Source organism: Streptomyces sp. NPDC096205 (assembly GCF_044763135.1).
GTDB lineage: Bacteria > Actinomycetota > Actinomycetes > Streptomycetales > Streptomycetaceae > Streptomyces.
The window spans coordinates 259,634-370,242 of sequence record NZ_JBIWFS010000011.1; the positions used below are offsets into that span (position 1 = coordinate 259,634).

At 73.1% G+C, this 110,609-nt stretch carries 105 protein-coding genes and 3 pseudogenes (2 of these 108 running past the window's edge); 54 read left to right on the plus strand and 54 right to left on the minus strand.

Going from position 1 to position 110,609, the window contains the following annotated elements:
- The 3 genes in view from ACIQ6Y_RS35150 to ACIQ6Y_RS35160 are tightly spaced (at most 34 nt apart) and all read right to left on the minus strand, a layout consistent with a single transcriptional unit that may run on beyond the window.
- Positions 1-82, minus strand: partial view of a hypothetical protein gene (locus tag ACIQ6Y_RS35150; RefSeq protein ID WP_404045664.1) — the 5' end (the start) only. 2,468 nt of this gene lie to the left of the window's left edge; 82 of the gene's 2,550 nt are visible here — the first part of the coding sequence; its start codon is at positions 80-82; its stop codon lies off the left edge, out of view.
- 34 nt (positions 83-116) lie between these two features.
- On the minus strand, positions 117-3,014 hold the full coding sequence (locus ACIQ6Y_RS35155) for a DUF6603 domain-containing protein (RefSeq protein ID WP_404045667.1): 2,898 nt from the start codon (positions 3,012-3,014) through the stop codon (positions 117-119).
- A 6-nt stretch (positions 3,015-3,020) separates the two neighbouring features.
- Complete coding sequence (locus ACIQ6Y_RS35160) at positions 3,021-4,112, minus strand: WD40 repeat domain-containing protein (RefSeq protein WP_404045670.1); 1,092 nt, start codon at positions 4,110-4,112, stop codon at positions 3,021-3,023.
- Positions 4,113-4,415: 303 nt separating this feature from the next.
- On the opposite strand from ACIQ6Y_RS35160, the gene ACIQ6Y_RS35165 reads away from it, so the two are divergent.
- Positions 4,416-5,612 carry a DUF2235 domain-containing protein gene (locus tag ACIQ6Y_RS35165; RefSeq protein ID WP_404045672.1) on the plus strand — a complete coding sequence of 399 codons (1,197 nt, stop codon included), beginning with the start codon at positions 4,416-4,418 and terminating at the stop codon, positions 5,610-5,612.
- A 65-nt stretch (positions 5,613-5,677) separates the two neighbouring features.
- Here the strand turns inward: ACIQ6Y_RS35165 and ACIQ6Y_RS35170 are convergent, their stop codons facing one another.
- A complete protein-coding gene (locus ACIQ6Y_RS35170) occupies positions 5,678-6,469 on the minus strand; it encodes a BTAD domain-containing putative transcriptional regulator (RefSeq protein WP_404045971.1) in 792 nt (263 codons plus the stop codon).
- A 240-nt stretch (positions 6,470-6,709) separates the two neighbouring features.
- On the opposite strand from ACIQ6Y_RS35170, the gene ACIQ6Y_RS35175 reads away from it, so the two are divergent.
- Positions 6,710-7,435: a peptidoglycan-binding protein gene (locus tag ACIQ6Y_RS35175; protein ID WP_404045675.1), complete on the plus strand. Its 726-nt coding sequence runs from the start codon at positions 6,710-6,712 to the stop codon at positions 7,433-7,435.
- A 9-nt stretch (positions 7,436-7,444) separates the two neighbouring features.
- Entirely contained in the window at positions 7,445-8,149 is a 705-nt protein-coding gene (locus tag ACIQ6Y_RS35180) for a peptidoglycan DD-metalloendopeptidase family protein (protein ID WP_404045678.1), read from the plus strand.
- Positions 8,150-8,181: 32 nt separating this feature from the next.
- On the opposite strand, the gene ACIQ6Y_RS35185 is transcribed toward ACIQ6Y_RS35180, so the two are convergent.
- From ACIQ6Y_RS35185 to ACIQ6Y_RS35195, 3 genes and pseudogenes are all read right to left on the minus strand, one after another.
- On the minus strand, positions 8,182-9,042 hold the full coding sequence (locus ACIQ6Y_RS35185; protein WP_404045681.1) for a nuclease: 861 nt from the start codon (positions 9,040-9,042) through the stop codon (positions 8,182-8,184).
- 180 nt (positions 9,043-9,222) lie between these two features.
- Positions 9,223-10,061 (minus strand): annotated as a pseudogene (locus ACIQ6Y_RS35190) (inositol monophosphatase family protein).
- A gap of 55 nt (positions 10,062-10,116) precedes the next feature.
- A complete protein-coding gene (locus tag ACIQ6Y_RS35195) occupies positions 10,117-10,860 on the minus strand; it encodes a PP2C family protein-serine/threonine phosphatase (protein WP_404045683.1) in 744 nt (247 codons plus the stop codon).
- Between the two features lie 137 nt (positions 10,861-10,997).
- Here ACIQ6Y_RS35195 and ACIQ6Y_RS35200 point away from each other — a divergent pair, with 137 nt between their 5' ends.
- The gene (locus ACIQ6Y_RS35200; RefSeq protein WP_404045686.1) at positions 10,998-11,474 is read left to right on the plus strand and encodes a hypothetical protein; all 477 of its coding nucleotides are present in this window, start codon (positions 10,998-11,000) and stop codon (positions 11,472-11,474) included.
- Between the two features lie 170 nt (positions 11,475-11,644).
- The gene (locus ACIQ6Y_RS35205) at positions 11,645-15,505 is read left to right on the plus strand and encodes an NB-ARC domain-containing protein (protein ID WP_404045689.1); all 3,861 of its coding nucleotides are present in this window, start codon (positions 11,645-11,647) and stop codon (positions 15,503-15,505) included.
- 34 nt (positions 15,506-15,539) lie between these two features.
- On the opposite strand, the gene ACIQ6Y_RS35210 is transcribed toward ACIQ6Y_RS35205, so the two are convergent.
- Positions 15,540-16,622 carry a GNAT family N-acetyltransferase gene (locus ACIQ6Y_RS35210; RefSeq protein WP_404045692.1) on the minus strand — a complete coding sequence of 361 codons (1,083 nt, stop codon included), beginning with the start codon at positions 16,620-16,622 and terminating at the stop codon, positions 15,540-15,542.
- A 54-nt stretch (positions 16,623-16,676) separates the two neighbouring features.
- Here ACIQ6Y_RS35210 and ACIQ6Y_RS35215 point away from each other — a divergent pair, with 54 nt between their 5' ends.
- The 11 genes from ACIQ6Y_RS35215 to ACIQ6Y_RS35265 all read left to right on the plus strand — a co-directional run bounded on the left by ACIQ6Y_RS35215 (position 16,677) and on the right by ACIQ6Y_RS35265 (position 22,700).
- Entirely contained in the window at positions 16,677-17,273 is a 597-nt protein-coding gene (locus ACIQ6Y_RS35215; RefSeq protein ID WP_404045693.1) for a TetR/AcrR family transcriptional regulator, read from the plus strand.
- Between the two features lie 69 nt (positions 17,274-17,342).
- On the plus strand, positions 17,343-17,678 hold the full coding sequence (locus tag ACIQ6Y_RS35220; RefSeq protein ID WP_404045696.1) for a gas vesicle protein: 336 nt from the start codon (positions 17,343-17,345) through the stop codon (positions 17,676-17,678).
- A 48-nt stretch (positions 17,679-17,726) separates the two neighbouring features.
- Positions 17,727-18,176 (plus strand): gas vesicle structural protein GvpA, encoded by a 450-nt coding sequence (locus ACIQ6Y_RS35225; RefSeq protein WP_404045697.1) that lies wholly within the window; start codon positions 17,727-17,729, stop codon positions 18,174-18,176.
- An 8-nt stretch (positions 18,177-18,184) separates the two neighbouring features.
- Positions 18,185-18,898, plus strand: coding sequence for a GvpL/GvpF family gas vesicle protein (locus tag ACIQ6Y_RS35230; protein WP_404045700.1), 714 nt, complete (start codon positions 18,185-18,187; stop codon positions 18,896-18,898).
- A 31-nt stretch (positions 18,899-18,929) separates the two neighbouring features.
- On the plus strand, positions 18,930-19,184 hold the full coding sequence (locus ACIQ6Y_RS35235) for a gas vesicle protein GvpG (RefSeq protein WP_404045702.1): 255 nt from the start codon (positions 18,930-18,932) through the stop codon (positions 19,182-19,184).
- 40 nt (positions 19,185-19,224) lie between these two features.
- Positions 19,225-19,863, plus strand: a complete 639-nt coding sequence (locus tag ACIQ6Y_RS35240; RefSeq protein ID WP_404045705.1) for an ABC transporter substrate-binding protein — start codon at positions 19,225-19,227, stop codon at positions 19,861-19,863.
- Complete coding sequence (locus ACIQ6Y_RS35245; protein ID WP_404045707.1) at positions 19,856-20,797, plus strand: cyclase; 942 nt, start codon at positions 19,856-19,858, stop codon at positions 20,795-20,797. The genes ACIQ6Y_RS35240 and ACIQ6Y_RS35245 overlap by 8 nt, the downstream gene beginning before the upstream one ends.
- A 29-nt stretch (positions 20,798-20,826) precedes the next feature.
- Positions 20,827-21,270, plus strand: coding sequence for a gas vesicle protein (locus ACIQ6Y_RS35250; RefSeq protein WP_404045974.1), 444 nt, complete (start codon positions 20,827-20,829; stop codon positions 21,268-21,270).
- Positions 21,267-22,061 (plus strand): GvpL/GvpF family gas vesicle protein, encoded by a 795-nt coding sequence (locus ACIQ6Y_RS35255; protein ID WP_404045708.1) that lies wholly within the window; start codon positions 21,267-21,269, stop codon positions 22,059-22,061. The genes ACIQ6Y_RS35250 and ACIQ6Y_RS35255 overlap by 4 nt, the downstream gene beginning before the upstream one ends.
- Positions 22,058-22,327 carry a gas vesicle protein gene (locus ACIQ6Y_RS35260; protein WP_404045711.1) on the plus strand — a complete coding sequence of 90 codons (270 nt, stop codon included), beginning with the start codon at positions 22,058-22,060 and terminating at the stop codon, positions 22,325-22,327. Before ACIQ6Y_RS35255 ends, ACIQ6Y_RS35260 begins: the two co-directional genes overlap by 4 nt.
- The gene (locus ACIQ6Y_RS35265; RefSeq protein WP_404045713.1) at positions 22,311-22,700 is read left to right on the plus strand and encodes a gas vesicle protein K; all 390 of its coding nucleotides are present in this window, start codon (positions 22,311-22,313) and stop codon (positions 22,698-22,700) included. Before ACIQ6Y_RS35260 ends, ACIQ6Y_RS35265 begins: the two co-directional genes overlap by 17 nt.
- A 47-nt stretch (positions 22,701-22,747) precedes the next feature.
- Here the strand turns inward: ACIQ6Y_RS35265 and ACIQ6Y_RS35270 are convergent, their stop codons facing one another.
- The 3 genes from ACIQ6Y_RS35270 to ACIQ6Y_RS35280 all read right to left on the minus strand — a co-directional run bounded on the left by ACIQ6Y_RS35270 (position 22,748) and on the right by ACIQ6Y_RS35280 (position 25,144).
- On the minus strand, positions 22,748-23,584 hold the full coding sequence (locus tag ACIQ6Y_RS35270) for a carbohydrate-binding protein (RefSeq protein WP_404045716.1): 837 nt from the start codon (positions 23,582-23,584) through the stop codon (positions 22,748-22,750).
- Positions 23,585-23,622: 38 nt separating this feature from the next.
- A complete protein-coding gene (locus tag ACIQ6Y_RS35275; protein WP_404045718.1) occupies positions 23,623-24,558 on the minus strand; it encodes a helix-turn-helix domain-containing protein in 936 nt (311 codons plus the stop codon).
- Between the two features lie 85 nt (positions 24,559-24,643).
- Positions 24,644-25,144 (minus strand): peptidylprolyl isomerase, encoded by a 501-nt coding sequence (locus ACIQ6Y_RS35280; protein ID WP_404045721.1) that lies wholly within the window; start codon positions 25,142-25,144, stop codon positions 24,644-24,646.
- A 163-nt stretch (positions 25,145-25,307) separates the two neighbouring features.
- Between ACIQ6Y_RS35280 and ACIQ6Y_RS35285 the strand changes: the two genes are divergently transcribed.
- Positions 25,308-25,700 carry a nuclear transport factor 2 family protein gene (locus ACIQ6Y_RS35285; protein ID WP_404045724.1) on the plus strand — a complete coding sequence of 131 codons (393 nt, stop codon included), beginning with the start codon at positions 25,308-25,310 and terminating at the stop codon, positions 25,698-25,700.
- 32 nt (positions 25,701-25,732) lie between these two features.
- Here the strand turns inward: ACIQ6Y_RS35285 and ACIQ6Y_RS35290 are convergent.
- The 3 genes and pseudogenes from ACIQ6Y_RS35290 to ACIQ6Y_RS35300 all read right to left on the minus strand — a co-directional run.
- Positions 25,733-25,852: pseudogene (locus tag ACIQ6Y_RS35290) on the minus strand (AraC family transcriptional regulator); the annotation flags it as partial.
- 26 nt (positions 25,853-25,878) lie between these two features.
- On the minus strand, positions 25,879-27,498 hold the full coding sequence (locus ACIQ6Y_RS35295; protein ID WP_404045727.1) for a PQQ-binding-like beta-propeller repeat protein: 1,620 nt from the start codon (positions 27,496-27,498) through the stop codon (positions 25,879-25,881).
- On the minus strand, positions 27,495-29,096 hold the full coding sequence (locus ACIQ6Y_RS35300; RefSeq protein WP_404045730.1) for a PQQ-binding-like beta-propeller repeat protein: 1,602 nt from the start codon (positions 29,094-29,096) through the stop codon (positions 27,495-27,497). Before ACIQ6Y_RS35300 ends, ACIQ6Y_RS35295 begins: the two co-directional genes overlap by 4 nt.
- Positions 29,097-29,300: 204 nt before the next feature.
- Here ACIQ6Y_RS35300 and ACIQ6Y_RS35305 point away from each other — a divergent pair, with 204 nt between their 5' ends.
- Positions 29,301-30,488 (plus strand): FAD-dependent monooxygenase, encoded by a 1,188-nt coding sequence (locus ACIQ6Y_RS35305; RefSeq protein ID WP_404045733.1) that lies wholly within the window; start codon positions 29,301-29,303, stop codon positions 30,486-30,488.
- Complete coding sequence (locus ACIQ6Y_RS35310) at positions 30,488-32,011, plus strand: hypothetical protein (protein WP_404045736.1); 1,524 nt, start codon at positions 30,488-30,490, stop codon at positions 32,009-32,011. Before ACIQ6Y_RS35305 ends, ACIQ6Y_RS35310 begins: the two co-directional genes overlap by 1 nt.
- A 6-nt stretch (positions 32,012-32,017) precedes the next feature.
- Here ACIQ6Y_RS35310 and ACIQ6Y_RS35315 read toward each other — a convergent pair whose 3' ends face one another.
- Complete coding sequence (locus tag ACIQ6Y_RS35315; RefSeq protein ID WP_404045739.1) at positions 32,018-32,908, minus strand: SDR family oxidoreductase; 891 nt, start codon at positions 32,906-32,908, stop codon at positions 32,018-32,020.
- A 289-nt stretch (positions 32,909-33,197) separates the two neighbouring features.
- Between ACIQ6Y_RS35315 and ACIQ6Y_RS35320 the strand changes: the two genes are divergently transcribed.
- Positions 33,198-33,938: an SDR family oxidoreductase gene (locus ACIQ6Y_RS35320; protein ID WP_404045741.1), complete on the plus strand. Its 741-nt coding sequence runs from the start codon at positions 33,198-33,200 to the stop codon at positions 33,936-33,938.
- Here the strand turns inward: ACIQ6Y_RS35320 and ACIQ6Y_RS35325 are convergent.
- Both ACIQ6Y_RS35325 and ACIQ6Y_RS35330 read right to left on the minus strand, forming a co-directional pair.
- Positions 33,925-34,833: a sigma-70 family RNA polymerase sigma factor gene (locus tag ACIQ6Y_RS35325; protein ID WP_404045743.1), complete on the minus strand. Its 909-nt coding sequence runs from the start codon at positions 34,831-34,833 to the stop codon at positions 33,925-33,927. The genes ACIQ6Y_RS35320 and ACIQ6Y_RS35325 overlap by 14 nt on opposite strands.
- 155 nt (positions 34,834-34,988) lie before the next feature.
- Entirely contained in the window at positions 34,989-35,450 is a 462-nt protein-coding gene (locus ACIQ6Y_RS35330; protein WP_404045746.1) for a MarR family winged helix-turn-helix transcriptional regulator, read from the minus strand.
- 169 nt (positions 35,451-35,619) lie between these two features.
- On the opposite strand from ACIQ6Y_RS35330, the gene ACIQ6Y_RS35335 reads away from it, so the two are divergent.
- From ACIQ6Y_RS35335 to ACIQ6Y_RS35350, 4 genes are all read left to right on the plus strand, one after another.
- Positions 35,620-36,294, plus strand: coding sequence for a nitroreductase family protein (locus ACIQ6Y_RS35335; protein WP_404045749.1), 675 nt, complete (start codon positions 35,620-35,622; stop codon positions 36,292-36,294).
- Positions 36,295-36,369: 75 nt separating this feature from the next.
- Positions 36,370-36,702, plus strand: coding sequence for a hypothetical protein (locus tag ACIQ6Y_RS35340; RefSeq protein ID WP_404045752.1), 333 nt, complete (start codon positions 36,370-36,372; stop codon positions 36,700-36,702).
- Entirely contained in the window at positions 36,699-37,622 is a 924-nt protein-coding gene (locus ACIQ6Y_RS35345) for a DUF6545 domain-containing protein (protein WP_404045755.1), read from the plus strand. The genes ACIQ6Y_RS35340 and ACIQ6Y_RS35345 overlap by 4 nt, the downstream gene beginning before the upstream one ends.
- Positions 37,615-39,027: an FAD-dependent oxidoreductase gene (locus tag ACIQ6Y_RS35350; RefSeq protein ID WP_404045758.1), complete on the plus strand. Its 1,413-nt coding sequence runs from the start codon at positions 37,615-37,617 to the stop codon at positions 39,025-39,027. The genes ACIQ6Y_RS35345 and ACIQ6Y_RS35350 overlap by 8 nt, the downstream gene beginning before the upstream one ends.
- Positions 39,028-39,034: 7 nt before the next feature.
- Here ACIQ6Y_RS35350 and ACIQ6Y_RS35355 read toward each other — a convergent pair whose 3' ends face one another.
- Both ACIQ6Y_RS35355 and ACIQ6Y_RS35360 read right to left on the minus strand, forming a co-directional pair.
- Positions 39,035-39,649, minus strand: a complete 615-nt coding sequence (locus tag ACIQ6Y_RS35355; protein ID WP_404045761.1) for a toxin — start codon at positions 39,647-39,649, stop codon at positions 39,035-39,037.
- A 569-nt stretch (positions 39,650-40,218) separates the two neighbouring features.
- Positions 40,219-40,599, minus strand: a complete 381-nt coding sequence (locus tag ACIQ6Y_RS35360; RefSeq protein ID WP_404045764.1) for a YrdB family protein — start codon at positions 40,597-40,599, stop codon at positions 40,219-40,221.
- 457 nt (positions 40,600-41,056) lie between these two features.
- Here ACIQ6Y_RS35360 and ACIQ6Y_RS35365 point away from each other — a divergent pair, with 457 nt between their 5' ends.
- Positions 41,057-42,619: a polysaccharide lyase family 1 protein gene (locus tag ACIQ6Y_RS35365; RefSeq protein WP_404045767.1), complete on the plus strand. Its 1,563-nt coding sequence runs from the start codon at positions 41,057-41,059 to the stop codon at positions 42,617-42,619.
- Positions 42,620-42,842: 223 nt separating this feature from the next.
- The gene (locus ACIQ6Y_RS35370) at positions 42,843-43,865 is read left to right on the plus strand and encodes a zinc-dependent alcohol dehydrogenase family protein (RefSeq protein WP_404045770.1); all 1,023 of its coding nucleotides are present in this window, start codon (positions 42,843-42,845) and stop codon (positions 43,863-43,865) included.
- On the opposite strand, the pseudogene ACIQ6Y_RS35375 reads toward ACIQ6Y_RS35370, so the two are convergent.
- The 14 genes and pseudogenes from ACIQ6Y_RS35375 to ACIQ6Y_RS35440 form a co-directional block, all read right to left on the minus strand.
- Positions 43,854-43,973: pseudogene (locus ACIQ6Y_RS35375) on the minus strand (helix-turn-helix transcriptional regulator); the annotation flags it as partial. The gene ACIQ6Y_RS35370 and the pseudogene ACIQ6Y_RS35375 sit on opposite strands and share 12 nt — an antisense overlap.
- Positions 43,974-44,044: 71 nt before the next feature.
- Positions 44,045-46,033: a bifunctional serine/threonine-protein kinase/ABC transporter substrate-binding protein gene (locus ACIQ6Y_RS35380; RefSeq protein WP_404045773.1), complete on the minus strand. Its 1,989-nt coding sequence runs from the start codon at positions 46,031-46,033 to the stop codon at positions 44,045-44,047.
- Positions 46,030-46,854 carry a hypothetical protein gene (locus ACIQ6Y_RS35385; RefSeq protein WP_404045776.1) on the minus strand — a complete coding sequence of 275 codons (825 nt, stop codon included), beginning with the start codon at positions 46,852-46,854 and terminating at the stop codon, positions 46,030-46,032. The genes ACIQ6Y_RS35380 and ACIQ6Y_RS35385 overlap by 4 nt, the downstream gene beginning before the upstream one ends.
- A 70-nt stretch (positions 46,855-46,924) precedes the next feature.
- The gene (locus tag ACIQ6Y_RS35390) at positions 46,925-47,815 is read right to left on the minus strand and encodes a hypothetical protein (RefSeq protein WP_404045779.1); all 891 of its coding nucleotides are present in this window, start codon (positions 47,813-47,815) and stop codon (positions 46,925-46,927) included.
- Positions 47,812-48,954, minus strand: coding sequence for a ferritin-like protein (locus tag ACIQ6Y_RS35395; RefSeq protein WP_404045781.1), 1,143 nt, complete (start codon positions 48,952-48,954; stop codon positions 47,812-47,814). Before ACIQ6Y_RS35395 ends, ACIQ6Y_RS35390 begins: the two co-directional genes overlap by 4 nt.
- Positions 48,951-50,918 (minus strand): GMC oxidoreductase, encoded by a 1,968-nt coding sequence (locus ACIQ6Y_RS35400; RefSeq protein WP_404045784.1) that lies wholly within the window; start codon positions 50,916-50,918, stop codon positions 48,951-48,953. Before ACIQ6Y_RS35400 ends, ACIQ6Y_RS35395 begins: the two co-directional genes overlap by 4 nt.
- Before the next feature lie 4 nt (positions 50,919-50,922).
- Positions 50,923-51,627, minus strand: coding sequence for a hypothetical protein (locus tag ACIQ6Y_RS35405; protein ID WP_404045787.1), 705 nt, complete (start codon positions 51,625-51,627; stop codon positions 50,923-50,925).
- Positions 51,628-51,629: 2 nt separating this feature from the next.
- A complete protein-coding gene (locus ACIQ6Y_RS35410; protein ID WP_404045790.1) occupies positions 51,630-53,354 on the minus strand; it encodes a GMC oxidoreductase in 1,725 nt (574 codons plus the stop codon).
- Positions 53,355-53,723: 369 nt separating this feature from the next.
- A complete protein-coding gene (locus ACIQ6Y_RS35415) occupies positions 53,724-54,452 on the minus strand; it encodes a TetR/AcrR family transcriptional regulator (protein WP_404045793.1) in 729 nt (242 codons plus the stop codon).
- Positions 54,453-54,625: 173 nt separating this feature from the next.
- Complete coding sequence (locus tag ACIQ6Y_RS35420; protein WP_404045796.1) at positions 54,626-55,666, minus strand: methionyl-tRNA formyltransferase; 1,041 nt, start codon at positions 55,664-55,666, stop codon at positions 54,626-54,628.
- Positions 55,667-55,817: 151 nt separating this feature from the next.
- Entirely contained in the window at positions 55,818-57,086 is a 1,269-nt protein-coding gene (locus tag ACIQ6Y_RS35425) for a phosphotransferase family protein (RefSeq protein ID WP_404045799.1), read from the minus strand.
- Positions 57,083-57,625 (minus strand): hypothetical protein, encoded by a 543-nt coding sequence (locus tag ACIQ6Y_RS35430; RefSeq protein WP_404045802.1) that lies wholly within the window; start codon positions 57,623-57,625, stop codon positions 57,083-57,085. Before ACIQ6Y_RS35430 ends, ACIQ6Y_RS35425 begins: the two co-directional genes overlap by 4 nt.
- Before the next feature lie 81 nt (positions 57,626-57,706).
- A complete protein-coding gene (locus ACIQ6Y_RS35435) occupies positions 57,707-58,927 on the minus strand; it encodes a serine hydrolase domain-containing protein (protein ID WP_404045805.1) in 1,221 nt (406 codons plus the stop codon).
- Positions 58,928-58,963: 36 nt separating this feature from the next.
- Positions 58,964-59,860 (minus strand): alpha/beta hydrolase, encoded by an 897-nt coding sequence (locus ACIQ6Y_RS35440; RefSeq protein ID WP_404045808.1) that lies wholly within the window; start codon positions 59,858-59,860, stop codon positions 58,964-58,966.
- 107 nt (positions 59,861-59,967) lie between these two features.
- Between ACIQ6Y_RS35440 and ACIQ6Y_RS35445 the strand changes: the two genes are divergently transcribed.
- From ACIQ6Y_RS35445 to ACIQ6Y_RS35455, 3 genes are all read left to right on the plus strand, one after another.
- Positions 59,968-61,005 (plus strand): helix-turn-helix domain-containing protein, encoded by a 1,038-nt coding sequence (locus ACIQ6Y_RS35445; RefSeq protein WP_404045811.1) that lies wholly within the window; start codon positions 59,968-59,970, stop codon positions 61,003-61,005.
- A 76-nt stretch (positions 61,006-61,081) separates the two neighbouring features.
- Positions 61,082-61,978, plus strand: a complete 897-nt coding sequence (locus ACIQ6Y_RS35450) for a LysR substrate-binding domain-containing protein (RefSeq protein ID WP_404045814.1) — start codon at positions 61,082-61,084, stop codon at positions 61,976-61,978.
- Between the two features lie 66 nt (positions 61,979-62,044).
- Positions 62,045-62,236: a hypothetical protein gene (locus tag ACIQ6Y_RS35455; protein WP_404045817.1), complete on the plus strand. Its 192-nt coding sequence runs from the start codon at positions 62,045-62,047 to the stop codon at positions 62,234-62,236.
- A gap of 11 nt (positions 62,237-62,247) precedes the next feature.
- Here the strand turns inward: ACIQ6Y_RS35455 and ACIQ6Y_RS35460 are convergent, their stop codons facing one another.
- Positions 62,248-62,736 carry a GNAT family N-acetyltransferase gene (locus ACIQ6Y_RS35460; protein ID WP_404045820.1) on the minus strand — a complete coding sequence of 163 codons (489 nt, stop codon included), beginning with the start codon at positions 62,734-62,736 and terminating at the stop codon, positions 62,248-62,250.
- A gap of 28 nt (positions 62,737-62,764) precedes the next feature.
- Here ACIQ6Y_RS35460 and ACIQ6Y_RS35465 point away from each other — a divergent pair, with 28 nt between their 5' ends.
- The 5 genes from ACIQ6Y_RS35465 to ACIQ6Y_RS35485 all read left to right on the plus strand — a co-directional run bounded on the left by ACIQ6Y_RS35465 (position 62,765) and on the right by ACIQ6Y_RS35485 (position 70,006).
- The gene (locus tag ACIQ6Y_RS35465; protein WP_404045823.1) at positions 62,765-63,355 is read left to right on the plus strand and encodes a helix-turn-helix domain-containing protein; all 591 of its coding nucleotides are present in this window, start codon (positions 62,765-62,767) and stop codon (positions 63,353-63,355) included.
- Positions 63,352-64,629, plus strand: a complete 1,278-nt coding sequence (locus ACIQ6Y_RS35470) for an MFS transporter (RefSeq protein WP_404045826.1) — start codon at positions 63,352-63,354, stop codon at positions 64,627-64,629. The genes ACIQ6Y_RS35465 and ACIQ6Y_RS35470 overlap by 4 nt, the downstream gene beginning before the upstream one ends.
- Positions 64,630-64,711: 82 nt before the next feature.
- Positions 64,712-67,513: a CHAT domain-containing protein gene (locus ACIQ6Y_RS35475; protein WP_404045829.1), complete on the plus strand. Its 2,802-nt coding sequence runs from the start codon at positions 64,712-64,714 to the stop codon at positions 67,511-67,513.
- Between the two features lie 64 nt (positions 67,514-67,577).
- The gene (locus tag ACIQ6Y_RS35480; RefSeq protein ID WP_404045832.1) at positions 67,578-69,179 is read left to right on the plus strand and encodes a hypothetical protein; all 1,602 of its coding nucleotides are present in this window, start codon (positions 67,578-67,580) and stop codon (positions 69,177-69,179) included.
- A gap of 29 nt (positions 69,180-69,208) precedes the next feature.
- Positions 69,209-70,006 (plus strand): VOC family protein, encoded by a 798-nt coding sequence (locus ACIQ6Y_RS35485; protein ID WP_404045835.1) that lies wholly within the window; start codon positions 69,209-69,211, stop codon positions 70,004-70,006.
- 30 nt (positions 70,007-70,036) lie between these two features.
- On the opposite strand, the gene ACIQ6Y_RS35490 is transcribed toward ACIQ6Y_RS35485, so the two are convergent.
- From ACIQ6Y_RS35490 to ACIQ6Y_RS35500, 3 genes are all read right to left on the minus strand, one after another.
- A complete protein-coding gene (locus tag ACIQ6Y_RS35490) occupies positions 70,037-70,312 on the minus strand; it encodes a helix-turn-helix domain-containing protein (RefSeq protein ID WP_404045838.1) in 276 nt (91 codons plus the stop codon).
- Positions 70,312-70,809, minus strand: a complete 498-nt coding sequence (locus ACIQ6Y_RS35495; RefSeq protein WP_404045841.1) for a DUF2975 domain-containing protein — start codon at positions 70,807-70,809, stop codon at positions 70,312-70,314. The genes ACIQ6Y_RS35490 and ACIQ6Y_RS35495 overlap by 1 nt, the downstream gene beginning before the upstream one ends.
- A gap of 75 nt (positions 70,810-70,884) precedes the next feature.
- On the minus strand, positions 70,885-71,226 hold the full coding sequence (locus ACIQ6Y_RS35500; RefSeq protein WP_404045844.1) for a winged helix-turn-helix transcriptional regulator: 342 nt from the start codon (positions 71,224-71,226) through the stop codon (positions 70,885-70,887).
- 40 nt (positions 71,227-71,266) lie between these two features.
- Between ACIQ6Y_RS35500 and ACIQ6Y_RS35505 the strand changes: the two genes are divergently transcribed.
- The gene (locus ACIQ6Y_RS35505) at positions 71,267-71,824 is read left to right on the plus strand and encodes a carboxymuconolactone decarboxylase family protein (RefSeq protein ID WP_404045847.1); all 558 of its coding nucleotides are present in this window, start codon (positions 71,267-71,269) and stop codon (positions 71,822-71,824) included.
- Between the two features lie 555 nt (positions 71,825-72,379).
- Positions 72,380-74,047: a phosphodiester glycosidase family protein gene (locus ACIQ6Y_RS35510; protein ID WP_404045849.1), complete on the plus strand. Its 1,668-nt coding sequence runs from the start codon at positions 72,380-72,382 to the stop codon at positions 74,045-74,047.
- Here ACIQ6Y_RS35510 and ACIQ6Y_RS35515 read toward each other — a convergent pair.
- From ACIQ6Y_RS35515 to ACIQ6Y_RS35530, 4 genes are all read right to left on the minus strand, one after another.
- The gene (locus tag ACIQ6Y_RS35515; RefSeq protein WP_404045851.1) at positions 74,019-74,618 is read right to left on the minus strand and encodes a hypothetical protein; all 600 of its coding nucleotides are present in this window, start codon (positions 74,616-74,618) and stop codon (positions 74,019-74,021) included. The genes ACIQ6Y_RS35510 and ACIQ6Y_RS35515 overlap by 29 nt on opposite strands.
- Before the next feature lie 83 nt (positions 74,619-74,701).
- Positions 74,702-75,253 (minus strand): GNAT family N-acetyltransferase, encoded by a 552-nt coding sequence (locus ACIQ6Y_RS35520; RefSeq protein ID WP_404045976.1) that lies wholly within the window; start codon positions 75,251-75,253, stop codon positions 74,702-74,704.
- Positions 75,254-75,805: 552 nt separating this feature from the next.
- Positions 75,806-77,077, minus strand: coding sequence for an MFS transporter (locus tag ACIQ6Y_RS35525; RefSeq protein ID WP_404045854.1), 1,272 nt, complete (start codon positions 77,075-77,077; stop codon positions 75,806-75,808).
- Complete coding sequence (locus ACIQ6Y_RS35530) at positions 77,074-78,015, minus strand: NAD(P)/FAD-dependent oxidoreductase (protein ID WP_404045857.1); 942 nt, start codon at positions 78,013-78,015, stop codon at positions 77,074-77,076. The genes ACIQ6Y_RS35525 and ACIQ6Y_RS35530 overlap by 4 nt, the downstream gene beginning before the upstream one ends.
- 93 nt (positions 78,016-78,108) lie before the next feature.
- On the opposite strand from ACIQ6Y_RS35530, the gene ACIQ6Y_RS35535 reads away from it, so the two are divergent.
- The 3 genes from ACIQ6Y_RS35535 to ACIQ6Y_RS35545 all read left to right on the plus strand — a co-directional run bounded on the left by ACIQ6Y_RS35535 (position 78,109) and on the right by ACIQ6Y_RS35545 (position 81,358).
- Positions 78,109-78,696 (plus strand): helix-turn-helix domain-containing protein, encoded by a 588-nt coding sequence (locus ACIQ6Y_RS35535; protein WP_404045860.1) that lies wholly within the window; start codon positions 78,109-78,111, stop codon positions 78,694-78,696.
- Positions 78,697-78,748: 52 nt separating this feature from the next.
- Positions 78,749-79,576, plus strand: a complete 828-nt coding sequence (locus ACIQ6Y_RS35540; RefSeq protein WP_404045862.1) for an NmrA family NAD(P)-binding protein — start codon at positions 78,749-78,751, stop codon at positions 79,574-79,576.
- 105 nt (positions 79,577-79,681) lie between these two features.
- Positions 79,682-81,358: a protein kinase gene (locus ACIQ6Y_RS35545; protein WP_404045865.1), complete on the plus strand. Its 1,677-nt coding sequence runs from the start codon at positions 79,682-79,684 to the stop codon at positions 81,356-81,358.
- A gap of 22 nt (positions 81,359-81,380) precedes the next feature.
- On the opposite strand, the gene ACIQ6Y_RS35550 is transcribed toward ACIQ6Y_RS35545, so the two are convergent.
- Positions 81,381-82,172 carry an aquaporin gene (locus tag ACIQ6Y_RS35550; protein ID WP_404045979.1) on the minus strand — a complete coding sequence of 264 codons (792 nt, stop codon included), beginning with the start codon at positions 82,170-82,172 and terminating at the stop codon, positions 81,381-81,383.
- A gap of 337 nt (positions 82,173-82,509) precedes the next feature.
- Between ACIQ6Y_RS35550 and ACIQ6Y_RS35555 the strand changes: the two genes are divergently transcribed.
- Together ACIQ6Y_RS35555 and ACIQ6Y_RS35560 are read left to right on the plus strand one after the other, a co-directional pair.
- On the plus strand, positions 82,510-82,980 hold the full coding sequence (locus tag ACIQ6Y_RS35555) for a cation:proton antiporter regulatory subunit (RefSeq protein WP_404045867.1): 471 nt from the start codon (positions 82,510-82,512) through the stop codon (positions 82,978-82,980).
- A 7-nt stretch (positions 82,981-82,987) separates the two neighbouring features.
- Positions 82,988-84,232, plus strand: coding sequence for a cation:proton antiporter (locus tag ACIQ6Y_RS35560; RefSeq protein ID WP_404045869.1), 1,245 nt, complete (start codon positions 82,988-82,990; stop codon positions 84,230-84,232).
- Between the two features lie 85 nt (positions 84,233-84,317).
- On the opposite strand, the gene ACIQ6Y_RS35565 is transcribed toward ACIQ6Y_RS35560, so the two are convergent.
- Both ACIQ6Y_RS35565 and ACIQ6Y_RS35570 read right to left on the minus strand, forming a co-directional pair.
- Entirely contained in the window at positions 84,318-84,500 is a 183-nt protein-coding gene (locus ACIQ6Y_RS35565) for a hypothetical protein (RefSeq protein WP_404045872.1), read from the minus strand.
- Positions 84,501-84,764: 264 nt separating this feature from the next.
- Positions 84,765-85,967, minus strand: a complete 1,203-nt coding sequence (locus ACIQ6Y_RS35570; protein ID WP_404045875.1) for a CaiB/BaiF CoA transferase family protein — start codon at positions 85,965-85,967, stop codon at positions 84,765-84,767.
- 149 nt (positions 85,968-86,116) lie between these two features.
- Here ACIQ6Y_RS35570 and ACIQ6Y_RS35575 point away from each other — a divergent pair, with 149 nt between their 5' ends.
- The 3 genes from ACIQ6Y_RS35575 (at position 86,117) to ACIQ6Y_RS35585 (ending at position 88,729) form a co-directional block, all read left to right on the plus strand.
- Positions 86,117-86,524: a DUF6336 family protein gene (locus ACIQ6Y_RS35575; RefSeq protein ID WP_404045878.1), complete on the plus strand. Its 408-nt coding sequence runs from the start codon at positions 86,117-86,119 to the stop codon at positions 86,522-86,524.
- Positions 86,525-86,587: 63 nt separating this feature from the next.
- A complete protein-coding gene (locus ACIQ6Y_RS35580; RefSeq protein ID WP_404045881.1) occupies positions 86,588-87,871 on the plus strand; it encodes a M20 family metallopeptidase in 1,284 nt (427 codons plus the stop codon).
- Positions 87,872-87,898: 27 nt separating this feature from the next.
- Positions 87,899-88,729 (plus strand): alpha/beta fold hydrolase, encoded by an 831-nt coding sequence (locus tag ACIQ6Y_RS35585; protein WP_404045883.1) that lies wholly within the window; start codon positions 87,899-87,901, stop codon positions 88,727-88,729.
- 400 nt (positions 88,730-89,129) lie between these two features.
- Here ACIQ6Y_RS35585 and ACIQ6Y_RS35590 read toward each other — a convergent pair whose 3' ends face one another.
- From ACIQ6Y_RS35590 to ACIQ6Y_RS35605, 4 genes are all read right to left on the minus strand, one after another.
- The gene (locus tag ACIQ6Y_RS35590) at positions 89,130-89,603 is read right to left on the minus strand and encodes a carboxymuconolactone decarboxylase family protein (RefSeq protein WP_404045886.1); all 474 of its coding nucleotides are present in this window, start codon (positions 89,601-89,603) and stop codon (positions 89,130-89,132) included.
- Between the two features lie 203 nt (positions 89,604-89,806).
- The gene (locus ACIQ6Y_RS35595; protein WP_404045889.1) at positions 89,807-90,130 is read right to left on the minus strand and encodes a hypothetical protein; all 324 of its coding nucleotides are present in this window, start codon (positions 90,128-90,130) and stop codon (positions 89,807-89,809) included.
- Between the two features lie 207 nt (positions 90,131-90,337).
- A complete protein-coding gene (locus ACIQ6Y_RS35600; protein ID WP_404045892.1) occupies positions 90,338-90,661 on the minus strand; it encodes a DMT family transporter in 324 nt (107 codons plus the stop codon).
- The gene (locus tag ACIQ6Y_RS35605) at positions 90,658-91,311 is read right to left on the minus strand and encodes an FMN-dependent NADH-azoreductase (RefSeq protein WP_404045894.1); all 654 of its coding nucleotides are present in this window, start codon (positions 91,309-91,311) and stop codon (positions 90,658-90,660) included. Before ACIQ6Y_RS35605 ends, ACIQ6Y_RS35600 begins: the two co-directional genes overlap by 4 nt.
- Before the next feature lie 111 nt (positions 91,312-91,422).
- On the opposite strand from ACIQ6Y_RS35605, the gene ACIQ6Y_RS35610 reads away from it, so the two are divergent.
- From ACIQ6Y_RS35610 to ACIQ6Y_RS35625, 4 genes are all read left to right on the plus strand, one after another.
- Positions 91,423-91,983 carry a TetR/AcrR family transcriptional regulator gene (locus ACIQ6Y_RS35610; protein ID WP_404045897.1) on the plus strand — a complete coding sequence of 187 codons (561 nt, stop codon included), beginning with the start codon at positions 91,423-91,425 and terminating at the stop codon, positions 91,981-91,983.
- Between the two features lie 110 nt (positions 91,984-92,093).
- Complete coding sequence (locus ACIQ6Y_RS35615; protein WP_404045900.1) at positions 92,094-92,561, plus strand: GreA/GreB family elongation factor; 468 nt, start codon at positions 92,094-92,096, stop codon at positions 92,559-92,561.
- A 121-nt stretch (positions 92,562-92,682) separates the two neighbouring features.
- Positions 92,683-95,193, plus strand: a complete 2,511-nt coding sequence (locus ACIQ6Y_RS35620) for an ATP-dependent Clp protease ATP-binding subunit (RefSeq protein WP_404045903.1) — start codon at positions 92,683-92,685, stop codon at positions 95,191-95,193.
- A gap of 49 nt (positions 95,194-95,242) precedes the next feature.
- A complete protein-coding gene (locus ACIQ6Y_RS35625; protein ID WP_404045906.1) occupies positions 95,243-95,806 on the plus strand; it encodes a YciI family protein in 564 nt (187 codons plus the stop codon).
- Between the two features lie 31 nt (positions 95,807-95,837).
- Here ACIQ6Y_RS35625 and ACIQ6Y_RS35630 read toward each other — a convergent pair whose 3' ends face one another.
- Positions 95,838-96,761 (minus strand): RNA polymerase sigma-70 factor, encoded by a 924-nt coding sequence (locus ACIQ6Y_RS35630; protein ID WP_404045908.1) that lies wholly within the window; start codon positions 96,759-96,761, stop codon positions 95,838-95,840.
- 197 nt (positions 96,762-96,958) lie between these two features.
- Between ACIQ6Y_RS35630 and ACIQ6Y_RS35635 the strand changes: the two genes are divergently transcribed.
- The 3 genes from ACIQ6Y_RS35635 to ACIQ6Y_RS35645 all read left to right on the plus strand — a co-directional run bounded on the left by ACIQ6Y_RS35635 (position 96,959) and on the right by ACIQ6Y_RS35645 (position 100,846).
- Positions 96,959-98,698, plus strand: coding sequence for a sigma-70 family RNA polymerase sigma factor (locus ACIQ6Y_RS35635; RefSeq protein WP_404045911.1), 1,740 nt, complete (start codon positions 96,959-96,961; stop codon positions 98,696-98,698).
- A gap of 88 nt (positions 98,699-98,786) precedes the next feature.
- The gene (locus ACIQ6Y_RS35640; RefSeq protein WP_404045914.1) at positions 98,787-100,049 is read left to right on the plus strand and encodes a glycosyltransferase family 4 protein; all 1,263 of its coding nucleotides are present in this window, start codon (positions 98,787-98,789) and stop codon (positions 100,047-100,049) included.
- On the plus strand, positions 100,046-100,846 hold the full coding sequence (locus ACIQ6Y_RS35645; RefSeq protein ID WP_404045916.1) for a transferase: 801 nt from the start codon (positions 100,046-100,048) through the stop codon (positions 100,844-100,846). The genes ACIQ6Y_RS35640 and ACIQ6Y_RS35645 overlap by 4 nt, the downstream gene beginning before the upstream one ends.
- A gap of 49 nt (positions 100,847-100,895) precedes the next feature.
- Here ACIQ6Y_RS35645 and ACIQ6Y_RS35650 read toward each other — a convergent pair whose 3' ends face one another.
- The 5 genes from ACIQ6Y_RS35650 to ACIQ6Y_RS35670 all read right to left on the minus strand — a co-directional run bounded on the left by ACIQ6Y_RS35650 (position 100,896) and on the right by ACIQ6Y_RS35670 (position 107,444).
- A complete protein-coding gene (locus tag ACIQ6Y_RS35650) occupies positions 100,896-101,735 on the minus strand; it encodes a carbohydrate ABC transporter permease (RefSeq protein ID WP_404045918.1) in 840 nt (279 codons plus the stop codon).
- A complete protein-coding gene (locus ACIQ6Y_RS35655; protein ID WP_404045920.1) occupies positions 101,732-103,078 on the minus strand; it encodes an ABC transporter permease subunit in 1,347 nt (448 codons plus the stop codon). The genes ACIQ6Y_RS35650 and ACIQ6Y_RS35655 overlap by 4 nt, the downstream gene beginning before the upstream one ends.
- Positions 103,079-103,083: 5 nt before the next feature.
- Entirely contained in the window at positions 103,084-104,406 is a 1,323-nt protein-coding gene (locus tag ACIQ6Y_RS35660; RefSeq protein ID WP_404045923.1) for an ABC transporter substrate-binding protein, read from the minus strand.
- A 14-nt stretch (positions 104,407-104,420) separates the two neighbouring features.
- A complete protein-coding gene (locus tag ACIQ6Y_RS35665; RefSeq protein WP_404045926.1) occupies positions 104,421-106,037 on the minus strand; it encodes a glycoside hydrolase family 13 protein in 1,617 nt (538 codons plus the stop codon).
- Between the two features lie 138 nt (positions 106,038-106,175).
- Entirely contained in the window at positions 106,176-107,444 is a 1,269-nt protein-coding gene (locus ACIQ6Y_RS35670; RefSeq protein ID WP_404045928.1) for an ABC transporter substrate-binding protein, read from the minus strand.
- Between the two features lie 121 nt (positions 107,445-107,565).
- Here ACIQ6Y_RS35670 and ACIQ6Y_RS35675 point away from each other — a divergent pair, with 121 nt between their 5' ends.
- The 3 genes from ACIQ6Y_RS35675 to ACIQ6Y_RS35685 all read left to right on the plus strand — a co-directional run.
- Positions 107,566-108,081, plus strand: a complete 516-nt coding sequence (locus ACIQ6Y_RS35675; protein ID WP_404045930.1) for a PadR family transcriptional regulator — start codon at positions 107,566-107,568, stop codon at positions 108,079-108,081.
- Positions 108,082-108,122: 41 nt separating this feature from the next.
- Positions 108,123-108,878 (plus strand): ABC transporter ATP-binding protein, encoded by a 756-nt coding sequence (locus ACIQ6Y_RS35680; protein ID WP_404045981.1) that lies wholly within the window; start codon positions 108,123-108,125, stop codon positions 108,876-108,878.
- 465 nt (positions 108,879-109,343) lie between these two features.
- On the plus strand, positions 109,344-110,609 hold the 5' portion of the coding sequence (locus ACIQ6Y_RS35685; protein WP_404045933.1) for an FtsX-like permease family protein. 1,032 nt of this gene lie beyond the right edge of the window; only the first 1,266 of its 2,298 coding nucleotides appear in the window; its start codon is at positions 109,344-109,346; its stop codon lies beyond the right edge, outside the window.

Here is a 110,609-nt window from a genome sequence, read left to right on the forward strand (position 1 = left end):
GCACGAGGGTCGGCAGGGTCTGACCGGTGACGGAGGCGCCGGCGGCGATCCGTGCCGAGGAGAAGAACCAGCGCGTGCTCATGCGTCGCTCCCGCGGGGCGTACGGTGCGGTCCGCTCATCGGATGTGCTCCCACCTCTCGACGAGCCGCACCGCGGCCTGCGGCTCGCCGAGCTGTCCGCGGACCGCCTGCCAGGCGTCCGTCGTGGCGTTGACGAGGGTGACGTCGTCCATCAGCGGTTGCAGCGTGTCGGCGGCGACCACGCTCAGCGTGGGCGGGCGTACCGTGACGGCCGCCGCGGGCGCGCGCCAGCGCTCCAGCCGTTCGGCGGCGCTGACCGCGAGGACCGACTCGCGGCGGAAGAACCCTTGCCAGGCAGAGAACTGACGGGTGGGCAGCGGTGGTTCGTAGCCGGTCTCGTAGCCGTCGTCGACCCGGTGTCCCGCGCCGACCCGGTTGCCGTCGGTACGGGCCCGCAGTCCGCCGGCGTGCCTGACGAAGGCGGGGCTGGTGAGCTGCTCCTCCTCGGTGAGCTCGAAGAACTCGCCGGGCACGAACTGCTCGGGCAGCGAAGGCAGTTTGTCCGCGGGCTGCGCGTCGCCGAAGGTGATCTCCTTGACCGTCCAGGTCTGCACGGGCACCGGACGCCGCTCGAACCGGGAGATCGGCACGCCGAGCGGGACCACCCGCTGGGTGATGCGCAGGGTGGCGTCCGGGTGCACCAGCGCGCCTTTGTTCAGTTTCTCGGTCGCCTCGGGCGAGAACACCAGCGCGGTGCGTTCGGCGGTGGGCCGCTCCGCCGCCCAGGCCTTCGCCTCGGCGAGGGCGGGACGCAGCGCCTCCAGCGGGTCGCGCCCCGGCTTGGCCCGGACGGCCGGAGGAGAGCCCCAGCGGACGTCGAAGTCCAGCTCGACGTCCCAGAACAGCACCGAGATGGTGCCGGTGCCGAAGGCGTGCCAGGGGGCGGGCCCCTCCAGCGTGAAGTCGAGGGCGATGCCGGCCAGTCGGCGGCCGAAGGCACGCACCGCGACCCCGGCCCGTACGTGCACGGCGAACGCGAACACCGGGTCGAAGACGAACAGCGCGTCCAGTCCGAGCCAGCCCTGCACCCCGCAGCCGGCGATGGTGGCGTCCAGCTGGACCTGGCCGCCGAACATCACGGCGTTGGAGGTGACGGCGAAGTAGGCCTCCATGCGCAGTCCGAACCCGTTGCCGGGGGCCAGGTCGACCTGGAGCCTGTTCAGTGCGGGCACCCGGGCGGGGCGCGGGTAGCGGGGGTGAAAGCCGCCCGCGGACAGCACGAACTGCGGCTGCGGGCCGCCGCGCACGAGCAGGTACATCTCACCGCGTACGGCCAGTCCGACGATCCACGAGCCGGACAGCGACACGAGCAGTTCGACGAGGGGCACGGCCGGTTCGAGCCGGCCGAGGACGCTGGCCTGGAGCCGGACGAGCGGCACCGCCGGGTCGGGCAGCCCGACCAGCAGCCGGCCGATCAGCACGGCGCGTGCCGGTGCGGGCAGCTCCAGGATCAGCGCGCCGGACAGCGACACCATCCGGCCGCCCCAGGTGATGCGGACCATCGGCCCGACCAGGACGCGGCCGCGGGCGACCGGGAACGCCCCGCCGAGGGAGCCGATGATCTCCTGGGCGCGCTCGACCGCGCGGTCCGGGAACAGCACATGGTCGGCGTTGCCCTCGCAGACGAGCTGCTGGAGGGCGGTGATCTCCGCGCGCCGGTTGATGCCGACCAGTCCGCCGACCGCGTCGAGCGCGAATCCGAGCCCCAGTTGGATGCCCGGTGGCGGGAACTGGGCCGCGAGCAGCACCAGGAAGCTGGTGGGGGTGTTCCCGTCCGGCGGCCGGAACAGCGCGACGGCCTGCACGCGCAGCACTCCGAGGTCGACGGAGATCAGGCCCGCGTAGCCCTTGTCGCGGGTGCTCCGGACCAGGCCGCCGCCGGACACGGGGGGCAGGTTCAGCTCGGTGCCGATGCCCTCGGGGAAGAGTTCGCGCAGCCCGCGCGGGTCGAGGCCGGGGCGGACGTCCGGGGACAGCGCCACGGGCAGGGCGATGCCGGCGCCCTCCAGGAACACCTTCAGCGGCAGCCCGGGCAGCTGGGCGGTGGCGGACAGGGTCACGGCCAGGCCGGGTCCGTCGGGGGTCAGTTCCAGGGAGGCGCCCCGCGGCGCGAGCGGTCCGAGCGGCCGCGTCGGCAGGGGAAGACGCAGGGCGCCGGGGCCGGCGAAGCGCAGGCCGTCGACCGCGTCGGCCCGCAGGACGACCGGTGCGTTGCCGCCCGCCATCGGGCCGGCCCCGTCGAGGCCGACGAGCTTGGCGAGAGGGGCGGGCAGCACGGCGGCGGTGAGCCCTTGCAGCTCGACCTCGACCGCCGCGGGCGTACCGGCGGACGCGGTCACCGTCAGGGTGATGCCGTCCACGCCGATGCCCGGCCCGTCGGTCATCCCGGCGGCGATCCGGCCGGTGCGCCTGAGGCGGACGGTGGCATTGCCGCCGGGCGGCGCGGGCGGCAGGCCGGGGCCGAAGGCGGCGTTCCAGCCCTCCGGCGGCGCGACGATCGTCGCCTCCACGCTCCAGGGGCCGGACGCCGTCTGCGGCAGGGTCACGGGCGCGCCGGGCGTGACGACCACGTCGAACACCGGCTCCGGTCCCTGCGGGGTCACCCCCAGGACGGCCCGCCCGGCCGCCGGCCCGGAGGAGTCGGTCAGCACCAGGGCGACACCGACAGGCGCGTCGGGGGCCCGCCGCCAGCCGTGCAGCCGTACCGGCGAACCGGCCGCCAGGTCGCCGATCATCTCCCGTACGAGCTCCACCAGCGAGTTGCCCGCGGGCAGCCGGTCGTGCACGGCGAGCAGGCGTCCGGCGAGGACGGTCCCGGCGGCGGAGGGGTCCTCGCCGAGCTGGGGCAGTGCGCCCACCAGGTCGTCGACGGCGCGCCGGGTCAGAGTGCGCAGTTGTCCGGCGACCTGCTGGAGGAGTTCCCGCGGATCCATGGCGCATCACACCTGGTGGGTCTCACCGTTGTCGATCACCAGCGCGCGGTCGAAACAGCCGATCGCCAGCCAGCGGCCGTTCGGGCTGAACCTCATGGTCAGCACCTCGTCGGTGGTGTTGGCGTAGAGAGGTCTGCCCTCGAGGTTGAACAGGCGCACCACGTTGTCGATGCAGGCGCTGGCGGCCAGTGTGCCGGTCGGGCTGAACGCCACGTGGGTGACGGCGCCGAGACCCGGGTCGGGGACACCGGGGTCCAGTTTCGGGGCTCGGCCCTTCTCGTCCCCGGTGTCGGCGTCCAGCACCCGGGCGAAGCCGTCGGCGCCGCCGACCACGGTCCAGCGGCCCTTCTTGGGGTCGTAGGCGACGCAGTTCGGTCCCCGCTGCGAGACGTCGAGCTCGTCGTTCGACGGCTGCTCCATTTCCGGGACCCGCCACACCTCCTTGCCGTCCTCTGCCGTGAACATCCGTGTGGAGTCGTCGGCGGAGCAGCACAGCACCTGCTCGGCGTCGGGGCTGAACGCGACCGCGAGCACCGCGTTGTCCGGGGTCAGCTCTGAGATCTTCTTGCCGGTGGCCAGGTCGACGACCCGTGCGGCGCCGGCGTTGTGGTGGTCGCCGCCGTGGCGTTCGTCGATGGCGAGGACGACCCGGGTGCCGTCCCGGCTCAGGTCGAGGTCGCGGATCAGCGGCCGTTCGACGGGGATCTGCCGGGTGACCGCCCCGTTCGCCGCGTCGAGTACGGCGACGAGGGTGTCGGTCGCCGCGACGATCTGCCCGTCGGCGCCGAACCGCACGGTGTTCACCGAGTTCCCCGGGGCGAGCGGCCCGTGCCACAGGATCGCGCCGGTCGAGGCGTCGCGCAGCTGGACCTCTTCGAAGTCGGCCACGGCGAGTCCGGTGCCGTCGGGGCTGAAGGCGATGCCGGTCACGGACCCGCCGGTGGGCATGTCCACGTCGGCTCCGATGCCGACCGGGCGTATCCGCAGCACGGAGTCGCTGCCGCCGACGGCGATGCGGGTGCTGTCCGGGCTGAAGGCGATCGCCTGGACCGATCCCGTGTGTTCGATGAGGCGCGCCACCGTACCGGGCTCGCTCATGGCCGGTTCCTCCTCGCCGATCGGCGGTGGGACAGGGAACGCGACCCGGAACAGGTCGAGTGATGCGGGGCGCGGGCTGCCCCGTACATCGGGGAGGGCGCGCTCGCCGCAACTCACCAGCTTAGTCGGCATATCGACATTCGCCACATCTTCGTACAGCCGACGGTCTGTGCCGCGACAGGCCTGTGCCGGCGGGCCGTTCCCGCCTGGCGGGCGTCCTGGGCTGGTGCCAGCATGGGAGTGGTGCTATGCGCCTCGGGTGCAGTGCCCTTGGGTGCTCCCTCGCATCGAGGAGGGATCGTCATGGCCAAGCGTCTGGTCGTCTGTTGTGACGGCACATGGAACTTCGCCGACCAACCCAGCAAGACGAACGTCGCCAAGGTCGCGTTGTCCGTGCGCCCGGGGACCTTCGGCGGGAAGGAACAACGGGTCTACTACCACAGCGGGGTCGGCACGGTCCGGCGCGAGCGGCTGCGCGGCGGCGCGTTCGGGGTCGGCCTGTCGCGGAACGTCCTCGACGCCTACCGCTTCCTGGTGGAGACGTACGAGCCCGGCGACGAGCTGTTCTTCTTCGGCTTCAGCCGGGGCGCGTTCACCGCGCGCAGCCTGACGGGTCTGGTGCGCAACAGCGGCATCCTGCGCCGGGACCACATGGACCGGATCCCGGAGGCCTGGTCGCTGTACCGGGACCGCATCGAGCAACCCAAGGGCGCGGCCGCGACGTTGTTCCGCCGCTCCTACGCGCGCGAGACGGACATCCGCTTCATCGGCGTGTGGGACACGGTCGGTTCGCTCGGCATCCCGGTGCCGGGCCAGGCATGGCTCCAGCCGGCCGCGAACCGGTTCAACCACCGCTGGGCGTTCCACAACACCGACCTCAGCAGCTGGGTGCAGGCGGCGTTCCACGCGCTGGCCGTCGACGAGCAGCGCTCGGCGTTCCGGCCCGCACTGTGGCATCAGATGCCGGGGGCCGCCGAACAGGGTCAGGAGCTGAAGCAGGTGTGGTTCGCCGGCGTGCACTGCGATGTCGGCGGCAGCTACAAGGAGGCGGGGCTGTCCGACATCGCGCTGCTGTGGATGGTCCACCAGGCCCGCCGGTACGGGCTCGCCTTCGACGACGAGGTGCTCAGCGAGGCCGGGCCCCGGGTGATGAAGCCGGATGTGAGCACCGACTTCCGGGTGCAGCCGGACGGTTCGGGCGTCCTGCACGTCTCCCGGTCGGGTATGTACCGCCTGGCCAAGCCGCTGCACCGGCCGATCGGGGCCGCGGTGAACGACAAGGGCGAACCCGACGGCAACGAGTTCCTGGCGGTGCCGGCCAAGGAGCGCTACGACCGCGTCCCGGACTACCGGCCGCCGGAACTGGAGCGGTATCTGAGCGCTCAGGAGCGGGTCCGCCTGGAGCCCGTGCTCCTGCCGGACCTCGCCGAGGGCCTGCCACCGCTGCCGACCGCGGGCCCCCGGCCCGAGGCGCCGAAGGGTGTCGACCGCACCCCATGACACAGCGCCCCGTGACGCAGGCAGACCCGTGACGGTGACGCAGGCGGACCCGTGACGCAGGCGGATCAGGGCTGGTGCGAACCCGAGTTGGCCTGAGGGAGCCGGCTCCATGGGCGACTGGTCCTCCGGTCCTCGGGCGGCTGCCGGAGCCTGGTGTGCTCGGGGAGCATGCGGGCGAACCGGGGTGAGGGTTCGACGCCGAGTTCCTCGTCCAGCAGCCGGCGGAACGCCTCGTAGTGGCGCAGGGCCTCGCCGAGGTTGCCCTCGGCGAGGTGTGCCGACACCACCGCCCGGTGCGCGCTCTCGCGCAGCGGCTCCGCCCGTACGCTCGCCCAGGCCGCCTCCATCGCCAGGGCGGGTCTGTCCTGCCGTATCAGGGCCTCGGCCAGCGCGTCGAGGGCGTGCAGCCGCAGTTGCCGCAGGCGTTCGCGCTCCAGCAGCACCCAGTCCTCGTCCCAGCCCGGCAGCAGGTCCTCTCCGGTGAGCAGGTCCGGCGGGGGCAGGGCGTGGAGGGCGGGGCCCGCGCCCTGGACGACGTCGAGTGCCGTCCGGGTGAGGGCGTGGACGTCGACGTGCAGGGCGGGGGTGACCAGCAGCGCGTCCCCGGTGCAGCGGACCAGGGGCGGCTCACTGCGGGGCAGCTTCCACAGCGTGGTGCGCAGGCTGCCGCGGGCATGTCCCTCGGTGACCTCGGGCCACAGGGTGCCGGCGAGGACGGTGCGGGACACCCGCTGCCGCAGGCCCATGAAGGCGAGGAGCCGCTGGCTGTTGCGACATAGCTCGATCGTCCCCGTGCCCAGTTCCAGCCGGAACTGGCCGAGGAGTCGAAGCCGGGGAGGAGCAGAGTCCACTGTGATCGCCTCACGCACAGCGTGCCGCGGGGGCGCGCCCGTACCGGCCGTGGGGATGCCGCGTGCTCCGACGGGGCGTGTCATCACCAGTCTCGGACCGGTGTGCATCGCGTGCAACTTCGTCAACCGCGGGGGCGCCCCGCGGTGACGTCACGATGACGCCGCGCTGACGCCGCTTCCGTAGGTTCGTACGTGACGCCGTCCGTCTCGGCCGGCGCCGCGGGACCACCCTACGAAGGTGTCGTCATGGTCGCTCTGGTCGCTCTGGCCCGTGTTCGGTTCGGTCAGCGCAACGAGGATGTGCGCCTCGTGCAGCAGGCCCTCATCAAGCGGGGCCGCAAGATACCCGACGGGCCCACCGGCCTGTTCGGCCAGCAGACCAAGGCCGCCTACCGCGCCGAACAGCTCGCCCAGGGGTTCAAGGGAGCCGACGCCGACGGCGTTCCCGGATGCACCTCCCTGACCGCCCTCGGCCGTACCACCAAGCTCTTCGACGTCGACTGCAAGGGTGCGGCGGGGCGCGACGGAGGGCTGCCCCTTTCCCAGGTCACCTTCCGCGACCCCGACGACGACTTCGGGGAGGCGGCGATGCGACGCTACGCGCGCAAGGCCTCCGAACTGACCGGGATGGACCCGAAGTTCGGGGTACCGGCCCTCACCACGATCGCCAAGCGCGAGTCCGCCTCCAACAACCCGCGGTTCCGGGTGAACACGACGGACGGCAACGCGCGCGGCCCTATCGCGCCCGACGGCCATCCGCAGAACTGCTCCCGGGGCGCCACGCAGTGCATCCCGGCCACGTTCGCCCACTACCACCAGGCGGGCACCGCCACCACGCCGTACGACGTCGTCGCCTGTATGTGCGCGACGGTCAACTACGTACGCGACCGCTATCACGTGAACGAGTCCGGCTCGAACTTCGCCGCCCGCGTTCAGCAGGCCGATCCGCACCGGCCTGCCCACTGGTACTAGGAGTCCCTCATGACGAAACGGGTCGCTCTGGCCAAGGTCCGGTTCGGTCAGCGCAACGACGATGTGCGCCTCGTGCAGCAGGCCCTCATCAAGCGGGGCCGCAAGATACCCGACGGGCCCACCGGCCTGTTCGGCCAGCAGACCAAGGCCGCCTACCGCGCCGAACAGCTCGCCCAGGGGTTCAAGGGAGCCGACGCCGACGGCGTTCCCGGCTGCACCTCCCTGACCGCCCTCGGCCGTACCACCAAGCTCTTCGACGTCGACTGCAAGGGTGCGGCGGGGTCGGTGCCCCGGCGGCCCGTCAAGGGGCGGGTGCCGTCGCCCGTGCCGGGGCACAAGGTCTCCTTCGAGTTCTTCAGCCGCGGCAACTACGCCTGGAAGCCCCCTCCCGACCACGTCGGCCGGCACACCGGGCAGGACTTCGCCGCCGAAAGCGGCGCGCCGGTGGTCGCCGTACGCAGCGGCAAGATCGCCTGGTCGGACAACAAGGGCGGTGCGTACGGTCAGTGGATCGGGCTCGCGGCGGACAACGGGCACATCTACACGTACTGCCATCTCTCCGAGCGGCAGGTGGCGCCGGGTCAGCGGGTCTCCGCCGGGCAGCAGCTCGGCAAGGTCGGCAGCACGGGCAACTCCACCGGTCCGCATCTGCACTTCGAGATGTCGAAAGGGTCCACCTGGTCCTACGGCAACGTGGCGAAGCCTCGTTGGTGAACCGGTGGACCCTTTCGACCGGGGCCCTTGTGTCAGCTGTCCTGGAAGAGCAGGTCCTCCGGAGGGTGCGTCATCCGCACGGTCTGGCCGTTGCTGGTCTCCACGACCCGATGCAGGCCCAGGCAGCGTTCGCCGGTGGAGAGGATCGAGAAACGGTCCCCGACACCGGCGAGGAAGGCCGGGAAGCAGGGCAGCGCCATGCCGAGCTGGAGGTAGTCCACCAGCCGGCGGAACAGCTTCGGCAGCAGTACGGCGTCGTCCGTCAGCGAGGACAGGCCGGTGATCTTCGCCCCGGCCGTGGTGACATCGCTCGGCCACAGGCCGCGTCCCGCCGCGCGGGCCTCCGCGACCGCGGCGGCCATCTCTACGCGCAGGCTGGTGAACAGGCTGCGGTAGAAGGTGGGATACACCAGACCCGCCGACACCAGGTGGTGGTTGAGCGTCGTCCTGAGGACCGCCGGGTCGACGTCGATCTCCAGTCCGCTCTGCCCCGGAGGTTCGCCGCGCCCCGCCAGGGCGATGCAGCGGCCGTGGACGTCGGCGCCGCGGGTGAGGACGAACCCGGGCACCGACTCCGGGGTGCTGGCGGTCACCGTCTCGCCCGTGTCGTGCTGGACGTCCGTGAACCCCAGCCAGTTCAGCAGCTCGTCGCGTGCCGCGTGGGCGAAGTGCAGTGGCTGGTGCACGCGGTTCGGGCCGTAGTGCGTCTCGAGTGCGTCGATCGCGTCCAGGCGCAGCTTCGCGCGGCCGGTCACACTGTGCTCGACGGCACGTCCGAGGCCGCCGCCGACGAGGTCCCACTCGGCCGGGTCGTCGGCCGTGAACGGCACGGTGTCGCCGTCCGGCTGGGCGCCCTTGACGTCGTAGACACCCTTGATCAGAAGCATGGGCATGGCAACTCCTCAACCGTGGAACGGTGCTCGCTGCCCGGTGGATGTCCGCGGATTCGACGGGCCGCGGTCCCTGACCTGTTCATGTGCCCCCACCTTCGATGGTGCACCTGAACAGGCCGCGCTGCACCTTCGCGCCCGGCCGAACGGCGGTCTCACAGCGGCCTGTCGGGGCGTTCGGGATCATGGAGTCGCGGCTTCCGTGACCGCCTTTCCGTCGCGGATCAGGGACAGCAGCAGCTCGTGGGTGCCGGTGTCGGCCGCGGCCACCAGGCCGCGGCCGCCAGGCCGCGGCCGCCCTCGTCGAGCGGGGTGCCGTCGAGGCCGGTCACCACGCAACCCGCCGCCCGGCACAGGGCGATGCCCGCAGCGAAGTGGACGCTGGAGGACAGGGTGTCGTCGCCGTCGGTGACGTAGGCGGCGCGCTTTCCGGCGGCGACCCAGGCGAGGGCGAGCGTCGTGGAGACGACCCGGGGGCGGAAGCGTTCGACGAAGACCGGGTGGGCCAGCAGGTCCACGGCCCGGAAGGCGGGGGCGCCGGGGAACGGCGGGTCGAGGTTGACGTCGACGAGCCGGGTGGCGGAGGTGGGCGTCAGCGGGACGTCCGTGTCACCGCCACGGAGCCATGCGCGGGTGCCGTCGGTGCAGAAGACCTCGCCGGTGAACGGGTCAGCCACGGCGGCCGCCCCGTCCCGCAGGGCCACGTTGACGGCGACCAGCATGCTGCCGACGGCGTAGTTGAGCGTGCCGCACAACGGGTCGACCAGCCACTGGCGTGCCGCGCCTGCCGCGCCCTGCCGGCCGCCCTCCTCACCGAGAACCGCGTCGTCGGGCCGGGCGGCACGGATGACGTCGAGGACGGCCCGCTCCGCCTCGACGTCGGCGGCGGTGGCGAAGTCGCCGGCTCCCTTGTCGATACGGTCGAGCCGCCGGCCGTACATGCCCCGCACGACGTCCGCGCCGGCCCGGACAGCGGCTATGGCGACCTCGGCGTCGCCGGTGCTCACAGTGGAATCGATCATGGGCGGAGGATAGCGAGAGGGCCCGCGGTCACCGAACGGGGCCGCTCCGTGCAGGTCAGGCGTCGTGGACCCGGACCAGGGCGAGGGTGATGTTGTCCGGGCCGCCCGCCTCGATCGCGGCCCGCCACAGGGCGAAGGCGGCGACGCCGTCCTCGGGCTCCTCCAGGATGTCGGCGAGCTCGTCGTCGGGGACGGGGTCGGTCAGACCGTCGCTGCAGATCAGATAGCGGCCGCCGGAGGCGAGGTCGCGGCGGTCGAGGTGCGGGGTGACGGAGGTGAAGCCGAGCGTGCCGCCGAGGGTCTGGGTGACCACCGAGGTGGTGCGCCTGCCGGGGGCCGGGGGCGGGCTGTCGTCGACGCTGATCTGGCGCAGGCCGTCCTCGTCCTGGCGGTAGACCTTGCTGTCGCCGACGTTGAACACGATCAGGCTGTCCTCGAGGAGCAGGAGGCCGGCGACGGTGGTGCCCATGGTGGCCAGCTCCGGATGGCTCTCGGACGCCTCGAACAGCTCACGGTTGCAGCCGTCCAGGGCCCTGCCGAGGCGGTCCTCGTCGGTGAGGCCAGGGCCGAGCGCGGCCAGCCGGTTGACGACGAGGCCGCTGGCGACCTCGCCGCCGGGGTGTCCGCCGAGCCCGTCGGCGACCGCCGCCAGCAGCGGGCGGCCCCGTGGGAAGGCGAGCGTCTGGGGACTCTCGGTCACGGTGCCGCACAGGGTCCACGGCCCGACGACGAGGCTGTCCTCGTTGTGGTCGCGGATCAGCCCCGTGTGACTCAGAGCGGTCACTGCTGTGTACGGCACCTGGCTCCCTGCCTCTCCCCCACCATTCTCCTCCCGGGTGGCGTTCAGGTGAAACCGCTGGACGGCGTGAGGTGCAGCCGATATCTCCTTGCTGTGACGCGAACGGTCGCGTACGGCGGGGCGATGGGGGTGGCGGCATGTTGCCGGAGGCGTTGACGGCCCTGGCCGCGGCGGGCGGCACCGCGGTGGTGCAGGCCGCGGGGACGAACGCGTGGGAGGGGTTCCGGCAGGCGGTGGCCCGCTGGTTCGGCCGCGGCGACGACGACCACGAACGCGTGGAGCTGGAGCGGCTGGACCGCAGCGCCGCGGAACTGACGGCCGTCTCGGAGGACGGGGCGGACCGGCTGAGGCTCCGTCAGGAGGCCATGTGGCAGACGCGTTTCGAGCACTTGCTGGAGGCCCTGTCCGAGGCCGAGCGGGAGCAGGCCGCGGCCGCGCTGCGTGCGCTGCTGGCGGAGCGGGCCCCCACGAGTGCGGTGTCGGCCGGTGACGGCGGCCTCGCGGTCGGCGGTGACATGCGCATCAGTGCCGATCACGGCTCGGTGGCCGGCGGCGTCATCCAGGGAGACATCCACCTCGGCAACCCTTCCCGGCCGGGCCCGGACCTGAGCTGACCGGCCCCGGCGTACCTGCCCACGGCTCGCCTCCACCCCCACCCCGTTCGGTCTCCGCGAGCGACCACAGTGTCGCGATCGGCTACCTCGCCTACCACGCCCCGCCCGAGACGCCCCGCAGGGGCCGCCGCCGTGCTGACTTCTCCTCGGCGGAGATCGATTCCGACGACGTGCCACAGGTGGAGAACTTCTGCGGCCGCAAGCGCGAGACGGACGCGCTCGCCGCGCTGCTGCGGCGGCGCCGACGGCAGGGCGTACGGGTCGTCGTCCTGGACGGCCTGGCCGGTTCGGGCAAGACGACGCTGATGCGCCAAGTCGCCCACCAGCATGAGAAGTCATTCGACGGATTCATCGCCATCGACCTCAACGGCTCGACGGACAGACCGATTTCACCTGCCGAACTGCTGGGAAAGCTGGCCGTTCGGCTGCACGTCTCCACCGCCGGGCTGGACGGCGAGACCCTGTACCGCCGCTACCGGCAGGCGATGGCGGGCCGGCGCCTGCTGATCCTGCTCGACGACGCCGCCGACGCACGGCAGATCCGCCAGGTGGTCGAGTTCGGGGGCGACAGCGTCGTCCTGGTCACCAGCCGGGTCGAGCTGCCGGGCCTGCCCGCGTCCGCCCGGATCAGCGTGGGCTCGTTCGGCCGACGTGAGGCGCTCGACCTGCTCGCCGGCACGGCGGTCGGCGCCGGCCGGGTCGCCGCGGAACCGGACGCCGCCGCCCGGATCGTCCGGCGCTGCGGGTATCTGCCCCTGGCGATCCAGCTCGTGGGCGGCCGCCTCGCCGGTGAGTCACGCCGTCTGGCGAGCCTGGAGGAGCTGGACGCCGACCTCGCCGCCACGGGCCTGACCGGCATCGCCGCGCGGGACGCGGACACGGCCGACGGCTCGGCGCGCACCATACGCGAGATCTTCGACGGCAGCTACCGTCGGCTCGCCCCCGAACTGCGCCGGATGTTCCGCCTGTTGGGCGGCGATGTGCGGGAGACCGACGTCGAGACGGCGGCCGCGCTGGCGGACGTCCCGGAGCGGAGGGCCGCCGAGCTGCTGCGGAATCTGCACGCACACCGGCTGGTCGAGCCGGTGCCTCTCCCCCCGGTGCGGTACCGGCTCCATGATCTGCTGCGGGAGTTCGCCCAGGAACTCGCGGCGGAAGATCCGGCGGAGGCGGCCGGGGCCGCGCACCGGCTTGCGGTGCTCCGGCTGCGGCAGGTCGAGGAAGTCGCCGCCGGTCAGCGGTACGAGACGGCCCTCGCGACCGCCGGCGCCGCCGCCGCACAGGTGCCTCGCGCGCTGAGCCACGAGGACCACGCGACCTGCTGGCGGCTGGTCGCCGCGCTGGCTCACGTCTACGAAGTCATCGGATTCCCCGTCATCTGGCCGAACCTGCTGGAGCACGGCACGGCCGCGGTGGACGCGATCGGCGACGAACAGGGCCGCGTGGCCCTGCTGTTGGCGGAGGCGGCCCATCGCGCACACCGCCGGCAGTGGGCCGAACTCCTCGACCTCTTGGCGGGCACGGCGGACACGGCGTCGAACGCCCCCGCTGCGACGCTGCGCAGCCGGGCGTACGCCGCCGTGGGCGAGCCCGGCCGGGCCGTGGCGGAGGCGCGGCGCGCGCTGTCGAACGCCCCGGACGACGGCACCGTACGCGTGCGGGCGCTGGTGGCCCTCAGCGAGGCGCTGCGCGCGGACGGGAGCCCGGCACAGGCCGCGGCCCGATCGGCGGAGGCCGTCGACAGTGCCGGGGCGATGCCCGTCGAGCGGAGCCGGGCGCTGCACGCGCACGCCATCACGCTGGCGGAGCTGGGACGCGTCCAGGAGGCCGTCGCGGCCCTGTCCGAGGCGGCCGGGATCGACACGGAGACCGGCGACGAAGGGCATCTGTTGGTGGTGCTCGTCGCCACAGCCGAACTGTGTCTGCGGCGAGCCGAGGACCCCGGGGCGGCACTGGTGCCGTTGCGTCAGGCCTTCGGGCTGCGCTTGGGTGCCGAGTTCGTACGCCGGCCGACCGGCGGACAGACCGCCGACGCGCTGCTGACGATGGCGGAGTGCTTCCTGGAACTGGGGCAGCTCCCGGAGGCCGACTACGCGTGGCAGCAGGCCGACCGGCTCGACGTCGACGGGCTCGCGACCAGGCGGCTCGTCGTCCGTGGCGCCCTGGCGACCGCCGAGGGACGCCTCACCGAGGCCGCGCAGGCGCTCGAACTGGCCCTCGCGCGGGACGGGGACGCGCTCAGCGCCGAGGAGGAGCGGCTCCGTGCCCGCGCGGCCGTGCTGCTCGGGAACGTCGACGGCGCGCTGGGCGATCACGCGGCGGCCGTGGACCACTACGAGTACGCCGAGTCGCTCGCCGGTGAGGAGAGCGGCCGGCTCGCCCGGGCGCGGGCCGCGGTCGCGGGGTCGCTGTGGGCGCGGGCCGGGATCCGGCGGCGCGTGCCGCAGAAGCGGTCCCGCTGGTGGTGGCGGGTGCCGGGCGCCCTGGCCTGCTTCCTCGCGCTCAATCTGCTGGCGCACGACGGCTCCGACATCCACGTCACGCCCGCGACCAACAGCGCCGCCCTGACCGCCTGCGCGCTGGGTGCCCTGGTCTCCGTCCGGCTGCGGCCGAACGGCGCGGGGACCCTGCTGGGCTATCTGTCGCCGGTGCCCACCGCCCTCGGCGTCATTCTGCTCACCTCCGCGCAGGTGCGCGACCGTGGCACGACCGGGATGCTGGTGGGCCATGCCGTGCTCGCCGTGGTGGTGGCGGTGACGGCGCTGTGGCCGCGCCGGATCTCCTTCGCCGGGCTTGTGGCGCTGGTCGTCGTCGCGGGTGGCGCGAACGTGGGCGCGCCGGAGCTGTGGACCGGGCCTGTCGCCCCCTTCGTGTGGCGGGGCGTGGGCGTGGCGACGATCGTGCTGGGCCTGATGTGGCTGCCGGTCGTCGCGCTGCGCCATCCGGCCGCCCACCGCTGGACCACGGTCCCGGCGCTGGTGACGGCGCCGCTCGCCGGTGGCGGGCTCGCGCTGCTGCTGGGCTCCGGCCTGGGCCGTCAGACCTACATGCTGTGGCCGGGCGCCACGGGCAGCGACTGGCGGCTGGCGCTGCTCGGCCTGTCGCTCGCCGCGGCCTGCGGGTGCGCGGGGCTGGTCGGCCCGCCCCGGCTGTCCTCCGGCATCCTGGCCGGCCTGGCGTGGTTCTGGGGCATCCATGCCTTCTTCAACGGCATGGCGCACTCGGAGGTGGACCCACCCAACTTCTATGCGCATCCCGGCCGTTACTGGGACTGGCTCACCAGTTCGTCGGCCTGGGTATGGACTCTGCCGCTGCTGTCCCTGCTCGTGGTCGGCCTGCTGGGCATGGTGTCGGCCGACATCGACGAGTACGAACCCCGGCTCGCCCGTCTCCGTCCGGCGCTGCCCATGCCGGACGGGCTGGCGGAACGCCTGCGTACCGCCCGGCGGTTGCGCGCCAGGCTGTACGGGGCGCGCGGCCTCACCGCCCTTGCGCTCCTCGCCGCCCTGTCGATCCCGGCCACGCGATCCGATCCGCACGCGCCGCAGGACGCGACGTACGGTGTGCTGTTCTGGATCGTGCTGTTCCTGTGCACTGCCGTGGCGGTCCATCCCGACATAGGTGTGCGCGATGGTCTTCGATGGCTCGGCGTCGCCGCGCTGCTCGTCACTGCCGGGGTCCTGGTGTGCGTCAACGCACGCCAGGTCGTGGCGCACGGCTGGTCGCGGGGAGCGGTCGCGGGGCTGCTGACGGCCGCGGCGGCCCTGTTCGGGACCGGCGTCGTCGCGCCGTACAACGCGCTCCGCGTGGGACGCGTACGGCTCGACCGCGACGAAGGCGTCGGGCTCTGCATGTGGGCGGCGTCGATCTCGGTGATCGTTGCGACCCTGGTGGGTGCCTCGGGCACCGGCGACGTCCTTCGGATGGTGCTGGGCGGAGCCGCGGGCGCGGGCGCCTTGGCGCTGTACCGCTACGTCACGGAGCGCCGCGCCTCCGAGAACTCCCAGGGCCCGCCGGCACCACCGGCTTGACAGGGCGCTGACGGCGGAGCCGCCCGGGCCGCGCTCAGGGCGCGTCGTCCCAGGCCAGGGAGGCCATCCGCCAGCCTGCCGGAGTGCGCAGGAACTGGGTGGTCTTGCTGCCGGAGCCCTCGAACCAAGTGCCGTTGTGGTAGCCGGACTTGCGGTACTCGCTGAAGCGGTGGGCGACCGAGCCGAAGATCTCGGTGCGCGCGGTGACCTCCCACTCGGAGAACTCGGTCAGCGTGCCGTCGGTGAGCATCTTCTGCCGGGGCTCGATGAAGGAGTCGAGGTCGTAGATCACCGGCTCGGGGCCGACGTTCGCGATGATCCTGCCCTGCGGGACGAACACGTCGCGGATGACGTCGAGGTCCGGCCGGCGGCCGTCGGTGTTGGTGAAGGCGCCGACGAACACGCCCATCAGGCGGTCGAGTTCGGCCCGGACGTCGGCGGTGGAGGCTTCCCGTTCGTCGGCGGTGGAGGCTTCCCGTCCCTCGGCGGTGGACCAGGTGCCCTCGGTGGACCGGTGGACGTCGGCGGACCGGGCGCCTTCGGCGGACCGGGTGCCCCCGGTGGACCCCTCCCCGGCCGGCGGCCACTCCTCCGCCAGCACCGACCACACCTCGCTGTCGTGCCGCTCACCCCGGTGCGGGTAGCGCCGCCGCAGGACGCCGTCGCGGGTCATGCCCAGCCGGCGTGCGACGGCGATGCTGCGGACGTTGCCCGAGGCGACCCACCATTCGGCCCGGCTCATCCCGCGCTCGCGGAACGCCCAGTCGATCAGCACGCGGCAGGCGCGTGTCACCAGGCCCCGCCCCTCCCCCGCGGGCTCCGCCCAGCAGCCGACCTCGCACACCCCGGAGGCGCTGTCGAAGCGGGTGAACATGACGCCGCCGACGAGGGTGCCGTCGAGCCGGATGCCGTAGATGCGGCCGCTGTCCTCGGCCAGCCGGTCGGCGTAGCGCTGGAGGGTGGCCGTGGCGGACGCCAGGTCGGTGCTGAAGGTCGCCCAGGGTATCCACGGGTCGACGCCGTCCCGGGCGCGGTCCATGTGGGCGAGGAACTCCGGCGCCTGCCAGGGCTCCAGAGGCCGGAGATCCGCACGGTCGTCCAGCGGCAGAGTGAACACGGGAGCCTCGCTCTCTCGGGTACGTAACAAGCGTTCGGTACGTAAGCTAGCAGCATGCCACCCGCACCTGGAGACCGTGAAGCCCGCCGCAAGGACGTGTCCGAGGCGGTGTGGCGGGTCCTCGCCGACAAGGGGTTCGGCGGCCTGACCCTGCGCGCCGTCGCCGCCGTGATGGGCGTCTCGACGGGGATGCTGATGCACTACTTCCCCACGAAGCGGGCGCTGATCACGCACGCCCTGGACCTGCTGGAGCAGAACACGGCGCAGCGGCCCCGCCGGGCACATCCCGCTCCGGGCCTGGCCACCGTGCGCGCCATGCTGCTGGACATCCTGCCGCTCACCCCGGGCGACACCGCCCGCAACCGCATCTGGGTCAGCTCCTGGGACCTCTCCCTGGCCGACGACGACCTGAGCGCGGCACAGGCCGCCCGCTACGCCCGGCTGCGCTCGACGATCAGCCCCCATCTGGAGGCCGCCCGCGACCGAGGGGAGCTCGCGGACAGCGCCGAACCGGAACGGCTCGCCACCGCCGCCGTCGCCTTCACGCACGGTCTCGTCGTCCAGGCGCTCTTCGATCCGGACCGCTTCCCCGAGGACGTGCAGACGGCTCTGCTCGACGATTTCCTCACCTGTCTGACCAGGCCCACCTGACCCTTCGCCCCGATCTGTGGTTTATCGAACCGATTTGCGGGGTTTCGGGAAAGAGGCCTAAGTAGGTGAATGATCACGAACGACAACAAGCCCCGCAAGGCACAGTCCACCGAAGCGCGGAACGACTCCGGCGATGAGCGCGTGTCGGCCCCGGAGGCCATGCGCGGTGCCATCAAGCAGCTCAGCGAGCTGCTGGGCAGGGCTCCGGAGTCGGTTTCCTCGCTGAGGCCGACCGAAGAAGGCTGGGAAGCCGACGTCGAGGTCGTGGAACTCGAACGCATCCCTGAGACGACCAGCGTGATGGCCAGCTACCAGGTGGTCCTCGACCCCACGGGAAAGCTGCTGGCCTACGAGCGTGGGCGCCGTTACACGCGGTCCCAGATCGACAGGGCGAGCGGGAGCTAGACACGGCCGCGGCGGTCGACGCGACCCTTCACAGGAAGGGAAGACGACGTGAGCGTGGTGCCGCAAGGCAATGCCGGGCCCCCCGCATCGGGAAGCGGCTCGGGCAACCTCTACGACGTACTGGAACTGGTCCTCGACCGGGGCCTGGTCATCGACGTGTTCGCCCGGGTCTCCCTGGTGGGCATCGAGATCGTGAAGGTAGACGCCCGTGTGGTGGTCGCCAGCGTGGACACGTATCTGCGCTTCGCCGAGGCCGCCAACCGCCTGGATCTGGAGGCGGGCCGCAAGGCACCGGCCCAGCTGACCGATGTCGTGGAGGGCGTCACCGAGGGAGGTGCGCGCGGCAAGAGCAAGGGTGCGCTGTCGGGCGCCGTCCAGGCGGTCACCGACTCCCTCCAGAAGGGGCGCGAGGAGGCCCGCGAGCCGGAGGGCCGGCGCGAACGCAGCTCGGGCGGCCGCAGCCGCGAACGTGAGCGGAGCCGGGAGCGGGAGGAGTGAGCGAGCCGATGTCCGTGTACGTGTACGCGATCACCAAGGCGTCGCATCCGCTGCGCCTGGACGACGTCACCGGAGTGGGTGATCCACCCGCCGAGATCCGCGTCGTGCCGGGCGATTCGCTGCGGGCCGTCATCAGCGAGACCCCCGAGGATCTGTCCGTCTCCCGGCATGACCTGGAGGCGCACCACGAGGTCGGACAGCGGCTGTGGGCCGACGGCCCGGTGCTGCCGCTCAGCTTCGGCTTCGTCGCCCAGGACGAGGACGCCGTACGCGCCGTGATGGAGGAGCAGGGGCCGCAGATGGCACAGCGGCTCGACGAGCTCACCGGTCGCGGCGAGTTCAACGTCAAGGGCGTGGCACAGGAGGACGCGCTGGTCCGGGCCGAGCTGGAGGAGAACGACCAGGCCCGTCAGCTCAACGAGCGCACCCGGGAGGGCGGCGGAAGCTACGAGGACCGGCTGGCCCTCGGGCAGCTGCTGGCCGAGGCCGTGCAGCGGCGTGAGCAGGCGCTGGCCGAGGAGATCCTCGCCGCGGTGCGGCCGCTCGCGCTGGCCGAGCAGGCGACGCCTCCGTCCGGTCAGTACTTCGTGAACTCCTCCTTCCTGGTGGACGAGGAGCGCTACGACGAGTTCACCCGGGCCGGCGAGCAGCTCGCCGAGCGCTACGGCGAGACGGCCGAGCTGCGGCTGCGCGGCCCGCTGGCGCCGTACAGCTTCGTGTGAGCCGGGGCCGACGCGTGGGCGAGGAGAGGACATGGGACTGATCACCGGGATTCTGACGCTGCCGGCCGCACCTGTACGGGGCATCGCCTGGGTCCTCGACAAGGTGGTCCGTACCGCCGAGGACGAGTACTACGACCCGGGCCCCGTGCAGGAACAGCTCGTGCAGCTGGAGCAGGCCCGGTCGGAGGGTGACATCGACGACGAGGAGTTCGACCGGCGCGAGGAGGCGCTCCTTCACCGGATGGAGGAGATCCGGGCGTACCAACTGCAGCGCGGGGGCCCGTAGGACAAAGCCGAGAAAGCCGAAAGCCGAAAGAGGACAGGCCATGGACAAGGCCAAGATCGGTACGGCCCTCCTGGGCGGCTATCTGCTGGGCCGCTCGAAGAAGGCCAAGCTCGCCGTGGGCCTCGGTGCGATGCTGGCCGGATCGCGGATCAGGCCCGACCAGATCGGCAAGACGCTCCAGGAGTCGCCGTTCCTGAAGGACATCAGCAAGCAAGTGCGCTCCGAGCTGACCGGCGCGGGCAAGGCCGCGGCTTCCTCGGTTCTGACGGCGAAGGCCGACAGCCTGGCCGACGCCCTGCAGGCCCGTACCAGCGGGCTGCGCCAGAAGTCGCGCGGGGCGCCCGACGCGGAGGGCGACGCCGAAGAGGCGGACGTGGACAAGTCGGAGGTGGACGAGGCCGAAGCCGACGAAGCCGACGAGGACGAGCGTGACGTGGACCAGGCCGACGAGGGTGAGGAGACCGACGAGGCCGAGGAGGAGACGGAGGACACGGAGGACACGAAGGACACGGAGGCTCGGGACAAGCCGGCGAAGAAGAAGAGCGGCAAGTCCGCCGGCGGCCGGAGCACGGCGGCGCGCTCCGGTTCCAAGGGCACGAAGACGACGAAGAAGACCGCCGCTCCGAGCCGCTCGCGCAGCGGCACGTCCGCACGGTCGAGGCGGTCGGACGATGGCTGAGCGCAAGGTGCCGCAGGCCGCCGACCGGCTGCGGGAAGAGCTGGAGAGATACGTCGAGGCCCGGATCCAGATGGCGCTGGAGGGCGTGGGCCATCGGCTGGGCAGCGGCGCGCGCCGGCTGAGCGAGACGCGCCTCGGGCCCCGCGCGCTGGCCGACAACGTGGCCGAGCGCGGCCGGGCGCTGCGCGGCCACCTGCCGGCCGGCGCAGCCGTGACGTCGAAGGCGGCTCAGGCCAAGGACACCGCCGCCCACGCCAGGGACGCCGTGCTGGACAGGGCCAAGGGCGTCACCGCCAGGCGTCCCGCACCGCGCGAGGACATGGGCAAGGGCATGACCGTCATCGAGGACATCGATGTGGGCGTCCCCGTGCCCGACGCGTACGACGAGTGGCGGCGGTTCCAGGAGTCCGACGAGTTCGCGAAGGGCATCCAGCGCGGCGAGGGCAGCATCACGGAGGAGGTCCGCGACGAGCGGATCGCGTGGACGTCCGAGATGGACCACGCCACCGCCAAGGGCGTCGTCACCTTCCACCCGCTCGGCGAGAACCTCACCAAGGTGCTGCTCGTCCTGCGGTACTTCCCCAAGGGGCCGGTCGAGCGGGCAGAGAGCCTGCTGCGCGTCCAGAGCCGCCGCGCCCGCCGCGACCTCAAGCGCTACCGCACCTTCGTGATGATGCAGGGCCACGAGGAGCATGAGCAGCAGGACGAGACCCACGGGACCCACGACGCCGACGAGGCCGAGGCGAAGGACCCCGAGGAGCGCGGCCAGCAGGTCTACGACGACGAGGACGAGGACGGCGAGGACGCCTACGAGGACGACCGGGAGGAGCCAGGGGCCGGATCCTCGCGGGACGACTACTGGGAGGAGGACGAGGACGAGGACGACGACCTGGAACGCGACGACCGCCACGACGACAGACAGGGTCCGCCGTGACTGAGCCCCGCCCCGCCGGCCGTACGCCGATGCAGCCGCTGTCGCCGTACGGTCAGCAGTCCTCCGGCGCCAATCTCGCCGACATCCTCGAGCGCGTGCTCGACAAGGGCATCGTCATCGTCGGCGACATCAAGATCAACCTGCTGGACATCGAACTGCTCACCGTCAAGATCCGGCTGCTGGTGGCGTCGGTGGACAAGGCCAAGGAGATGGGCATCGACTGGTGGGAGCACGACCCCGCGCTGTCCTCCCGCGCCGACAACCACCCCGGCCTCCAGGAGGAGAACGACCGGCTGCGTGCGGAGGTGAGGGAACTGCGCGAGCGTGCCGCGCGGTCCCCGGCCGAACTGCCCCCGCGCGAGTCGACCGGCCGCGGCCGGTCGCGGGAGCCTGAGCATGAGCCCCGTACGAAGCCGCGGCGCCCCCGCCGCAAGGCGGCGGAGGACGACGAGGACCGGGACGACGAGCCGTGAACCGGACGCTGACCTACGCCTACGCCGTCCTGCGGGCGCCCGACGCCCCGGACCTGCCGCCGCCGGCCGAGGTGCGCGGGGTGGCGGGGGCGTCGGTCGGCCTGGTCCGGGCGGGCCCGCTGGCCGCGGCGGTGAGCCCGGTGCCGGAGGAGGAGTTCTCGGAGGCCGCGCTGAGAGTGCGTCTGGAGGACCTCGCATGGCTGGAGGCGACGGCCCGGGCGCACCACTTCGTCATCGAGACACTGGCCGCTCGGACGACGGTCCTTCCGCTGCGGCTGGCCACCGTCTACCTGGACGAACCCCGCGTCGCCGAGATGCTGCGCGAGCGCGAGGAGCCGCTCCTGGCGCTCCTGGACCAGCTCGCGGACCAGGTGGAGTGGGGGGTGAAGGTGTACGCCGAGGTGCCCTCCGGGGCACCGGCCGCGGTCCCGGACGGCGCTACCGGCGCACCGGACTCCGGCCGCGCGTATCTGCGCCGCCGCAGGCAGGAACGCCAGGCGCGGGACGACACCCGGCGGGCCGCCGAGCGGACCGCACGACGCACGGCGGAGCTGGCCCGTGACCTGGCCACACAGCGCGTACGGCACCGTCCGCAGCAGGGTGTGCTGGCCAGCGAGCCCGGCGAGAACATCGCCAACGACGCCTATCTCGTGCCGCGCGCGCTGGCCGAGGAGTTCCGCGAGCGGATGCTCCGGGCCGCAGACGGTCTGCCGGGCGTACGGGTGGAGGTCACGGGGCCCTGGGCGCCGTACTCCTTCACCGACCGGCAGGAGGGGGCGGAAGAGCGATGAGCGACTACCGCGACTACGGCGGGTACGAGGACGACCGGCCGTTGGCCGGGGCGCAGGTGGCGCTGATCGACCTGCTCGACCGGCTGCTGAGCGGAGGGGTCGTGCTCACCGGCGACCTCGTCCTGTCGGTCGCCGACATCGACCTGGTCCGGGTGTCGCTGCGGGCACTCGTGGTGGCCGTCCGGGAGCAGACCGAGGAGCCGTGGACGCCCTTCCCGCCCGGATCAGCCTCAGGACACGGTGACCGGCGTGAACTCCCCGGATGACTCCGCCCCTGACCGGCTGAGGGAAGTGACCGAGGCCGCGGCCCGCGCCTTCGCCCTGCTCCCGGCCCGCCCGGAGGACGTCCCGCCCCCGGGCCGAGACACGGCCCATCGCCTGCGGACCGACCCGGACACCGTGGAGCAGGACCTCATCAGGCTCGTCCTGACCGTCGTCGAACTCCTGCGACAGCTGATGGAGCGACAGGCCCTGCGCCGGGTCGACGAGGGCAGCCTCACCGAGGACCAGGAGGAGCGCCTCGGCCTCACCCTGATGATCCTCCACGACCGCATGACCGAACTCTGCGACCGCTACGGCCTCCGCCTGGAGGACCTCAACCTCGACCTGGGACCACTGGGGCCGCTGCTGCCGCCGTGAGGCCGCACCGGCCCGCGAACCGGCCGTCATGCAGGGCCCGTTGCCCCTCAAGCGGCCTGCCACAGCGCCGGGACGTTCGGGGGCTCCCAGCCGGGCTGGGCGGTGTGTGGCTGGAGGCACAGGTAGGCGCGGGCCGCGTAGGTGACCCGATCGCCCGGGCGGTAGGCGGCCCCGGCGGTCCAGGTGCCGCCCGGGGGCGGGGTGTCCGTGGGGGTGGGGCCGGGGGTCTGGGGGACGTCGAGGACGAAGTCGAAGGACGCCTCGCGGCCGCCGTCGGCGTCGCGGACGGTCATCAGCAGGCGTGGGTCGAAGATCGTGTCGGTGGCGTTGCGGGGCTCGTTCGGGAAGTACAGCTGTGTGGTGAGGACGGGCCGGTTCGGGGCCTGGACCTTGACGTGGAGGTGCCGGGTGCGGCCGGGGTAGAGGCCGGGCACGATCGTGGTGAGCGCGAAGGCGCCGCGCGCGTCGGTGTACTGGTGGCCGCGCAGCCGGAAGCCGGTGTTGTCGTAGGCGCCGTTGTCGTCGGCCTGCCAGAAGTCCAGCAGGACTCCGGACATGGGGCGGCAGGCCAGGCCGAAGACATAGCCGGTCACCGTCAGGCGGGTGCCGGGCAGGCCCGGTTCCAGCAAGCTGGCGCGCTGGGGCGAGCGGGGCTTGAAGTAGGGGCCCTCGGTCTGCGGCGGAGTGGGGTCGTCGCCGTCGTCGCAGGGCGGGGTGAGTGACGGTGCGGTGCCGGTCGAGGCCAGCGCGCGGGCCAGGGCCGGGGCGCCGAGCAGCGCGACGGGCAGCGCCGCGGTGGTGGCGAGGGCCGCGCGCAGCACGGTCTTGCGGGGTATGAGCCGCGGCGGGTTCGGGTGGACCGTCTCGTTCGTCTCGCTGTCCATGCCTGCTCCTCGTGGGGGGCGTCGGATCGGCAACGAACCTAGGCGGGCGGGCGCGTGGCTTCGAGGGACGGATCGTGGCGGCTGTGGTGTTTTCGGAAGGCGCCGGGGCTCATGCCGGTCTCCCGGCGGAAGAAGCGGCCGAAATAGGCGGGGTCGGCGAAGCCGGTGCGTGCGGCGACCTGTCGTACCGTCAACTCGGTGTGGGCGAGCAGCTGTTGGGCCTGGTACACGCGGGCCTCGATGAGCAGCCGGCCGGGGCTGCGGCCGGTGGCGGTGCGGACGGCCTGGGTGAGATAGCCGGGGGTGACGCCGAGCCGGTCGGCGCATTCGCCGACGGTCCAGCCGGCCGCGTCATGTACGGCGATCAGCCGGGTGAAGGCGTCGGCCAGGGCCGCCGGACGTCCGCCGGGCGGCGGTGGGAGGGGTCCGGGGCGGCCCGGCAGCCGGGCCAGGCGTACGACGAGCACATGCAGCAGGGCGCGCAGGACGCTCTCATGGCCTTCGGCCCGCTGCCGGAACTCCCCCACCAGCTCGGCCATGAGCCGCCGCAGGCGCTCGTCCTCCTCGGCGTCCGGCGCGAACCAGCAGCGCTCGCCGAGCCGGCGCAGCACCTCGCGGTCGCCCGGGTGGTCGACCAGGAAGTCGTCGGTGAACAGGACGAGCGTGCCGTCGAGTCGGCGGCCGCCCTCCCAGTGGTGCACCTGTCCGGGCCGGATCACCGCCAGGTGCGGCGGCCGGACCGGCAGGCGGGCCAGATCGACGACATGGGTGCCCGAGCCGCCGGTGACATGGACGATCTCGTAGAACGTGTGCCGGTGCGGATGTTCCGCCCGGGACAGCGGCCCCACCGCCTCGAACGACCCCGCGGCGAAGGGCGCGGCCCCGGGTCCTGCCACTTCCAGGCGGTGCAGGGGCACGTCCCCGGGCGGGGGCGTCCGGCAGGGGGTTCCCGGTGGGACGGTGGTTGCGCGCATCGGCTCTCCCGCGACGACAGGTACAGACCGGTCGGGCGGGAGTCACGATGTCACGCCGGTACGGCTTCGGGAACAGCCCGGTGCGTCAGTCGAGCACCTTGGCGGACTCGATGACCACGGGCTGCGTGGGCACGTCCTGGTGGCCGCGGGAGGTGGCCGTGCGGACGGCCTTGATCTGGTCGACGACGTCCTGACCCTCGGTCACCTTGCCGAAGACGGTGTAGCCCCAGCCGCGCATGTCCTTCGACGAGTGGTTCAGGAAGTCGTTGTCGGAGACGTTGATGAAGAACTGGGCCGTCGCGGAGTGCGGGTCTCCGGTGCGGGCCATCGCCACGGTGTAGGCGTTGTTCTTCAGGCCGTTGTCGGCCTCGTTCTGGACCGGGGCCAGGGTCGGCTTCTGCGCCATCTCCGCGGTGAAGCCACCTCCCTGGACCATGAAGCCGTCGATCACCCGGTGAAAGATCGTTCCGTCGTAGTGCCCGTTACGGACGTACGTCAGGAAGTTCTCGACGGTCTTCGGCGCCTCGGCGTCGGCGAGCTCGAGGACGATACGGCCGAAGTTGGTGGTCAGTTCGACCCTGGACATGGTGCGCGCCTTTCTCGCGGGAACAACCGGAACATCTTGTCACGCGGCCTACGTCGGCCTTCGCAACGGCCCGCTGGTTCCAGGGGTCTGGTGGTGCGGGCCGCCTCCACGTATTCTCCGAGTCACCTACTCAATTTTTTGAATACATGCTTTCGGAGGGCTCATGCACTCGTTCCGCAAGGCCGTGGAGGCCCGCGACGCCGTCGCCATCGAGGCGCTGCTCGCCGAGAACGTCGTCTTCACCAGCCCGGTGGCCTTCAAGCCGTACCCGGGCAAGGCGATCACCGCGGCGATCCTGCGCGGCGTGATGCGCGTCTTCGAGGACTTCGCCTACGTCCGTGAGATCGCCGACCCGGACGGCCGCAACCACGCCCTGGTGTTCACGGCGACCGTGAACGGCAAGCAGATCCACGGCTGCGACTTCCTCCACTTCGACGAGGAGGGGAAGATCGACGACCTCACCGTGATGGTCCGCCCGCTGTCGGCGGCCAACGCGCTGTCCGAGGCCATGGGGGCTCAGTTCGAGCGGATCTCCCGCGAGGCGATGGAGGCCTGACGGTCCGGCAGAGGAACGCGCGCGGCCTCTTCTCAGTCGCCCGCCGCGACGCCCCCGCGGAAAGTGCGCCGGTACGCGAGCGGCGACACCCCGATCGCGGCGTGCAGGTGCTCGCCCAGCGAGGTGCCGCCGGCGAAGCCGACCCGGTCGGCTCGTGCAGGCGTGCCGCCGGCGCCGTTCACCCGTCGGTGGCACACCCCCAGGTCAGCGACTGGTCGTCGGCGGTCCCGGACGGGCCGTACAGGAGTACGGCGCTGATGTAGAGGCGGCCGTGGGCGTAGCGCACCTCGCCCCGGTCACCGGGCATCCCTTCGGTGTCGGACGCCTGCAACAGGGTCGTCGGGCGCAGGGTACGGCCGTCCAGCGAGACCACGCGGGGCCCGTGGAGGCCGATCTGGAAGGCGAGGACGTTCGGGCCGTCCATGCGCAGCAGGTTCAGGGCGGCCCCCTCGGCGTCGACGCGTTGTCCGGTGGTCCGGCCCGTGGCCAGGGAGTAGGCGATCACCTGGTCGGCGGAGTCGTGCTCGGTCCCGACGTAGAGCCGGTCGTTGCCGACGACGGCTCCCGTGCAGCCGGAGTCGTCGGAGCAGTCCAATGTGTGGACGTCGTCCTCAAGCCGGAACCGGGTGCGCAGCCGGCCCTGTGCATCCAGGGAGAAGATGTCCTGGCCGGTGGAGGAGACGATGTCGCCCGAGACCACGGCGAGGACGACCGGCTGGGTCGACAGCACCCGGGGGCGCTGGGCGCCGCGCGGGAGCCGGTAGCGCCAGCGGACGGCGCCCGTGGCGGGGTCGATCTGCTGGACCTGGTACGTCACCTCGTCGTCGGTGCCGGAACAGGCGACGACCGCGACCAGGCGGGGGCCGCCCGCGTAGTTCTGATCCACGCAGCGGGAGGCGTCGGGCCGCCATGTGAGCGCCCCGGTCCTCAGGTCGAAGGCCGCGCCGCCGTAGATGCCGGCCACGGCCACGGTGTCGCCGCTGACGACGGGCCGTTCGAACGCGATGGGGAGGTCCCCCGTGGTGCCGGTGACCGTCCTGGTCCACAGGCGCTCGCCCGTGTCCAGGTCGAAGGCGGTGACCTGGGTGCAGGGCCGGTGCTCGTCGCCGGTCCCGCGCCGGCCGTCCTCGTGGACGACCACGGCGACCTGGCCGGGGCCGACCTCGGTCGAGCCGCCGCAGGACAGACCGGACAGGGGGAGCGTCCACGTGCTGTCGTCGGTCCCCGCCTTCCAGGCCTGAACCCGGTGGCCGGTGACCTTCGCGAACGTCGTGTCCGTGAGCCAGGAGCCGCGGAAGCTCCACAGCTTGCCTGCGGGGAACCTCGGGGCCTTGATCACCGTGGTGAAGTCCGCCGTCGGGTCGGCGGGCGCCTTCTCGGCGGGCCGGGCCGCGGCGGACCTGGTGGGCGAGGGCGCGGCGCGCGGGCCGGGGTCGGACCCGGTGCCGTACCGGACGCCGAGGCCGGCCAGCAGCGCGGTCACCGCCACGGCCGCGACGACGACCAGGGCGCGCAGGCCCCGGCGCGGCATCCGGGGCGGCGGGCCGAAGCCGGGCGGGGCCATGGATGCCGGCGGGCCGAAGCTGGGCCCGGCCGGGGGCGCGGAGGGCCCGAAGCCGGGAGGAGCCGTGGATGCCGGTGGGCCGAAGCCGGGCCCGGCCGGGGGCGCGGAGGGCCCGAAGCCGGGAGGAGCCGTGGATACCGGTGGGCCGAAGCCGGGGCCGACCGGGGGCGCGGAGGGTCCGAAGCCGGGTGGCTCCTGCGGGGCTCCGCCGAGGTGCGGTGGCTGCGTGGTCATCGCGCCTCCTTCGCCGGTGCGCCGTACGCGAGGATCCGGCCCTGGGGGTCGGCGTCGTCCGCGCCCTGGAGCTGGTGGGGAGCGAGGAGGAAGCGGCCGCGGTGGTAGAGGGTGCGCCCCATGGAGTAGCTGTCGAGCGTGTGCTCGACGCCGCGCGCCGAGGTGGTGTGCTTCAGCAGCACCGTGGACCGGCCGCTCTTCCGGTCGAACCGCAGGGTCCGGCCGGGCTCGCCGGGGTCGTCCGGGTACTCGGCGGTGGGAGACACGTAGACGATCACGCCGGTCCGGTCGGTCGTCACCGGACGCACCTGATGCCGCTCATCGGCGTGGGCCGCCCATCGGATCCTCCCGGTGCCGAGGTCGAAGGCGACGACCTCGTTGTGCGTGGTGACGCTCTCGGATTTGCTCGCGAGGTAGAGGGTGTTGCCGCCGACGGCGGCGCCGGTGCAGTTCTGGATCCCGCCGAAGGTCTCGGCGCTCACTCCGCCCGCGCACTGGTCGAACGCGTGGCGGCCGAAGGCGGCGCGCGAGCGCAGGGTGCCGTCGGGGCGCAGGGTGAGGGCGGTCCAGCGTGTGATGTCGTCGGGGTGGCTCACGGCGAGGACGACCGGGTCGACGGAGTAGACGCCCTCCACGGTCCAGCCGCCCGCGACGCGGTGCCGCCAGCGGACCTTGCCGGTGCTCGGGTCGAGTTCCTTGACCTGGTGATAGGGCCGGTCGGAGCCGAGGGCGCACCAGTCCACCTGGAGCAGTCGGCGGCCGCCGGCGACGTCGTTCGGGTGGCAGCTGCCCGGGTTCTCCTCCCCGGTGTGGAACAGCCGCCGGCCGTCGCTTACGCGGTAGGCGTCGGCGGTCATGTAGCGGCCGACGAGGACGGTGCCGCCGGTGATGGCGAGGTGCACGGTGTCGGTGCTGTCGAAGATGCTGTGCGCGACGAGCCGCCGGTGCCAGCCCTGGGCGCCGGTTGTGAGGTCGATCGCCTGGAGGTGTTCGCATTTCGGCCGCCGGGTACTGCCGTCGGTGTACGCGACCACGACCGTGCCGTCCGCCGTGGGGTTCACAGGGGTGTCGCAGACGTCGGCGGGCAGGCGGACGTTCCACACCTCCTCGCCGTCGGAGATCCGGTAGGCGGTGACCTCGTCGTGGGCGGCCTGCACCACGGTGTCGCCCACGGTCCACAGGTCGAAGGTCTTCGCCCCCTTGCCCGGCAGGTCGGCACCGACCGGGGCCAGCCACGCCACGGCCTCCCCCGCCCTGCGTCCCGCGTTGAGGTCGCCCAGCGCCTCGGCCGACGGTGTCGAGGAGGCGGGTGCGCTCGGGGACGGGGCCGCGGGACGTGCCGCCGTGTCCCGGTGTCCGGGCCCGCCGCCTCGGTCGTCGCGGTCGCTGACAACGGCGTAGACCGCTGTGGAGACGAGCAGGAGCCCGGCGGCGATCCCGGCCAGGACCCGGCGGCGCGGAAAGCGGCCGGTCGCGGGGACCCCGGGCAACGGCGCCTGGCCGCCGCCCTGTTGGGCGTACGGATTGCCCGGCACCGGCGACTGCCGCCGCGGCGGGTCGTACCAAGGCTGACGGGCCCGTCCTCTTCGACGGAACACTGCACACACCCCCGTGTCGGTCACTTGCTGAGCATCATTCTAGAAAAAGGTTCTAGCACGTTCCGTGAACTCCAGGGAATCGGCGGCGACTTCCGGCTGGCGTCAGCTCTTTGCCCAGGTCAGCGTTGACACAGACGTGTCGACATGTTGCGATGAGGCGCCGCCCGGTCCGGGTGGCTGCACCGAGAACCTCAGCGAGGACCCATGCCGAAGCCCTTCGCGACCATCGTCGGCGGCGGGATCGGCGGTCTCGCGGCGGCCATCGCGCTGCACCGAAGCGGCTGGCGGGTCGAGGTGCTGGAGCGCGCCCCGCGGTTCACCGAGATCGGCGCCGGCATCTCCCTGTGGCCCAACGCGCTGGCCGCGCTCGACGCGCTCGGCCTGGCCGGCGCCGTACGGGACGTGGGCGCGGTGGAGGCTGCGGGCGGGGTGCGCGACCGGCGGGGCCGCTGGCTGTCGCGCACGGACAACGCCGAGCTGACGCGCCGCTTCGGGCATCCCCTGCTGGTGCTGCACCGCGCCGAGTTGCTGCGGGTGCTCACCGAGGCGCTGCCCGCGGACAGTCTGCGGCCGGGCTGCGAGGTGCTCGCGGTCCGTGACGAGGAGCCCGGCCCGGTCGTCGAGCACGGCGGCGGCGAATCCCGGCCGGCCCTGGTGATCGGCGCCGACGGGCTGCGCAGCGCGGTCCGCGGCGCCCTGTGGCCGCAGGCGGCCGCTCCCCGGTACGCCGGTTACCCGGCCTGGCGCATGGTCACCGAGCCCCTCGCCGCACCGCCCGCCGAGGGCGCGGCGACCTGGGGCCGCGGGGAGCGGTTCGGGTACACGGTGCTGCCGGGCCGGCGGATGTACTGCTTCGCGACCGCGTCGCTGCCCGCCGGCGGCGCCCTGGGCTCGCCCGAGGCCGAGTACGCCGAGCTGCTGCGCCGGTTCGGCGACTGGCCCGACCCGATCCCCGCGCTGCTGGCCGCCGTACCCGCCGCGGCGGTGCTCCGGCACGACCTGTACGAGCTGCCGCCGCTGGCGTCCTTCGCGTGCGGCCGGGTCGCGCTGCTGGGCGACGCGGCGCACGCCATGACCCCGAATCTGGGCCAGGGCGCGTGTCAGGCGCTGGAGGACGCGGTCACCCTCGCGCACTGCGTGGACGGCACCGACGACGTGGCCGCCGCGCTCCGGTCGTACGACATGCTGCGCCGGCCCAGGACGCAGGCGGTGGCGCGCCGCTCCGCGCGGCTCGGCGCCGTCGGGCAGCTGGCGTGGCCTCCCGCGGTGGTGCTGCGCAACGCGGCCGCGCGGCTGACGCCGGTGCGGGCGACGCTGCGCTCCATGACGCCGGTGCTGGGCTGGACCCCGCCGGGTGCACCGGTGACCGAGACGAAGAACGAGATCCACTGATGCCGGACTGGACGTACCACCCGCTGCGCGGCGCCGCCTCCGCTCTGCTCGGCGAACGCCGTGCGCAGCGCACCGCACTGCGGCTGCTGGCCACGATCGGCTCCCGGCCCGCCGGTGCCCGGCTGATCGCCCGCGGGTTCGGCCACCGCCATCCGCCCGAGCGGCTCGCCGGCGAGGTGGCGGGCGTGCCCGTGCGGGTCCGCCTCGGCATATCCGTCCCGCCCTCGCTCGCCCATGACGTGGTGCGCGCGATGCCCCCGCTGGGGGCCGGTGTGGTCGAGGTGGCGCCGGTCACCGCGGCCGACGTGGACACCGTACGAGAAGCAGCGGCGGGTCGGTCGCTGCCGCTGGTCGTCGGTGGGTGCGACGCGGCGGCGCAGGCAGCGCTGAAGCCGTATGTCGACGGGTTCACCGGGGACGACGATCCGCGGCTGGTCCGCAATGACGGCCCGGACGTCGGTGCCGCGGCGGCGGTGCTGGAGGAGCCTGACGCCGTGGTGCTGGCCCGGCCCGGGGTGCTCGTCGAGGCGGGTCCCGGCTGGTTCGCGCGGGTCGTCGAGGCGGCCACGCCCACCGCGCCCGCGCCGGCGCTGCGGGACGTCGGCCGTGATCCGCGGGGCTGGCCCGCCTGGTGGTGGGCGCTGCTGGTCGGGCTCGGCATGACCGGCGCGGGGCTCGGCGCGGCGCTGATCACGCTGGGGCCGGTGCTGCTCTGGTACGACCGCGACTACCTCGGTATGACGCTGCACGAGCTGCACGCCGCCAACCACCACCTCGTGCACTTCCTCCAGCACGACCGCATCACCATGGCCGGCACCATGGTGGCGATCGGCGCCCTCTACACGGGCCTGGCCGTGGGCGGCATCCGACGCGGCTGGGGCTGGGCCCGCGAGGTGTACCTGCTGTCGGGGGCGATCGGCTTCCCGACCCTCTTCTACTTCCTCGTCACCGGCTTCGTGGAGCCGCTGCACACGGCCACCGCGCTGGTGCTCTTCCCGATGTTCGTGGCCGGGGTCCGCCGCGCCCCGCACACACCGCGCTGGCGCCTCGCGCCGGAGGGGCCGGAGCCGGAGCGGCGGCGGGCGCTGGTCGGCCAGCTGCTGCTGATCGTCACGGGAGCGGGGCTGTTCGTCGGCGGGGCGGTGATCTCGGTGGTCGGGCTGACCGGTGTCTTCGTGCCGACCGACCTGACCTTCCTCGGCACCGACCCGGTGACGCTGGAGGCAGTGAACTCCCGGCTCGTGCCCTTCGTCGCGCACGACCGGGCGGGCTTCGGCGGCGCCCTGATGTCCGCCGCGGTCGCGATCACCCTGCTCAGCGCGTGGGGCTGGCGCCGGGGTGAGGCCTGGGTGTTCTGGACCCTGGCCGTGGCGGCGGCCGCGGGCTTCCTGCCGGCGGTCGTGGTGCACGGCGTGATCCACTACACCGACTTCGTGCACCTGGCACCGGTGTACGCCGGCATCGCCCTGACGGCGACAGGCCTGCTCCTCGCCCGCCCGTATCTGTGCGCCCGACGGGACTGACCACGGCTACGGCAGCGGGGTGCCGCCGGTGATGTTCATGATCTCGCCGGTGATGAAGCTGGCCTCCTGCGAGGCGAGGAAGACGTACGCGGGAGCCAGCTCGGCCGGCTGTGCCGGGCGGCCCAGCGGGCTCTGCTTGCCGAACTCGGCCGTGTCGGGCAGCGTCGCCGGGATCAGGGGCGTCCACACCGGTCCCGGCGCGACCGCGTTGGCGCGGATGCCGCGGTCGACCAGCATCTGGGCCAGTCCCTGGGTGAAGGTGACGATCGCGCCCTTGGTCATGGCGTAGTCCAGCAGGTGGGGGCTCGGCTGGTACGCCTGCACCGATGTGGTGTTGATGACGCTGCCGCCCTCGGGGATGTGCGGCAGGGCGAACTTCGTCAGCCAGAACATGCCGTAGAGGTTGGTGCGCATCACCCGGTCGAACTGCTCGGTCGTGATCGCCTCGATGCCGTCCGGCTGGGACATCTGGTAGGCCGCGTTGTTCACCAGGACGTCGACCCGCCCGAACTCCGCGACCGCCCGGTCGATCAGTGCGCGGCAGTTCTCCTCCTCGCGGATGTCGCACGCCACGGCGACCGCCTTGCGACCGGCGTCCTCGACCAGCCGGGACGTCTCGCGCGCCTCGTCCTGCTCTTCCTCCAGGTGGGTGAACAGCACGTCGGCGCCCTCGCGGGCGAAGGCGAGCGCGACCGCGCGCCCGATCCCGGAGTCGCCGCCGGTGATCACGGTCGCCCGGCCCTCCAGCCGGCCGGACCCGCGATAGGTCTCCTCGCCATGGTCCGGCGGCGGGTCCATGGGGCCCGTCCACCCGGGATGCGGCTGGTCCTGCGCCGGGAAATCGGGCTGCGGATGCTGCGTCGCCGGGTTCTGCTGCGCGTGCTGGGAATCGGTCACGTCGGCCTCCTGACCTGTGTGGGGCGGGTCCGGACAGCGACCGGGTTCCCGTCCGGGGCCGACCGAAAAGCGCCGCCCCGGCCGGCGGGCGAGGGGCGGTCGGCCACGCCGCCAGGGCCGCTCGGCGGTGCTGCGCCGTCTGCGCGACGGCCGGCCGGGCAGGAGGCTGTCACAGATCCGGGTGCCGTCCTGTCCTTCTGATGTGCGGCCCGCTGAACGCGCGGCCGCGCACGGGTCCGGCGGCTGTCGCCGGGCCCGTCGGAAGCCGGATCGGTGAACGGAGACAGTGATGAAGATCGTGGTTGTCGGCGGTACGGGGCTCATCGGCTCGCAGGTGGTCACGCTGCTGCGCGCCCGCGGACATGAGGCCGTGCCGGCCGCCCCCTCCACGGGCGTCGACACCCTCACCCGCGAGGGCCTGCCCGAGGCGCTCAAGGGCGCGGACGTGGTCGTGGACGTGTCGAACTCCCCGTCCTTCGAGACCGACGCGGCGCTGGACTTCTTCACCCGCGCGGGGCGGAACATCGCCGAGGCCGAGCGGGAGGCGGGGGTCCGCCATCACGTCGTGCTGTCGATCGTCGGCGTCGACCAGGTGCCCGACTACGGCTACTACCGGGCCAAGGTCGCCCAGGAGGAGGCCGTGCGCGGCGGCGGGACCCCGTACAGCATCGTGCGGGCCACGCAGTTCTTCGAGTTCGTCGGCCCGGTGATGGACATGTCCACCGAGGGCAGCGAAGTGCGGCTGCCCTCGACGCGGCTGCGGCCGATCGCCTCCGCCGAGGTGGCCGCCGCGGTCGCCGAGGCGGCGGCCGGTGAGCCGTCGTACGGCGTGCGGGACATCGCCGGTCCCGAGGTGCACCGCCTCGACCGGCTCGGGGAGATCACCCTGGCGGCCCGCCCCGACGGCCGCTCGGTCGTCACCGACGAGTCGGCCGGACTGTTCGCGGCGATGCCCGACGGGGTGCTCGTCGGCGACGGCTCGGTCCAGGTCATGCCGACCCGTTACGAGGAGTGGCTCAAGCAGCACTGATCCTGCGCGTCGACCGCTCGTACGCCCTGAGCTTGGCGGGCGTGAGGATCCAGTGGAGCGCGTCGATCCCGGCCGGCCCGGCGATGATGCTCACCAGGGCGACGGTGACGCCGTCCTGGACGAGCAGCAGACTGGGCCGGCCGTTGGCGTCGGCCACGCGGTACTCGGCGCCGGGGAAGAACTTCCTCGCGAACGCGCTGATCCTTGCGACGCGTTCGGCGCCCACGACCTCCAGCCGTGCCACGCCGCGCATGCCGTTGCCGTCCGCGTAGGCGACGACGTCCGCTGACAGCACCTGCTCGAGGGCGGCGACATCGCCGTGCCGCGCGGCGGCGACGAACGCGTCGAGCAGACGGCGGTGCTGGGCGCTGTCGACGGGGTCGCGGCGCTCGGCGGACAGCCGTTTGCGGGCCCTGCTGACGATCTGCCGGGTGTTGGCCTGGGTCAGCTCCAGCATCCCCGCGATCTCGTCGTAGGCGTAGTCGAAGGCCTCCCGCAGCACATAGGCCGCCCGCTCGACGGGGTTCAGCTTCTGCAGAACCAGCAGTACGGCCAGTTCGACGGCCTCGCCGCGCTCCGCGCCGATCTGCGGATCGACGCTGGTGTCCACCGGCTCCGGCAGCCAGGGGCCGACATAGGCCTCACGGCGTACCCGCGCCGACTGCGCCACGTTGATGGCCAGCCGGGCGGTGATCCGCGCCAGGAACGCCCCCTGGTCCAGCACCGCGCTGCGCTCGGCGCCCTGCCAGCGCACCCAGACCTCCTGGACCACGTCCTCGGCCTCCGACACGCTGCCGAGGATGCGGTACGCGATCCCGAACAGCCGGGGCCGCTGCCGCTGGAAGGCCTGCGCGGCCGCGTCCAGGGAGCCGTCGGAGAGCGGTTGCTGGTCCATGTGCCGGTGCCTTCCGTGCCGCGGCCGCGCGGGGACGACGCGCTGGGGTGGGCGGGGCTTGGAGTGAGTGGGGCTTGAGGTGGGTGGGACCTGGGGTGGGTGGGACTTGGGGTGAGTGGGACTTGGGTGAGTGGGACGACGCGCTCGGTGCGCCGTCAGCGGCTGGTCCTCAGCAGCTTGCCGAGCAGCGTCGAGAGCTGCTCGCGCTCGGCCGGGGTGAGCTGCCCAAAGGTGTCGTCGAGGAAGGCGGGGACGCCCTCCTCGGCCCGGTCGAGCAGCGCGCGGCCTGAGTCGGTGAGGGTGACGGCGTAGGCGCGCCGGTCGCCCGCGTCGCGCTCGCGCCGCACATGCCCCGCCCGCTCCAGGCTGTCGCAGATGCCCACCATGACACTGCGGTCGATGCGCAGTTCGTCGCTCAGGACGCGCTGCGAACAGGGGCCGACCTCGGCGAGCATCTTGAGCACCAGATGCTGTCCGACCCCGATCCCGGTCTCGTCGGCCCGGGCCTCCGCGGTGCGGGCGACGGCGGCCGAGGCGCGGCACAGGGCGATGTCCAGCCGCTCCGCGGCGAGCCTCGGAAAGTAGACGGCCTCACGGTCCGCGGTCCTGGGCGCCATGCGGCCCACCTCCTCTGCGCTTGCTGCGGTCTTCACCCTAGCAAGAATCGTCTGTGCACAGATTGTTTGCCAGCCACTCATCGGATTTGTATGCTCACCCATCATCTGCTCGCAGATGATCTGCATCCAGACGGAAACACGTCCGACCCACCCCTACCGAGGACCGGCCATGACCCTGGATCTGACTCCCGACCAGCTCCTGTCCACCACTCGCGCGGTGCGCAAGCGCCTCGATCTGGACCGCCCGGTGCCGCGGTCCCTGATCGAGGAGTGCGTGGATCTCGCCGTCCAGGCGCCGACCGGGCGCAACCGGCAGCGCTGGCACTTCGTCGTCGTGACCGAGGCCGCCCAGCGGCGGGCCGTGGCCGACATCTACCTGCGCGCCCTCGCCCAGGCGCCGGGCCGGCCCCTGACCGAGCGTGACGCCTGGCGCATGAACTACCACCCGGGCTCCACCGAGCGGGTCTTCGACGGCCTGCGCCACCTGGCCGCGAACATCCACCGGGTGCCGGCGTTCGTCATCCCCGGTGTGGAGGGCCGTACCGACCACGCCTCGGTGGCCGTTCAGGCGGGGACCTGGGGATCGATCCTGCCGGCCGTGTGGAGTTTCATGCCGGCCGCCCGGGCACGCGGCCTGGGGACGGTGTGGACCAGCGCCCAGGCGCCGCTGGAGCGGGAACTGGCCGAGGTGCTCGACGTGCCGTACGACGACATCATGCTGGCCGCGTTCCTCCCGCTCGCCCACACCCTCGGCACCGACTTCAAGCCGGCCCGGCGGATCCCGCGCGAACAGGTCCTGCACTGGGACCGGTGGCAGCGCGGCGCGTCGGCGCACGGGCACTGAACACCGCGGCGGAAAACGCCCGTTGAGGACGGGTCGAGCGGGCGCGTAGGGTGCGAGGCGCAATATCACCCGATCATGTCCAGGAGCGATGCCGGTGCGAGTCGTGGCGGCCAGGGGAACCCGGCGGGCCGAGGCAGCGGTGACATCGGGCCGGTCGCCGCGAGGCGGGCGCGTCCGGTGACGCGGCTCGGTGATCTGTGCCCTCCGTACGCCCTGCCGACCGCGCTGCTGGTGGCCGGTCTCGGTCTCAAGTCGCCGACGATCGTGCGGTCCTGGAAGGATCCCAACGCGCGCGCGACCTGGCTGGTCCTGCTGTTCGCCTCGGCCGTGTTCGTGAGCGTCGCGCCGTCCAGCATCCACCGGCTCAACACGCTGACACGCTCTTCTGCGCCGCCTGCCTCACCATGATCATCACCTGGCGGGAGGAGCCGACCGCGCGGCGGCGCCGTCGCATCCGGCTGGTCTGGGCGGGCTACCTCGGCGTGGTCGTCGCGCTGTGGGCGACGTTCCTGATGGCCGACGTGCCCGTGGAGCGGGTGTACGACCTGGACACGTACTACGCCGACACGCCCTGGATGCGCGAGCACATCGTGCTGTACCTGCTGGGCTACCTGGTCTCCACGCTGGTGTCCGCCTGGATGATCTGGACATGGATCGGCAAGGTCCGGGCGCGCCGGCTGAAGGTGGGCCTGGTGTTCCTCCAGGCGGGGTACGCCTTCGGGCTGGGTTACGACATCAGCAAGCTGCTCGCGGTGGGCGCCCGTTGGACGGGCCGCGACTGGGACGTGCTGAGCACCGAGGTCGCCCCGCCCTTCGCGATCGTGGGCGCCACCCTGGTCGCGACCGGCTTCATCCTTCCCGTGCTCGCGCCCTTCCTGCGGACGTGGCCGCGGGAGCAGGCCACCTACTGGGTGCTGCGACCGCTGGAGCAGCTCATCCGGCGGGTGGCTCCCTCGGCCCCGAAGGCACGCGTCAGCCGCTTCGCGCCCCTGGACCTGCGGCTGGTCAGACGTCAGCAGCAGATCCACGACGGGCTGCTCCGGCTCGCGCCGTACTACGACCACGCCCTGTACCGGCGGGCGTACGACGTGGCCGCCGCCGAGCACCGGGAGCCTACCGCGCGTGGCGTCGCCGGGGCCATCGCCCTGCGCGCCGCCCTGACCGCGTGCGCGGCCGGCACACCCCGGGCCTCGGACGGCCGGCCCGCGCACATCGGCCGTGAGGTCACCGACCATCTCACCGCGATCGCCAGAGCCCTGTACCGGCCCCGCCTCGTCGAGAGCGTCCGCCGGCGGACGACCACAGAAAGTCTCACCTCTCATGCCTGACAGATCCGCGTCCCTCCCGATACGCCGCCGGCCCACGGCCGTGGTGGTGGGCGCAGGCGCCGCCGGCCTGTTCGCGGCCGCCGCTCTCGCCGAGTTCGCCGACGTCACCCTCGTCGAGCGGGACCGCCTCCCCCAGGACCCGGAGCCCCGCCGTGGTGTGCCCCAGGCCCTGCACGCGCATCTGCTGTGGAGCGGCGGAGTGGCCGCCTTCGACGAACTGCTCCCCGGAGTCGTCGACGAGGCCGTGGCCCGGGGCGCGCGGCTGGCGCACATCATGGGCGACATGGTCAGCCGCGCCCCCAACGAGGTCTGGTTCAGGCGCTTCACGACGACCCGCCACCACAACCTGGTGTGCTCCCGGCCCCTGTTGGACCACGTCCTCACCGCCCGCGTCCTCGCCGACCCGCGCATCTCCCTGCGGGAGGACACCGCCGCGGTCGGCCTGGCGGGCTCGGCCACGATCGTCACGGGCCTGCGCGTGCGGACCGGCGACCGGGACGAGACCCTGCGCGCCGACCTGGTCGTGGACGCCTCCGGCCGCGGCTCCCGCGCCCCCCTGTGGCTGCGCCGGCTCGGCCTGCCGCAGGTCGCCGAGCGGGAGGTCAACGCCGGTGTCCGCTATGCCACGCGCCTGTACAAGGCACCCGGCGGTACGGCGGCCGCGCCCTTCCCGCTGGTCAACGTGCAGGCCAACCCCGCCAAGGCCCCGGGCAGGGCCGGCATCATCGTGCCGATCGAGCACGGCCGGTGGATCGTCACCCTGTCCGGCAGCCGGGGCGGTGAACCGTCCGGCGACGCCCAGGAGTTCGTGGACTTCGCCCTCGGGCTCGACGACCCCGTCATCGGCACCCTGCTGCGCGACGCGGAACCGCTCGGCGACGTCGTCACCAGCCGCAGCACCGCCAACCAGCGCCGCTACTACGAGAAGATGCCCGCCTGGCCGGACGGCTTCGTGGTCCTCGGGGACGCCGTCGCCGGCTACAACCCCGTCTACGGGCACGGGCTGAGCGTCGCCGCGCAGTGCGCTCTCGCCGTACGTGACACCCTGCGCGACCGTGACATCGCCGCGCCCGGCACGGCCCGGCGTCTGCAGCGCGCGGCCGCCCGGCCGGTGGGGGCCGCCTGGGATCTGGCCGTCGGGCAGGACATCTTCTACCCGGGCGCCAGTGACACCCCGCCGACCGTCGCGGAACGGCTTCTCGCCCGCTATGTCGACCGCTGTGTGGAGACGGCCGCCGGGAACCCGCGTGCCCTCGGCGCCCTGCTGGACGTCATGAGCCTCAGCGAGCCGCCCAGCCGGCTGTTCTCGGCCGACATGCTCCGTCCGATGCTCCTGGGCCCGCGGATGCCGCGTCTGGCGGCGGCGCCGCTGCGCACCGAGGAGTGGGAGGGCGCCCGGGCGTGACGGGGGCTCACTCCAGGATCTGGCCGCCGCGGTGGGTGAGCGACAGGTTGATGCGGCCCTCGATCGTGGAGGGGGTCACGGGGCCTCTCGCGTACGGGCCCTTGATCCAGGTGCGGACCTCGCGGCCGAAGAGGAGACCGAAGGTCTCGGCGTCCGCCTCCTCGTCGTCGTCCTTGGCGGCAGCCCGCGCGGCGACCGCCAGCAGGGCCGCGCGCGGGACCTCCTCGGCGGCGAGGATCTGCTCGGCGGCGAGGTGCACGGCCTCGGGGGTCGTGTCGGAGGCCAGGGCCCGCGCGGCCGTGGGCAGACCGGTGTGACGGTGGCCGCTGTCGCCCTGCTCCTCGTGCCACAGCTCATGGCCCAGGATGACGAGTTGAGCCTCGGGCACGGCACGTTCCTCGACCACGATGATCGACCTGTCACCGCAGTCCAGGCGCAGACCGGACACCGGCAGGTCGTCGGGGAAGGCCCGGAACACCAGCTGGATCGGCCGGCCCCGGCGGCTGCCCATGGCCCGGCAGAACGCCTCCATCACCGCGGGCGGCTCCGCAGGTCTGTCCAGCCCCTGCGCCGCGTCCCTGCCCAGACCGGCGAGAAGCGCCTTCATCGCTTTGCTGCCCACCGGTCGGTCTCCTCCTTCGTACGTCACCACCTGAACCCGCAACACGGCTGGGGCAGATGGCGCGACCCGCACCCTACGCGCACCGAACCCATCTCTCAACGATCAAATCCCGTCCGGACACAGGTGTTGGCCGAAGGCTTCGCATGCCGCGAAGGGCCGCCGGGGAGCGTGGCTGACGTCGTCGCCGCCGAACCCGCCTGCGGACGAGGGGAGTTTGCGTCCTGGGCGGGTGCGATGACGTCCGCCGTGATCACGACAGGCTCGAAGGGCGGGCCGCCTCCGGTCGGCCGGCAGGCACTTCTCCTGCCACGACTGCGCGAGATCGCCGCCGAGGACCCTCGCATCCAGAGGCTGCGACCGCACGGCTCCGTCGAGGACGGCGGCGCCGGCATCGACCAGCGGTCCGATCTCGACGTCCTGATCGTCGCCGGCGAGCCGGACGATGTGGCCGAAACCTTCGCCGAGCGGATCGGCTCCCGCCTCGTGCCGCTACTGAAATCGCCCGACGGTGACGTCGGGCCACGGAGACAGCCTGATGAGGCGTGGGCCGGTGACGGATCGGGACAGGCTCAGCCCCGCCGACGAAACGTCTCCGCCACCCCCGTGTCGACCACCACCAGCACCGCCCAGCCCGTCGCGGCGACCGGGTGCCCCAGCCCGTACAACGCGGCCGCGCTGCCGCCCAGGACGAGCGCCTTCACCGCCAACACGCCCAACAGCGGCATCTTGTAGCGGGCCCTCGGCGCGGCGAACGAGCCCCACAGCAGGACGGCCGCGGCCGTCACCGCCACGCCGAGCAGGACGCCGACGCCGCCCCCGCCGGCGACGCGGTACCCCCACCACGCCAGGAGGGCCAGGGCCACCAACTCGACCAGGAAAGCGGTCACTTCGTTGACCGCGTACCAGCCGCGTGCGCCCCACGCGGGCACCGCGGGATCGGGCTCCGCCATGTGCACCCCTCCCCAGCAGGTCCGATCCGGCCATGCTAGCCGCGGGTCCGCACATCGTGCGCAGAACCTTGCCAGCGCCACAGAGGGCACCCTATTCTCGCCAGACCGAAAGCGCTTTCTGTCGCTTCGAAGGTCATTCGAGGGACGTTCGAAGGACCTTCGCGGGACATAAGCAGGACACGCAGGACACGCAGGACACACGGGACAACGCGAGACACACGCGGGACATACGGGGAGCTCCCCACCGCTGAGCCCCCGACGTACACGTCGCACCACCCGAACCACGTGAGCCACAAGAGCCGCCAGAGCCACCCGGATCCATCAAGAGCCGGGCCAGATCCATCAAGAGCCGGCCACCCCGACCGGTCCGCACCGGCGCGGCGGGGTCCGCTCATGCGCGGCGACCAGCACAGCAGCACCCGGCACTTCACGGTGAACCACGAATCGAGGAGGCGAGATGAAGCGACCCGTCGCAGTGCGACTCCACGCCGCGCTGGCCACACTGGCCGTCACGGCCGCGACCGGCGCGGTGCTGTCGATGCCCGAGGCATCGGCGGCGACCGGCGGCGCCACCGGCTACGCGACCCAGAACGGCGGGACCACCGGCGGCGCAGGCGGCCAGACGGTCCGCGCCACCACCGGAACCGCGATCCACGCGGCCCTGTGCGGCCGCGCCAGCAGCAGCACCCCGATCACCATCCAGGTGGAGGGGACCATCAACCACGCCAACACCAGCAAGGTGTCCGGCAGCAGTTGCAACACTGCCGACGGCGTCATCGAGCTCAAGCAGATCAGCAACGTCACGATCGTCGGCGTCGGCAGCGGTGCGGTCTTCGACCAACTGGGCATCCACATACGCGAGTCGAGCAACATCGTCATCCAGAACGTGACGGTCAAGAACGTCAAGAAGTCCGGCTCACCCACCTCCAACGGCGGTGACGCCATCGGCATGGAGAGCGACGTCCGCAACGTCTGGGTCGACCACGTCACCCTGGAGGCGTCGGGCGGCGAGTCGGAGGGCTTCGACGGCCTGTTCGACATGAAGGACAACACCCAGTACGTGACGCTGTCCTACAGCATCCTGCGCAACTCCGGCCGCGGCGGCCTCATCGGGTCCAGCGAGACCGAACTGTCCAACGGCTACGTCACCTTCCACCACAACCTGTACGAGAACATCGACTCCCGTACGCCCCTGCTGCGCGGCGGCATCGCGCACATCTACAACAACCACTACGTGAGCCTCAACGAGTCCGGCATCAACTCCCGGGCGGGCGGGCGCGCCAAGGTGGACAACAACTACTTCGAGGACTCCAAGGACGTCCTGGGCACCTTCTACACGACCGCGGCCGGGTACTGGCAGGTCGGCGGCAACGTCTTCGACAACGTGACCTGGTCGAGCCGCAGCAGCGACTACAACCCGGCCGGGCCGAACCCCGTGTCCAACACGACCGTCAGCATCCCGTACGCCTATGCCCTCGACGCCGCCTCCTGCGTGCCGGGCATCGTGAGCCAGACGGCGGGGGCGAACAAGGGCCTGCGTGTCTCGGACGGCAACTGCACTCCGCAGACGCCCAGTCCGACCCCGACAACCCCAACCCCGACCCCGACGCCCACACCCACCCCGACCCCCACACCCACCCCGAGTCAGCCCACCGGGACCAACCTCAGCATCGGGGCCGGTTCCGACGGGTCCAGCAAGGCCGACGGCACGACCTACGGCAACGTACGGGACGGCAGCATGAGCACCTACTGGTCGCCGGCCGGCTCGACGGGCTCCGTCTCGATCAAGTGGGGCTCCCCCACCACCGTGTCCCAGATCAACATCCGGGAGGCGTCCGGCGCCACCGGCCGCATCGGCACGTGGAGGGTCCTCAACGCCGACACCGGCGCGGTGCTCACGTCCGGGACCGGCGCCGGCCTCATCCGCGTACCGACGACCACCCTGAGCAAGATCACCTTCGAGATCACGGGCGCCTCGGGCACACCCCAGGTCGCCGAGTTCGAGACCTACGCCGGGTGAGCGGACGTTGAGTCGGAAGGGCGTACCGCCGGTATGCCCTTCGACAGGAACTCCCTGCCGGACCCGGGCAGGGGTTTCCTTGAACGAGGTGGGTGCCCGCGAGTGACATCGGCGTCGACACGCTGCCCGCGGGCACTCGCCTCCACGCCGTCGCCCTTGACTGTCCCCGGGACGGCCTCGGATGTCACCGGCGGCCCCGGCTCAGCGAGGAAGAGAGATCATCATGCGTGGTGCTGTACTGCATGCCCCCGGCGACATCCGGGTCGAGGAGCGCGAGAACCCGACGATCGTCGCCCCCACCGACGCGATCGTCCGGCTGTCGGCGGCCTGCGTCTGCGGGTCGGACCTGTGGCCCTACCGCGGTGTCGAGACGTCCCGGGGGCCTGCGCCCATGGGCCACGAGTACGTCGGTGTCGTCGAGGAGGTCGGCGCCGAGGTGCGGGACATCGCGCCCGGTCAGTTCGTGGTCGGCTCGTTCTTCGCCTCGGACAACACCTGCGAGATCTGCCGGGCCGGATACCAGTCGTCCTGTGTCCGCCGCGAGCCGATCGGTGCGCTCGGCTCGCAGGCGGAGCTGCTGCGGGTGCCGCTCGCCGACGGCACGCTCGTCGCCACGCCGGGCCTGCCCTCGGACGACCTGATCCCCGGCCTGCTCGCCGCCTCCGACGTGCTGGGCACCGGCTGGTTCGGCGCGGTCGCCGCCCAGGCGGGGCCGGGCAGGACCGTCGCGGTCGTCGGTGACGGCGCCGTCGGTCTGCTCGCGGTGCTCGCGGCCCGGCAGCTCGGCGCGGAACGCGTCATCGCGATGAGCCGCCACACGTCGCGGCAGAAGCTGGCCCGGGAGTTCGGGGCCACCGACATCGTCACCGAGCGCGGCGACGAGGGCGTGGCCCGGGTCAAGGAGCTCACCGGCGGTCTCGGCGCCCACTCGGTGGTGGAGGCCGTCGGCACCCAGGAGTCGATGATGCAGGCCATCCGCTCCACCCGGCCGGGCGGTCACGTCGGCTATGTCGGCGTCTCCCACGGCGTCGCCCTCGACGGCCAGGAGCTGTTCTTCTCCCACGTCCACCTGCACGGCGGCCCCGCCCCGGTCCGCGCCTACCTCCCCCACCTGATCGACCTGATCTGGAACCGCGAGATCGACCCGGGCAGGGTATTCGACCTCGAACTGCCCCTCGACGAGGCGGCCGAGGCGTACAGGGCCATGGACGAGCGCCGCGCGATCAAGGCACTGCTGCGCCCGTAGATCGCGAGCGTCGAGCTTGGTCATGGCCCGGTTGATGTGGGCCTTCGCCGTTGTCGAGCTGATGACCATGCGGTCGGCGATCTCGTCGTTGGACAGGCCCTGCGCAACCATTTCCGCCGTACGCCGACGACGGCCCGCTGACGGCCCGGCCCGCCTGCCCTAGGCCGTGAACAGGCGAGTCACCGTGTCGCTGCGGCCCAGGAAGCCGGGCCGCCGAGTTGGCGGAGCACCAGGGCGACCAGGCCGACGGCATCGTACGCCTCGGCGGACCAGCGGCCGGGTGTGCCGCCGTAGCGCCCGCGGTAGGCGGCGGTGAAGGTGCGGGCGGCCTGGGTGTCCATCGACTGCGCCTCGGTGTGGGAGGCGGCGAACACCCAGCCGTCGGTCGCGTCGCCCGCCGTGTCGAGGACTGTCCGCCCCATCAGCGGCTCGATGCCCGCCCTGGCGCCGGTGTAGCCCTCGCGGGCCAGCGCGCGGGCGCAGGCGGCGGCGCGGGGCTGCGAGGTGCCCGCGAGGACGACGGCGTCCGGCCGCGTCGCCAGCGCCGCCCGGACCGCCGTTCCGAAGCCGGCCTGATCCGCGGGGACTTGGTGGACGGTGAGCGTGCCCGTGCCGGGCGGCACCAGGCGCAGCATCCGCGTGATCCCGGAGGCGGCACTGCCGCCCGCCCGGTCCTCGACGACCGCGGTACGGCGGGCTCCGGCCGCCTGGGTGAGGTAGAGCGACAGCGCGGGCGCGAGGTCGTCGTCGCCCACGCGTGTGCCGCACACGTACCGCACCAGGTCCTCCAGTTCGAGGACCCGCGGCGGGGCGGGCGCGGACACCAGCACCATCGCCATCCGGGCCGCAGCGTACGCCCGCCCCGCCTCGGTCACTGCCGTACCCGAAGCGGGTCCCAGCACCACGCGCACCTCCGGGTCGGCGGCCAGGCGCCGGGCCGCGGTGACCGAGTCGTCGGCGACGGCACGCAGGGCGAGCCGGAACGGGGCGTCCGCGCGGGCGTTGTGCGCGGCGACGGCCAGCCGGGCCCCGCGCTCCTGCTCCCGGCCCACGGCCTGCAGACCGACGGTGTGCACCGGCAGTTCGGTCCCCGCGCCGCCGCCCCTCAGCGCCAGGGCCGCCGCGCCGATCCCGCCCGCCGCCAGGGCCCCGGCCGCGCTCGCGCCGATCGCCGGCACGCGGCGCCGTGACACTCTCGGGCCTCCGGCGTCCGGTGAGTCCGCCTCCGGCACGCCCTCGCGGGGCGGCGGGTCCAGGGCCCGCGCCGAGTGCGCCGCCACCGACCGCAGCACGGCCGGCGGCAGCCAGTGGTCCTCCACCGCCGCGTCCACGAGCGCCGACCGGGGATCTCGTACGTTACTCAGCGCGGCGCGCAGTTCCGCGGCCGTGGGCCGGTCCGCGGCCTCCTTCGCCAGGCAGTGGGTCACGGCGGTCCGGGCGGTCCTGGGGAGCCGGTCGAGGCCGGTGAGGTCGGGCTCCTCGTGGACCGTGCGGTACAGGACGGTCGCCGGGTCGCCGCCGCCGAACGGGGGCCGGCCCGAGACGGCGTACAGCAGCACGCAGCCGAGGGAGAACAGGTCGCTCGCCGGGCCCACGTCGTCGCCGTAGGCGCGGGTCTGCTCCGGGGAGAGGTAGCCGGGCGTGCCGATGATCGCGTCGGCTGCGGTCAGGGCCGTGGCGCCGCCGCCCCGGACGATGCCGAAGTCGATGAGGTGGGGGCCGTCGTGGCCGAGGACGATGTTGCCGGGCTTGACGTCCCGGTGGACGAGACCGGCGGCGTGCACGGCGGCCAGCGCGTCCGCGATGCGGAGGCCGAGCGTGAGGACGGCCGGGACGGGCAGCGGGCCACTTCCGGCGACGGCCTCGCCGAGGGTGGGTCCGGGGACGAACTCCGTGGCCAGCCAGGGCGCTTGGGCTTCCGGGTCGGCGTCGGTGACCGGCACCACCCAGCGGCCGCTCACCCGGGCGGCCAGCCGTGCCTCGCGCCGGAACCGGGCCCGGAACTGCGGGTCGGCGGCGTGCTCGGCGCGGATCACCTTCAGCGCGACGAGCCGCCCCGCGCGGGTGCGGGCGAGGTAGACCACGCCCATGCCGCCTTCGCCGAGCCGGGCCAGCAGCCGGTGTCCGCCCAGCCGCGCAGGGTCGGAGGGCAGCAACCGCCCGGTCACGTGCCCTCCCCCGGCGCCGGGCGGCCGATGCGGGCCTTCACGCCGCGCAGCATCTGCGTGAAGTACTCCCTGACGATCTCGGCGGCCGCCTCCTTCGTCTCCTCGCTCCCGCCGCAGTAGGAGGCGCTGACGACGACCGGCCCGAAGGTGGCCTGCATCCACGCGTACGGGTACGGTCCGCCGGAGGTGTCGCTGTCGCAGCGGCCGTTCTCGATGAGCCAGTCGTCGCTGAAGGCGTTGCAGCCCTCGCCGCGGACGTACGCACCGGAGGTGAGGTCGCTCAACTCCTCGCCCGCGCGCGGGATCTGCCGCGGGCAGGCCATGGCCTCCTCCATCATCCGCGCCTGCTCCCAGGCCGCGTCGAGCGCCGTGCGGTGCACGGTGACCTCGGCGGTCAGCCGCAGCCCGTGGACGTCGCCGCCGCCCGGCACCTCGAAGTCGCGGCGCAGATCGGCGAGGACGTCGGCCGGCAGCGGTTCACGCCGCCAGCCGCGGTCCTCGCCGAGCACGGCCCAGGTCGCCGGATCACTCTCGTACGGCGTCCCGCGCCGCGCTCCGTTGCCGACGGTCTGCTCGTCGGCGATCACCGAGCGGACCAGCGCCCGGGCCTCCTCGGCGGTCCGCGGCGACCGCGCGGGATCGGCGGCCTCGGCCGGGCTCTCGCCGGCCACGGGCGGCGCGTCGTCACCGGCGGACGGGGCGGTGGACGTGGCGGGCCGCGGCGCTCCGCGGCCGTCGGTGTCCCCGCCGGAACATCCGCCCAACAGCAGTCCGCAGACGAGCAGGACGCCCGAGCCCCGTAAGTGTGTCCCACGCCCCACGACGGACCATTGTCCACGGCGCTCGGTGATCTGTCAGGGGCTCCCCCTCGGGCGGAGGGCCGCGATGGGTTCAGGTCGTGCTGACCCAGTACGGCCGGTTCTGGGCCGCCACCGGCGGGGACTGGTAGGTCCAGGCGCCGGCCGGGCTCTTGTCGAGGACGAGGTCCAGGAAGCCCTTGCTGCGCCCCAGGGGGTCGGCGTCGCCCACGGTGAAGTCCAGCGCCTCCGGCCCGTCGCTGAGGTCGTACCAGGTGTACGGCGAGAAGACGTTGAGGGGCGCGGCCAGCGGGCGGGTGTGCTCGCCCTCCTTCCGGCTGCCGTACTCGGTGAACGGCGTGGCGCTGACGGGCTGTCCGCCGATGTCCTCGAGGTCGGCCTCGAAGGAGAAGTAGGTGTTGGCCGGGGTGAAGGAGCCGTCGGCGGCCGCCGTGCCGTACGTGCCGCAGACCACCTTCCAGCAGTCGGTGGCCTTGGGGTCGCCGGTGGTCGCGTTGGGCACGGGCAGCGTGTGCTGGAAACCGGCCTTGTGCTTGGGCTCGTTGAAGAGCTTCACGCCCGCCTCGATGGCGATGTCGCTGTCGCAGGCCACATGGACCCGGCAGTTGCCGAGGAGGTGGGTCTGGTCCTCGCCGTGCGCGTACTGCGAGTAGCTGAGCCTGGGGACGCGGGCCGCCTCGGCGGTGGGGTGGGCGATGACGTTGAGCTCGACCTCCTGGGTGATGCCGGCGCCCGAGCCGAACTGGGCGAAGTAGAGCTGGTAGTTGAAGGAGAGGCAGACGCTGCCCTCGAAGAGGGCCGGGGTCAGATGGCGGCCGGCGTCGTCCTGTCGCAGCAGGTTGGTCACGGCCTGCTTCTCGGCGGGGTCGTCGAGCAGGAAGTCGAAGCCGATGTTGGTGAAGGTGCCGTAGAAGAAGGGGAGGCCGAACCCCTGGGGGATGGGGGGAAGTTCGTGCCCGGTCATCGTGCGCTCTCCTCGGTGGGGGTCGGGTCGGTCCGGAGGACCTCGGTGGCCTGGACGCGGGCCGAGTCGAAGTGGTCGTCGACGAGTTCGAAGGTGGGGCTGGCGTGGTAGCCGTCGCGCGCCCGGTCGTCGTCCGGGTGCGGGTTGCGGTACATGCGCTGGGCGAGGTCGCGCAGTTCGAGCATCACCGGGACCGCGTAGTGCATGGCCCGGGGGATGCCGGTGAACGCCATGTCCAGCAGGGTGAGCAGGTAGGCGTACCGCTCGTTGAAGAGCTGCGCCTGCCGGCGGACCTGGGAGCGGGGCGGGTAGTCGGAGACCTTGGTGTCGCCGAGGATGGGGTAGGTGTCGTCCCAGGTGACGTCGACGACGGGGCCGCTCGGTTCGGTGCGGGGCAGGTCGTGGCGGCCGTAGCGGCGGCCGGTGCGGATCTCCTTGAAGCGGAAGTAGTGGGCGACCTGGCGTTCCTCGCCGAAGTGCAGGTCGTCGCTGTCCCAGATGGTGTCGGCGACGCCCTCGCCCTGGTCGCTGATCACCTCGACGGCGAGGAGCGCGCTCTTGAGGTCGGTGACGGCGAACACCTCGCCGCCGGAGTTGTAGAAATCCTCGGGGCCGACCTGGCGTTCGGGGGGCCCGGTGAAGATGGTGGACCCTTCGGCGCTGCCTTCCAGATCGATCAGGCCCTGCCGGATGAAGCCGTAGAACTGTCCGATGGACGTCCAGCCGGTCGCCTGCGGGTCGGGCGGCACGAAGGAGCGCGGGCGCTCGATGAGCATGAAGGTGTCCAGCGCCTCGGGCGAGAAGTGCTGGAGCGGGACGGGCGGCAGGCTCGGGTCGCTGAACGGCAGCACGGCCGGGTAGCCGGCGACGAAGCCGGGGTTGGCGACGTCGGGGGTGCCTCCCACGGCGTTGAGGAGGTTGGCGGCGAGCGTGAGGTGCAGCATCTCCTCCAGGACGACGCTGCGGATGGTGTTCTGGGCGGGCCGGTTGGTGCCGGGTCGGATGGTGTACATCCCGGTCATGTAGACGGGGATGGTGAGGTGTTCGACCTCCAGGGCGGCCTGGAGGTAGCTGCGCAGTTCCTCGACGGTCTCGGGCGGACCGGGGTTCTTGCGGCTGAGCTCGTAGGCGGTGATCATCGGCTGCCCTCCACGGCCAGGTCCTGGTGCAGGGGCTCGGGCGTCCGGGCCGCTGTGGTGACCGGCTGGTGCAGCCGGGCGAGGTCGCGGTGGATCTCCTCGGCGCTGCGCAGGGCGAGCGCGGCCATGGTGAGGGTGGGGTTGCTGGTGCCGATGGAGGGCATGCTGCCGCAGCCCACCGCGAAGAGGTTGGGATGGTCGTGGGTGCGCTGGTAGGAGTCGACCACGGAGGAGGCGGCCCGCGAGCCCATGATGTGGGTGCCCGCGCCGTGTCCGGCGCCGTGGTAGGCCAGGTCCAGTTCCTCGTCTCCGATTCGGTGCCGGAAGTGGCCGAGCGGGGCGACGCCGTCGCGGGGGCGGTAGTCGGTGAAGTCCTGCGCGCCGAGGGCGGCGAAGATCCGCTGGGACACCTTGCGGGCGGCGAACACGCCGTCGCGGACCCGCTGGTCGAGGTCGTAGTGGAGGATCGGCTTGGGGTTGCCCACGCCGTCGCGGTGGCGGCGAGGGTCGATGGTGACGCGGTTCTCGGGGTTGGCGTGCTGTTCGACGGCGATCTGGAGCTGGATCTGGCGGTTGATCTCGTCGCCGAGCCGGTGGCGCAGGGCCGGGCCGAAGAGGCCGTCCGCCTTGATCTCGCCGTTGTGGTCGCCGCCGAGGGCGAGCATCGCGCTGACGTTGCTGAACGGCGCGCCGGTGGCCCAGCCCCAGCCCCAGTTGCCGATCTCGATACGGAACGGGGCGCGCCGGGCGCGTCCGGCGCCGAAGCGGAAGCACTCCAGGCCGGTGGTGTGACCGGGACCGCGGAAGGGTCCGACGGGTTCGTTCTGCGGCATGCGGGCCCAGGCCAGCATGGTGGGGTGGTCCATGAGGTGGCGGCCGACGTAGCCGCTGCTGTTGGCCATCTCGGACGCGAGCAGCAGCACGGCGTTCTCGATGGCGTGCGCCGCGAGGACGACGACGTCGGCCTCGGCGGTGTAGGGCGTGCTCACGGGAGTGGCCGGATCGCCGTACTCACGGAACTCCACCCCGCGTACCGAGGTGCCGCGGCCCGGCAGCACCCGGCTGACGACGCAGCGTGTGGCCAGGTGCACGGAGTCGGTGAAGTCCTGCTGGAGCCGCAGCGGTGAGGACTTGGCCTGGACGGGGCAGATGGGGGTGCAGCTGGAGTTCCCGACGCAGCGCTCACCGTAGTTGGGCAGGCCGACCGCGCCGCGCGGACGGTAGCCGCGACCGTTGTCGTAGAGCGGGTTGGGGGTGCTGTTGCGGCCCTGCGGCAGGCCGTACACCTTCAGCGTGTAGTCGGCGGCGGCCACCTCGTCGCGGACGGTCTCGTCGTCGAGTTTCCGCTGGAAGACCCAGTCCTGCCAGCTCCAGGGGATCTCCTCCATCGGGTACTCGTAGTCGTCGGGCGGTACGACGCCGAGGAGGCGCTGTTCGTCGGCGTCGCCCGCGGTGCCGATGAGCCGCTCGGCCTCGCGGACGTGCGGCTCCAACTGCGCCGCCGTGACGGGCCAGTTGCGGCCGTACTGGAAGTGGTCGCGGGTGGCGTAGTCCTCGGGGTGCATGCGCGGGACCGCGCCCAGCCAGTGCATGGCGGCGCCGCCGAGCGCGCGGATGTAGTCCGTGCCGTAGGGCAGGGGGCCGGTCTGGACGAAGTGGCCGGTGGCCGTGTAGCCGGGCGGGTCGGCGGTGGCGCGCAGGTCGAGGACGTCCGGGAAGGGGGCCGCGGTGTTGCGCCGGTAGGCGGAGTTGGGCGTTTTGATCACGGTGGAGGAGAAGGTGTCGATCGAGTCCTGGTAGCCGGCCCAGGTGTCGGTGCCGCCGTTGCCGGCCTCCAGGACCAGCACCTGCCAGCCCTGCCTGCCCAGGTGGCGGGCGATCAGACTCCCCGCCCAGCCGCTGCCGACGACGATGGCGTCGTAGCGGCGCCCGTTGACGGCGGACCCCGTGGTGGTCACGGTCATCGCTTCACTCACTCGCTTCCTCGGTCCGCGTGCCCGGCTGCGCAGCGGCGGCCGGTACGGCGGACGGGGTCATGCCGCGCGACAGGCGTACGCCGGGCAGGAGATGGGCGGGGACGCCGTCGCCCGGGAGGTCGGCGGCGAAGGCGGTGGCCGCGTAGGTCGTGGCCTTGGCGGCGGTCTCCACCGACGGGTCCTCGACGGCGACGGCCAGCAGTTCCTCGCGGATCTCCTCCTCGGTCGGCAGCTCCGGCGGCTCCTCCGCCCAGGTGCCGAAGCCCGGCGGCTTGGCCCCGGCCGGATGCCCGGCGAACGCACGCCAGACGAGCCCTTCGGGATAGCTGCTCACCGAGGCCACGAACTCGGTGTTGGGCATCTCGCGGCGCAGCGCCGCGTGCGCGGCGGGGGCGAGCCGGGGCCAGGCGCCGGTGTACCAGAGGTAGGTGACCGCGCGGGCGATCTCCCGGTCCACGGGGGTGAGGGCCGCGGTGCCGTCGCCGTCGCTCGACTGCTGCCAGGCGTCGAGGAACGCCTTGAAGCGGGCCGCGCCGCCGACCTGGTGGCGTGCGGTGTCGAGGTACAGCTGGGCCATGCCGGTGCCGTACAGGTCGTAGGTGGCGAAGCCGGTCATGGACGTCGACTGCTCGACGAACCGGCGCAGGTCCGGGTCGGTGGTGGGGGGCGGGTCGGTGGTGGTGTCGTCGGTGAGCACGCTCACCCCTTCGTACGGCGTGTGAGGAGGTGGTCGGCCAGGCGCTGGGCCAGGGCCACGGCGGCGAGGGTGGGGTTCCAGGAGCCCGAGGTCGGGAAAGTGGCGGCGCCGCCGACGTAGAGGTTGGTGACCTGGTGCAGTCGGCAGTCGGTGGTGGTGACCGAGGTGTCGCGGCTGGTGCCCATCCAGAGGGTGCCGGACTCGTGGACCAGGGCGTCCTTGAGCCGGCCCGCGGGGATCTCGGCCTTCCAGGAGCCGGGCAGGCCGTTGTCGCCCGGATGCCAGTACTCGATCTTCGCGGTGTCGAGGCCGTTGGCGAGGACCCGCTGGACGAGCTGCTGGGCCTGGGCGTCCATGGTGGTGCGCAGGGCGAGGTCCGTCGTGCCGGGCTTGAGGTCGAGGACGGTGTCGCCGTTGTCGACGTAGACCCGGCTGCCGTCGGTGGCGCTCGGCCGGCTGCGCCATTCGCCGAGGCAGTGGACGAGGAAGCCGATGTGGTCCTTGTCGCTGAGCTGTTGGAGGAACTCCTGGTCGAAGGAGTCGGGGATCAGCCGGTACAGGTCGGGTACGGCGGTGTCGGGCGCGGGGTTGGAGGCGCCCATGAGGTGGATGTGGAAGTCGCGGGTGTCCTCGGGCTTTGCGGCTTCCACGCGGCCGCGCAGATACATGCAGGCGACCTGGAGTCCCTCGTCCTCCAGTCCCTTCCATGCCTCGCGCGGCACTCGGGCCGAGAACCAGGAGGCGACGTGTCCGCCGAGGTTGGTGCCGGTGAAGCGGGGCAGCACGTCGGGGAACGAGTCCAGGAGCAGGCCGGTGGGCTCGACGATGCCGTTGGCCAGGACGAGGTCGGTGTGCGGGGCGAGCTTCAACACGCCCTGGGTGGTGGACAGTTCGGTGGCCCGGCACTCGGGGCCGTGGGAGTTGCTCCGGGGCTCGCTGTGCCGGATCTCCAGCACCTCGCAGCCGGTGACGAGGTCCACCACGCCGGGGTGCGTCTCGGTGAGCTCGATCAGCACGGGGACCGGGCTGAACTTGCGGTAGCCGAGGGAGGAGGTGGTGGCCTGGGAGGCGAGCGGGACCTCCAGCTGCGGGGCCTGGATGGCGTCCGGGAAGTGGCCGAGGCCGGCGAGTTTCGCCTGGAGCTGTTTGCGCAGCGCGGGCTGGAAGGCGGTGAACTGGCCGCCCATGCGGCTGGGGAGGACGGCGCCGAGGAATTCCTCGGCCGACGTCCAGTATTTCTCCAGGGAATCCTTGACGGTCTGGGGCCACTCGGGCATCTGCTGCTCGCTCGGGCGGGGAATCCAGGTGCTCCAGAATTGGGCACGTCCGCCGAGATAGGGAATCTGCGGCGCGAGATCGAAGGTGGTGCCGGGCGCGCGGCGCCAGGGCCGTGCCACGGCGTCCTTCATCAGGCGCTGATAACGGGGGTGAAGATTCTGGACATGTTCGGGAAGGAGGAAACTTCCCTTCTCCAGGACGAGGACGCGGAGTTTCGTCCCGCCCCTGTTCTGGACGAGCCGGTCGAGCACGGCGGCGCCGACCGCGCCCCCGCCGACGATCACGACGTCGTACTCGACGCCGCTGACCTGCTTCAATGTCTTGCAGTAGTAGGTGGCGACCGGATCGCGGTCGGCCGGAACGGGCGGCACGACCTGCGACGGGGCCGTGGTGACGTCCAGCAGCGTCGTCCCCTCCGCGAACACCGCCGGCGGATCGGCATTTGGCACGGGCAGACCTCCTTGCGGAAGTTCCGTTGGCATGTGACGAGCCATTCTGCGGACTCACCCAGCACCCGGCAATGCCTGCAATTATGCGAGGGCGATTCCGGGAAAGGTTTCTGCGGACGGGGTCGCACAAGGGGAAACGCTTCACCGCTCACCCCTTTTTCGTCCCATCCCACCGGCACATTCACCGATGTGGGTTAACTACCGAACGCGTGTCCCTGTCGTTGTGACCGTCGCCGTGGCCGCCTCGCTGCTCGGCGCGAGTCCGCACTGCAGGCCGCCGACGCCGCCGTGCTGCCCGGCAGTTGGGCCACCGTCTTTCGTGCCCGCGCTGCGCACCGACTCCTCGACGAACGTGGCCGATCTCGTCAGCTATCCCTGAGCGAACCGGTCGAGCAGCGCGTCCAGGCCGGCCGCCAGCCCTTCCGGGCCCGCGCGGTCGGCCAGGGCGGCGGCCGTGCGGCGCAGGGTGGGCAGTTCGTGCGAGGGCATGCGGTGCAGACCGAGCCGGAAGGCGGGGTCCGGTTCGTCGGGGTTGTCGACCATGGGGCGCAGTTCGGCGGAGACATAGCCGAGGAGCCAGGCCGTCACGGCCTCGAAGGCGACCGCGGCGCGGGTCCCCTCCAGGCCCGACCGCTCCAGGAGAACGAGCACGCGCTCATGGTCCCTGAGCACCGCGAGGGGGCGCCGGGCCAGCGGGACCGCCAGCATGCGGGTGGTGAGCAGCGGCACGGCGTGCGGGTGGGCGAGGCAGACGTCGTAGGTGGCCCGCGCGATGCGGTGCAGCCCGGAGCGCCCGTCCTGCTCGGGGTCCCAGTCCCCCAGGCGCTCCTCCAGCTCCAGGTACAGCGCCTCGACGAGGCCGTCGAGGAGCGCGTCCTTGCCCTCGGCGTAGCGGTAGAGCGCCATCGCCTCCACGCCGAGTTCCGCGCCGAGGCGGCGCATGCTCAGGGCGGACAGGCCCTCCCGGTCGACCAGCTCCAGCGCGGCGGCCAGCACGCGCTCGCGGCTGAGGCGGCCGTAGCGGCCACGGTCGCTGGCGCGACGCGCCGGAGAGTTCGATGCGCCCTCGCCGCCGGACCCGGCCCGCCCTCTCGTCATGCCCGCCTCCGTTCGTCCGACAGCGTTCCGGCATTCCCGTGTTGGCTGTATGTACCCATAGGCGCAAAGTGTATATATACGATGTAAATATGCGCCTTGCTCTCAGGGTGCGACGGCGTGGCGGGCGAGGGTGACGCCGACGTCGGGGTGCGCGGCCGGCACCGGCACGGTGTTCATCGCAGCGCCCCCTCCGGGCGGGGGCCCTCGCCCCGGACCCAGCGGGCCACGTCGGGCGGCACGGGCGCGAACCGCGTGCCGGGCAGCACGCCGAACCGCCGGCACCAGCGGGCCGCGGGCTGCGGCGGTTCGGCCCGGCCGCCCATCTCGGTGACCAGCACGCTGCCGCCGCGCGCGGCGATCCGGACCCCGTCGGGCTCGACTGCGAGGACCATGCCGGGCGGGCCCGCCGGTTCGTCGCGGCGCGGCGGGCGGGTGCGCCAGACCATCACCCGCTCGCCGTCGAGCATCCCGAACGCGCCGGGGTACGGCGTGGTCAACGCCCGCACCCAGTCGTGCACGGCGCGCGGCCGGCGGTCCCAGTCGATGACGCCCATGGCGTGGGTGCGGCGCGGCAGCACATCGCCCGCGGCCGGGTTCTGCGGCTTGCGCGGGGCGGTTCCGGTGAGCAGGGCGGGCAGATGGGTGAGGAGCATGTCGGCGCCGGCCTGCGCGACCCGGTCGTAGACGGTGGCGCAGGTGTCCTCGGGGCCGATGTAGAGCCGGCGCTGGTCGACGATGTCCCCGGTGTCCGTGCCGGGGTCGAGCAGCATCATCGTGTTGCCGGTGACCGACTCGCCGCGCAGGATCGTCCAGTTGACGGGGGCGCGGCCGCGGTGGCGCGGCAGCAGGGAGGCGTGGAAGCCGACGCAGCCGTGCCGGGGAACGGACAGCAGCTCGGGGCCGAGCAGCCGGGTCCAGCCGACGACGACCACCAGGTCCGGTTCCAGCGCGCGTACGCGTGCCAACACGGCGGGCGCGTTGACGTCGCTCTCGCGCAGCACCGGGACGCCGGCGGCCCCGGCGGCGCCCGCGAGGTCGGCGGCGCCGCAGAGCCGTCGCCGCTCCTCGTCGGGTGGCGTGATCACGGCCGCCAGGCGGACCAGCGGCGAGTGGAGCAGGGCCGTCAGCGCCGCCTGCGCCTCGTGCACGGCGCCGACGAGGACGACCCGGCCCGGAGGGCGTGCGGGCGTGGGACGAGCGGATGCTGTGCGCATGACGGTTCCTTCGAGGTCGGGGCCGTGTGCGGCCACGGCAACGGGCCGGGACCACCGGCACCGCCGGGGCGGGAGGACGAGGGCGGCGCGGGCCGTCGCGGATGAGGTCTCGTGGCGGGCGGTGGACGCCCGTGGGATGCGCGCGGGTGGGTCAGAACGGCCATGGCGTCTCCTCGGCCGCGAGCAGCAGGATGAACGCCCGGGCCTGGGCCTCGGCGAAGCGGGGGTCGGTGGCCTCGGCGGCGACCGCGGCGAGCTCGGCGAGCACGGCGTCGCGCCCGCAGGCGGCGGGCAGGCCGAGGCGGTGCAGCGCGGCGGCGAGGAACTCGCGGATCAGCCGGGGGTACCAGCCGGCGCCGTCGAGCGCGTAGGCGAGGGCGGCTCCGGGCCGGCCGGCGATCAGCCCGTGGTGGCCGGGCACGCGGTGGCCGGGGTGGGTGCGGCGGTCGAGGTGCTCGCAGTAGGAGACGACGAACCGGGCCGGGTCGGCGAGCGGGCTGCCGGCGGTGCGGGCGTGCTCCCAGTCGACGACGCCGGAGACCCTGTGGTGGCTCACCAGGACGTTGCCGGGCCAGAAGTCGCCGTGCACGGCGGCACGGGGCGCCAGGTGTGCGCGCAGCCGACGGCGCAGGGCGTGCAGCCCGACGCGGGCGGGGCGGGGCAGCCGGTCGTCCAGCGCCTCGGCCACTCCGGGGCGCAGGTCGAGGGGCGCGAAGGCACCGGCGGTGGCCGACTGGAAACCGGCCAGCCACTCGGCCGCGGCGACGAAGTCGGCGCGCACCGGGCCGGGCCGCGCGTGGTGGCCGGGTCGGTGGTAGGCGACCAGCATCGGCGCTCCGGGCAGGGCGCCGGTCGCCAGGGCGGGCAGGTCCCCGTGGCGCAGCAGGCCCAGGACGGTGGGGACGGTCGACCGCGTCACGCCGAGCGGCAGCGGTGCGAGGGCGCGGAGCCGTTCGGTCTCGCGCAGGATCGACTGGGCGGCCTGGGGGCCTGCCGGGATCTTCACGGCCAGCTCCGGGTGCGACGCGTCGGGCGGGAAGATCAGCAGGAGCAGCCGGGCCGGGTCGTGGCTGTGGTCGAGCAGCACCACGGGCCCGGACGCGGTGAGCCGGCCGATGTCGCCGAGGGTGTCGTGCGCGGGTCCGGCGCCGAGGTCCTGGTCGGTGACGGTGAGGCCGGGCAGGATGCGCGGCAGGGCCGGTACGGCGAGGGCGGCGCGAGCGGCCGGGTAGAGCCAGCCCGGCATGGGCGGCGGGATCGCCAGCAGCGACTGGCGGACGTAGTGCAGCACCGCCGCCCGGTCCTCGGCCACCACGACCGGGTGCCGCCGGGAGGGCAGGGCGAGATACCGCCGGCCGGGGGGCAGCAGGTCGCGCCACATCCCCTCGCGCCCCGGCACCTGCGTCGGTGACGCCGTCATGACAGCACCGCGAAGGGCCGGCCCGGGCCGCCGTGGGCCTGAGGCGCGGGCACGTACACGCACACGTCGGAGGACGTGCGGTGGGTGCCAGGCGCCGGCAACGGCCGGCCGGTGTGTGCGAAGGCGGGTTCGCTGTCGACACGTTCCGCGTGGAACCGGAGCCGGGCCAACTCGCCCCACAGACAGGGCAGTTCGAGGCCCGGCCGATGCCGAACGGCTCGCCGGTGGCCCGCAGCACCTCGTGCCGGCGCGGCGTCGTGGAAGACGACCTGCGGGCGCAGTCCGGCGAAGACCTGGTCGATGCGCGCGCGGTCACGGATGTCGGCGATGACGATGTCGTCGCCGTGCAGGCCACTGCCGTCCACCGCGTACGGCCGGTCGCCGCCGAGCATGTCCCGGTGGAGCGCCACGCCATGCGACGGCTGGTGCCCCACACTCGCCCCGCCTGCCTCCGCGGACTGCCGGAGACGAGGGGGGCGAGCCCCGGGGACGGCGCTCACGACGAGCGTGCGCAGACCGCTGGTCAGCTGTGCCGTCATCACGGACTCCTCGAAGGAGAGCTCCCGTGCGCCGTCTATTTACGGCGTATACGTACACACTTTACCGATTTGCCCGGTACGTCAAGAGGAGCGATCGCCGCACAGTGCCTGCTCCTCCAGCGCCGCAAGCGCCTTGTCGATGGGGTGCGGCTGCGGCTGTCCCGAGGCGTCCAGGCGGTTCCACCGGGCGAGGTTCACCGCAACGGACATCTGGCGCCGGCCGTCGGCCCGTGTGAAGGACAGCGTGCCGGCGCCCCAGGCGCTGCCGTCGTGGCCCCAGAAGGTGCCGCAGCCCGGGATGTCCCTGCGGTGCAGGCCGAGGCCGTACTCGACGGTCGAGCCGTCCAGGGCCACGACCGGGATCGTGCGCTGCATCTCGGCCAGCGAGGACCTGCTGACGATCTCGCCGGCGAGGAGTTTGCCGTAGAAGCGGTCGAGGTCCGCCATGGTCGACACCAGGCCGGCGCCGGTCGTCACCCAGGACATGTTGTAGACGCTGTAGTCGCGCGGCGGGTCGATCGCGCCGTGCAGGGACTCGTACATCCGCGGGTGCGGGCCCTCGATGCGCGGGCCGTCCGGGAAGGAGGTGTGGCGCAGCCCGGCGCGCCGGATGACATGGCGGGTGATGTACTCCTCGGCGGGCAGGCCGGTGACCTTCTCCAGCAGCTCGCCGAGGAGCAGGTAGTTGGTGTTGGAGTACACGCCGGTGGGGCCTCCGGGCTCACCGGTGGGAGGTGCCGAGAGGCCGAGCTCGATCAGCTCGGCCCGGCTGAACTGCCGGAACCGGTTGTCGTCCAGGCTCTGCGGCGACATGACCTTCAGGGACGGGAAGGCGTAGGCGATGTGGTCGGGGATGCCGCTGGTGTGGTTCAGCAGCATCCGTACCGTGATCCGCTGTCCGCGCTCCCCCGGCACCAGGTGCGGCAGGTAGCCGCCGATCGGCGCGTCGAGGTCGATCCGGCCACGCTCGACCTGCTGCATCACCGCCGCCGCGGTGAAAGTCTTGGTCATGCTGCCGACGCGGTGCCGCATGCCGGGGGTGACGGGGCGGCCGGTGCGGACGTCGGCGACCCCCGAGGCGCCGCGCCAGACGCCGCCCGCGTCGCGTACCTCGGCAAAGACGCCGGGCATGCCCGCGCGATGGAGGTCGTCCAGCGCGGACTTGAGGGCCGCGGCATCCGCGACGGGGGCCACGGCTGTTGTCGAGGCCGCGGTCGCGTCCGGCGCGGGCGCCGCCGCCACCGTGCCCGCGCAGACTCCGAGCGCCGTCGCGCTCGCGCAGAGGGCCAGTCGGATGTTCATCAAGGCGTCCGTCCTTTCCTGATCGGTGACTTGGGCTCACGGAGCCAGCGCGCGGCGCAGCACGGCGCCGAGTTCGGCGATCTGCCGTTGCGAGACCTCCGCGGACAGCAGGGCCTGCGAACCGTGGAACGTGCCCGCCCACTGGTGGAGTTCGACGGACACGCCGGACCGCAGCAGGCGCAGGGCGTAGTCGAGGTCGTCGTCGCGGTTGGGGTCGAACTCGGCGGTGGAGACGTAGGCCGGGGGCAGGCCGGACAGGTCGTCGGCCCGCGCGGGGGCGGCGTAGGGGGTGGCGGGCCGGGAGCCGAGGTAGTGCCCCCACGACTGGGCGATCTTGTCGCGGTTCACCCAGGGCGTGTCGGTGAAGGTGCGCTGCGACCAGACCTCCTGCCGGTCGTCGAGCTGGGCCTGGTTGAGGACCTGGAAGCAGATGGCGGGCCCCTGCTCGTCACGGGCGCGCAGCGCGAGCGCGGCCGCGAGTCCGCCGCCCGCGCTGTGCCCGCCGACGGCGATCCGCTCGGGGTCGACGCCGAGTTCGGCGGCGTGCTCGGCGGTCCAGGCGAGTACGGCGTAGGCGTCGTCCAGGGCGGCGGGGAACGGGTCCTCGGGGGCCAGGCGGTAGCTCACGGAGATCACCACCGCGCCCGAGCCGTGCGCGAGCCGGGCGGCCCACGGGTGCTCGGTGCGCGCATCACCCATGACGAATCCACCGCCGTGCAGCCACAGGACGGCTCCCTGCGGCTGTCGGGGGCGGTAGACGCGCACCTGCACGTCCGGGTCGGCGGGCACCGTGCGGTCCTCGACTTCCAGATCGCCGGTGTCCGGGGCGGGCACCGCGGCGGCCAGCTCGGCGAGAGCCTTGCGTGCGGTGACCGGGTCGGTGAAGTCGGCGCGGGGGAACAGCGGGATGAATGCTTCGAGTTCGGGATCCATGACGGCCATCCTCGGGGCGGCGGCGGAAAAGATCATCCGCCGTCCGTCGCCCATCCCGCCCGGTTCGCGCGCCGAACGGCGCCCGCCCTCCGCTCTATGCTGCGGGCATGGAGGCACTGGCCGTACGGCTGTCGGGACTTGATCCGTATGTCGATGGCGCGATCCGCATCGTCGCGTTCTACGACACGCTGATGCGCCGGCGCGTGGACCTGCCCGCGCTCGCCCGGGCGTCGGCGGGGCTCGCCGAGTGCGTGGCCGCGATACGGCTGCACGGCACGGGCCGGACGATCCGCATGGCCCCCGACGGCACGGCCGCCCCCGCCCCGGAGTCCCCCGCCACCAGCACGGCGCCGATCACCCTCGACGAGGAGGAGATCGGCACGGTGTGGCTGGAGCGGTCCGGGGCCGTGACGAACGCGCTCGACGACGTGGTCCTGGACCGGCTGGCCCTCGCCGTCACGGCGGCCGTGGAACGGTACGGCCCGGCCCGCACCACGATGGCCGACCCGGCGCTCGTCGAGCTGGTGGTCAGCGCCGACACCGACGAGGCGGCCCGGGCGCGGGCGCTGCGCCTGCTGGGGTTCGCCGCCGATGTGCCGGTCCGGGTCGTCGCCGTGCGCCCAGGGCCCGCACTGGACCGGATCGGCGCGCTGGTCTGCGCGGGCCGGCCGGTGAAGGCGGCGCCGCTCGCGGACGTCGGTGTCCTGCTGGCCACCACCGTGGACGCGGCCCGCTTCCCTGCGGACGTGCGCGCGGGCATCGGCGCCGCCTCGGCGCCCGCCCTGTCCTGGCGCCAGGCCCGCACCGCACTGCGCTTCACCACCCCGCGCGAACCCGTCGTCCAGCATGCCGACCTGGGCGCGCTGGCCCTGCTCGCCGAGCTGCCGCCGGAGGCCCTGCGGGCCAACCCGGACGTGGCGGCGATCGCCCGCGTCGCGTCCGGCGCCGACGACCTGTCGACCCTGGACGCCTACTGCACCACCGGCTCCCTGCGCCGCGCGGCCGATCTCCTCCACCTCCACCACAGCAGCGTCGCCCGCCGTGTCGACCAGCTCGGCAAGGCTCTCGCGCTGGACCTCACCGACCCCGCGGGCCTGACGCGGGCCAAGCTGGCCCTCGCGGCGTGGCGGCTGCTCGGCGACTGAGGTCCGCCGGCTCGGCCGCGCCGCTGTCCCGCCTAAGATCGCTGTGCCGTGATGACTCCCCGAGGGCGCGAGGGCCATGGATCTGAACACGCTGAGGCAGTTCCTGGCGGTGGCGCGGCTGGAGCATCTCAGTCGCGCGGCCGATGAACTGCGCGTCGCCCAGCCGTCGTTGAGCCGTACCATCGCGCGTCTGGAGAGCGAGCTGGGCACCCCGCTGTTCGACCGGGCGGGACGGCTGCGGCTGAACCAGGCGGGTGCGCTCTTCCGGGACCATGTCGAGCGGGCGCTCGGCGAGCTGGAGGCGGGGCGGCGGGCCGTCGCCGAGGTCGGCGGTGAGGGCTTCGGGCCGGTTCGGCTGGCGTCGGAGACGTTCCTGACGGTCACCGGGCCGCTCGCGGCGTTCAAGCGCGCCCACCCTTCCGTCGAGGTCGAGCTGCATCAGCTGACGGCCGCGGAGATGGCCCGGGCCCTGCGGGCGCAGGACGTCGACCTCTGCGTCGCCTCACAGCCGCTGCCCGCCGAAGGCCTGGAGACGGCCCGGCTGCTCGACGAACAGGTCTGGCTGGTCACGCCGCTCGGCCATCCGCTGGCGGACCGCACCTCGGTGAGGGTCGCCGAGCTCGCCGACCAGCCCTTCGTCACCACCCGCAAGGGACACTGGCAACGCCGCCTGCTGGACCGGCTCTTCGCCGCCGAGGACCTCACCCCGAGGATCGTCTGCGAGGGCGACGAACCGAGCGCGGTCGCGGACCTGATCCAGGCCGGCCTCGGCGTCGGCCTCATCCCGGACATGGCCCGGGGCACCGCCCTGAACCTCCCCGCCGCCTGGGTCGCCGTCGACAGCCCGGACTGCCGCCGCATCCTCGCTCTGCACTGGGGCGCCGACAGCCGGATGTCGAGCGCCGCGCGCCTGATGCGCACCCTGCTCCTCGACTGGAGCTGGGCGCGCGGTGAACCGTCGGGCCGCTCTTGACGTCACCCAGGGCAGCACGTGCCTGACATCATCAGCACGACCTGACGAACCCCAAGGCGGGCGAACTTGTTGACTCTGCTGCTGATCGGCGCCCTGGCCCTCGCCCTCGCGGGCTGCGCCTGCGCGATCTGGGCCGAACGCGGCGGCCCCCGCTGGGCCCACGTCGTGGGGCGGGCGACCGTCACGACGGGCGAGGTGCTGCCGGCTCTGCTCAAGAGCCACAAACGAGGCCGCCGCTCCTCCTCCGACGGCGACTAGACCGTCTGCCGTCAGGCCAGCGGCAGCCGCATCAGGGTCAGGTCGAGCCAGCGGCCGAACTTGACGCCGACCTCGGGGATCGTGCCGACGTGCAGGAAGCCGTGGCGTTCGTGGAGCCTGACGGAGGCGGTGTTCTCGGCCTCGATGCCGGCGATCATCACATGGTGGCCGGCCTCCCGGGCGGCGGTGATGAGGACGCCCAGCAGGGCGGACCCGATGCCGAGGCCGTGCCGGTCCTCGCGGACGTAGACCGAGTCCTCCACGCTGTGCCGGTAGCCCTCCTTCTCCCGCCACTGCCCGTAGACCGCGAAGCCGACGACCTCGCCGTCCGCCTCGGCGACGAAGGCGGAGCCGCGCTCCAGATGGGCTGCCAGCCAGGCCGCCCCCTCGGCGGGGGACTGCTGCGTGTCCGTCCACAGAGCCGTGGAGTGCGCGATCGCGTGGTTGCGGATCTCGCGCACGACCTCCGCGTCGGCGGGCCGCGCCGGACGCACGTCCACCACGCGACTCCTCTCGTATATTGGATTCATGTCCAACATAGTAGATCCCCTGGTGGGGCAGATCGCGGCCCGTGTCCGCACCGAGCGGGAGCGGCGCCGGTGGACTCTGGCGCAGCTCGCCGACGCCTCGGGGGTCTCGCAGGCGATGATCAGCCGGATCGAACGCGGCGAGAGCTCGCCCACGGCCGTCGTCCTGGGCAAGCTGTCGGCCGCTTTCCAGCTCAGCGTCGCCTCGCTGCTGGCCCTGGCCGAGGGGCAGCGGCAGGACGTCCCGGACTCGGCCGGGGTGCGCCGGTCGGGCGAGGCCGCCGAGTGGCGCGACCCCGACACCGGCTATCTGCGCCGGCAGATCAGCGGCCCGCACTTCCCCGCCGAGATCGCCGAGATCCGGCTCCCGGCCGGCGCCACGGTGCCGTATCCGGCCGCGGCCTTCGCTTTCGTACGCCAGGTGGTGTGGGTCCTCGACGGCCGGCTCACCTTCCACGACGGCGACACGGTCCATGAACTCGACGCCGGCGACACCATCGAACTCGGCGCGCCCGCCCCACGCGTCTTCGCCAACACCACGGACAGCGACTGCCGTTACGTGGTCGTCCTCATCCGCGGCCCCCAGCCGTGAGCGCAGACCTGCGCCGCGAGGACGCGTCCCACCCCGTGCCGCGACACCCGGCCGACCTCGCCGGGGACGACACACCTCGCGTCGCCGCGACGGGGACCCCGACTCCCCTGCCCGACGGCCTCGCCCGAGGCGGTGCCCCGCTGCTCGCCGGCATCGCCGGGGCGGCCATAGCGAACAACTACGCCCTCCAGCCCGCACTGGCGACGGTCGCGGCCGACCTGGGGGTTCCCCTGGCGGTGATCGGCCTCGTCCCCACGGCCGCGCTCGTCGGGTGTACGACCGGCTTCGCGCTGCTGCTGCCTCTCACCGACCATCTCGCGCCCAACCGCCTGGTCGCCGCGCAGCTCACGGCGCTGGCCGCCGCGCTCTGTCTCGCCGCGGCCGCGTCCGGCCCGGTCGTGCTGCTGGCCGCGTATCTGCTGATCGGCGCGGCCGCCGGGGTCGCGGCGCAGGCCGGGAGTATCGCGGGACGCCACGCGCCGGACGGGCGCCGGGGCCGGAGTGTCGCCACGGTCGCCGCCGGCATGTCGGCGGGCATCCTGCTGAGCCGCCTGGCGGGCGGCACCCTCGCCGACCTCCTCGGGTGGCGGCCGATGCTGCTCGTCTTCGCGGGGCTCGCCCTGGCGTGCGCGGCCGCCGCCGCGGTGCGCCTGCCCCGGCGACGGCCGAGGCCCGGCCGCGGGTACGGGGCCACGCTCGCCTCGCTCCCGCCGCTGCTGCGCGAGCATCCCGCGCTGCGGCGGGCGGTGGCGGCCGGAGGGCTCTGGTACATCGCGTTCAACCTGGTGTGGGTCACCCTCGCGCTCGCTCTGGCCCAGCCGCCGCACGACCTCGGCCCCACGTCCATCGGCCTGTACAGCCTGGCGGGGATGCTCGGGTTCGCCGTACTGCCGTACACCGGGCGGCTCACCGACCGGTACGGTCCGCGTACGGTGATCATCGCGGCCCTGCTGACGGCCGCGGCCGGCACCGCGGTGCTCGCCACCGGTCTCGACGCCCCGCTCGTCACCGCGTGCGGGCTCGCCCTGTTCGACGCCGGATGCTTCGCCGCGCAGGCCGCCAACCAGAGCCGCGTCATCGCGCTCGACCCCGAGCGCTCGGGCAGCCTCAGCAGCGTCTACCTCGTCCTCTACTTCACGATCGGCGCCCTCGGGACCGCCCTCGCCGCGCCGCTGCTGAACCTGATCGGCTGGCGGGGCACGGCCGCCACCGCACTCGGGGTGCTGCTGCTCGCCGCTGCCGTCGCACGGACGGGGCGCGTCGCCACGAAGTGACCCTCGGGATCGTGTGATTCCGCTGGTTGCCGGACCCGGGCACCGCTACTGTCGCCGCGGGGCGGACGTACGGAGAGTCACGATGGACGAGCAGGAGCGGCGGCGGCGCCAGGATCTGGTCGTCGCCCGCATCGACCGGGTGCAGGAGTCGGGGCGCTTCGACGCGGCGCTGGAGGACGAGGCGCTCGCGGAGGCGGCGCTGCTGCGGGAGGACACCGAGGACCCGACCTCGTGGTTCCTTCTCGGCTGGCTGCACCTCTACCGGTACGGCGGCGACACCAGCGACCGGGCCCAACTGGAGCTGGCGGTGGAGATGTTCCTGCCGTGCATGTTCAGCGACATCGAGGTCGGCGACTTCCCGGAGGAGATCCTGCCGCGGCTGGTCGAGGAGGCCACGGACGCCGTCACGGCGCGCACCCGCGAGCTCGGTGAATCGCTGGACGCGGCCGACCACGACGAACTCGTCGCGCTCTGGGACCGGCTCCTCGACTTCGTCCCGCCGGACGACCCCGAACGGCCCGCCCTGTTGGGGAATCTCGCCACCTCGCTGAACAGCAGGTTCGCCGCGTCGGGCGACACCCGCGACCTGGAGACGGCGATCGGGCACTTCCGTACGGTGCTGTCGTACGACCTGTCCCCGTCGGACCGGGCGATCTCCCTGACGAACCTGGGCACCGCCCTGAGCGACCGCTTCGACTGGTCGGGCGACTCCGCCGACCTCGACGAGTCGGTCCGGCTGTCCCGGGAGGCGGTCGACCTCACACCCCCGGGCCACCGGCGCCGGGCCGTCTACATGGCGAACCTCGGCTCGGCCCTCGGGGTCTCCTTCCAGCGCACGCTCGACCCGGCGACGGCCGACGAGGCCGTCCGGTGGCTGCGCCGCGCCCGGGAACTCGCCGCAGGCGACGAACTCCAGCAGGTCAGATGCCTGTCCAACCTCGGCCTGCTGTTCGGTCTGCGCTATGCGGCCTTCGGTGACGACGCCGATCTGGACGCCGCGGAGGCCGCGTTGCGGGAGGGGGTCACGCTCGCCCCGCAGCACCCGGACAGCGGTTCGATGTTCACCAGCCTGGGCGGCGTCCACATCCAGCGCTTCCAGGCGTCGGGGCGGCGCGAGGAGCTGGACGAGGCCGTCACCGCCTACCGGCAGGCGGTCGCGTCGGCCCCGGACGGCCATCCGGAGCGCAGCCGCCACCTCGGCGCTCTGGGCATGGCCCTCGCGATGCGCGCGGAGCTGGGCGGGCCGGGCGCGGCCGACGACGAGCGGGAGGCGATCGACAGGTTCCGGGCCGCGGTCGACCACCTCTCCGCGTCCCCGTCGCAGCGGCTGGCGGTCGCCAACGTCGCCGGGGTGCTGCTCGGCGACCGCCGCCCGACCGAGGCCGCGGGATTCCTGGAGCTGGCGGTACGTCTGCTGCCGCAGACCGTCGCCGCGCGCAGCCTGGGACGCTCCGACCAGCTGCATGGACTGGGCCTGCACGCCGGGCTCGCCGCGGACGCCGCCGCGCTGGTGCTGCGCGACCCGCGGCGGCCGGACTCCCGGCGCCGCGAGGACGCCCTGCAACTGCTGGAAGCGGGGCGGGCCGTGCTGTACGCCCGGGCCCTGGAGACCCGCGACGACGTGACCGCGCTGCGCGAGTCGCACCCGGACGCCGCCGAGCGGTTCAGCGCGCTGCGCAATCTCCTCGACCAGCCGCTCGCCCCGGCCGAGCGCCGTGAACTGGCCGACCGGTGGGAGGCGTTGCTCGCCGAGATCCGGTCCCTGCCCGGCCAGTCCTCCTTCGCCCGGCCCCCGGCCCTGGCGGACCTGCTCGCGCAGACGGGCTCCGGTCCGATCGCGACGCTCAACGTCAGCCGGTTCGGCTCGGACGCGCTGCTGCTCACCCGGGACGGCCTCACCCGCGTGCCGCTTCCCGGGCTCCGCCACGAGGAGGTCCTCGGGCGCATCGACGTGTTCCTCGCCGCGCTGCGCCGCACGGCGCGGGCCCGTGACCGGGACGCCCTGCGCGCCGCCCAGGCCGAGATCACCGAGACGCTGGCCTGGCTGTGGGACACCGTCACGGGACCGGTCCTGGCCGCGCTGGGGCACGACCGCCCGCTCCCGCCGGCCACGCCTCCGGAGGAGTGGCCCCGGGTCTGGTGGGCGCCCGGCGGGCTGCTCGGCATGTTCCCGCTGCACGCCTCCGGCCGTCACGACGGCTCGGGCGACGCCGTCCTGGACCGGGTCGTGTCCTCCTACACACCCACGATCGGGGCGCTGCGGCACGCCCGCCGGCGGCGTCTGCCGGACCGGCCGGGACCGGCCCTGGTCGTCGCCATGCCCACCACGCCCGGTGTTCCCGGGCGGCTCACCTTCGTGGGCGTCGAGGCCGCGCTCGTCGCGCAGGCGCTGCCCGGCTCCTTCGCCCCGCCCGAGCCGACGACCGGCAAGGTCCTGGAGCTGCTGCCGCGGCACGCCGTCGCCCACTTCGCCTGCCACGGCGTCAGCGATCCCGCCGACCCGTCCCACAGCCGGCTGCTGCTGCACGACCACGCCACGCGCCCGCTGACCGTCGCCTCCCTCACATCGGTGCGGCTGGATCGCGCGCATCTGGCCTATCTCTCGGCCTGTTCGACCGCCCGCTCCGACGACACGGGCCTCGCCGACGAGTCCCTCCACCTCGCGTCCGCCTTCCAACTGGCGGGCTATCCCCATGTGGTGGGCACGCTCTGGCCGGTCGACGACCGTGTCGCCACCCGCGCCGCCCACGTCTTCTACCCGGCCTACGCCCGTCTGGGCCCGGCCCATGCGGCGGCCGCCCTCCATCACGCCGTCCGCACCCTGCGCACGGACGCGGTCTCCGTCCCTTCCCTGTGGGCGACCCACGTCCACGCGGGTGCCTGACACCTGACCGTCGTAGGCGCAAAATCCCGAGCCGGACGGCGGGGCGGGCGGTCAGGATGGGCCGGTGAACGATGTCCTGTCCGGGCTCGCCGCCCGTCCGGCCCTGCCCTCCTCCCTGGTCGACCGGCTGATCGCCGTCGCGGACCCCGACCTGGCGGTCGCGCTCGCCCTCCGTACGGATCTGAGCCGCGCGCAGGTGGCCGCGCTCGCCGCGTGCAGTGAGGATGCTGCCGAACAGCTGGCGTACGAGGGCCGGTTGACGGCTGGCGATGTCGACCCGGTGGCGCGGCCGGGCGTCGCGCTCGCCCTGCTGGATGCGGGGGCGGGCCGGCCGGAGTGGGCGCGCGCGTTCGCCCGCGACCCGGTGGTGGCGCGCCGGGAGCGGCTGGCCGCCTGCCGCGGGCTGCCCGCCGATGTGGTGGAGACGCTCGCCGCCGACCCGGACGTACGCGTCGTCGCGGAACTCGCGCTGTGGGCCGCACCGGAGGTCGCCGCACGGCTCGCGGGGCATCCGCATGCCGAGGTGCGGCGCGCGGTGGCCTCGAACGAGGACACGCCTCCGGCCGTCCTGAGGATGCTGCTCTCGGGTCAGGGACTCGCCCCGGCGGTGCGGTGTCTGGTCTGCGACCGTGAGGAGCCGCCGTACGTGCACCCGCGCGACTGTCCCCGGCTCGACTGCGACCTTCGCTCGGGGGCCGCCTGCGACGGCTCCCACGTGTCCACGGTCTTCGACATCCAGCAGCTGGCCCTGCGGAATCCGGCCACGCCGACCGGCGCCGTCGTGCCCTTCGCAGACCACCCGTCGGCGCTGCTGCGCCGGGAACTGGCCGCCCGCCCGGATCTGCCCGCGTCCGTAGCCCCCCGCCTCGCCGGCGACCCGGTGCCCGGGGTGCGCTCCACGCTCGCCGGGAATCCGGCCGCCGACGCCGCTGTGCTGCGCGCACTGGCCGATGACCGGGACCCGGAGGTACGCCGCTGTGTGGCGCACCATCCGCGGGTGCCGCTCGATGTGCTGATCCGCGTCGCGGGCGCCACCAGGATCGGCCCGACGGCGCTGCCGCGGGTGTCCGCCGCCTCCACGGCGGAGGTAGCGGAGCTGGCCGCCTCGACTCAGCCGGCGGTACGGATGCTCGTGGCGGTCCGCCGGAACCTGCCGGACGGCGTCCGCGACGCGCTGGCCGACGACGGCGACGCCAAGGTCGCCAAGTCCGTCGCGTCCCACCCGGGCCTGTCCGAGGCGCGGCTGCGCGCGATGGTGGACCGGCACGGCGTCCAGGTCGCCTCCGGGGTGGCGGCCAACCCGGACGCGTCCCCCGCGCTGCTGGAGGAGCTGGCGCGGCAGCGGCCCCCGGCGAAGAGGGCGCTGCGCGAGATCGCGGGGCATCCCCGTGCGACGGCCACGGCCCTGCTCGCGTGTCTGGCCGACGGGCGGGTCAGGCGCGTCGCCGCCGCGCACCCGGCGCTGCCGCCGCGGACGCTCGTGGAGCTGCTCGGCGACGAGGACGGGCAGGTGGTCGAGGCGGCTGCCGCGAACCCCGCGCTGCCTTTGCGGGAGGCCCTGCGTGTGGTCGGGACGGCTGCCGCGAACCCCTCGCTCCCCTGGCGGGAGGCCCTGCGCGGCGCAGGGTTGTCGCCGTGCGAGGGGGACGGGCCGGTGTCAGGCTGAGGTGGCAACGACCTGCGAAGGGACTCTTCATGATCACCACCGACTTCGTCGCCGGTTCCCCCTGTTGGCTCGACCTCGGCACCCCCGACGTGCCCGCCGCCGCGGCGTTCTACGGCACCGTCCTGGGCTGGGAGTACGAGGCCATGGAAGGCGGCGAGGACATGGAGGGCGGGATGTTCCGCAGGGACGGCCGCCTCGTCGCCGGGCTGGGCAAGCTCACCGAGGCGGGCGCGCGGTCGGCCTGGATGGTCTACTACTGCGTCACCGACGCGGACGCCACGACCCGCGCGGTCCAACAGGCCGGCGGCACGGTCCGGGTGGCCCCCATGGAGCTCGAGGAGTGGGGCCGCATGGCGCAGTACAGCGACCCGCTCGGCGCCCAGTTCGCCGTCTGGCAGCCGGGCTCGCACCGGGGCGTGGAGCTGGTGGACGCACCCGGCTCGCTGTCCTGGACCGAGCTGTACACGAGCGACGCCGCCGGCGCGAAGGACTTCTACAGCAAGGTGTTCGGCTGGCAGTACAGCGACATGCAACTGCCGGGCGGGGGCGGCACGTACACCCTGATCACGCCCGCGGGGCAGACCGAGGAGCGGATGCAGGGCGGCCTCATGGAGATGCCGAAGGAGCACCTCACCCTGACGAACGGGCGGCCGTACTGGCACCCGGTCTTCGACGTCGAGGACTGCGACGCCGCGGTCGCCCGCCTCAAGGAGAAGGGCGGCACCGTGCAGATGGGCCCGGACGACGCGGAGGGCGTCGGCCGGCTCGCCGTCTGCCTGGACCCGGCGAACGCGGACTTCGTGGTCCTGAAGCCTGCCCAGCGCTGACCTGGCGGTACGGCCCTTCTCGTACGGTCCTCAGGCCCGGCCGCCCTCGGCGACCGCGGGAGCCGCATCCGCCACCGGCTCCGGCTCGGGTTCCGGCTCCGGCTCGGGTTCCCAGCGCAGCAGATCCCCCGGCTGACAGTCCAGCACCTCGCACAGCGCGGCGAGAGTCGTGAAGCGGACCGCCTTGGCGCGGCCGTTCTTCAGGACCGCCAGGTTGGCCGGGGTGATGCCCACGCGCTCGGCGAGTTCGCCCACGGACATCTTGCGCCGGGCCAGCATCACGTCGATGTCGACGGCGATCGACATCAGATCACCCCGGCCAGCTCGGCCTGCATGCGTGTGGCCTCGACGTCGCGGGCCACAGCCTGGGCGAGCAGCATCCGCAGCACCAGCACGACCAGCGCGACGCCCATGACGGCCAGCGCGGCCCCGCAGATCAGCAGCACGATCCCGGGTGCCACCGCCTCGCCGGGGGCCAGGACGACGGCGAGCGCGAACACCAGCAGGGCCGCCGCGCCGAAGGCACCGGTCACGACATCGACGTAGCGGAAGGCGGCCGGCGAGAACACCGTGCCGCGCCGCACCATCGTCACCAGCCGCCATACGCACACCAGTACCACCTGGGCCGTGACGACGCCCAGCACGATGATCAGCAGAAGCGGTGTGCGAAGGTAGGCGTGGTCCGGGTCGAGCCCGTCCAGATGGAGGCCCAGCAGCGGCACCATCACCGCCTCCACGAACACCGATCCGGCGAGCAGCCCCACGAGAACGGCGCGCAGTGCGCGCACGGTCAGTTGTCCCATCACCCCTCCAGCGATCGACCTACGGTAAGAATCTATCGAAAGTCGATAGGCTGCGGCAACAGGTCGCCTGGGGGTTCACCCCTCCGCACTCCGGGGCCGCCAGTCGCTCGCCCACGCGTCGAGCGGTGCGAGGAGTTCGAGGAGAGCAGCGCCTTGCGCCGTGAGGGCGTAGCCGTCGCCGGTGTGCTCGACGAGGGCCGCCTCGCCCAGCTCGCGCAGCCGGGCGGCGAGGACACTCGACGAGACGTTGCCGCAACTCTGCTGGAGGCGGCGGAAGTTGGGCGTAATGCCGGTGCGCAGCTCCCACAGGATGCGCAGCACCCAGCGCCTGCCCAGCAGGTCGAGCAGCGCCATGACCGGGCGGCCGGTGTCCGAGCCGCGGACCGGACGGCCGGGCAGTGGGGCGGAGGACGTCATCTGCTTCCCTTTCCGAAGCAACAAAACTACCATCCCCGCCATGCCTCTGAATTCGAAGCAGCCGCGCATCGCCCCACTCGTGCCGCCCTACGACGACGAGGCCGGCGCCGCCCTCGAACAGCTCGGGCACGCCCCGATCCAGCTGTTCCGGGTGTGGGCCAGGCGGCCGGAGCTGGCCCGCGGCGTCGCGGCCTGGGGGCGCTACTACTTCTCGAAGCACGCCGCCCTGACGGTTCGTCAGCGCGAGCTGGTCATCGACCGGACGACAGCCCTGTGCGGCGCGGACTACGAATGGGGCGTGCACATCGCGGCCTTCGCAGAGAAGGCGGGGCTCACCGCGGACCAGGTCGCCTCACTGGCGCACGGCGGCCCGGACGACCCGTGCTGGGACGCCGCCGATCGGGCGCTGCTGCGGGCGGTCGACGAACTGCACACGACGTACGACCTCTCCGACCCGACCTGGACCGCCGCGACCGACGCGATCGGCGAGGACGCGGTCCTCGACCTCGTCATGGTCTGCGGCTGGTACCACGCCGTCTCGTTCGCCGTCCGGGCGCTGCGGCTGCCGCCGGAGCCGGGCACCTCTCCGATCGGCTGAGCCGACGGAGACGTCGAGGCGGAGCCGGCGGACCACCAGGGCGCTCCCCCAGGAGTCGGCCGAACCGGTCACGTGTGCGGTCACGTCAGCACCTCATCGGTCGTGGGTCGTTGACCCCGTGGAGCGTGTCCCCGGCCTTATGGTGCGTCAGGCAGAAGACGACAGACGGGACAACCGGAACGCGGCAGGCTGACCGGTTTCCGTCGCTTTGGCTGACCGACGGGCGGGCATCCTCATCCGGCGGGACGCATCCGGAACGGAAGGTGGCACCAGCGTGAAGAGTTCACCGCGCCTCCGGCCCCCTGCCGCGGCGGCACCGCGACCTCGCAAGGTCATATCCCCCATCTGACGGACGCAGCGGGCCGATCCGGCCCCGCGCCCCCCATTTCAGCCACCTGGCACGCGGCGTGGCTCGACCATGCCCGCACGCGCGCCCGCGGCATCCACACGTCAACCCTCCGTAACCGCACATCGAGTGGACGGCCCCCTGCGCGACACACGCGCCGGGCACGGTCGCAACGACTCCCGTAGCCGACGTAGCTGAAAGGGCTCCGCATGAGCAACCGAATGGCACGCCGCGGAATGATCGGTGGGGCGCTGGCCGCCTGCCTGGTCGCCGGCACGATCGCCACCTCGGTGGCCGACGAGCCGGCGGCGGCCGACCAGCCTCCGGTGGAACGGGCCGCGGTGAGAATCCCGGCGAGACTCCCGCTCGGTTCCGCCGAGTTGGAGGAGACGCGCACCCCGCGGACGGTCGCGCCGGGCGTCACCCACATCGCGATCGAGCGCGGCCGGGCGTCGGCGGACGACTTCTGGACGGTCACGGTCGGCGTCGGCACGACCGACGAGGAGGTCGCCGAACTGGAGGCCAAGGTCCGCGCCGCCGGGTACGAACCGCGCCTCGACCCCACCGCGGGACCCGACCCCCGGGGCTCCGAGGACCGGCCGCTCGGCATGATGGTGCGGGTGGGGCGGTACGCCGACCAGACCGCCGCCAACCGGGCCCGCAGTCAGATGATCTCGCGCGGTCTGACCGGGGTGGTCCACCACACCAGCGAGGACGGGAACCCCACCACCGGCCCCTGGTCGCTGGACGTCCTCGTCGTCGACCCGGCCAGGTTCACCGGCCGGCTGCGGTCCGAACTGGCCAGCGGGATCGTGCCCGGCCGTGAGACCACCAGCGAGATGGCGCGGCGCACCGGCGCCCTCGCCGGCATCAACGGCGGCTTCTTCGTCATCGACAGCGGCCGGCACACGCCCGGCCCCGGCCTGACCGGCACCGACGGCGACCTCGCCGGCATCTCGGTCGTCGGCGGGGACCTCGTCTCGGAGGCCGTCAACGACCGGCCCGGACTGGTCATCCAGTCCGACTCCGGGCGGGGCTCGTCGGTGCGCCGGCTCCGCACCAGGCTCAGCGTCCGCACCGACGACGGCATCACCCGCCAGGTGACGGGCCTGAACCGGCAGGCCGGCCTGATCGTGAACTGCGGCGGCGTCGGCACCGCCACGCCCTTCTCCGTCCCCTTCCAGGAATACACCTGCGGCAACGACAACGAACTCCTCGCCATCACCCCGAAGTTCGGCGCCACCGCCCCGGAGGGCGCCGGCTACCAGGCCACCCTCGACGCCGACGGCCGGGTGACCGCCGTCCAGCCCAGCCGGGGCGGCGCGGTACCCGCGCAGGGCACCCTGCTCCAGGGCACCGGGACCGGGGCCCAGTGGCTGCGCGTCCACGCCCCGGTCGGTGCCCGGCTGAGCGTGCGCAGCACAGTGGTGGACTCCGACAGTGGTGCCCGGGTGCCGGTCACCTCGAAGACCTCCGTCATCAACGGCGCCCCGCTGCTGCTGCGCAACGGCCGGACCGCTCTCGACCCGGTACGCGACGGCTGGGGCCCGGTGGAGATCGAGGGCTCGGACCGTGAGGCGCTGTTCAACGCCTGGTACCTGCGCCGCAATCCGCGTACCGCGGCCGGTGTCACCAAGGACGGCCGGATCATCCTGCTCACCGCCGACGGCCGCCGGCCCGGCTACACCGTCGGTCTGAGCACCCCCGAGACCGCCGCGGTCATGCGCAGCCTCGGTGCGGTGAACGCCCTCAACCTCGACGGCGGCGGCTCGACCGCGATGGTCGTGAACAACGCCCTCCAGGGCACCCCCAGCGACCGCACCGGCGAACGCTCCGACGGCGACGCCCTCATGATCCTTCCGAAGTCGGCCCGGTAGCCTCCCGGGCCTCCACGGGCTGCTCCCCACGGCCCACCGTCGCCGCCCACTCGACCGTCGAGGGGGCGGCGACCTTCACGGTCCCGGGCCGGTGAACGGCCGGCAGCGCGAACTCGTTGTAGACCACGGCCGGTTCCCCCGAAGAGCAGGCGTGCGGGAAGGACGCCCCGAGCGCGGGCAGGTCCACGGTGACCTCGCCCGCGCCTCGGCAACTGACGGCGACGATCAGGGCCTTGCCTCGGCGCCCGCCCTCGTAGGCGAAGTGCGCGTTGCCGCGGGCGGTTCCGTGGCGGCCGGCGAGGGTTTCACCGTTTCCCGCGTCGAGCGGCGGCGGGACGACGGGCGTCGGTTCCCGGGTGGCCCAGGCCCCGGCCGCGGCGGCGGTCGGGGCGGCGGTCGAGGCGGCGGTCGAGGCGTCGGTCGAGGCGTCGGTCGAGGCGTCGGTCGAGGCGTCGGTCGAGGCGTCGGGCCGTGGCTCGTTCGTGTGTTGCGGTGGTGCCGTGCAGGCCGCGGCGGCCAGTACGGTCAGCAGCCAGACAGGGTTCCGCCTGTGGCGGGTCACGGTGGGCACGAGCACACGCTAGGTCCCGGGCCTGACACGTCACGGCCTGATCGGCGCAGTTCTGAGCAGAAACTGAGGAAACGTGCGCGAGTTCAGGACACCCGTCGGGCCAGCACCTGTCCCGGCCAGTCGCCCGTACCGAGGAAACGGTCGGTGGGGGTGAACCCGTTGCGCTCGTAGAACGCAACCAGGGAGCCTCCGCCTCCCGCCCAGCAGTCGACCCGCAGCAGCTGCACACCGGCGCGCCGGGTCTCCTCGGCGGCGTGGGCCAGCAGCGCGGCGCCGATGCCCCGGCCGGCGTACCGTCGGTCGGTGACCAGCAGCCGGACGTATCGCTCGGGTTCCCCGGCCGGGGCGATGGACATCTGCGGGCTGGGCCCGGAGTCCAGCACCAGGGCACCGACGGGCGTGCCGTCCAGCTCCGCGATGTACGGCCAGTTCTCGGTCGTGTAGCGCCGGACCCGCTCGACTCCGCCGGGCTTCTTCGAGTACGGCGTGGTGCCCCACTGCTCGGTGTTGCCGCGGGTGTTCATCCAGCGCACCGCGCCGTCGAGCATGTCGAGCACGGCCGGGGCGTCGTCCGGGCCGCCCGGCCGGATCCGTATCGCCCCGGTGGCGTCGCCCCCGAACCGCGCCTTCTGCATGCGCTCCGCCGCCGCGGCGGCCTCGCCTTCCGCGGTCCAGTCCTTGGGCCGGCTCCCCTCGAAGAGGCGCTCGACCGGGGCCCAGCCGAGCAGGCGGAGGGCGTCCCAGCCCGGCGGTGTGGTCAGGTTCTCCAGGTCCAGGTAGTGGTCGGTCCTGACGCGGTCCCAGGCGTGGATCACCTGGCCGTCGCCGACGCACAGCCCCACATGGCCCCAGTTCCGCCGGGTGCCGAAGAGCTCGCCCGTGGTGTCGTAGAAGACGAAGGCGCCCGTCGGCGGTGCGCCGGTGTGCTGCTGGGCCCGGTAGATCTCGGCGGACTCGCGGGCGAAGTCGCCGCCGAAGATCTCGACGTGGTTGGGGCGTTCGTAGGCGTCCTCCACGAAGGCCAGGCAGCGTGAGGCGTACGCGGTCGAACCCAGCCGTTCCCGCGCCCAGGCGATGGCGTTGTCGGTGCGGGTCTGCCAGTCGTGATCCATGGGTCCCCTCGGTCTGCCGGCCGGGCCGCACCGGATGCTAGCCGCGCAGCGGCCCGCCGCGGCACCGGTTTTCGTTCAGCCGGTTCGGGGCTGCCGACGGTCGGCCGCCGTCGTCCCGGCCCTCGCTCCGTCACCGTCGTCGGTCCGAATTCGCCGCCGGCGATCCGACAGCTTGCGGTCCAGGAGTGCCGTCGGTACGACCGCCGCCGCCAGCGCCGCGCCGATCCAGGTGACGGCTGTGACGTCCGCGCCGTTGTTCAGGGCGGCGCCCGCGAGGGCCGGGACGAGGCTGATGCCGAGCTGGAAGGCGGAGACGGTGGTGGCGCCCGCCAGGGTCGGTGCCTGGGCGGCGATGGTGAACACCCGCCCGTAGACGGCCGGGTTGAGCACGAAGCCGGCGACGCCGAGCAGCAGCACGAGCGGGACGACGGCGAGCGGATGCCGGGCCAGCAGCGCCAGCAGGACCGAGCTGCCCAGGATGCCGAGCGCCCCGGCCAGGAGCGCCTGGGTGGGCCGCCGGTCGGCGATCCGGCCTCCGACGGACAGCCCGACGAAGGCGCCGACGCCGAACAGCGCGAGGACCGCGGGCACCCAGACCGCTGGGACGCCGGTGACGTCGGTCAGGAAGGACGCGAGATAGTTGAACGTGATCATGTACGCGGCGGTGCTCAGGATGGTCGCGGCGTACACGACCCACAGCTGCGGCTGCCGCATGGTGCGCAGCTCCCGCCGGACGCTCGGCTCCGCTCCCCCGCTCGTCGCGGGCACCGCGACCAGGCTCAGCACCGCTCCTGCGGCGGTCAGGACGACCACGCCCCAGAACCCGCCCCGCCAGCCGGTGAAGTGGCTCAGCAGGGCGCCCGCCGGGCCGCCGGCGATCATCGCGAGGCCGAGTCCGCTGACGACGACCCCGGAGGCGCGTGCCGTGCGGTCCGGGGTGACCAGGCCGACCGCGGTGACCGCCGCGACCGCCCAGTACCCGGCGTACGCCAGGCCGCACAGGAAGCGGGTGGCCACCAGCAGGGCGTAACTGTCGGTCAGCAGGCCGGCCGCCACCGAGACGGCGAAGACGGCCTGGGTGGTCACCAGGGTGACGCGGCGCGGCAAGCGCAGGGTCAGGATCGCGAAGGGCGGTCCGCCGATCACGACCCCGACGGCGAACGCCGAGATCAGCGCGCCGGCCGAGGAAAGGCTGATCCCGAGGTCGTCGGCGATCTCCGGCAGCACGCCGGCCAGCAGGAACTCGGCACTGCCCATGGCGAACAGGCTGAACGCGAGCAGATAGACGCCGAGCGGCAGTCTCCCACGCGTGACCGGCCCCGGCTGCTGTGCGGTCCCGGCACTCACCGGCCCTCACCTCGCACGGCCGGGGCGCGGTGCTCGGCGACGGCTCGGACCACGTCCTCCTCCAGCAGGTCGGTGTTGAGGGCGAAGGCGGCCGCCGCGCCCATGCCCGCGGCGGTGACGACCTGGGCGCGCGGATCGGCCACATTGCCCACCGCCCACACGCCCGGCACGGTGGTGCGGCCGGTCCGGTCGGTGACGACGAAACCGTTCTCGGTCGCGCAGCCGAGTGCGAGGAGCAGGCCGTCGCGGGGCACCATGCGCGGGAAGAGGAACACCGCCTCGCGGGCCACCGTCCGGCCATCGGTGAGCTCGACGCCGCTGACCCGGCCGTCGTCGGCGCACACCCGCGCGATCTCTCCGTCGACGACACGGACGCCGCGGGCGGTGAGGCGTTCGTGGTCCTCGCCGCTCAGGTCGAGGGTGTGCCGGAAGAACACCACGTCTTCGGACCACTGCCGCAGCAGCAGCGCCTGGTGCACCCCGCCCGGCGAGGTCCCCAGCACACCCAGGGCCCGGTCGCGGACCTCGTACCCGTGGCAGTACGGGCAGTGCAGCACATCCCGGCCCCATCGCTCGCCTACGCCGGGCAGATCGGGCAGCTCGTCACGCAGCCCGGTGGCCACCACCAGCCGCCGTGCGGACAGGGCCGAGCCTCCGGCCAGGTGCACGGTGAAGCCGGGGTCGACGTGGTCCGCCTGACCGGCGATCAACTCGGCTCCGTAGCGGGTGACTTCGGCACGGCCCACCTCCAGCAGCGCGGCGGGCGGCATGCCGTCCCGGGACAGGTAGCCCTGCATATGGGCGGCGGGGGCGTTGCGGGGCTCTCCCGCGTCCACCACCGCGACCCGGCGCCGCGCCCGGGCCAGCACCAGGGCGGCGTTCAGGCCCGCGGCTCCCGCGCCGATCACCAGGGCGTCGTACTGCGTCTCGTCGCTCATCGCGATCACCTCCGCGGCACAAGGTCGCCGCGGGGCTGCTCGTTCGACAACCTTTGTTGCCAATTCCGGGACGCGCGGGGTGAGATGAGGGCCATGGACCATCCCGCCGCGATCACCGAAGCACTGTCCGAGGTCGGCCCGCGTCTGAAGCGGCTGCGGACCGAGCGCCACCTGACGCTGGCCGAACTCGCCGAGGCCACCGGCATCTCCAAGAGCACGCTGTCCCGCCTGGAGTCGGGGCAGCGCCGCCCCAGCCTGGAGCTGCTGCTGCCGCTGTCGCACGCCCATCAGGTCCCGCTGGACGAGCTGGTGGGCGCGCCCGAGGTCGGCGACCCCCGGGTGCGGCTGACGCCCCGGCGCGTGAACGGCAACACGGTCCTGCCGCTGACCCGTCAGCCCGGGCCGATCCAGACGTACAAGATGGTCCTGCCGGCGAGCCGCACGGAGCCCGACCCGTGCACGCACGAGGGCTACGAGTGGCTGTATGTGCTCTCGGGGCGGCTGCGGCTGGTGCTGGCCGACCACGATCTGGTGCTGGGCGCGGGCGAGGTCGCCGAGTTCGACACGCGGCTGCCGCACTGGTTCGGCACGACCGGCGAGGGACCGGTGGAGGTGCTCAGCCTCTTCGGCCGGCAGGGCGAGCGGCTGCATGTCCGCGCCCGGCCGCGCACCGGCGCTTGACCTCAACTTCGGTTGAGTTTCTAGCGTGTTCGGTGACGAAAGGACGTGAGCTATGACGACTTTGGTGACGGGTGCCACCGGGAACACCGGCCGGCATGTGGTGGCGGAACTGGTCCGGCGAGGCGAGCGCGTCCGGGCGCTGAGCCGGGACACGGTCGCGGCGGCGGCGAAGCTGCCCGCCGGGGTGGAGGTGGTGGCCGGTACGCACACCGTGCCGGAGAAGCTGGACGCCGCGCTGGAGGGTGTCGACCGGCTGCACATCACCGTGACGGCGGGACTGGCCGAGGCCGGGCCGGAGCTGGTGCGCAGGGCGGTGGACGCGGGCGTGCGACGCATCACCGTGCTGTGGGGCGGCTTCGTGGGCCCGGTCGAGGAGGCCGTGGCGGAGTCGGGGGTGACCTGGACGCGGCTGGAGCCCCAGGAGTTCATGTCCAACACGCTGACGTGGACCGACTCGGTCCGGGACGAGGGGGTCGTGCGCGAGCCGTACGACCTGCCGAGCGCCCTTGTCCACGAGGCGGACATCGCGGCGGTCGCGGCCGTCGCCCTGCTGGAGGACGGCCACGCGGGCCGCGCCTACAACCTGACCGGGCCCGAGGCGCTGACCCCGCGCGAGCGGGTGGCGATGCTGTCGCGGGCCGTCGGCCGTGAGCTGTCGTTCGTGCCGCTCACCCATGAACAGGCCGTCGAGCGGCTGATGGCGACCGGAGTGTCCCGGGCCGACGCCGACTACGTCATCGGCTGGTACGCCAGTCCTCCCGAGGAGGCCGCGACCGTCGTCGACACCGTCGAGCGGCTCACCGGCCGGCCCGCGCGCACGTTCGCCCAGTGGCTGGCCGAGCACGCGGACCGCTTCCGGGGGCCCCGTACACCGCGTTGACCATGGGGCGTCCCGCAGTCTGCGATCATGGCGGCGTGAGGAACGGCCCTCGTACACAGGGGCCCCCTCAGTGGCTGTCCGGTGCAGGGGGAAGGGACGACGAACGTGCTGGTGGCGGGGCGGTATCTGCTCGAGACTCCGCTGGGACGCGGCGCGATGGGCGAGGTCTGGCGGGCGACCGACCAGACCTTGAACCGGTCGGTCGCCCTGAAGCTGCTGACCGGTGAGGCGGCGGAGAAGGACACGGCCCGCTTCCACCTGGAGGCGCAGACCGCGGCCCGCCTCAACCACCCCCATGTGGTGGGCGTCTACGACTTCGGGTCGCACGCGGGGCAGCCGTATCTGGTCATGGAGCTGGTGGAGGGCTGGAGCCTGGCCCAGGAGCGGTCGCTGCGCGGTACGTTGGCGCCCGCCGAAGCGGCCCTGCTCGTCGGCCAGTTGGCGAACGGACTGGCCGCCGCGCACCGGCAGGGTGTCATCCACCGGGACATCAAGCCGGCCAACGTGATGCTGACCGCCGACCGCGTCGCGAAGATCACCGACTTCGGGATCGCCCGCTTCGCCGACGCGGCCGCCGGCGCCCTGACCGCCACCGGCACGGTCGTCGGCTCGGCCGCCTATCTGGCCCCCGAGCGTGCGCTGGGCCGTCCGGCCGAACCGCCCTGTGACGTCTACGCGATGGGCTGCGTGCTGTACGAACTGCTCACCGGGCGCCCGCCGTTCACCGGTGCCACCAGCCTGGCCGTGGTCCAGCAGCAGGTCGACGCCGCGCCGGTGCCGCCCGCCCGGCTGCGGCCCGACATACCCGAGCCGCTGTCCGCGTTCGTGCTGCGCCTGCTGGACAAGGACCCGGCCCGGCGCCCGACCGCGGGCGAGGCGGCCACCTGGCTGACGACGCTGCCCGGCGGGGGCGAGGGGGCCGGGGCGGAACATGCCTATCCTGCGGCGCCGCGGGGGCAGGGGTTCCCGACCGGGAGTGCGGGGTTCGCGGGCGGGCCTCAGGGGCAGGGCGGCGGCCCGGCCGGGCCGCACGGGCAGGGCTACCTCTCTTCCGGCCCTCAGGGGCAGGACTTCGCTGCCGCGCCGCAGGGAGCGGGGTTGCCTGCCGCGCGGCATGGGCAGGGGTACGCCGCCGCGCCGCAGGGAGCGGGGTTGCCTGCCGCGCGGCAGGGGCAGGGCTACGCCGCCGCACCGCAGGGACAGGGGTACGCCGCCCCGCCGCAGGAGCGGGGGTTTGCTTCCGCGCCGCAGGAGCGGGGGTTCCCAGCTCCACCACAGGAACGTGGGTTCGCAGTCCCTCCGCAGGAGCGGGGATTCGCAGCCCCGCCACACGAACGTGGGTTCGCTGCCCGGCCACAGTTCGCCACCCCGCCGCAGGGGCACGCCCTCCCCGCCGCCACGCCGGAGGGCGCTCTCCCCGCCGCCGCGCCGGTGCCGTCCCCGTCGACGGCGGCCAGGCCCGCCAGGCCCGCCCCGGGGCGTCGGCGTCCCGCCCGGCCGCGCGGCGGACTCTCCCCCAAGGTGTTGTTCGCCGTCGGCGGCGTCCTCGTGTTCGGCGCCTCGGCGGCTCTCGGGGCCGGCCTGGCCTCCGGCGACAGCGACGACGCGTCCCCCGAGGGCACGTCCACGTCGTCCTCCCCGGACCGGCCCGCTGCCGGGACGCCGACGCCACCGCCGTCGCCGTCCACCGTCATGAGCGACGGCGACGGACACAAGGAGCAGGGGGAAGCGGGCGAGAAACGCGGGAAGTCCGAGGAGGAGGACCGGGAGGACGACGACTGAGGCCGTCACGGCCCAGCGGTCGTCACCCCGATGCGCGCCCGCGGCCCGGTGTGAAGACCAGTGCCACCAGGCCCAGTCCTACGACGGCCCCCACGAGCTGCATGCCGACGAACCCGGCGACCGAGCCGGGCGCGATGCCCGCCGCGGTGTCGGTGAAGGCGCGGCCGATCGTCACCGCCGGGTTGGCGAAGGACGTGGACGACGTGAACCAGTACGCGGCGCCGATGTAGGCGGCGACGGCGACCGGGGCGAAGCGCAGCCGGCCGGTGCGGGCCAGGCCGAAGACCAGCAGGATCAGGCCCGCGGTCGCGACGACCTCGCCGAGCAGCACAGGCCCGCCGGAGCGGTCGTGCGTGGACAGTCTCACCAGCGGCTCACCGAACATACCGTCGGCCAGCACGCTGCCCGCGAAGGCGCCGACGACCTGCGCCGGGACGTAGACGGCCGTCTCGCGCAGGGTGACCCCGACGCCGAGGCGGCGGCCGGTCCACCACTCGGCGAGGGTGACGGCGGGGTTGAAGTGGGCGCCGGAGACCGGCCCGAACAGGGTGATGAGGACGCCGAGCCCGAAGGCGGTGGCGAGTGAGCAGGCCAGCAGTTGCAGCCCGGCGTCGGCGGTGAGTTCGCCGGCCTGGATGCCGGTGCCCACCGATACCGCCACCAGGGCGGCCGTGCCGAGCAGTTCGGCCGCTGCCCGGGCGTGCAGCGGCGGCGGGACGGGCAGGGCCGGCCGCGGCGCGAGCGGCGCCTCCGCGCCGGTCGGGGCGGCGGCCGTCACGGACTCCCCGGCTCTCTCGTGCCGGGTGGCCTCCATGGACGTCAACAGTTCTCCTCGATACGGATCGCCGCGAGGGCGAGTGAACAGGGGCAGAACCGCGGGACGTTGGTCCGGCGGTGATGCGCGCGGTCTCCGCGAGGTCGGCGAACTGACCGGCTGGAAGGGAGACGTCCACCTCGCGCGTGGTACGGGCGTGGGACCGACGTCGTCCGCACCGATAGTGGCACATCACCCGAGGCTGATACGCCCCTGGTGGCCGGGACCGACCGCTGTGCGGCCCCCTGGTTAAAGTGACGGTGACGGGTTTCCCAAGAAACGGTCAAACGCCCAAGCCAGACCGCCCGACAGGAGGACAGCCGTGGGTGCACCCCGCATGAGCAGTACGCCGCTGCCCGGCATAGGAGTCCGCTACGACCTCACCACCCGGGAGCAGCGCCGCCTGTCCGTGGTGGCCCACCGGGACGGGACGCGGACGCTGAGCGCGTACCGTACGGACGACCCGGACGCCTGCGCCATGTCGGTGCGGCTGACGGCCGGCGAGGCGGAGACGGTCATCGACGCGCTGATGCCGACGCACCACAGCCCCAACCTGCTGTCGACGACCGAGCTGGGGCTGGTGGCGGAGCGCATCGAGCTGCCGTCGGTGTCGCACTGGAACGGGCGGCTGCTGGGCGAGACCCGGATGCGCACCGAGACGGGCGTGTCGATCGTGGCCGTCCTGCGCCGGGCCGAGGCGTTCCCCTCGCCCGGGCCGGACTTCCGGCTGGCGGGCGGGGACACCCTGATCGTCATCGGCACCCGCGAGGGTGTGGACGCGGCCGCGGCGATACTCGGCCGGGAGTGATCGCGCGATGCACTCCTCTGCCGTCTTCCTGATCGAGTTCGGCGCGATCATCCTCGGGCTGGGGCTGCTGGGCCGGTTCGCCGCACGCTTCCAGTTCTCGCCGATCCCCCTCTATCTGCTGGCCGGGCTCGCGTTCGGCGAGGGCGGGCTGCTGCCGCTCGGCTCCAGCGAGGAGTTCGTGGCGATCGGCGCCGAGATCGGCGTGATTCTGCTGCTGCTCATGCTGGGCCTGGAGTACACGGCGAGCGACCTGGTCTCCAACCTCAGGACGCAGTACCGGGCCGGACTGCTCGACGCCCTGCTCAACGCGCTGCCCGGTGCGATGCTGGCGCTGCTGCTCGGCTGGGGCCCGGTCGCCGCGGTGGTGCTGGCCGGGGTCACCTGGGTGTCCTCCTCCGGCGTCATCGCGAAGGTGCTCGGCGATCTGGGCCGGCTGGGCAACCGGGAGACGCCGGTGATCCTGAGCATCCTGGTGCTCGAGGACCTCTCCATGGCGGTCTATCTGCCCATCATCACCGCCCTGCTGGCCGGGGTGGGTCTCGCGGCGGGCAGTGTCACCCTGGCCATCGCGCTGGGCGTGGCGGCGCTGGTGCTGCTGCTCGCGGTGCGCTACGGCCGTCACATCTCGCGCTTCGTCTCCAGCGACGACCCGGAGAAGCTTCTGCTGGTCGTGCTGGGGCTGACGCTGGTCGTCGCCGGTGTGGCGCAGCAGTTGCAGGTCTCGGCGGCCGTCGGGGCGTTCCTGGTGGGCATCGCCCTGTCGGGCGAGGTCGCCGAGGGCGCCCACAATCTGCTGGCCCCGCTGCGGGACCTCTTCGCGGCGGTCTTCTTCGTCTTCTTCGGTCTGCACACCGACCCCGCCACCATCCCGCCGGTGCTGCTGCCCGCGCTCGCGCTGGCCGTGGTCACCGCGCTGACGAAGATCGCCACCGGGTACTGGGCCGCACGCCGCGCCGGGATCTCGCCCAAGGGACGCTGGCGCGCGGGCGGCACCCTGGTCGCGCGCGGCGAGTTCTCCATCGTCATCGCCGGGCTCGCGGTGACGGCCGGCATCGAGCCCTCCCTCGGCCCGCTGGCGACGGCGTACGTCCTGATCCTGGTGGTCCTGGGCCCGCTGACGGCCCGCTGGACGGAGCCGCTGGCCACCCGTCTGACGAGCCGCCTGCGCGAGCCCGCGCCCCTGCCGCCGATGCCGGAGGACGCCGGGTTCCTGGACCCGGCGGAGGACCCGGACAGGGTTGCCCGGCCGTGACCACGCGCCCCGTCGGCCTGGCCCGACCGCGAGACAGCGGTCACGGCGACGACCGACACTGCGGCGGGCGGGACGGCGGCCCGCCCTAGGGCTGTGAACCCCCCAGACCCTCCCCGGCAGCACGCGGCGCGGGGCGTGCGCCCAGCAGATGGGCGGCCTGGATCTCGATGTGGTCCGCAGCCCGCTGCGCCTCCGCGACGACGTCTCCGCGCTCGCGCACGAGATCGTCGTAGATCGGCGCGTCATGACGGGTGATGGTGCGTGTCATGGTGAACTCCCCGTTCCCGTCAGGCCCGATTCAGCGGGGCCGCGATGCCGTGCCCTATAAGGGCGTACATCCTGGCCTGGGGGTGTGCGGCGCGGTCGACGTTGGTCATTCGCTTTTCCGATCTTTTTCCGGGTCGGGTCTTTCCTTCCATCTGGTTCTGCGTATTCCGAACGCCGACGCGTTACACCTCACCCGTGAAAGCAAGGAAATGTAAGGCAATTCTCGATGGCCTGTGCATTTTTCGTGACCGCGGGATGGGGATATTCAGGAATCCGGGGAATCCAGCCAGGCCCTGAGGTCGTCGGTGTGCTCGCCGAGCCCGGGCGGGCGGCGGGTGTGGCGCGGGGGCGTGGCGGACAGGTGCAGCGGGTTGGCGACGAGGTCCATCGGCTGCCCGTCGGCACCGGTGACGGTGACTCGGGGTGCGAGGCCCAGCCGCTCGGCCAGTTCGAAGGCCTGGCGCAGGTCGTTCACCGGCCCGCAGGGCACGCCCAGCGGGGTGAGCCGGTCGAACCACTCGGACGCGGTGCGCCGCGCCAGCAGCGTGCCGACGAGCCGGGCCAGTTCCGCCACATGGGCCACGCGGTCGGCGTTGGTGGCGAAGCGCGGGTCGGCGGCGAGCTCGGGTGCGTCCAGCCCGCGGCACAGCGCGGCGAACTGCCGGTCGTTGCCGACGGCGAGCACGAACGGCCGGTCCCGCGCCTGGAACACCTCGTACGGCGCGATCGAGGGGTGCCGGTTGCCGAGGATGCCGGGCACCTGTCCGGTCAGGGTGTGCGCGGCGGCCTGGTTGACGAGGCTGGACAGCAGACAGGACAGCAGGTCGACCTCGACGTGCTGCCCCTCGCCGGTCGCGTCGCGGTGCCGCAGTGCGGCCAGGGCGCCGACGGCGGCGTGCAGTCCGGTGAGGACGTCCACCACGGCGACGCCGGTCTTCACCGGCTGCCCGGGGGCCGGGCCGGTCACGCTCATCAGCCCGCCGACCGCCTGGATCAGCAGGTCGTAGCCGGGCAGCGCGGCCCCCGCGCCGGCGCCGAACCCGGTCACCGAGCAGTACACGAGCCCGGGGTTGAGCTCGCGCGCGGAGGCGTAGTCGAGGCCGTACTTCTCCATCGTCCCGGGCCGGAAGTTCTCGAACAGGACATCGGCGCGGCGCACCAGTTCCGCTGCCCGCCGCCGGTCGTCGGGGTCCCGCAGATCGAGCGCGAGGGAGCGCTTGTTGCGGTTGACGGACAGGTAGTAGGTGGGCTCGCCCTGGGCGTACGGCGGCCCCCACGCGCGCGTGTCGTCGCCGGTGCCGGGCTGCTCCACCTTGATCACCTCGGCGCCGAGATCGGCCAGCAGCATCGTCGCGTACGGCGCCGCCAGCACCCGCCCGAAGTCGGCGACGAGCACCCCCTCCAGCGGCAGCCGGACCGCCGAAGGCCCGCCGTCCGCCGCGTTGCCGCTCCCCGGGCTCGTCCGCATCGCGTTTCCCCTTCCAGCCGTTCCCGCCCGTCAGGGTCGTCATTCTGGGGACGAGGCGCCGCGCGGGACATTGGACACGATGTACAGGCCCGGCCCCCGGGGGAAGGCCGATTCGTCCATGGTGTCGGGGCGGCGGCTACTGTGCCCGCATGCAACGGGACGACGAGGGTGTGCTGTCGCCGCGGCTGCGGCTGGGAAACGTAGTGCTGCGCGGTGCGATGTTCGGAGCGGTCGGCGCGGTGGTGGCGGCCATGGCCGCGCTGGTCGTCGGCGACCACCACGACCGTATGGAGTTCCTGGCCGTCGTCGGCGGTCTGTGTCTCGTCGGCGGCGGCTTCTTCCTGCTCATCGGGCTGTACTTCTGGTCCGCGTGCGGGGGTGACATCCGGCGGGTGCGGGACTGGCGCAGCGTCACGAGCCAGTTCGACGGCCCCACCCTGGTCGCGCCGGTCCTGGTGCGGCTCGGCGCGCTCGCGCTGGTCGTCGCGCCCGCCGCGTTCGGGCTGTACGACCTCGTGGACGGGGCGTCGTACGGCAGTTGGCTGTACAGCCACTGACCCGCCGGGCGGCTCGTGGCTACCGTGACCGCACGGAGCCGGCGCGCAGGAAGGGCGTACCCCATGGCCGACGAGGTGCTGCACGACGAGCTGGACCGGCGGGCCGAGGAGGTCGCGGAGCAGGTCGTGGCCTGGCGCCGGCATGTGCATCAGAACCCCGAGCTGTCCAACCGGGAGGAGTGCACGGCCCGGTTCGTCGCGGAGCATCTGCGTTCGCTCGGGCTCGACGAGGTGCGCACGGGCATCGCGGGGCACGGGGTGGTCGGGGTGCTGCGCGGCGGAGTGCCCGGCGAGCGGGTGGTGGCGCTGCGGGCGGACATCGACGCGCTGCCCGTGCCGGACGCGTGCGGCGTCGAGTTCGCCTCGCGGGTGGTCGACCGGGACTACCCGGGCGGGCCGTTCCCCGTCTCGCACGCCTGCGGCCACGACTGCCACACGGCCATGCTGATGGGTGCGGCCACCGTCCTGGCCGGGGTCCGCGACCGGCTGCCGGGCACGGTGCTGTTCGTCTTCCAGCCCGCCGAGGAGGGGCCGCCGGTGGACGAGAGGGGCGGCGCCCGGGTGATGGTGGAGGAGGGCGCCTTCGGCGATCCGACGCCGACGATGGCCTTCGGCATGCATGTCACGCCGTATCCCAAGGGGTATGTCGGCTACCGCGTCGGCAATCAGTACGGCGCCTCCTGCCTGGTCAGGATCGTCATCAGCGGCCGGCAGGTGCACGGCTCCTCCCCCTGGCAGGGCATCGACCCCATGCCCGCGGCGGGCGCGATCCTCGTCGGCATCGGCCAGCTGTACCGGCAGGTCGACGCCTTCGACCCGGTCACCGTCAGCATCGGTCATGTGGAGGACGTCGGCCGGTTCAACATCATCGGCGAGACCGTCACGCTGTGGGGCACCATCCGCTGCGCCGTCGCGTCGGACATGGCGGACGTACAGAAGCGGCTGACCGTCCTGGCGGAGAACTCCGCGGCCGCGTACGGCTGCACCGCCACTGTCGAGCACCTCCAGGACGTCCCGCCCGTGCACAACACCCGTGAGTGGGTCGACGCGGCGCTGCCCACCTTCCGCCGCGTGGTGGGCGAGGACCGGGTCGTGGAGACGTCCGCCACGCTCGGCTACGACGACGTCTCGGAGTTGATCGACCGCTACGGCGGCCTGTACGTCATGCTCGGCGTCCAGGACGCCACCCTCGACGGCACCGGCCGGCCCACGCCCTCCCCCGACGGGCGCGGCCTGGTCCCGAACCACAACCCCCGCTTCTACGCCGACGACAGCACCCTCGTCACCGGAGTCCGGCTGCACGCGCACACGGCGTACGACCATCTCAGCGGGGTCCTCGCGCCATGAGGCCCGCTGCGTGAAAGGGGGCGGACGATGAGCTGGCGGGAACACACCGTCGTACGGGACGGGGTGCGGCTGGTCTGCCGGGACCGGGGCGGTGAAGGGCCGGCGCTCGTGCTGCTGCACGGGCTCGCCGGTCAGCTGGGCGAGTGGGACGCGGTGGCGGAGCGGCTGAGTCCCGCCTTCCGGGTGGTCGCGCTCGACCAGCGCGGGCACGGTGCCTCCGAGCGGCTGCCCGAGGACGTGTCCCGTGCCGCGTACGTCGAGGACGTCGTGGCCGTCGCCCGCGCGTTGCGGCTCGACGCGCCCGTCCTGGTGGGGCAGTCGATGGGCGGCAACGCCGCGCTCCTCACCGCCGCCGCCCATCCCCGGCTGGTGCGGGGCGTGGTGCTCGTCGAGGCGGGGGCGGGCGGGCCGAGCCCAGGCGTCCCGGACGAGATCCGCGGCTGGCTGGCCTCGTGGCCGGTGCCCTTCCCGTCGCGGGAGAAGGCCGTCGCATTCTTCGGCAGCGGGCCGGTCGGTGAGGGCTGGGCGGACGGGCTGCGGGAGCGGGACGGCGGCTGGTGGCCCCGCTTCGAGCCGGAGGTGATGGTCCGCTCGACGGCCGAGGTCGCCGAGCGGTCGTTCCTCACCGACTGGCGGCGCGTCAGCTGTCCGGCCCTGCTGATCCTGGCCGAAAGGAGCTTCGTGCCGCCCGAGGAGTTCGACGCGATGGTCCGGGCCCGGCCTTCGGTGACCTCCGTCAGCCTGCCCGGGACGGTGCACGACCTGCATCTGCAACGCCCGGACAGGGTGGCCGAGTTGGTCGCGCAGTTCGTGCATGGCCTGGAGGGTGCCCCCGGCCGGCCCGGTGACCGGCCATGAGGGCGTCGTCGGAGCCGGCTCAGGGTCCGGTCGGCGCGCCTCCCATCCAGGAGTCCATGGGGCGGTGCTGCTGGTGAGGAGGGCCCGCGGGGGGCGCGGGTGGTATCACCCGCGCCAACTCGCGGCGCAGACGGTCGGCTTCACCGCTCACCTGGGCGGGGACGTCACCGCGCTCGGCCACGAGGCGGCTGTAGATGGGGGTTTCCAGGAACACGGTGAAATCTGCCTGCCTTCTCGGTCATCGGGAACCAGCGGGGTCGGACGGCGCTGCAGGACAGCGTACGGACCACCACTGACATTCACCGACTCCCCCGTCCTCAGATAGTGCCAGGCCGCCGCGCGCGCCGTGCCGCCGGGAGGGGATCCGCCGCGCGCTCCCCCTCCCGGCCCGGTGCGTCGGTCACCCCCACTGGCCGGGCTGGTAGTCGCCGGCCGGCTGCCGGACGATGACGTTCATCCGGTTGTAGGCGTTGATGATGGCGATCAGGGACACCAGGGCGGCCAGTTGCTCCTCGTCGAAGTGCTTCGCCGCGTCCGCCCAGGCCTCGTCGCTCACCCCGCCCGCCGCGTCGGCGATCCGGGTGCCCTGCTCGGTCAGCTCCAGCGCGGCCCGCTCGGCCTCGGTGAAGACGGTCGCCTCCCGCCAGACCGCGACGAGGTTCAGCCGCGTCTGGGTCTCCCCGGCGTGCGCGGCGTCCTTGGTGTGCATGTCCGTGCAGAAACCGCAGCCGTTGATCTGGCTGGCGCGGATCTTCACCAGCTCCTGCACGGTGCTCGGCAGCGTCGAGTCGGTGACGACCTTGCCCGCCGAGTTGATGTACTTCGCGAACTTCGCCGCGACCGGGCTGCCGTAGTAGCTGAAACGGGCTTCCATCGTGCTCTCCTTGCCTGCCGGGTGACTGCTTCACCTCACTGACGCGGCGCGGAGGAACGATGTGACAGGCAGGAGGATGTGAGCCGCGTCACGCGATCGGGGCGAAGGGCAAGCCCTCCGTGGCGGGGTGCGACACGGAGGGCGGCAAGGCGGCAGGGCAGCACGGAATCGGCAAGGGCGGCACGAGGATCGGCCGGCCGTCGCTACTGCGCGGCCCGTACCGCCGCGCCCGCCGCCGCGATGTCCAGGTCGACCAGGACGGCCCCGCCCTCGCGACGGCCGCGCTCGGAGATCGCGAGGCCGATCAGCGCCAGCTCGGCCGCGTGGTCGCGCAGCCGATGCTGCTCAGGCGTCTCCCGGTCGGGCGCCTGCCGCTCGTCGCGCTCCCACGCGGCCACCGCCGCGTCGGCGAGCTCCTGGGGCAGTCGTACGGTGACCCGGGCGGTCTGCGCCTCGACGCGCGCCCCGATCGCTGCGAGCACCGCCGTGTCGTCGCGGTACCGGCCGTATGGCGAAAGGTCGTTCACGCGTCGAGGGTAGCGGCGCCGCCGAGAGCGCCGAGGCCCGGCTCGCGGGCGTGTCGGCGCACTTCGGCGGCGCGCGGCCGGACCGGTGCCAGGCCGTCGCCGGGCCGGTGCGAGGCCGTCGCCGGGCCGGTGCCAGGCCGTCGCCGAGCCGTCGCCGGGCCGTCGCCAGGCCGTCGCCGGGCCGTTGCCAGGCCGTTGCCCGGTGCCTCACTCGGCCGTGGCGGTCGTGTGGGACAGCGCCACCCCGCCGACGATCAGGGCGAGGGCGAGGAGGCGGCCGAGGGTCACCGGGTCCTTGTGGACGACGACGCCCAGCGTGATGGCACCGGCCGCGCCGATCCCGGTGAAGACGGCGTAGGCCGTGCCCACCGGCAGTCCCCGCATCGCCAGGGACAGCAGATAGACGGCGACGGCGGCGAGCGCGAAGCAGAGCAGGGTGGGCAGCGGGCGGGTGAATCCGGCCGTGGGCTTGATGCTCTGCGACCAGCCGACCTCCACCAGACCGGCCGCGATGAGGAGCAGCCAGTTCACAGGGATTCTCCTGTCTTGCGGGCGGCCTCCAGCGCGGCCGCGCGGGACGCGTCGTGCGCGCCGCGCCGGTCGGCGAGGGCCGGATCGGTGAGGGAGTTGACCAGTTCGGTGCCGAGGAAGGTCATGTCGTCCTCCGGCACGGCGAAGTGGCCGGTGAAGAAGTCGCGCAGGTAGCGCTCCTGGTGGTCGTACGGGTGGCGCGGGGTGCCCGGGCCGTAGGCCCCGCCGCGGGCGTACGCCACGACGAACCGCCGTCCGGCGAGGGACATGCGCGGGAAGGTGACCTGGTCGATCCAGGCCTTCAGGGACGCCGGGATCGCATAGTTGTACATCGGCGTGGCGATCAACACGGCGTCGGCGGCGACGAGTTCGGACAGCAGCGGCTCGACGACGGCCCAGGCCGCCTCCTGGGCGGGGGTGCGCACGGCCTCCCGGTAGCGGGCGGTGTCGGTGATCCGGTGCTCGAGGACGTAGTCGCACAGCTCGGTCCACGCCTCACCGATCTGCGGGACGGGGGTCCGGGCCAGGTCGCGGTGGACGTACGTGCCGCCGGGGTGGGCGGCGCGCCAGGCGGCGGCGACGGCGTCGCCGACCTCCCGGCTGAAGGACTGGCGGCGGGCGCTGGCGTCGATGTGGAGCAGCGTGGTCATGACGGGTCCCCTCGGAATCGGCCGGAACAGTAACCGGACACGGCGTCCAGTTATACCGGACGAGACGCTCAACCGGACAGGGCGTCCAGTTATTCCGGTAGGCTGAGCCCCATGGAGACGAGGGAACGCGCGGACGCCGCCCGCAACCGGGCCAAGGTGCTCTCCGCCGCCGCCGAGCTGTTCGCCGCCGGTGATCCGCGGTCGGTCACGATGGAGGACATCGCCCGCGCGGCCGGCATCGGCCGGGGCACCCTCTACCGCCGCTACCCGGACGTCACGTCCATCGCGGCGGCCCTCCTCGACGAGCACGAACGCGGCCTCCAGGAGGAGCTGTTGCGCGGCGCTCCCCCACTGGGCCCCGGCGCGCCGCCGCCCGAGCGGCTCACCGCGTTCTACGCCGCCATGGTCGACCTGCTCGACGCCCACAGCCATCTGGTCCTGGGCGCCGAGACCGGCGAGAAGCGCTTCACCGTCGGGGCGTACGGCTTCTGGCGCGTCCACGTCCTGGTCCTGCTGCGCGAGTCCGGCGCTCCGGACCCGGAGGCCCTGGTGGACGGCCTGCTCGCGCCCCTGGCACCGGAGGTCTTTCTCCAGCAGCGGGCGCAGGGGGTGACGCCGGACCGGATCAAGGCGGCGCTGGGGCGGCTGGCGAGGGCGGCGACGGTCGGCTGAGGGAACGGCGGATCGGCCACGTCGACCGCGTCACCCGATGGGTGATTTGCCGGGCTTGTTCCCCGATGCGGTAATGGAAGCCTCGTACGCGACCAGCAGCGGGAGCAGCGATGACAGACGGCCCCGAACCGATCAGCACCGAGGCGCTGGGATCCCTGCGGCGCGAGCTCGACGAGCTGCGGAGCCGGCGGGCGACGGTGGCCGCGACCCTGCGGGGGGACGACGCGGTGGGCGACCGCGCGGACGAGGCCGACGAGTTGCAGCGGGCCTCGGACGTGGCCCGGCTGGACCGGCGCATCGCCGAGATCGAGGCCCGGATCAGGGAGTCGTCCGTCGCGGGCCCGCCGCCCACGGACGCGGTGGGTGTGGGCAGCACCGTCACCGTACGGTTCGGGGACGGCGAGGAGTCGACCCTGCGGCTCTCCGAACTCGCCGACGCGGACGACGCCGACCTGGTGACCGCCGACAGCCCGCTCGGACACGCGCTCCTCGGGCACCGGGCCGGTGACACCGTGCGCTACCGGGCCCCGGGCGGCGACCGGACGGCTTTCGTGGTGTCCCTGGGGCACGGCGGCTGACCCGAGAGCACGCCCTCCGGGGCTGGATCGGGGGGCCGCCACCGCGGGCGCGGCTGAGGTTGCGGGGTGCGACTCGCGCGGTTTGAGTTGGTTCGTTCCCCTGTCGTTCTCAGGAGCAGCGATGTCGATGGCGTTCGGTTCCCCCTTCGGTTCGTCGGACCCGTTCAGCGAGCTGCTGAACCGCTTCTTCGGGATGTCACCCGCGTCCTCGCCGCCCGCGGTGCAGCGGGTGCCGATCGGGCGGCTGCTGACGGAGTCCTCGCGGGAGCTGCTCAATCTGGCCGCGCGCAAGGCCGCCGAGGACGGCACCTCGGACCTGGACACCGAGCATCTGTTCTGGGCCGCCACCCAGGTCGACCCCGCCCGCAGGCTGCTGTCCGAGGGCGGGGTGGACCCGGAGGAGCTCGCCGCGAGGATCGCCAAGGTGCTGCCCCGTGAGGCCGGCGAGCCCTCCGCCGAGCCGGGTCTGACCCCGGCGGCCAAGCGCACGCTCGCGGCCGCCTACAACGACTCGCAGGCGGCCGGGGTGTCGTACATCGGCCCCGAGCACGTCCTCGGCGCGTTGCTGTCCGACCCGGACTCCGGCGCAGGCCGCTTCCTCGGCGCGCAGGACGTGGACGTGAAGAAGCTGCGCGGCGCCACCGACCAGGCGGCCCGCGCCGACGGCACCCCCGCCGCGGCCAAGGCGCCCGCCACGGCGCTGGACGAGTACGGCCGCGACCTCACCGAGGAGGCGAAGGCAGGCAGGCTGGACCCGGTGGTGGGGAGGGCCGAGGAGATCGAGCAGACGGTCGAGATCCTGTCACGGCGCTCCAAGAACAACCCCGTCCTGATCGGCGAGCCCGGCGTCGGCAAGACGGCCATCGTGGAGGGTTTGGCCCAGCGGATCGTCGCGGGCGAGGTGCCCGACACGCTCAAGGACAAGCGGGTCGTCTCCCTCGACCTGTCGGGCATGGTCGCGGGGGCGCAGTACCGCGGCCAGTTCGAGGAGCGGCTGAAGAAGGTCATCGAGGACGTCCAGCAGGCCGAGGGCGAGATCGTCCTGTTCATCGACGAACTGCACACCGTCGTCGGCGCGGGCGCCACCGGCGAGGGCTCGATGGACGCGGGCAACATGCTCAAGCCCGCCCTCGCCCGCGGTGAGCTGCATGTCGTCGGCGCGACGACGATCGACGAGTACCGCAGGCACATCGAGAAGGACGCCGCCCTGGAGCGCCGCTTCCAGCCCGTCATGATCCCGGAGCCGACGGTCGAGGAGACGGTCCAGATCCTCGAAGGGCTGCGGGACGCCTACGAGGCCCACCACCAAGTCCGTTTCGCCGACGGCGCGCTGGCCGCGGCGGCCGAGCTGTCCGACCGCTACATCAGCGACCGCTTCCTGCCCGACAAGGCCATCGACCTCATGGACCAGGCGGGCGCCCGGGTCCGGCTGCGCAGCGCCTCGCGCTCCACCGAGGTCGTCGCGTGTGAGGACCGGATCGCCAAGCTGCGCCGTGAGCTGGACCAGGCGGTGGCCACCGAGGACTTCGAGAGGGCCTCGGAGCTGAAGCGGCAGATCGCCGAGGTGGAGGGTGAACTCGCCGGGATCGAGGAGCGCCGTGAGGGGGTCGTGTCGGTGACGGCGTCCGACATCGCCGACATCGTCTCGCGCCGCACGGGCATCCCGGTCTCCCAGCTCACCGCGGACGAGAAGGAGCGGCTGCTGAAGCTGGAGGAGGAGATGCACGCCCGGATCGTCGGCCAGGACGAGGCCGTCACCGCGGTGTCGCAGGCCGTACGACGCAACCGCGCGGGCATGGGCGACCCCGACCGCCCCGTCGGCTCCTTCCTCTTCCTCGGGCCGACCGGTGTGGGCAAGACCGAGCTCGCCAAGACGCTCGCGGAGCTGCTGTTCGGCGACGAGGACCGGATGATCCGGTTCGACATGAGCGAGTTCCAGGAGAAGCACACCGTGGCCCGACTCGTCGGGGCGCCTCCCGGATACGTCGGCTACGAGGAGGCCGGGCAGCTCACCGAGAAGGTGCGGCGCAAGCCGTACAGCGTGGTGCTGTTCGACGAGGTGGAGAAGGCGCACCCGGACGTCTTCAACACGCTGCTGCAGATCCTCGACGACGGCCGGCTCACCGACGGACAGGGCCGCACCGTCGACTTCCGGCACACGGTCGTCATCATGACGTCCAACATCGGCGCCCACCGCATCCTCGCGCACGAGGGCGACGCGGCCGAGCTGAAGGACGAGCTGATGGAGGAGCTGCGGCAGCGGTTCCTGCCGGAGTTCCTCAACCGCATCGACGACATCATCGTCTTCCACAGCCTCACCGAGGCCGATCTGTCGGAGATCGTCGACCATCTGCTGGACCGCAGCAAGCACCGTGTGCACGGGCAGGGCATGACGCTGGAGGTCACCGAGGCGGCGAAGAAGCTGCTCGTCGCGCACGGCCACCAGCCGGAGTTCGGCGCCCGGCCGCTGCGCCGCACGATCCAGACCGAGCTCGACAACCGCGTCGCCGAGATCCTCCTCACCGGCGACGCCGAGCCCGGCGACACGATCGTCGCCGACCTGAAGGACGACTCCCTGCACTGCACGATCCGCAAGGGCGACCGGGCGGGCGGCAGCGAGGGGTATCACTGAGGCGTAATTCCCTTGAGCGGGCGGCGCGGGTGCGCGAGGGTCCGGTTCCATGGAGTTCTTCTGCTTTCACCGTGACCGGCCCGGATCCCTCGCCCTGCGCGAGAAGCTGCTGGAGGAGCACTGGTCCTACATGGACCGGTACGCCGGGGAGATGATCGCCCGCGGCCCGCTCTTCGCCGGGGACGGCGACGACGCCCCGCTCGTCGGCAGCGTGCACATCCTCGGTCTGCCGGACGCGGCCGCGGCGCGCGCGTTCGCCTTCGACGAGCCGACGTACCAGGCCGGCGGGTACCGGGACGTGCTGCTGCGGCGGTGGCGCAATCTGCTGGGCCGCACGATGTGGGAGTTCCCTGGCGGCCGCACCGGCGGCAACCGCTACCTGGTGCTCGGTCTCGGTTCCGGGGAGGGCGAGCCCGCCGATCTCGCCGTACCGCCCGGCCGGGAGGACGAGCTGATCGCGTACGGGCCGCTGCTGTCCGACGACGGGGCGGCCTGGCTGGGCACGGCGGCGCTGCTGCGGGCGCCCGACGCGCGGACGGCGGGCGAGCTGCTCACCGCCGACCGCTACGCCGGGATCGAGGTCTACTCCTGGGAGTTCGGCGGCCGCAGATAGCCGGCTTGCCGGCCCGCGCTCCCTCTCCTCCTCACCCCTCGCCCCGCCAGGCGCGGTTCAGCTCGTGGAAGACCGCCCACGGGTCCGCCACCGGGCCGACGTGCTGGAGCTTGTCGGGGTTGCTGACCGCGCGGACGGTCTGGATGCGTCCGTCGAGGACGTCGAGCACCCAGGTGCCGAGGACCTTGCCGTCACGGTCGCGGAACACGGCGCCGGGCTGCCCGTTGATCTCGTGCGACTCGCTCGTGACGCCGATGCGCACCAGGGCCGGGAGGACGAAGGCGAAGTGGCGGGCCACCCGCTCGGCGCCGAACACGCCCGCGCCCGCCTGCGGGGCCCGGCCGCCGCCGTCCCCGACGACCTGCACATCGGCCGCGAGCAGCTCGCGCAGCGCGTCCACGTCGCCTTCCCGGACCGCGTCGAAGAAGCGGGCCGCGAGTTCCTCGCGCTCACGGCGGTCCGCCTCGAACCGGGGGCGCCCGGCGTCCATGTGCCGGCGGGCCCGCACCGCGAGCTGGCGGCAGGCGGCTTCGGAACGGCCCACCGCCGAGGCGACCTCGGGGAAGCCGAAGCCGAACACCTCCCGCAGCACGAACACGGCCCGCTCCAGCGGGCTGAGCCGCTCCAGCAGCAACAGGGCGGCCATCGACAGCGAGTCGGCCAGCTCCGCCGAGCGCACCGGGTCCTCGTAGGAGTCGGTCAGCAGCGGCTCCGGCAGCCACGGCCCGACGTACGCCTCCCTGCGCACGCGCGCCGAGCGCAGTACGTCGATGGAGATCCGGGTCACCACCGACGACAGGAAGGCCCGGGCCGAGGCGGGCCGGGTCGTGGAGGCGTCCCAGCGCAGCCAGGTCTCCTGGACCGCGTCCTCGGCCTCGCTCACGCTGCCCAGAATGCGGTAGGCGATGGAGAACAGCAGGGGCCGCAGCTCCTCGAACTCCTCGGTCCGGTTCATACCGGCTCCTCCTCGACGTTCCTACGAAATCGGCTCTCCCTCACAGGACGAGACAGCACCCCCGCGCTGTGACATGGACCATCCCTGCCGTCGAAAAATTGTGTTATTCCGGCGCCGGGCGCAGGGTCTCCCCTGTGACGGGCCGCGCGCGGTGGGAGCCGCACGCGGGCAGGAGCGAGGAAAAGAGTGGTCGTAGCGTGAGCAGCCGAGGCGAAGCGGCGCTGGTGAAGGCGGCGCAGCAGGGGGACCGACGGGCCCAGCAGGAGCTCGTCGCCGCCTACCTGCCGCTGGTCTACAACATCGTCGGCCGGGCCCTGGACGGGCACGCCGACGTCGACGACGTGGTCCAGGAGACGATGATCCGGGCGCTGGGCGGGCTCGGCTCGCTGCGCGACCCGGCGGGCTTCCGGTCCTGGCTGGTGGCCATCGCCATGAACCGCGTCCGCAGCCGGCACCGGCATCATCACGCCGCCCTGCAGGAGGCGTACGACGTCCCCGACCCGGGCGCCGACTTCGAGGGGCTCACCATCCTGCGCCTCGGCCTGTCCGGGCAGCGCCGCGAGGTCGCGGAGGCGGCCCGCTGGCTCGACCCCGACGACCGGGAACTGCTGTCGCTGTGGTGGCTGGAGGCGGCCGGGCGGCTCACCCGGGCCGAGGTCGCGGCCGCGATGGAGCTGACCCCGCAGCACACGGCCGTCCGCGTGCAGCGGATGAAGGAGCGGCTCGAAGCGGCCCGCCTGCTGGTGCGCGCCCTCGCGGCCACGCCCCGCTGTGTGCTCCTGGACGATCTGCTGGCCCCCTGGGACGGGGTGCCGTCGGCGCTGTGGCGCAAGCGGCTGTCCCGGCACACCCGGGACTGCACGGTCTGCGGCGGCCTCGGCGCGGGCCTCGCCCCGGCGGAGGGCCTCCTCGTCGGCCTGGCCCTGGTCCCCCTGGGCGCGGCCCTGGCCACGGTCCGGCCGGAGGAGTACGTGGCCCTCGCCGCCGACGCCCGGACGGCCACGGCCTACGGCGACCCCCTCGACACCTCCGCCGCATACGGCGACCCGCACGACACCACGGCCGCATACGGCGACGCGCGTGACACCTCCGCCGCATACGGCGAGTCGCACGACACCACCGTCTACGGCGACCCGCTCGTGTCCTCCACCCCCACCGACGCCCCCGGCCTCCACCCCGGCCGCGTCCAGCAGCGTCACACCCTGCGCCGCAGGCGCCGGCGGCGGGTCGCGGTGGCGGCCGTGGCGGCGCTGGTGGCGGGCGGCGGCAGTGCGGCGCTGCTGATCCCGGGCGACAGCGACGACGTACGGCGGACGCCGACCGCGCTGGAGACGGCCGAGGGCACGACCGCCCTGGCCGCCCCCGCCCCCTCGACGTCGAGCGCCTCGCCCTCCCCCAGCGCGTCCCCGTCCCGCAAGGTCTCGGCGTCGCCCAGCGCGAAGGCGACGCCTTCCGTGAAGCCCGAGCCCACGCCGAAGCCGCAGCCCACCCGCACCACCGCACGCCCCACGCCGACCCCCACCCCGACCGAGGAGGAGACGACGGCTCCGTCCGGCTCCACCGCCGCTCAGGTGCTGGAGCTGGTCAACGCCGAGCGGGCGAAGGCGGGTTGCTCACCGGTCCGGCAGAACGCCACGCTGGACACGGCCGCGCAGCGGCACTCCGACGACATGGCGGCGCGGGACTTCTTCGACCACACCAACCCCGACGGCCAGGACCCGGGCGACCGCATCACGGCGGCGGGCTACCGGTGGAGCACGTACGGGGAGAACATAGCCCGCGGCCAGCAGACGGCCGCCGAGGTCATGCAGTCCTGGATGAACAGCCCGGGTCACCGTGCGAACATCCTGAACTGCTCGTTCGCGGAGACGGGTCTCGGCGTCCATCAGGGCGCGGGCGGACCGTGGTGGACGCAGGTGTTCGGCACCCAGATGTGAGCCGTGCCCGCCGGCCGGGCGAGGCCGCTCACGCCACGATGCGGTAACGGCGGGCAACCGGAAGGGGGGCCCGCCGATCTAAGCCCCTATGAAGATCTCTTTCCTCCTGCACAACGCCTACGGCATCGGGGGCACGATCACCACGACGTTCAATCTGGCCCAGGCCCTGGCCGACCGTCACGACGTGGAGATCGTCTCCGTGCTGCGGCACCGCGAGCGCCCCAACTTCGCGCTGGACCCACGGGTCTCGCTGCGCCCGCTGGTGGACCTGCGGAAGGAGAGAGACCATCCGCTGCACAAGAGACCGGCGAGCGTGTTCCCCGTGGCGGAGTACCGCTACCGGCAGTACAGCGAACTGACGGACCGGCGGATCGCCGAGGCTCTCGCGCAGACGGACGCCGATGTGCTCATCGGCACCCGGCCGGGCCTCAATGTGCATCTGGCGCTCCAGGGCCCGGACCGCGCTCTGCGGGTCGGGCAGGAGCACCTCACCCTGGACAACCACCCGCCCCGGCTGCGCACCGCGCTGCGCCGGGCCTACCGCAGGCTGGACGTGCTCACCACGGTCACGGAGGCCGACGCGGCCGCGTACCGGCGCAAGATGCGGCTGCCCGGGGTGCGGGTGGCGGCCCTGCCGAACAGCGTCCCGGACCCCGCGCTCCCGGTCGCCGACGGTGGCGCGAAGGTGGTGATCGCTGCGGGCCGGCTCGTCCCGGTCAAGCGCTACGACCTGCTGATCGAGGCGTTCGCGAAGGTGGCGGCCGAGCGTCCGGACTGGCGGCTGCGCATCTACGGCAAGGGCGACGAACAGCCCCGGCTGCGTCGGCTCGTCGAGGAGCTGGGGCTGTACGAGAACGTCCTGCTCATGGGCGCGGCGGCCCCGATGGAGGCGGAGTGGGTGAAGGGCTCGATCGGCGTGGCCACCTCCGACTTCGAGCCGTTCGGCATGACGATCGTCGAGGCGATGCGCTGCGGCCTGCCCGTGGTGAGCACCGACTGCCCCTTCGGGCCCGGCGAGATCATCCGGGACGGGGAGGACGGCCGGCTGGTGCCGGTCGGCGACCGCGACGCGCTGGCCGCGGCCCTGCTGGAGCTGGTCCGCGACGACGAGCGGCGGCGGCGCATGGGCCGTACGGCCGTGGAGAACGCACAGCGGTTCGCGCCCGGGCCGGTCGTCGCCCGGGCGGAGCGGTTGTTCGAGGAGGCGCTCGCGGCCCGCGGTGGCCGGGCGGAAGCGGTCGAGGACGGCGGTCTCGGCCGCGTCCTGGTCAGTCAGGGATTCGCCGTACGGGACGTCGCGTACGGTGCCGCGGGCCGGGCCCGCCAGATGGTGCGCAGGGGGCAGCGATGAGCCGGGACCACATCAGCGAGCCGCGGGTCGACTGCACGGTCGACACCGAGGGCCGGATCGACTTCGCCGTCACGGCGCCGCCGTCCGAGGAGCCCCGGCTGCTGCTGCGGCTGCGCCCGAGGAAGGGACAGCCCGAGACGACCGTACGGCAGCTGGAGCTGCGGCCCGGGAGCGACGGCCGGCTGGGCGCCGTACTGGAGGCGTCGCCCGTGCTGGAGGACGGGCGCTGGGATCTGTATCTGGTGGCCGGGCCGGAGGCGGAGCGGCAGCGGTTGCGGCACGGGTACCGGGATCTGCGGGCGCTGGTCGACGGGGACACCCGTGACCGGACGTCGCCGGTGGCGGTGCGGGTGCCGTACGCGACCACGGACGGGTTTCTCGCGGTACGGGCCTGGCTGCGCACCGCGCACGCGGAGGCCGGCCGCATCGAGGTGAGCGACCATTCGACGCGGGTCACCGCCCGGCTGCACGGGGCGTCCCTGGCCGCGGGCGCCGCCGTGGTGGTGCGTCCGCGGGGCGGGAGCCGCGCCGAGCGGACGGTGGACCTGCGCGCGGAGGCCGACGGGCAGGGGTTCGCCTTCGAGGTCGGGCACACGGAGATGACGGGCGAGAGCGGCATGTGGGACGTGTTCGTACGGCCCACCGCGGACGGCGCCCTGGCGCGGGTCGGGCGGCTGCTGGACGACGTGGCCGGGCGCAAGGAGGTCTGCGTCTACCCGGCGGTCACCGTGGGCGCCGCCACGGTGCGGCCCTACTACACGGTGGACAACGACCTCGCCTTCGAGGTCGGCGGCTGACGTGCGACGGCCGGCCCCGTCCTGCGAAGGGGGCCGGCCGTCCGGCGGGTCACTTCACCGAACCCGCCATCACGCCCTGCACGAAGTGCCGCTGGAAGGCGAAGAAGACCGCCACCGGCACGATCAGGGACAGGAACGCCCCGGGAGCCAGGACGTCGATGTTGCTGCCGAACTGCCGGATCTGTGACTGGAGTTCGACGGTCAGCGGCTGCGAGGCGCTGTCCGCGAACAGCAGGGCGACCAGCATGTCGTTCCACACCCACAGGAACTGGAAGATCGCCAGGCTGGCGATGGCCGGGCGGCCGACCGGCAGCACCAGCCGGGTGAAGATCCGCCATTCGGTGCCCCCGTCCATCCGGGCCGCCTCCAGCATCTCCTTCGGGATCTCGGCGAAGTAGTTGCGCAGCAGGAACACGGCGAACGGCAGTCCGTAGGCCACGTGGAAGAGCACTACTCCGGGAATCGTGCCGAACAGGCCCAACTGGCCGAAGAGTTTGGCGACCGGCAGCAGACCGATCTGCACCGGCACCACCAACAGGGCGACCACCAGCAGGAAGACGGCGTCGCGGCCGGGGAAGTCCAGCCAGGCGAAGGCGTATCCGGCGAGCGCGGCGATGACGACCACGAGCACGGTGGTGGGCACCGAGATCAGCACGGTGTTCCAGAACGCGCGGGTGATGCCCGCGTTGTCCAGCAGCGCCGAGTAGTTGTCGAAGGACATCTGGCCGGGGCTGGTGAACACCGTCCACCAGCCGCCCTTCGCGGTGTCCTCGGCGGAGCGCAGCGACGACAGCAGCAGTCCGGCCAGCGGTGTCATCCAGACCAGGCCGACGATCAGCAGGAAGGCCTGGACGGCTCCGTTGCCCAGGTAGCGGCGGGCGGCGTTCATCGCTGGCTCCTTCTGAAGCGGCGTACGTTGAAGACCATCGCGGGGACCACGAGCAGCAGGAGCAGCACCCCGAGCGCGCTGCCGAGGCCCTGGTCGTTGCCGCCGCCGAACGACACCAGCCACATCTGGGTGGCGAGCACGGTCGCGTCCTCCTGCACCGGTCCGGGCGCGATGATGTAGACGAGGTCGAAGACCTTCATCACGTTGATGACCAGCGTCACGAACACGACCGTCAGGACGGGCGCGAGCAGCGGCACGGTGATGCGCCGGAAGATCTGCCACTCGTTGGCGCCGTCGATGCGCGCCGCCTCCAGCGCGTCCCGGGGCAGGGTGGCGAGGCCCGCGCCGATGAGGACCATGGCGAAGCCGGTCCAGATCCACAGGTAGGCGCCGATGATCGCCGGGGTGACGAGGGCGGGCCCGAGCCAGGAGACGCCCTCGTAGGGAGCGGAGAAGTTCGAGGCGGGCAGCCGCACGGTGTACGAGCCGTCGGCCAGGTCGGTGAAGCGGAACGAGCCGTCGGACGCGGTCGTCGTGGAGGCGGCCGTCTTTCCGTCGCGCACGGCCTCGACGCGCACCTCGGGCAGGCCGCTCTCCTTGGGGTCGACCTGGCCCTGCCGCCCTCCGCCGCCGGGGGTGAAGTCCAGGTAGACGACACCGCGCAGTTCGCCGGGCCCGGATGCGGGGGCCTTCGCGGGCTCCGCGCCCTCGGGCAGGTCCTTCGGCTGGACGCCGACCAGGCCGAGGGCGAGGGTGTCGCCGGGTGAGACGCTCGCGGTGGTCCGGTAGCCGCCGTCGGCCTTGCCGAGCCCCTGCCCCTCGCGGGCGCGAGCCGTGGGATAGGAGGAGGTGCCGGTGAAGGCGTCGTGGACGGTGACCGCGGCGGCGTTCAGGACGCCCTTGTCCGGGTCCTCGTCGTAGGCGAGGCGGAAGATGATGCCGGCGGCGAGGAAGGACACGGCCATCGGCATGAACAGCAGCAGCTTGAACGCGGTGGCCCAGCGGATCTTCTCGACCAGCACGGCCAGGATCAGGCCGAGGCCGGTGAGCAGCGTGGGGGCGACGACGACCCAGATGGCCGTGTTGCGGACGGCCTTGATGGTGGCGGGGTCACGGAACATCTCGGCGTAGTTGTCGCCGCCGACGAAGCGGGTGCCGGAGGCGTCGAAGAAGCTGCGGCCGACCGAGAACAGCACCGGGTAGACGACCAGTGCGCCCAGCAGGAGCAGCGCGGGGAGGACGAAGAGCAGGGCGACGGCCCGGCCGCGCCGCCGCGGGCGCCGGGCGGGCCCGGCACCGGCGGCGGACGGGGGGCTCGTCTCTTTCACGAGCGTGGCGGTCATGTCCGTCAGCCCTTGTAGGCCTTGGCCGCGGCGGCTTCCAGCTGGGCCGCGGTCCGCTGCGGGTCCGACGGGTCGCGCAGGAAGTCCTGGAGGATCTTCCACTCGCCGGCGCCCTTGGTGCCGCCGAAGGCGGCGGGTGCCTGGTCGGACATGTCGAAGCGGACCGAGTCACCGGCCGCTACCAGCGACTTGGCGGTGGCACGCGTGGTGACGTCACCGTAGGTGTTGGGGTCGAGCTTCTTGTTCGGCGACAAAAAGCCGCCCGCCTCGGCCCAGACGGCCGCGGCCTCGGGGGTGGCGAGGTACTCCACGAACGCCATCGCGGCATCGGCGTTCTTGCCGTCCTTCAGGACGACGGCCGCGTCGCCGCCGCTGACCACGGGCGGGGTGCCGCCGTCGACCGCGGGGAACGGGTAGAACTTGGCGTCCTCGCCGATGGCCTTGCCGTACTGGTCCTTGGCGACACCGGCCACGAAGTCGCCCTCGTAGACCATGGCGGCCTCGGGTTCGGGGCCGAAGACCTTCTCCACCGAGCCGGGGAAGTCGGTGTTCAGGGCGCCCTTCTGGCCGCCGGCCAGCAGCTGCTTGTCCTTGAACAGCTCGCCGAGGGTGGTGAGGGCCTTCACCACCGAGGCGTCCGTCCACTTCAGCTTGTGGGCGGCGAGGGCGTCGTACTTGTCGGGTCCGGCCTGGGAGAGGTAGACGTTCTCGAACCAGTCGGTGAGGGTCCAGCCGTCCTGGCCGGCGACGGAGAACGCGGCGAGTCCGGAGTCCGCGACGGTCTGCCCTGCCTGAAGCATCTCCTCGTACGTCGAGGGCTGGCCGACACCGGCCTGGGCGAGGGCGTCGGGGCTGTACCAGACGGTCGACTTGTGGGCGGCCTTGAAGTACAGGCCGTAGAGCTTGCCGTCGACGGTGCCGTAGTCCTTCCACACCGGCGCGAAGTTGGCGTCGACGGTCTTCTCGGCGGCGGGCGACAGCGGCTTGAGCCAGCCGCTCTCGGCGAACTGCTTCAGGACGCCGACCTGCGGGACCATCACCACGTCGGGGGCGTTGCCGCCCTCGATCTTGCTGCCGACGACGGTGGAGACGTTGTCACCGGTGGAGACGAACTGCGTCTTGGCGCCGGTCTGTTCGGCGAAGGCGTCGAGCACCTTCTGGAAGTTCTTCTGCTCGCTGCCGGTCCACACGCCGGCGACGGTGAGCGTCTTGCCGCTGAGCGCCTTGTCGCCGCCGCCGGCCGTGACGTCGCCGCCACCGCAGGCGGTGGCGCCGAGGGCGAGGACCAGGGCGGTGCAGCCGATCAGGGTGGTACGTCGTCGCATCATCGTTGATGTCCCTTTCAGAAGGAGGGTGAGTCGTCGATCCACCAGGCCGCCGTCGAGCCGGGGAGCTCCCCGGCCGGACAGGGGCCACTGGCGAGCAGCGGGGTGCCGGAGACCGGCGCGGGTACGGGTGCGGTGCCGAAGTTGACCGCGCAGACGAGGTCGTCGCGGGCGAAGGCGAGCACCCCGGGCGGGGAGTCCAGCCAGCGCAGGCTTCCCTCGCCCAACTGGGGCAGGGCGGCGCGCAGTTGGAGGCCGTCGCGGTACAGGTGCCAGAAGGAGCGGGTGTCGGCGAGGGCGCGGTCGGTGGCGTACTCGGCGAAGTACTCCGGCTGGGGCAGCCAGGGCTTGGCGCTCTCGGCGCCTGAGGTGAAGCCGAACGGGGAGGCCTGTCCCGACCAGGGCAGCGGCACCCGGCAGCCGTCGCGGATGCGGGCCCGGTCGCCGGTGCGGCGGAAGATCGGGTCGGTGAGGACGTCGTCGGGCAGGTCGACGACCTCGGGCAGGCCCAGTTCCTCGCCCTGGTAGATGTACGCGGCTCCGGGCAGGGCCAGCATCAGCAGCGCGGCGGCGCGTGCGCGGGCGGCACCGAGGCCGCTGCCGTGCGGGGTGGGTTCGCCGTAGCGGGTGACGGTGCGGACCTGGTCGTGGTTGTTGAGGACCCAGGTGACGGTGGAGCCGGTGCCGGCGATGTCCTGCATGGCCTCGGAGATGACCTTGCGGAAGGCGTCCGGGTCCCAGGGGGCGCCGAGCAGGTCGAAGAAGAAGGCCTGGTGGAGTTCGTCGGGGCGCACGTACTGGGCGTGTTCGCGTGCGGTGGGCACGGACACCTCGCCGACGAGGAGGCGTTCGCGGCCGTCGCGCTCGCTGTACTCCTCGCAGACGGCCCGCCACCTGCGCCACACCTCGTGCACCTCGGGCTGGTTCCAGGCGAGCGGGTTGACCGAGTCGCGGGTGCGGGCGTCGGCCTCCGGGTCGTCGGAGTCGGGCAGCTCGGGGTGCTTGAACAGACCGGCGGCCACGTCGATGCGGAAGCCGTCGACACCGCGGTCGAGCCAGAAGCGCAGGATGCGGTCGAACTCGGCGGCGATCTCGGGGTTGCGCCAGTTCCAGTCGGGCTGCTCGGGCGTGAACATGTGCAGGTACCACTGGCCGTCGGGCAGCCGCGTCCAGGCCGGGCCGCCGAACATGGCGTGCCAGTTGTTGGGCGGCTCGGCGCCGTCGGGGCCGCGCCCGTCGGCGAAGTGGAAGCGGGCCCGGGCCGGGCTGCCGGGCGCCGCGGCGAGCGCCTCCCGGAACCACGGGTGCTCGCTGGAGCAGTGGTTCGGGACGATGTCCAGCAGGACCCGGATGCCCAGCCTGCGGGCGGCGTGGACGAGCCGGTCGAACTCGGCGAGGTCGCCGAAGACCGGGTCGACGTCGCAGTAGTCGGCCACGTCGTAGCCGTGGTCGTGCTGCGGCGAGGGATAGAAGGGGCTCAGCCAGATCCCGTCGACGCCCAGTTTCTTCAGATACGGCAGCCCGGCCCGGACCCCGGCGAGATCGCCGACCCCGTCACCGGTGCTGTCCAGGAAGCTGCGGACGTAGACCTGATAGATCACCGCGTCCCGCCACCAGCGGTACTTACTCAGCATGCATGCATGTTAAGTAACCGTTTCGGAGGGGTGTCAATGAACTGGACGCAAGCTACTGGTGAGTTGGCGTCGCAAATCGGGACACACAAGGGCATGCTGAAGAGAGATGAGACGTCAGCGTTACTTAACAGGTAACTATCAGCGGGTGAGGGCGTCGAGCTCGCGCGCCAGTCGGCGCACGGCCGCCTCGGGCGTCTGCTGCCCGGTCATCGCGTCGTGCACGACCGCCTGCACGACCAGGCTGACCTGGTCGTAGCGCGCGCTCTTGGGCCGCGGGGCGGCGGCCAGCACGCTCTCCCGCAGGGTCGGCAGGTACGGGAAGCGCCTGATCAGATCGGGGTCCCGGTAGAGGTCGGCCCGCACCGGGGGCAGTGCGCCGCGGGTGAGGACCTGGCGCTGGACGCGTTCACCGGTGAGATAGGCGAGCAGGCGCTCGGCCGTCTCCGCGTGCCGCGCATGGCTGCTGACCGCCAGGTTGGAGCCGCCCAGCACGCTCGTGGCCGGGCCGTCGGGGCCCGGCAGCGGCACGGCGCCGACCCGTCCGGCGACGCGTGACCCCTGCTCCGAGGCGGCGACATAGGCGTAGGGCCAGTTCCGCAGGAAGAGCAGCCGGCCGTCCTGGAAGGCCTGCTTGGACTCCTCCTCCTTGTACGTCAGCGCCTCGCGCGGAATCCAGCCCTCGCGTACGCCGCGCACCAGGAAGCCGATGCCCTCACGGGCCGCGGCCGAGTCCACGGTGACGCGGGCGCCCTCGTCGCCGAGGATCGTGCCGCCCGCCGAGTAGACGGCCTCGGCGGCGTTCACGGTCAGGCCCTCGTAGGGCAGGAACTGTCCGGCGTAGCCGTCGAGCCCGTACTTCGGGGCGACCGTCTCGGCGTACTTCTCCAGCTCGGCCCAGGTGCGCGGGGGTGCCAGGCCCTCCTTGTCGAGGACGTCCTTGCGGTACAGCAGCAGGCCGGCGTTGGTGACGTACGGAACGGCGTACAGGCGGCCGTCGTAGGTCGCGGTGTCGACGACCGGCGGCAGGAAGGTGCCGAGCGGGAAGCGGTCGCGCTCCAGCGGGCGGATCCAGCCGGCCGCGGCGAACTCGGACGTCCAGTTGACGTCGATGTTGAGCACGTCGAACCGGCCGCGGCCGGCGCCGCTGAGGTCGGTGACCATCTGCGCGCGGGACTCGTCGGTGGAGTCGGGCAGCTCGACGAGGGTGATCCGCTCGCCGGGGTGGTCGCGGTTCCAGCCCTCCAGGAGGGGGCCGAGATAGCCGGTGAGGTCGCCCGCGGTGGCCAGGGTGAGCGGACCGCGCCCGCCCGTGCCGGCCTCCCGGGCCTGGACGCCCGCGGTGACATATCCGGTCAGGACGATCAGCAGAACGAGGAGGCCCCTACCCGCGGCACGCGTCCACCGCATAGGTTCCTCCCTGTACACCGGCACCGGGCACCCTCGCCCGGGGACAAAGGCCATGTATACCTGTTAGGCATGGGCGATACTAGGGCCTGGCACACATCACCAGGACAGGAGGACAGCACGCGTGCGCCTGCCCCTCCTGGCACTCCTCGCCCGTGGCCCCGCCCACGGCTATGAGCTGAAGCAGGGCCTTGAGCAACTGCTGGGCTCCGCGTACCCTCAGCCGAACGTCGGCCAGATCTACGTCACCCTCGGCCGCCTGGAGAAACAGGGTCTGATCGAGGGCGAGGACGTCGAGCAGTCCAGCCGGCCCAACAAGAAGGTCTACCACCTCACCGAGGACGGGCGTGAGGCGCTGCGCGCCTGGTTCGCGGAGCCCGAGGACGAGCCGCGGGTACGGGACGAGTTCTTCATGAAGCTGGCTCTCGCCCCGCAGACCGGTCTCGCCGACCAGATCGCCCTGATCAACACCCAGCGGCGCCAGTATCTGAACACCATGCGCCAGCTGTCGAAGCTGGCCGCCGCCGAAGACCGCGACAACCGCATCGCGCAGCTGCTGATCGAGGGCGCGATGCTGCACCTGCAGGCCGACCTCGACTGGCTGGAACGGTGCCAGGAAGAGCTGGAGGAGCTGGAGTGAGCAAGGGTCCCGCTCCCGACGCAGCGCCCGTTGAGGCACCCATGCCCCCGGCCGAGGCGCCCGTCCTGCGTGCGGAGGGGCTGGTCAAGACCCACCACGGCGAGGGCGCACCCGCTCAGGCCGTGCGCGGGGTGGACCTGGCCGTGCGGCCGGGCGAGTTCGTGGCGATCACCGGGCCGTCCGGTGCCGGGAAGTCGACCCTGCTGCATCTGCTGGGCGGCCTCCAGCGCCCCGACGCGGGGAGTGTGTGGCTGGACGGGGAGCGCACCGACGCGTGGAGCGAGGCCCGCTGGGCGGTGGAGCGGCGCAAGCGGATCGGGATCGTCTTCCAGTTCTTCAACCTGGTGTCGAACCTGTCCGTCGCCGACAACGTCGAGCTGCCCGCCCTGCTCGCCGGGGTCCCGCCGAAGCGGGCGCGCGCCGAGCGCGAGGAGCTGCTGTCCGAGCTGGGGCTCGCGGGCAAGGAGCGCAGCATGCCGGGCGAGCTGTCGGGCGGCGAGCAGCAGCGGGTCGCGCTGGCCCGCGCACTGGTCAACCAGCCGCCCCTGCTGCTCGCCGACGAACCCGCCGGCAGCCTCGACAGCAAGGGCACCCGCGAGGTGATGCGGCTGCTGTCCCGCTTCCACCAGCGCGGGCAGACGATCCTGCTGGTCACGCACGACGCCCGGCTGGCGAGCGCCGCGGACCGGGTGATCAGCTTTTTCGACGGGCGGATCGCCGACGACGCGGAGCTGGACCGGAACGCCGGGCCGCCGCGCCGGGCCGGGACGTCCGGGGTGCTGGAGCTCAGGGACTGACATGTGGACGTCAGGGACGGACATGCGGGTCTCAGGGGCGGCGGTGCGGGTCGCACCGGCTGACGGGCGGCCCCCGGGGACAGATGTGCGGGGCTCAGGGACTGACGTGCGGGTCGCACCGGCTGACCTGCGAGCCCCGGGGACAGATGTGCGGGGCTCAGGGACTGACGTGCGGGTCGCACCGGCTGACGGGCGGCCCCCGGGGACAGATGTGCGGGGCTCAGGGACTGACGTGCCGGTCTCACGGGCTGACCTGCGAGCCCCAGAGGCTGGTTTGCCGGTCTCACGGGACGACGCGCGAGCCCCAGAGGCTGGAGTGCCGGGCTCACGGGACGACGCGCGAGCCCCAGACGCTGGAGTGCCGGGCTCACGGGCTGACGCGCGAGCCCCAGAGGCCGGCATGCCGCGGGTCTCAAGGACCGACAGGCGAGTGGACGACGTACGCGCGAGGAAGGGCTGACGCCGGTGCGAGCGACTCTGCGCTGGGCGCACTCCGATCTGCGCACGCACCGCGGCGAGGCGCTGTTCCTGGTGCTCGCGACCGCGGGCGTCGTCGTGTCGCTGCTGCTGGCCGCCGCCCTGTTCGGGTACGCGACCAACCCCTGGCAGCGGGTGTTCGCGCAGGGCGGCGGCGCCCACGTGTGGCTGCACACCGCGCCGTCCTCCGATGCGGACAGGCTGTCCGGGCTGGACGGCGTGGACTCGGTCGCGGGCCCCTATCCGGCGGCCTCCGCGACCGTCGCCACGCGCGGCGCCCGCGCCTCCGTCGAGCTGCGCGGCACGCCGGAGCTGCCCGAGGTGGGCCGGCCGCTGCTGGCCTCGGGGAACTGGCTGGACACGGCGACGCCCGACGGGGTCGTCCTGGAGACCCGGCTCGCCCGGTCCCTGCTGGCCGAGCCCGGTGACACGCTGACCGTGCCCGGCAGCGCGCGCCGCTTCACCGTGGTCGGCGTCGCCGACAGCGCCGAGCCGCCCTACCGTGCGGGCGAGCGGCCGGGACTGGTGTGGGCGCTGCCGTCCGCCCTGCCCGACCCGGACAGCCAGGTGATCGGCCTGCGGCTGCGGGATCCGGACGACACCGGGTACGCCGTCCAGCGCGCGGTGACCGTGCTGGGCGCCGGGGCCATCGGAGAGGTGTCCACCTGGCAGCAGGCCCGGGCGGAGGCGCAGGGCGACAACCGGCTGCTCGGCCAGGTGCTGGGCCTGTTCGGGCTGGGCGCGCTGCTGGCCGCCGGGTTCGCTGTGCACGGGGCGATCGGCACCCGTATCCGCGGCCATCTGCGGGACATCTCCGTGCTCAAGGCGATCGGGTTCACGCCCGGCCAGGTCGTCCGGCTGTTCCTGCTCCAGCATCTCGCCTACGCGCTGCTGGGCGCGGTGGCCGCCGCCGCGCTCACCCAGGCGCTGGGCAGCCGGGTGCCGGGACGGCTCGGGGACGCTGTCGGGGTGTGGCAGGGGCTGCCCGGGCAGACGGTGACGCTGTTCGTGGTGCCGGTCGCGGCGGTGCTGTTCATCGGCGCGACGACGGGGCTGGCCGCGTGGCGCGCGGGCCGGGTGCCGCCGGTGCCGGTGCCGCGGCCCGCGGCGTCGCGGGGCGGTCGGCTGTCGGGGGCGGCCCGCTGGGCACTGGGGCCGGGCGTACGGGGTGTGCGGGTGCCGCCGGCGCTGGTGCTGGGCTGGCACCGGGCGTTCGCGCGCGGTCCGCGCTCGCTGACCGCGGTCGGCCGGCTG

Coding starts and splice junctions, on each gene's coding strand:
- ACIQ6Y_RS35155 (WP_404045667.1), bottom strand. CDS start 3,014: ATGGATCCGCGGGAACTCCTCCAGCAGGTCGCCGGACAACTGCGCACT.
- ACIQ6Y_RS35160 (WP_404045670.1), bottom strand. CDS start 4,112: ATGAGCGAGCCCGGTACGGTGGCGCGCCTCATCGAACACACGGGATCG.
- ACIQ6Y_RS35165 (WP_404045672.1), top strand. CDS start 4,416: ATGGCCAAGCGTCTGGTCGTCTGTTGTGACGGCACATGGAACTTCGCC.
- ACIQ6Y_RS35175 (WP_404045675.1), top strand. CDS start 6,710: ATGGTCGCTCTGGTCGCTCTGGCCCGTGTTCGGTTCGGTCAGCGCAAC.
- ACIQ6Y_RS35180 (WP_404045678.1), top strand. CDS start 7,445: ATGACGAAACGGGTCGCTCTGGCCAAGGTCCGGTTCGGTCAGCGCAAC.
- ACIQ6Y_RS35185 (WP_404045681.1), bottom strand. CDS start 9,042: ATGCCCATGCTTCTGATCAAGGGTGTCTACGACGTCAAGGGCGCCCAG.
- ACIQ6Y_RS35200 (WP_404045686.1), top strand. CDS start 10,998: ATGTTGCCGGAGGCGTTGACGGCCCTGGCCGCGGCGGGCGGCACCGCG.
- ACIQ6Y_RS35215 (WP_404045693.1), top strand. CDS start 16,677: ATGCCACCCGCACCTGGAGACCGTGAAGCCCGCCGCAAGGACGTGTCC.
- ACIQ6Y_RS35220 (WP_404045696.1), top strand. CDS start 17,343: ATGATCACGAACGACAACAAGCCCCGCAAGGCACAGTCCACCGAAGCG.
- ACIQ6Y_RS35230 (WP_404045700.1), top strand. CDS start 18,185: ATGTCCGTGTACGTGTACGCGATCACCAAGGCGTCGCATCCGCTGCGC.
- ACIQ6Y_RS35235 (WP_404045702.1), top strand. CDS start 18,930: ATGGGACTGATCACCGGGATTCTGACGCTGCCGGCCGCACCTGTACGG.
- ACIQ6Y_RS35240 (WP_404045705.1), top strand. CDS start 19,225: ATGGACAAGGCCAAGATCGGTACGGCCCTCCTGGGCGGCTATCTGCTG.
- ACIQ6Y_RS35245 (WP_404045707.1), top strand. CDS start 19,856: ATGGCTGAGCGCAAGGTGCCGCAGGCCGCCGACCGGCTGCGGGAAGAG.
- ACIQ6Y_RS35250 (WP_404045974.1), top strand. CDS start 20,827: ATGCAGCCGCTGTCGCCGTACGGTCAGCAGTCCTCCGGCGCCAATCTC.
- ACIQ6Y_RS35260 (WP_404045711.1), top strand. CDS start 22,058: ATGAGCGACTACCGCGACTACGGCGGGTACGAGGACGACCGGCCGTTG.
- ACIQ6Y_RS35270 (WP_404045716.1), bottom strand. CDS start 23,584: ATGGACAGCGAGACGAACGAGACGGTCCACCCGAACCCGCCGCGGCTC.
- ACIQ6Y_RS35275 (WP_404045718.1), bottom strand. CDS start 24,558: ATGCGCGCAACCACCGTCCCACCGGGAACCCCCTGCCGGACGCCCCCG.
- ACIQ6Y_RS35280 (WP_404045721.1), bottom strand. CDS start 25,144: ATGTCCAGGGTCGAACTGACCACCAACTTCGGCCGTATCGTCCTCGAG.
- ACIQ6Y_RS35285 (WP_404045724.1), top strand. CDS start 25,308: ATGCACTCGTTCCGCAAGGCCGTGGAGGCCCGCGACGCCGTCGCCATC.
- ACIQ6Y_RS35295 (WP_404045727.1), bottom strand. CDS start 27,498: ATGACCACGCAGCCACCGCACCTCGGCGGAGCCCCGCAGGAGCCACCC.
- ACIQ6Y_RS35305 (WP_404045733.1), top strand. CDS start 29,301: ATGCCGAAGCCCTTCGCGACCATCGTCGGCGGCGGGATCGGCGGTCTC.
- ACIQ6Y_RS35310 (WP_404045736.1), top strand. CDS start 30,488: ATGCCGGACTGGACGTACCACCCGCTGCGCGGCGCCGCCTCCGCTCTG.
- ACIQ6Y_RS35320 (WP_404045741.1), top strand. CDS start 33,198: ATGAAGATCGTGGTTGTCGGCGGTACGGGGCTCATCGGCTCGCAGGTG.
- ACIQ6Y_RS35325 (WP_404045743.1), bottom strand. CDS start 34,833: ATGGACCAGCAACCGCTCTCCGACGGCTCCCTGGACGCGGCCGCGCAG.
- ACIQ6Y_RS35330 (WP_404045746.1), bottom strand. CDS start 35,450: ATGGCGCCCAGGACCGCGGACCGTGAGGCCGTCTACTTTCCGAGGCTC.
- ACIQ6Y_RS35335 (WP_404045749.1), top strand. CDS start 35,620: ATGACCCTGGATCTGACTCCCGACCAGCTCCTGTCCACCACTCGCGCG.
- ACIQ6Y_RS35340 (WP_404045752.1), top strand. CDS start 36,370: ATGTCCAGGAGCGATGCCGGTGCGAGTCGTGGCGGCCAGGGGAACCCG.
- ACIQ6Y_RS35345 (WP_404045755.1), top strand. CDS start 36,699: ATGATCATCACCTGGCGGGAGGAGCCGACCGCGCGGCGGCGCCGTCGC.
- ACIQ6Y_RS35350 (WP_404045758.1), top strand. CDS start 37,615: ATGCCTGACAGATCCGCGTCCCTCCCGATACGCCGCCGGCCCACGGCC.
- ACIQ6Y_RS35360 (WP_404045764.1), bottom strand. CDS start 40,599: ATGGCGGAGCCCGATCCCGCGGTGCCCGCGTGGGGCGCACGCGGCTGG.
- ACIQ6Y_RS35365 (WP_404045767.1), top strand. CDS start 41,057: ATGAAGCGACCCGTCGCAGTGCGACTCCACGCCGCGCTGGCCACACTG.
- ACIQ6Y_RS35370 (WP_404045770.1), top strand. CDS start 42,843: ATGCGTGGTGCTGTACTGCATGCCCCCGGCGACATCCGGGTCGAGGAG.
- ACIQ6Y_RS35390 (WP_404045779.1), bottom strand. CDS start 47,815: ATGACCGGGCACGAACTTCCCCCCATCCCCCAGGGGTTCGGCCTCCCC.
- ACIQ6Y_RS35395 (WP_404045781.1), bottom strand. CDS start 48,954: ATGATCACCGCCTACGAGCTCAGCCGCAAGAACCCCGGTCCGCCCGAG.
- ACIQ6Y_RS35400 (WP_404045784.1), bottom strand. CDS start 50,918: ATGACCGTGACCACCACGGGGTCCGCCGTCAACGGGCGCCGCTACGAC.
- ACIQ6Y_RS35415 (WP_404045793.1), bottom strand. CDS start 54,452: ATGACGAGAGGGCGGGCCGGGTCCGGCGGCGAGGGCGCATCGAACTCT.
- ACIQ6Y_RS35420 (WP_404045796.1), bottom strand. CDS start 55,666: ATGCGCACAGCATCCGCTCGTCCCACGCCCGCACGCCCTCCGGGCCGG.
- ACIQ6Y_RS35425 (WP_404045799.1), bottom strand. CDS start 57,086: ATGACGGCGTCACCGACGCAGGTGCCGGGGCGCGAGGGGATGTGGCGC.
- ACIQ6Y_RS35430 (WP_404045802.1), bottom strand. CDS start 57,625: ATGACGGCACAGCTGACCAGCGGTCTGCGCACGCTCGTCGTGAGCGCC.
- ACIQ6Y_RS35435 (WP_404045805.1), bottom strand. CDS start 58,927: ATGAACATCCGACTGGCCCTCTGCGCGAGCGCGACGGCGCTCGGAGTC.
- ACIQ6Y_RS35440 (WP_404045808.1), bottom strand. CDS start 59,860: ATGGATCCCGAACTCGAAGCATTCATCCCGCTGTTCCCCCGCGCCGAC.
- ACIQ6Y_RS35445 (WP_404045811.1), top strand. CDS start 59,968: ATGGAGGCACTGGCCGTACGGCTGTCGGGACTTGATCCGTATGTCGAT.
- ACIQ6Y_RS35450 (WP_404045814.1), top strand. CDS start 61,082: ATGGATCTGAACACGCTGAGGCAGTTCCTGGCGGTGGCGCGGCTGGAG.
- ACIQ6Y_RS35465 (WP_404045823.1), top strand. CDS start 62,765: ATGTCCAACATAGTAGATCCCCTGGTGGGGCAGATCGCGGCCCGTGTC.
- ACIQ6Y_RS35475 (WP_404045829.1), top strand. CDS start 64,712: ATGGACGAGCAGGAGCGGCGGCGGCGCCAGGATCTGGTCGTCGCCCGC.
- ACIQ6Y_RS35485 (WP_404045835.1), top strand. CDS start 69,209: ATGATCACCACCGACTTCGTCGCCGGTTCCCCCTGTTGGCTCGACCTC.
- ACIQ6Y_RS35490 (WP_404045838.1), bottom strand. CDS start 70,312: ATGTCGATCGCCGTCGACATCGACGTGATGCTGGCCCGGCGCAAGATG.
- ACIQ6Y_RS35495 (WP_404045841.1), bottom strand. CDS start 70,809: ATGGGACAACTGACCGTGCGCGCACTGCGCGCCGTTCTCGTGGGGCTG.
- ACIQ6Y_RS35500 (WP_404045844.1), bottom strand. CDS start 71,226: ATGACGTCCTCCGCCCCACTGCCCGGCCGTCCGGTCCGCGGCTCGGAC.
- ACIQ6Y_RS35505 (WP_404045847.1), top strand. CDS start 71,267: ATGCCTCTGAATTCGAAGCAGCCGCGCATCGCCCCACTCGTGCCGCCC.
- ACIQ6Y_RS35510 (WP_404045849.1), top strand. CDS start 72,380: ATGAGCAACCGAATGGCACGCCGCGGAATGATCGGTGGGGCGCTGGCC.
- ACIQ6Y_RS35520 (WP_404045976.1), bottom strand. CDS start 75,253: ATGCAGAAGGCGCGGTTCGGGGGCGACGCCACCGGGGCGATACGGATC.
- ACIQ6Y_RS35530 (WP_404045857.1), bottom strand. CDS start 78,015: ATGAGCGACGAGACGCAGTACGACGCCCTGGTGATCGGCGCGGGAGCC.
- ACIQ6Y_RS35535 (WP_404045860.1), top strand. CDS start 78,109: ATGGACCATCCCGCCGCGATCACCGAAGCACTGTCCGAGGTCGGCCCG.
- ACIQ6Y_RS35540 (WP_404045862.1), top strand. CDS start 78,749: ATGACGACTTTGGTGACGGGTGCCACCGGGAACACCGGCCGGCATGTG.
- ACIQ6Y_RS35550 (WP_404045979.1), bottom strand. CDS start 82,172: ATGGAGGCCACCCGGCACGAGAGAGCCGGGGAGTCCGTGACGGCCGCC.
- ACIQ6Y_RS35555 (WP_404045867.1), top strand. CDS start 82,510: ATGAGCAGTACGCCGCTGCCCGGCATAGGAGTCCGCTACGACCTCACC.
- ACIQ6Y_RS35560 (WP_404045869.1), top strand. CDS start 82,988: ATGCACTCCTCTGCCGTCTTCCTGATCGAGTTCGGCGCGATCATCCTC.
- ACIQ6Y_RS35565 (WP_404045872.1), bottom strand. CDS start 84,500: ATGACACGCACCATCACCCGTCATGACGCGCCGATCTACGACGATCTC.
- ACIQ6Y_RS35570 (WP_404045875.1), bottom strand. CDS start 85,967: ATGCGGACGAGCCCGGGGAGCGGCAACGCGGCGGACGGCGGGCCTTCG.
- ACIQ6Y_RS35575 (WP_404045878.1), top strand. CDS start 86,117: ATGCAACGGGACGACGAGGGTGTGCTGTCGCCGCGGCTGCGGCTGGGA.
- ACIQ6Y_RS35580 (WP_404045881.1), top strand. CDS start 86,588: ATGGCCGACGAGGTGCTGCACGACGAGCTGGACCGGCGGGCCGAGGAG.
- ACIQ6Y_RS35585 (WP_404045883.1), top strand. CDS start 87,899: ATGAGCTGGCGGGAACACACCGTCGTACGGGACGGGGTGCGGCTGGTC.
- ACIQ6Y_RS35590 (WP_404045886.1), bottom strand. CDS start 89,603: ATGGAAGCCCGTTTCAGCTACTACGGCAGCCCGGTCGCGGCGAAGTTC.
- ACIQ6Y_RS35605 (WP_404045894.1), bottom strand. CDS start 91,311: ATGACCACGCTGCTCCACATCGACGCCAGCGCCCGCCGCCAGTCCTTC.
- ACIQ6Y_RS35610 (WP_404045897.1), top strand. CDS start 91,423: ATGGAGACGAGGGAACGCGCGGACGCCGCCCGCAACCGGGCCAAGGTG.
- ACIQ6Y_RS35615 (WP_404045900.1), top strand. CDS start 92,094: ATGACAGACGGCCCCGAACCGATCAGCACCGAGGCGCTGGGATCCCTG.
- ACIQ6Y_RS35620 (WP_404045903.1), top strand. CDS start 92,683: ATGTCGATGGCGTTCGGTTCCCCCTTCGGTTCGTCGGACCCGTTCAGC.
- ACIQ6Y_RS35625 (WP_404045906.1), top strand. CDS start 95,243: ATGGAGTTCTTCTGCTTTCACCGTGACCGGCCCGGATCCCTCGCCCTG.
- ACIQ6Y_RS35630 (WP_404045908.1), bottom strand. CDS start 96,761: ATGAACCGGACCGAGGAGTTCGAGGAGCTGCGGCCCCTGCTGTTCTCC.
- ACIQ6Y_RS35640 (WP_404045914.1), top strand. CDS start 98,787: ATGAAGATCTCTTTCCTCCTGCACAACGCCTACGGCATCGGGGGCACG.
- ACIQ6Y_RS35645 (WP_404045916.1), top strand. CDS start 100,046: ATGAGCCGGGACCACATCAGCGAGCCGCGGGTCGACTGCACGGTCGAC.
- ACIQ6Y_RS35650 (WP_404045918.1), bottom strand. CDS start 101,735: ATGAACGCCGCCCGCCGCTACCTGGGCAACGGAGCCGTCCAGGCCTTC.
- ACIQ6Y_RS35655 (WP_404045920.1), bottom strand. CDS start 103,078: ATGACCGCCACGCTCGTGAAAGAGACGAGCCCCCCGTCCGCCGCCGGT.
- ACIQ6Y_RS35660 (WP_404045923.1), bottom strand. CDS start 104,406: ATGATGCGACGACGTACCACCCTGATCGGCTGCACCGCCCTGGTCCTC.
- ACIQ6Y_RS35665 (WP_404045926.1), bottom strand. CDS start 106,037: ATGCTGAGTAAGTACCGCTGGTGGCGGGACGCGGTGATCTATCAGGTC.
- ACIQ6Y_RS35670 (WP_404045928.1), bottom strand. CDS start 107,444: ATGCGGTGGACGCGTGCCGCGGGTAGGGGCCTCCTCGTTCTGCTGATC.
- ACIQ6Y_RS35680 (WP_404045981.1), top strand. CDS start 108,123: ATGCCCCCGGCCGAGGCGCCCGTCCTGCGTGCGGAGGGGCTGGTCAAG.